This window comes from Citrobacter sp. MGH100 (assembly GCF_001034465.1).
Taxonomy (GTDB): domain Bacteria; phylum Pseudomonadota; class Gammaproteobacteria; order Enterobacterales; family Enterobacteriaceae; genus Citrobacter; species Citrobacter youngae.
Window position 1 is genome coordinate 230687 of record NZ_KQ089801.1, and the last position, 115343, is coordinate 346029.

109 protein-coding genes, 4 tRNA genes and 3 pseudogenes (2 of these 116 running past the window's edge) are annotated in these 115343 nt (G+C 52.1%); 62 read left to right on the top strand and 54 right to left on the bottom strand.

Annotation, left to right across the window (positions count from 1 at the left end):
• A protein-coding gene (gene sltY / locus SK32_RS12725) for a murein transglycosylase (protein ID WP_048213474.1) crosses the window boundary here: on the bottom strand, positions 1 to 984 show its 5' portion. 954 nt of this gene lie to the left of the window's left edge; 984 of the gene's 1938 nt are visible here — the first part of the coding sequence; it begins with the start codon at positions 982 to 984; the stop codon falls past the left edge of the window.
• Between the two features lie 331 nt (positions 985 to 1315).
• On the opposite strand from sltY, the gene ettA reads away from it, so the two are divergent.
• A complete protein-coding gene (gene ettA / locus SK32_RS12730; protein ID WP_048212765.1) occupies positions 1316 to 2983 on the top strand; it encodes an energy-dependent translational throttle protein EttA in 1668 nt (555 codons plus the stop codon).
• A gap of 99 nt (positions 2984 to 3082) precedes the next feature.
• On the opposite strand, the gene nadR is transcribed toward ettA, so the two are convergent.
• From nadR to serB, 3 genes are all read right to left on the bottom strand, one after another.
• Positions 3083 to 4312 (bottom strand): multifunctional transcriptional regulator/nicotinamide-nucleotide adenylyltransferase/ribosylnicotinamide kinase NadR, encoded by a 1230-nt coding sequence (nadR, locus tag SK32_RS12735; protein WP_048212766.1) that lies wholly within the window; start codon positions 4310 to 4312, stop codon positions 3083 to 3085.
• Positions 4313 to 4377: 65 nt separating this feature from the next.
• Complete coding sequence (gene radA / locus SK32_RS12740; RefSeq protein ID WP_001728171.1) at positions 4378 to 5760, bottom strand: DNA repair protein RadA; 1383 nt, start codon at positions 5758 to 5760, stop codon at positions 4378 to 4380.
• 11 nt (positions 5761 to 5771) lie between these two features.
• Entirely contained in the window at positions 5772 to 6740 is a 969-nt protein-coding gene (gene serB, locus SK32_RS12745; RefSeq protein ID WP_048212767.1) for a phosphoserine phosphatase, read from the bottom strand.
• Positions 6741 to 6855: 115 nt separating this feature from the next.
• Between serB and SK32_RS12750 the strand changes: the two genes are divergently transcribed.
• On the top strand, positions 6856 to 7497 hold the full coding sequence (locus tag SK32_RS12750) for a YtjB family periplasmic protein (protein ID WP_048212768.1): 642 nt from the start codon (positions 6856 to 6858) through the stop codon (positions 7495 to 7497).
• 21 nt (positions 7498 to 7518) lie between these two features.
• Positions 7519 to 8535, top strand: coding sequence for a lipoate--protein ligase (lplA, locus tag SK32_RS12755; protein WP_048212769.1), 1017 nt, complete (start codon positions 7519 to 7521; stop codon positions 8533 to 8535).
• 95 nt (positions 8536 to 8630) lie between these two features.
• Here lplA and deoD read toward each other — a convergent pair whose 3' ends face one another.
• From deoD to deoC, 4 genes are all read right to left on the bottom strand, one after another.
• On the bottom strand, positions 8631 to 9350 hold the full coding sequence (gene deoD / locus SK32_RS12760) for a purine-nucleoside phosphorylase (protein WP_000224864.1): 720 nt from the start codon (positions 9348 to 9350) through the stop codon (positions 8631 to 8633).
• A gap of 203 nt (positions 9351 to 9553) precedes the next feature.
• Positions 9554 to 10777, bottom strand: a complete 1224-nt coding sequence (deoB, locus tag SK32_RS12765) for a phosphopentomutase (RefSeq protein ID WP_003019037.1) — start codon at positions 10775 to 10777, stop codon at positions 9554 to 9556.
• 176 nt (positions 10778 to 10953) lie between these two features.
• On the bottom strand, positions 10954 to 12276 hold the full coding sequence (gene deoA, locus SK32_RS12770; RefSeq protein WP_048212770.1) for a thymidine phosphorylase: 1323 nt from the start codon (positions 12274 to 12276) through the stop codon (positions 10954 to 10956).
• A 111-nt stretch (positions 12277 to 12387) separates the two neighbouring features.
• Positions 12388 to 13167 carry a deoxyribose-phosphate aldolase gene (gene deoC, locus SK32_RS12775; RefSeq protein WP_003019042.1) on the bottom strand — a complete coding sequence of 260 codons (780 nt, stop codon included), beginning with the start codon at positions 13165 to 13167 and terminating at the stop codon, positions 12388 to 12390.
• A 261-nt stretch (positions 13168 to 13428) separates the two neighbouring features.
• Between deoC and SK32_RS12780 the strand changes: the two genes are divergently transcribed.
• Positions 13429 to 14979, top strand: coding sequence for a YjjI family glycine radical enzyme (locus tag SK32_RS12780; RefSeq protein ID WP_048212771.1), 1551 nt, complete (start codon positions 13429 to 13431; stop codon positions 14977 to 14979).
• Complete coding sequence (locus SK32_RS12785; protein ID WP_048212772.1) at positions 14951 to 15814, top strand: YjjW family glycine radical enzyme activase; 864 nt, start codon at positions 14951 to 14953, stop codon at positions 15812 to 15814. The genes SK32_RS12780 and SK32_RS12785 overlap by 29 nt, the downstream gene beginning before the upstream one ends.
• A 37-nt stretch (positions 15815 to 15851) precedes the next feature.
• Here SK32_RS12785 and SK32_RS12790 read toward each other — a convergent pair whose 3' ends face one another.
• From SK32_RS12790 to holD, 8 genes are all read right to left on the bottom strand, one after another.
• Positions 15852 to 16628 (bottom strand): metal-dependent hydrolase, encoded by a 777-nt coding sequence (locus tag SK32_RS12790; RefSeq protein ID WP_048212773.1) that lies wholly within the window; start codon positions 16626 to 16628, stop codon positions 15852 to 15854.
• Positions 16625 to 17698 (bottom strand): patatin-like phospholipase family protein, encoded by a 1074-nt coding sequence (locus SK32_RS12795; RefSeq protein WP_048212774.1) that lies wholly within the window; start codon positions 17696 to 17698, stop codon positions 16625 to 16627. The genes SK32_RS12790 and SK32_RS12795 overlap by 4 nt, the downstream gene beginning before the upstream one ends.
• A 121-nt stretch (positions 17699 to 17819) precedes the next feature.
• A complete protein-coding gene (locus SK32_RS24785; RefSeq protein ID WP_003019081.1) occupies positions 17820 to 17981 on the bottom strand; it encodes a DUF1328 domain-containing protein in 162 nt (53 codons plus the stop codon).
• 127 nt (positions 17982 to 18108) lie between these two features.
• Positions 18109 to 18726: a molecular chaperone OsmY gene (gene osmY / locus SK32_RS12800; RefSeq protein ID WP_048212775.1), complete on the bottom strand. Its 618-nt coding sequence runs from the start codon at positions 18724 to 18726 to the stop codon at positions 18109 to 18111.
• 299 nt (positions 18727 to 19025) lie between these two features.
• Positions 19026 to 20615, bottom strand: coding sequence for a peptide chain release factor 3 (gene prfC, locus SK32_RS12805; protein ID WP_048212776.1), 1590 nt, complete (start codon positions 20613 to 20615; stop codon positions 19026 to 19028).
• A gap of 92 nt (positions 20616 to 20707) precedes the next feature.
• Entirely contained in the window at positions 20708 to 21388 is a 681-nt protein-coding gene (yjjG, locus tag SK32_RS12810) for a pyrimidine 5'-nucleotidase (protein ID WP_048212777.1), read from the bottom strand.
• 14 nt (positions 21389 to 21402) lie between these two features.
• A complete protein-coding gene (rimI, locus tag SK32_RS12815) occupies positions 21403 to 21849 on the bottom strand; it encodes a ribosomal protein S18-alanine N-acetyltransferase (RefSeq protein ID WP_003829985.1) in 447 nt (148 codons plus the stop codon).
• The gene (gene holD, locus SK32_RS12820; protein ID WP_048212778.1) at positions 21818 to 22231 is read right to left on the bottom strand and encodes a DNA polymerase III subunit psi; all 414 of its coding nucleotides are present in this window, start codon (positions 22229 to 22231) and stop codon (positions 21818 to 21820) included. The genes rimI and holD overlap by 32 nt, the downstream gene beginning before the upstream one ends.
• A 102-nt stretch (positions 22232 to 22333) precedes the next feature.
• Here holD and rsmC point away from each other — a divergent pair, with 102 nt between their 5' ends.
• From rsmC to SK32_RS12840, 4 genes are all read left to right on the top strand, one after another.
• Positions 22334 to 23365: a 16S rRNA (guanine(1207)-N(2))-methyltransferase RsmC gene (gene rsmC / locus SK32_RS12825; RefSeq protein ID WP_048212779.1), complete on the top strand. Its 1032-nt coding sequence runs from the start codon at positions 22334 to 22336 to the stop codon at positions 23363 to 23365.
• 139 nt (positions 23366 to 23504) lie between these two features.
• A tRNA-Leu gene (locus tag SK32_RS12830) sits at positions 23505 to 23591 on the top strand.
• A gap of 28 nt (positions 23592 to 23619) precedes the next feature.
• Positions 23620 to 23705: transfer RNA gene (locus SK32_RS12835), tRNA-Leu, on the top strand.
• Between the two features lie 32 nt (positions 23706 to 23737).
• Positions 23738 to 23823, top strand: a tRNA-Leu gene (locus tag SK32_RS12840).
• Positions 23824 to 23862: 39 nt separating this feature from the next.
• Here the strand turns inward: SK32_RS12840 and SK32_RS12845 are convergent.
• Positions 23863 to 24099, bottom strand: a complete 237-nt coding sequence (locus tag SK32_RS12845; protein WP_086523828.1) for a DUF1435 domain-containing protein — start codon at positions 24097 to 24099, stop codon at positions 23863 to 23865.
• 253 nt (positions 24100 to 24352) lie between these two features.
• Between SK32_RS12845 and SK32_RS12850 the strand changes: the two genes are divergently transcribed.
• Together SK32_RS12850 and fhuF are read left to right on the top strand one after the other, a co-directional pair.
• On the top strand, positions 24353 to 25429 hold the full coding sequence (locus SK32_RS12850) for a GGDEF domain-containing protein (RefSeq protein ID WP_048212780.1): 1077 nt from the start codon (positions 24353 to 24355) through the stop codon (positions 25427 to 25429).
• Positions 25430 to 25537: 108 nt separating this feature from the next.
• Positions 25538 to 26326: a siderophore-iron reductase FhuF gene (fhuF, locus tag SK32_RS12855; RefSeq protein ID WP_048212781.1), complete on the top strand. Its 789-nt coding sequence runs from the start codon at positions 25538 to 25540 to the stop codon at positions 26324 to 26326.
• 29 nt (positions 26327 to 26355) lie between these two features.
• Here fhuF and SK32_RS12860 read toward each other — a convergent pair whose 3' ends face one another.
• Positions 26356 to 27699 (bottom strand): PTS sugar transporter subunit IIC, encoded by a 1344-nt coding sequence (locus SK32_RS12860; protein ID WP_048212782.1) that lies wholly within the window; start codon positions 27697 to 27699, stop codon positions 26356 to 26358.
• Between the two features lie 365 nt (positions 27700 to 28064).
• Here SK32_RS12860 and SK32_RS12865 point away from each other — a divergent pair, with 365 nt between their 5' ends.
• On the top strand, positions 28065 to 28523 hold the full coding sequence (locus SK32_RS12865; RefSeq protein WP_048212783.1) for a YbaK/EbsC family protein: 459 nt from the start codon (positions 28065 to 28067) through the stop codon (positions 28521 to 28523).
• A 45-nt stretch (positions 28524 to 28568) separates the two neighbouring features.
• On the opposite strand, the gene bglJ is transcribed toward SK32_RS12865, so the two are convergent.
• The gene (bglJ, locus tag SK32_RS12870) at positions 28569 to 29258 is read right to left on the bottom strand and encodes a DNA-binding transcriptional activator BglJ (RefSeq protein WP_048212784.1); all 690 of its coding nucleotides are present in this window, start codon (positions 29256 to 29258) and stop codon (positions 28569 to 28571) included.
• Entirely contained in the window at positions 29219 to 29944 is a 726-nt protein-coding gene (locus tag SK32_RS12875) for a response regulator transcription factor (protein WP_048212785.1), read from the bottom strand. Before SK32_RS12875 ends, bglJ begins: the two co-directional genes overlap by 40 nt.
• A gap of 443 nt (positions 29945 to 30387) precedes the next feature.
• On the opposite strand from SK32_RS12875, the gene SK32_RS12880 reads away from it, so the two are divergent.
• From SK32_RS12880 to opgB, 6 genes are all read left to right on the top strand, one after another.
• A complete protein-coding gene (locus SK32_RS12880) occupies positions 30388 to 31164 on the top strand; it encodes a threonine/serine exporter family protein (RefSeq protein WP_048212786.1) in 777 nt (258 codons plus the stop codon).
• On the top strand, positions 31155 to 31628 hold the full coding sequence (locus tag SK32_RS12885) for a threonine/serine exporter (protein WP_048212787.1): 474 nt from the start codon (positions 31155 to 31157) through the stop codon (positions 31626 to 31628). Before SK32_RS12880 ends, SK32_RS12885 begins: the two co-directional genes overlap by 10 nt.
• Positions 31629 to 31750: 122 nt before the next feature.
• Positions 31751 to 32290 (top strand): primosomal protein DnaT, encoded by a 540-nt coding sequence (gene dnaT, locus SK32_RS12890; protein WP_048212788.1) that lies wholly within the window; start codon positions 31751 to 31753, stop codon positions 32288 to 32290.
• Positions 32291 to 32292: 2 nt separating this feature from the next.
• Positions 32293 to 33030, top strand: coding sequence for a replicative helicase loader DnaC (dnaC, locus tag SK32_RS12895; protein WP_003019133.1), 738 nt, complete (start codon positions 32293 to 32295; stop codon positions 33028 to 33030).
• A gap of 69 nt (positions 33031 to 33099) precedes the next feature.
• Positions 33100 to 33591, top strand: a complete 492-nt coding sequence (locus tag SK32_RS12900; protein ID WP_048212789.1) for a YjjA family protein — start codon at positions 33100 to 33102, stop codon at positions 33589 to 33591.
• A 240-nt stretch (positions 33592 to 33831) separates the two neighbouring features.
• Positions 33832 to 36123 carry a phosphatidylglycerol--membrane-oligosaccharide glycerophosphotransferase gene (gene opgB / locus SK32_RS12905; RefSeq protein WP_048212790.1) on the top strand — a complete coding sequence of 764 codons (2292 nt, stop codon included), beginning with the start codon at positions 33832 to 33834 and terminating at the stop codon, positions 36121 to 36123.
• Between the two features lie 43 nt (positions 36124 to 36166).
• On the opposite strand, the gene SK32_RS12910 is transcribed toward opgB, so the two are convergent.
• Positions 36167 to 37612: a tagaturonate reductase gene (locus SK32_RS12910; RefSeq protein ID WP_048212791.1), complete on the bottom strand. Its 1446-nt coding sequence runs from the start codon at positions 37610 to 37612 to the stop codon at positions 36167 to 36169.
• Positions 37613 to 37625: 13 nt separating this feature from the next.
• Positions 37626 to 38648: a zinc-binding alcohol dehydrogenase family protein gene (locus SK32_RS12915; RefSeq protein ID WP_048212792.1), complete on the bottom strand. Its 1023-nt coding sequence runs from the start codon at positions 38646 to 38648 to the stop codon at positions 37626 to 37628.
• Between the two features lie 137 nt (positions 38649 to 38785).
• On the opposite strand from SK32_RS12915, the gene SK32_RS12920 reads away from it, so the two are divergent.
• From SK32_RS12920 to SK32_RS12930, 3 genes are all read left to right on the top strand, one after another.
• Complete coding sequence (locus SK32_RS12920; RefSeq protein WP_003019148.1) at positions 38786 to 39700, top strand: GntR family transcriptional regulator; 915 nt, start codon at positions 38786 to 38788, stop codon at positions 39698 to 39700.
• A gap of 213 nt (positions 39701 to 39913) precedes the next feature.
• Positions 39914 to 41275 carry an MFS transporter gene (locus tag SK32_RS12925; protein WP_003845612.1) on the top strand — a complete coding sequence of 454 codons (1362 nt, stop codon included), beginning with the start codon at positions 39914 to 39916 and terminating at the stop codon, positions 41273 to 41275.
• Between the two features lie 52 nt (positions 41276 to 41327).
• Positions 41328 to 41843: a GNAT family N-acetyltransferase gene (locus SK32_RS12930; protein WP_048212793.1), complete on the top strand. Its 516-nt coding sequence runs from the start codon at positions 41328 to 41330 to the stop codon at positions 41841 to 41843.
• 85 nt (positions 41844 to 41928) lie between these two features.
• Here SK32_RS12930 and tsr read toward each other — a convergent pair whose 3' ends face one another.
• Positions 41929 to 43590, bottom strand: coding sequence for a methyl-accepting chemotaxis protein (gene tsr / locus SK32_RS12935; protein WP_048212794.1), 1662 nt, complete (start codon positions 43588 to 43590; stop codon positions 41929 to 41931).
• 355 nt (positions 43591 to 43945) lie between these two features.
• Between tsr and btsT the strand changes: the two genes are divergently transcribed.
• From btsT to SK32_RS12955, 4 genes are all read left to right on the top strand, one after another.
• Positions 43946 to 46096, top strand: coding sequence for a pyruvate/proton symporter BtsT (gene btsT, locus SK32_RS12940; RefSeq protein ID WP_048212795.1), 2151 nt, complete (start codon positions 43946 to 43948; stop codon positions 46094 to 46096).
• A gap of 202 nt (positions 46097 to 46298) precedes the next feature.
• Complete coding sequence (locus tag SK32_RS12945; RefSeq protein ID WP_003830038.1) at positions 46299 to 46493, top strand: YbdD/YjiX family protein; 195 nt, start codon at positions 46299 to 46301, stop codon at positions 46491 to 46493.
• A 12-nt stretch (positions 46494 to 46505) separates the two neighbouring features.
• Positions 46506 to 47462 (top strand): GTPase, encoded by a 957-nt coding sequence (yjiA, locus tag SK32_RS12950; RefSeq protein ID WP_048212796.1) that lies wholly within the window; start codon positions 46506 to 46508, stop codon positions 47460 to 47462.
• A 186-nt stretch (positions 47463 to 47648) separates the two neighbouring features.
• Positions 47649 to 49496, top strand: a complete 1848-nt coding sequence (locus SK32_RS12955; protein WP_048212797.1) for a UvrD-helicase domain-containing protein — start codon at positions 47649 to 47651, stop codon at positions 49494 to 49496.
• 267 nt (positions 49497 to 49763) lie between these two features.
• Here the strand turns inward: SK32_RS12955 and SK32_RS12960 are convergent, their stop codons facing one another.
• The 6 genes from SK32_RS12960 to SK32_RS24790 form a co-directional block, all read right to left on the bottom strand.
• Entirely contained in the window at positions 49764 to 50066 is a 303-nt protein-coding gene (locus tag SK32_RS12960; RefSeq protein ID WP_048212798.1) for a BrnA antitoxin family protein, read from the bottom strand.
• Entirely contained in the window at positions 50053 to 50340 is a 288-nt protein-coding gene (locus SK32_RS12965; RefSeq protein ID WP_048213476.1) for a BrnT family toxin, read from the bottom strand. Before SK32_RS12965 ends, SK32_RS12960 begins: the two co-directional genes overlap by 14 nt.
• 151 nt (positions 50341 to 50491) lie before the next feature.
• Positions 50492 to 51556 (bottom strand): DUF2955 domain-containing protein, encoded by a 1065-nt coding sequence (locus tag SK32_RS12970; RefSeq protein ID WP_048212799.1) that lies wholly within the window; start codon positions 51554 to 51556, stop codon positions 50492 to 50494.
• Positions 51546 to 52613, bottom strand: a complete 1068-nt coding sequence (locus tag SK32_RS12975) for an HlyD family secretion protein (RefSeq protein WP_048212800.1) — start codon at positions 52611 to 52613, stop codon at positions 51546 to 51548. Before SK32_RS12975 ends, SK32_RS12970 begins: the two co-directional genes overlap by 11 nt.
• Before the next feature lie 6 nt (positions 52614 to 52619).
• A complete protein-coding gene (locus SK32_RS12980) occupies positions 52620 to 53084 on the bottom strand; it encodes a MarR family winged helix-turn-helix transcriptional regulator (protein WP_048212801.1) in 465 nt (154 codons plus the stop codon).
• A gap of 146 nt (positions 53085 to 53230) precedes the next feature.
• Complete coding sequence (locus SK32_RS24790) at positions 53231 to 53395, bottom strand: DUF1127 domain-containing protein (RefSeq protein WP_075551416.1); 165 nt, start codon at positions 53393 to 53395, stop codon at positions 53231 to 53233.
• A gap of 177 nt (positions 53396 to 53572) precedes the next feature.
• Here SK32_RS24790 and SK32_RS12985 point away from each other — a divergent pair, with 177 nt between their 5' ends.
• Positions 53573 to 54985: an aminotransferase-like domain-containing protein gene (locus SK32_RS12985; protein ID WP_048212802.1), complete on the top strand. Its 1413-nt coding sequence runs from the start codon at positions 53573 to 53575 to the stop codon at positions 54983 to 54985.
• Between the two features lie 51 nt (positions 54986 to 55036).
• On the opposite strand, the pseudogene SK32_RS26735 reads toward SK32_RS12985, so the two are convergent.
• Positions 55037 to 55426: pseudogene (locus SK32_RS26735) on the bottom strand (ISNCY family transposase); the annotation flags it as partial.
• Between the two features lie 185 nt (positions 55427 to 55611).
• On the opposite strand from SK32_RS26735, the gene SK32_RS12995 reads away from it, so the two are divergent.
• The 3 genes from SK32_RS12995 (at position 55612) to mdtM (ending at position 58691) form a co-directional block, all read left to right on the top strand.
• Positions 55612 to 56427: an AraC family transcriptional regulator gene (locus SK32_RS12995; RefSeq protein WP_048212803.1), complete on the top strand. Its 816-nt coding sequence runs from the start codon at positions 55612 to 55614 to the stop codon at positions 56425 to 56427.
• Between the two features lie 48 nt (positions 56428 to 56475).
• Positions 56476 to 57126, top strand: a complete 651-nt coding sequence (locus SK32_RS13000) for a LysE family translocator (RefSeq protein ID WP_048212804.1) — start codon at positions 56476 to 56478, stop codon at positions 57124 to 57126.
• Positions 57127 to 57449: 323 nt separating this feature from the next.
• Complete coding sequence (gene mdtM / locus SK32_RS13005; RefSeq protein WP_048212805.1) at positions 57450 to 58691, top strand: multidrug efflux MFS transporter MdtM; 1242 nt, start codon at positions 57450 to 57452, stop codon at positions 58689 to 58691.
• An 80-nt stretch (positions 58692 to 58771) separates the two neighbouring features.
• Here the strand turns inward: mdtM and metC are convergent, their stop codons facing one another.
• The gene (gene metC / locus SK32_RS13010) at positions 58772 to 59962 is read right to left on the bottom strand and encodes a cystathionine beta-lyase (RefSeq protein ID WP_048212806.1); all 1191 of its coding nucleotides are present in this window, start codon (positions 59960 to 59962) and stop codon (positions 58772 to 58774) included.
• Positions 59963 to 59993: 31 nt separating this feature from the next.
• Entirely contained in the window at positions 59994 to 61226 is a 1233-nt protein-coding gene (locus SK32_RS13015; RefSeq protein WP_048212807.1) for a dicarboxylate/amino acid:cation symporter, read from the bottom strand.
• Between the two features lie 219 nt (positions 61227 to 61445).
• On the opposite strand from SK32_RS13015, the gene SK32_RS13020 reads away from it, so the two are divergent.
• The 5 genes and pseudogenes from SK32_RS13020 to SK32_RS13040 all read left to right on the top strand — a co-directional run.
• Positions 61446 to 62372 carry a LysR family transcriptional regulator gene (locus SK32_RS13020; protein WP_032948460.1) on the top strand — a complete coding sequence of 309 codons (927 nt, stop codon included), beginning with the start codon at positions 61446 to 61448 and terminating at the stop codon, positions 62370 to 62372.
• Between the two features lie 75 nt (positions 62373 to 62447).
• On the top strand, positions 62448 to 63728 hold the full coding sequence (locus SK32_RS13025; RefSeq protein ID WP_048212808.1) for a DUF445 domain-containing protein: 1281 nt from the start codon (positions 62448 to 62450) through the stop codon (positions 63726 to 63728).
• A gap of 13 nt (positions 63729 to 63741) precedes the next feature.
• A complete protein-coding gene (locus SK32_RS13030; RefSeq protein ID WP_048212809.1) occupies positions 63742 to 64206 on the top strand; it encodes a GNAT family N-acetyltransferase in 465 nt (154 codons plus the stop codon).
• A gap of 95 nt (positions 64207 to 64301) precedes the next feature.
• A complete protein-coding gene (locus SK32_RS13035; RefSeq protein ID WP_048212810.1) occupies positions 64302 to 65453 on the top strand; it encodes a double-cubane-cluster-containing anaerobic reductase in 1152 nt (383 codons plus the stop codon).
• A gap of 9 nt (positions 65454 to 65462) precedes the next feature.
• A pseudogene (locus tag SK32_RS13040) lies at positions 65463 to 66143 on the top strand (acyl-CoA dehydratase activase); the annotation flags it as partial.
• Positions 66144 to 66287: 144 nt separating this feature from the next.
• Here the strand turns inward: SK32_RS13040 and SK32_RS13045 are convergent.
• The 3 genes from SK32_RS13045 to SK32_RS13055 all read right to left on the bottom strand — a co-directional run bounded on the left by SK32_RS13045 (position 66288) and on the right by SK32_RS13055 (position 69281).
• Entirely contained in the window at positions 66288 to 67268 is a 981-nt protein-coding gene (locus SK32_RS13045; protein WP_048212812.1) for an IS5-like element IS5 family transposase, read from the bottom strand.
• A 274-nt stretch (positions 67269 to 67542) separates the two neighbouring features.
• Positions 67543 to 68739: an SH3 domain-containing protein gene (locus tag SK32_RS24010; RefSeq protein ID WP_053065230.1), complete on the bottom strand. Its 1197-nt coding sequence runs from the start codon at positions 68737 to 68739 to the stop codon at positions 67543 to 67545.
• A 155-nt stretch (positions 68740 to 68894) separates the two neighbouring features.
• Entirely contained in the window at positions 68895 to 69281 is a 387-nt protein-coding gene (locus tag SK32_RS13055) for a toll/interleukin-1 receptor domain-containing protein (protein ID WP_231591580.1), read from the bottom strand.
• A 225-nt stretch (positions 69282 to 69506) separates the two neighbouring features.
• Between SK32_RS13055 and SK32_RS13060 the strand changes: the two genes are divergently transcribed.
• The 5 genes from SK32_RS13060 (at position 69507) to SK32_RS13080 (ending at position 78078) form a co-directional block, all read left to right on the top strand.
• The gene (locus SK32_RS13060) at positions 69507 to 72920 is read left to right on the top strand and encodes a DEAD/DEAH box helicase family protein (protein ID WP_048212813.1); all 3414 of its coding nucleotides are present in this window, start codon (positions 69507 to 69509) and stop codon (positions 72918 to 72920) included.
• Positions 72921 to 72983: 63 nt separating this feature from the next.
• The gene (locus SK32_RS13065) at positions 72984 to 74618 is read left to right on the top strand and encodes a type I restriction-modification system subunit M (protein WP_048212814.1); all 1635 of its coding nucleotides are present in this window, start codon (positions 72984 to 72986) and stop codon (positions 74616 to 74618) included.
• The gene (locus SK32_RS13070) at positions 74615 to 75808 is read left to right on the top strand and encodes a restriction endonuclease subunit S (protein WP_048212815.1); all 1194 of its coding nucleotides are present in this window, start codon (positions 74615 to 74617) and stop codon (positions 75806 to 75808) included. Before SK32_RS13065 ends, SK32_RS13070 begins: the two co-directional genes overlap by 4 nt.
• Positions 75809 to 76156: 348 nt before the next feature.
• Positions 76157 to 77137, top strand: coding sequence for a thymidylate synthase (locus tag SK32_RS13075; RefSeq protein ID WP_048212816.1), 981 nt, complete (start codon positions 76157 to 76159; stop codon positions 77135 to 77137).
• Positions 77134 to 78078, top strand: coding sequence for an alpha-glutamyl/putrescinyl thymine pyrophosphorylase clade 3 protein (locus tag SK32_RS13080; RefSeq protein ID WP_048212817.1), 945 nt, complete (start codon positions 77134 to 77136; stop codon positions 78076 to 78078). Before SK32_RS13075 ends, SK32_RS13080 begins: the two co-directional genes overlap by 4 nt.
• 2 nt (positions 78079 to 78080) lie before the next feature.
• Here the strand turns inward: SK32_RS13080 and SK32_RS13085 are convergent, their stop codons facing one another.
• Positions 78081 to 79163, bottom strand: coding sequence for an ImmA/IrrE family metallo-endopeptidase (locus tag SK32_RS13085; protein WP_048212818.1), 1083 nt, complete (start codon positions 79161 to 79163; stop codon positions 78081 to 78083).
• Between the two features lie 466 nt (positions 79164 to 79629).
• Between SK32_RS13085 and SK32_RS13095 the strand changes: the two genes are divergently transcribed.
• Positions 79630 to 79893 (top strand): MazG-like family protein, encoded by a 264-nt coding sequence (locus SK32_RS13095; RefSeq protein ID WP_048213480.1) that lies wholly within the window; start codon positions 79630 to 79632, stop codon positions 79891 to 79893.
• A 173-nt stretch (positions 79894 to 80066) separates the two neighbouring features.
• Here the strand turns inward: SK32_RS13095 and SK32_RS13100 are convergent, their stop codons facing one another.
• Positions 80067 to 81332: a tyrosine-type recombinase/integrase gene (locus tag SK32_RS13100; protein WP_048212819.1), complete on the bottom strand. Its 1266-nt coding sequence runs from the start codon at positions 81330 to 81332 to the stop codon at positions 80067 to 80069.
• Between the two features lie 186 nt (positions 81333 to 81518).
• Positions 81519 to 81603: transfer RNA gene (locus tag SK32_RS13105), tRNA-Leu, on the bottom strand.
• Positions 81604 to 81823: 220 nt separating this feature from the next.
• On the opposite strand from SK32_RS13105, the gene ahr reads away from it, so the two are divergent.
• Positions 81824 to 82843, top strand: a complete 1020-nt coding sequence (gene ahr / locus SK32_RS13110) for an NADPH-dependent aldehyde reductase Ahr (RefSeq protein WP_032937718.1) — start codon at positions 81824 to 81826, stop codon at positions 82841 to 82843.
• 30 nt (positions 82844 to 82873) lie between these two features.
• On the opposite strand, the gene idnK is transcribed toward ahr, so the two are convergent.
• Entirely contained in the window at positions 82874 to 83395 is a 522-nt protein-coding gene (gene idnK / locus SK32_RS13115) for a gluconokinase (RefSeq protein WP_048212820.1), read from the bottom strand.
• A 217-nt stretch (positions 83396 to 83612) separates the two neighbouring features.
• Here idnK and idnD point away from each other — a divergent pair, with 217 nt between their 5' ends.
• From idnD to SK32_RS13140, 5 genes are all read left to right on the top strand, one after another.
• Complete coding sequence (idnD, locus tag SK32_RS13120) at positions 83613 to 84656, top strand: L-idonate 5-dehydrogenase (RefSeq protein ID WP_048212821.1); 1044 nt, start codon at positions 83613 to 83615, stop codon at positions 84654 to 84656.
• A gap of 11 nt (positions 84657 to 84667) precedes the next feature.
• Entirely contained in the window at positions 84668 to 85432 is a 765-nt protein-coding gene (gene idnO / locus SK32_RS13125; RefSeq protein WP_048212822.1) for a gluconate 5-dehydrogenase, read from the top strand.
• A 123-nt stretch (positions 85433 to 85555) separates the two neighbouring features.
• Positions 85556 to 86875 carry a gnt-II system L-idonate transporter gene (gene idnT / locus SK32_RS13130; RefSeq protein WP_016155581.1) on the top strand — a complete coding sequence of 440 codons (1320 nt, stop codon included), beginning with the start codon at positions 85556 to 85558 and terminating at the stop codon, positions 86873 to 86875.
• A 52-nt stretch (positions 86876 to 86927) separates the two neighbouring features.
• Positions 86928 to 87926, top strand: a complete 999-nt coding sequence (gene idnR, locus SK32_RS13135) for a DNA-binding transcriptional regulator IdnR (RefSeq protein WP_048212823.1) — start codon at positions 86928 to 86930, stop codon at positions 87924 to 87926.
• A 79-nt stretch (positions 87927 to 88005) separates the two neighbouring features.
• Positions 88006 to 89508: a helicase HerA-like C-terminal domain-containing protein gene (locus SK32_RS13140; RefSeq protein WP_048213481.1), complete on the top strand. Its 1503-nt coding sequence runs from the start codon at positions 88006 to 88008 to the stop codon at positions 89506 to 89508.
• An 11-nt stretch (positions 89509 to 89519) separates the two neighbouring features.
• Here SK32_RS13140 and SK32_RS26740 read toward each other — a convergent pair.
• The 4 genes and pseudogenes from SK32_RS26740 to SK32_RS26450 all read right to left on the bottom strand — a co-directional run.
• Positions 89520 to 89598, bottom strand: a pseudogene (locus tag SK32_RS26740) (hypothetical protein); the annotation flags it as partial.
• 15 nt (positions 89599 to 89613) lie between these two features.
• Positions 89614 to 90696, bottom strand: a complete 1083-nt coding sequence (gene lptG / locus SK32_RS13145; protein WP_048212824.1) for an LPS export ABC transporter permease LptG — start codon at positions 90694 to 90696, stop codon at positions 89614 to 89616.
• Positions 90696 to 91796: an LPS export ABC transporter permease LptF gene (gene lptF, locus SK32_RS13150; protein WP_048212825.1), complete on the bottom strand. Its 1101-nt coding sequence runs from the start codon at positions 91794 to 91796 to the stop codon at positions 90696 to 90698. The genes lptG and lptF overlap by 1 nt, the downstream gene beginning before the upstream one ends.
• Positions 91797 to 91858: 62 nt before the next feature.
• Entirely contained in the window at positions 91859 to 91909 is a 51-nt protein-coding gene (locus SK32_RS26450; protein ID WP_212723231.1) for a hypothetical protein, read from the bottom strand.
• 153 nt (positions 91910 to 92062) lie between these two features.
• On the opposite strand from SK32_RS26450, the gene pepA reads away from it, so the two are divergent.
• The 5 genes from pepA to SK32_RS13175 all read left to right on the top strand — a co-directional run bounded on the left by pepA (position 92063) and on the right by SK32_RS13175 (position 99093).
• The gene (gene pepA / locus SK32_RS13155) at positions 92063 to 93574 is read left to right on the top strand and encodes a leucyl aminopeptidase (protein ID WP_003025870.1); all 1512 of its coding nucleotides are present in this window, start codon (positions 92063 to 92065) and stop codon (positions 93572 to 93574) included.
• 127 nt (positions 93575 to 93701) lie between these two features.
• The gene (holC, locus tag SK32_RS13160) at positions 93702 to 94145 is read left to right on the top strand and encodes a DNA polymerase III subunit chi (RefSeq protein ID WP_048212826.1); all 444 of its coding nucleotides are present in this window, start codon (positions 93702 to 93704) and stop codon (positions 94143 to 94145) included.
• Positions 94145 to 97000 (top strand): valine--tRNA ligase, encoded by a 2856-nt coding sequence (locus SK32_RS13165; protein ID WP_048212827.1) that lies wholly within the window; start codon positions 94145 to 94147, stop codon positions 96998 to 97000. Before holC ends, SK32_RS13165 begins: the two co-directional genes overlap by 1 nt.
• 220 nt (positions 97001 to 97220) lie before the next feature.
• Positions 97221 to 97724, top strand: coding sequence for a GNAT family N-acetyltransferase (locus SK32_RS13170; RefSeq protein ID WP_048212828.1), 504 nt, complete (start codon positions 97221 to 97223; stop codon positions 97722 to 97724).
• A gap of 187 nt (positions 97725 to 97911) precedes the next feature.
• The gene (locus tag SK32_RS13175; protein ID WP_048212829.1) at positions 97912 to 99093 is read left to right on the top strand and encodes a hypothetical protein; all 1182 of its coding nucleotides are present in this window, start codon (positions 97912 to 97914) and stop codon (positions 99091 to 99093) included.
• Positions 99094 to 99169: 76 nt separating this feature from the next.
• Here the strand turns inward: SK32_RS13175 and miaE are convergent, their stop codons facing one another.
• Both miaE and rraB read right to left on the bottom strand, forming a co-directional pair.
• Entirely contained in the window at positions 99170 to 99928 is a 759-nt protein-coding gene (gene miaE / locus SK32_RS13180; RefSeq protein WP_048212830.1) for a tRNA isopentenyl-2-thiomethyl-A-37 hydroxylase MiaE, read from the bottom strand.
• A 51-nt stretch (positions 99929 to 99979) separates the two neighbouring features.
• Positions 99980 to 100405: a ribonuclease E inhibitor RraB gene (gene rraB, locus SK32_RS13185; RefSeq protein WP_003025845.1), complete on the bottom strand. Its 426-nt coding sequence runs from the start codon at positions 100403 to 100405 to the stop codon at positions 99980 to 99982.
• A 98-nt stretch (positions 100406 to 100503) separates the two neighbouring features.
• On the opposite strand from rraB, the gene argL reads away from it, so the two are divergent.
• On the top strand, positions 100504 to 100599 hold the full coding sequence (gene argL, locus SK32_RS26745) for a putative translational regulatory protein ArgL (protein ID WP_371414776.1): 96 nt from the start codon (positions 100504 to 100506) through the stop codon (positions 100597 to 100599).
• The gene (gene argF / locus SK32_RS13190) at positions 100569 to 101573 is read left to right on the top strand and encodes an ornithine carbamoyltransferase (RefSeq protein WP_048212831.1); all 1005 of its coding nucleotides are present in this window, start codon (positions 100569 to 100571) and stop codon (positions 101571 to 101573) included. Before argL ends, argF (SK32_RS13190) begins: the two co-directional genes overlap by 31 nt.
• A 48-nt stretch (positions 101574 to 101621) precedes the next feature.
• Here argF (SK32_RS13190) and SK32_RS13195 read toward each other — a convergent pair whose 3' ends face one another.
• Entirely contained in the window at positions 101622 to 102074 is a 453-nt protein-coding gene (locus SK32_RS13195) for a YhcH/YjgK/YiaL family protein (RefSeq protein WP_008786059.1), read from the bottom strand.
• A gap of 673 nt (positions 102075 to 102747) precedes the next feature.
• On the opposite strand from SK32_RS13195, the gene arcA reads away from it, so the two are divergent.
• From arcA to SK32_RS13220, 5 genes are all read left to right on the top strand, one after another.
• Positions 102748 to 103968 (top strand): arginine deiminase, encoded by a 1221-nt coding sequence (arcA, locus tag SK32_RS13200; RefSeq protein ID WP_048212832.1) that lies wholly within the window; start codon positions 102748 to 102750, stop codon positions 103966 to 103968.
• A gap of 9 nt (positions 103969 to 103977) precedes the next feature.
• The gene (gene arcC / locus SK32_RS13205) at positions 103978 to 104910 is read left to right on the top strand and encodes a carbamate kinase (protein ID WP_048212833.1); all 933 of its coding nucleotides are present in this window, start codon (positions 103978 to 103980) and stop codon (positions 104908 to 104910) included.
• Between the two features lie 56 nt (positions 104911 to 104966).
• Positions 104967 to 105971, top strand: a complete 1005-nt coding sequence (gene argF, locus SK32_RS13210; RefSeq protein WP_048212834.1) for an ornithine carbamoyltransferase — start codon at positions 104967 to 104969, stop codon at positions 105969 to 105971.
• A gap of 55 nt (positions 105972 to 106026) precedes the next feature.
• Positions 106027 to 107430, top strand: a complete 1404-nt coding sequence (locus SK32_RS13215; protein WP_048212835.1) for a YfcC family protein — start codon at positions 106027 to 106029, stop codon at positions 107428 to 107430.
• Positions 107431 to 107574: 144 nt separating this feature from the next.
• Positions 107575 to 108054 carry an arginine repressor gene (locus SK32_RS13220; RefSeq protein WP_043018242.1) on the top strand — a complete coding sequence of 160 codons (480 nt, stop codon included), beginning with the start codon at positions 107575 to 107577 and terminating at the stop codon, positions 108052 to 108054.
• On the opposite strand, the gene SK32_RS26040 is transcribed toward SK32_RS13220, so the two are convergent.
• Complete coding sequence (locus tag SK32_RS26040) at positions 108051 to 108173, bottom strand: hypothetical protein (protein WP_086523826.1); 123 nt, start codon at positions 108171 to 108173, stop codon at positions 108051 to 108053. The genes SK32_RS13220 and SK32_RS26040 overlap by 4 nt on opposite strands.
• Here SK32_RS26040 and pyrL point away from each other — a divergent pair.
• The 4 genes from pyrL to ridA all read left to right on the top strand — a co-directional run bounded on the left by pyrL (position 108153) and on the right by ridA (position 110287).
• Complete coding sequence (gene pyrL, locus SK32_RS24810) at positions 108153 to 108254, top strand: pyr operon leader peptide (RefSeq protein WP_016155570.1); 102 nt, start codon at positions 108153 to 108155, stop codon at positions 108252 to 108254. The genes SK32_RS26040 and pyrL overlap by 21 nt on opposite strands.
• A gap of 36 nt (positions 108255 to 108290) precedes the next feature.
• Positions 108291 to 109226, top strand: a complete 936-nt coding sequence (pyrB, locus tag SK32_RS13225; RefSeq protein WP_048212836.1) for an aspartate carbamoyltransferase — start codon at positions 108291 to 108293, stop codon at positions 109224 to 109226.
• Between the two features lie 13 nt (positions 109227 to 109239).
• Positions 109240 to 109701 carry an aspartate carbamoyltransferase regulatory subunit gene (gene pyrI, locus SK32_RS13230; protein ID WP_003025816.1) on the top strand — a complete coding sequence of 154 codons (462 nt, stop codon included), beginning with the start codon at positions 109240 to 109242 and terminating at the stop codon, positions 109699 to 109701.
• A gap of 199 nt (positions 109702 to 109900) precedes the next feature.
• Complete coding sequence (ridA, locus tag SK32_RS13235) at positions 109901 to 110287, top strand: 2-iminobutanoate/2-iminopropanoate deaminase (RefSeq protein ID WP_000047544.1); 387 nt, start codon at positions 109901 to 109903, stop codon at positions 110285 to 110287.
• 34 nt (positions 110288 to 110321) lie between these two features.
• On the opposite strand, the gene SK32_RS13240 is transcribed toward ridA, so the two are convergent.
• The 7 genes from SK32_RS13240 to mgtA all read right to left on the bottom strand — a co-directional run.
• Positions 110322 to 110690, bottom strand: a complete 369-nt coding sequence (locus SK32_RS13240; RefSeq protein ID WP_048212837.1) for a hypothetical protein — start codon at positions 110688 to 110690, stop codon at positions 110322 to 110324.
• On the bottom strand, positions 110687 to 111106 hold the full coding sequence (locus SK32_RS24815) for a hypothetical protein (RefSeq protein ID WP_071887313.1): 420 nt from the start codon (positions 111104 to 111106) through the stop codon (positions 110687 to 110689). The genes SK32_RS13240 and SK32_RS24815 overlap by 4 nt, the downstream gene beginning before the upstream one ends.
• Positions 111099 to 111773 carry a hypothetical protein gene (locus tag SK32_RS13245; RefSeq protein WP_231591581.1) on the bottom strand — a complete coding sequence of 225 codons (675 nt, stop codon included), beginning with the start codon at positions 111771 to 111773 and terminating at the stop codon, positions 111099 to 111101. Before SK32_RS13245 ends, SK32_RS24815 begins: the two co-directional genes overlap by 8 nt.
• A gap of 193 nt (positions 111774 to 111966) precedes the next feature.
• Positions 111967 to 113253 carry a TRAP transporter large permease gene (locus SK32_RS13250; protein WP_003839607.1) on the bottom strand — a complete coding sequence of 429 codons (1287 nt, stop codon included), beginning with the start codon at positions 113251 to 113253 and terminating at the stop codon, positions 111967 to 111969.
• A gap of 30 nt (positions 113254 to 113283) precedes the next feature.
• On the bottom strand, positions 113284 to 113793 hold the full coding sequence (locus tag SK32_RS13255) for a TRAP transporter small permease (RefSeq protein ID WP_048212838.1): 510 nt from the start codon (positions 113791 to 113793) through the stop codon (positions 113284 to 113286).
• Positions 113794 to 113855: 62 nt separating this feature from the next.
• On the bottom strand, positions 113856 to 114833 hold the full coding sequence (locus SK32_RS13260; protein ID WP_048212839.1) for a TRAP transporter substrate-binding protein: 978 nt from the start codon (positions 114831 to 114833) through the stop codon (positions 113856 to 113858).
• A 377-nt stretch (positions 114834 to 115210) separates the two neighbouring features.
• Positions 115211 to 115343: the 3' portion of a magnesium-translocating P-type ATPase gene (mgtA, locus tag SK32_RS13265; protein WP_048212840.1), read on the bottom strand. Its footprint extends 2576 nt past the window's final position; 133 of the gene's 2709 nt are visible here — the last part of the coding sequence; the start codon falls outside the window, past its right edge; it ends in the stop codon at positions 115211 to 115213.

Below are 115343 nucleotides of genomic sequence, written 5' to 3' on the forward strand. Positions count from 1 at the left end.
GCGATCGCCGGTTCCCAGCGCCATGCGCACCCGGCGCTCCACAAGCGAGGTGGAGTTGGAGCGCATAATCGCATCATCACGCCATTTGGCCTGCTCGTCGGTAACGTCATTACCCATCAGGCGCCAGGCAACAATATCGCGCAGATCCTGGGTTTGCTCGTCATTCAGCTGCTGCGCTTGCACCAGCGAGGGGATCATCAGGCGGGCGTTTTCCACATCCTGGCGCGCCACGCTGGCAAAAGCCACCGCCGCCATCTGGCGCGTAAAATCTGTTGCTCCAGTTGTCCGCGCAAAGGTCATCACCGAATTAGGATCGTTGGCCAGCGCGATAATTGCCTGCGCAATTGTCTGATACTGTGCAGGCATCTGTCCGGCCAGCGCGGTCACCAGTCCGGTATTCCCGGCTTTCATCGCCAGACGGATACGTTCCAGATACGCCAGCGGATCCTGAGTACCGGAAGCGCGCCATACGCCGAATAATTTGTCACAAGCGTTCGGCTGGCTTTTGCCGGTTAACCACAGTTCTTTTGCGCCCTGCCAGGCTTCTTCGGTTTGTCCGGTGCTCCATTTCGCATAGTAGTAGTTACATTGCGCTTCGGTAGTGCCAGGCTTATCCGGGCTGAACGCCAGCAGTCCACGCCAGTCTTCGCGGCGCGCCAGTTCGTTCACGAAACGCGATTGCAGCGTACGCGCCGGGGGCAGCGTCGGGTTGGCGCGCACAAAATTGGTGACGGTAATGGTGGGCTGATTCACCAGATCGTCAGTGATCTGGCGATATTCCAGATAAGGATACAGAGGATAGTTCTTCAGCCCGGGCATCATCTGCTCTACGACGTCCATTTGTCGGTTATCCCAGGCTTGCTTAATTTGCGCATAGCGATTGCGCTGCTCATCCAGGGAATCGGCTCGCGCCACTTGACTGACCGTCAGCAGACATACGCTGGCCGCCAGCAGGCGCCAGGTAAATTGTTTGGCTTTGTCCACAAGCTCTTCCTCTTGTCGTTTACGTCTGTGCAGCATCATGCCGCTTAATTCATTCATGCTAACCAGACATTGCAGAATGTGCCACGTCACGGACACTTTTTTACTTTTGTTGCGAGTGAGATCTGCTGGCTGGGATTGGGCAATGAAAAAGGCTACACTTCGCCTTTGATAACTATTTACCAATAATTAGCCCTAAATAATTCAAGTTGCAGCAAGGCGGCGAGGGAGTGAATCCCCTGAGCGTACAAAAGTACGTGACTGGGGTGAACGACACAGCCAACGCATCTGCGGCTTGAAGTATGACGGGATAAACATTAGAGGCGAGTCCAACGTGGCCCAATTCGTTTATACCATGCATCGTGTCGGCAAAGTCGTTCCGCCGAAACGTCATATTCTTAAAAACATCTCACTGAGCTTCTTCCCTGGCGCCAAAATCGGTGTACTCGGTCTGAACGGCGCGGGTAAATCTACCCTGCTGCGCATCATGGCCGGCATTGATACCGATATCGAAGGCGAAGCTCGCCCACAGCCTGGCATTAAAATCGGTTACCTGCCGCAGGAACCGAAACTAAACCCGGAACATACCGTTCGCGAATCCGTTGAAGAAGCGGTTGCCGAAGTGGTTAACGCGCTGAAAGGTCTGGATGAAGTGTACGCCAAGTACGCAGAGCCAGACGCCGACTTCGATAAACTTGCTGCGCAACAGGGCAAGTTTGAAGAGATTATTCAGGCGCACGACGGTCATAATCTGAATGTACAGCTCGAACGTGCCGCCGATGCCCTGCGTCTGCCGGACTGGGATGCCAAAATTGAGAAGCTTTCCGGTGGTGAACGCCGCCGCGTCGCGCTGTGCCGCCTGCTGCTGGAAAAACCAGACATGCTGCTGCTCGACGAACCGACTAACCACCTGGACGCCGAATCCGTGGCGTGGCTGGAACGCTTCCTGCATGACTTCGAAGGCACCGTGGTGGCCATTACCCACGACCGTTACTTCCTCGACAACGTAGCGGGTTGGATTCTGGAGCTTGACCGCGGTGAAGGTATTCCGTGGGAAGGTAACTACTCTTCCTGGCTGGAGCAGAAAGATCAGCGTCTGGCCCAGGAGGCCTCTCAGGAAGCGGCTCGCCGTAAATCCATTGAGAAAGAGCTCGAGTGGGTACGCCAGGGCGCTAAAGGCCGTCAGTCTAAGGGCAAAGCCCGTCTGGCGCGCTTTGAAGAACTCAACAATACCGAATACCAGAAACGTAACGAAACCAACGAACTGTTTATTCCACCAGGACCTCGTCTGGGCGATAAAGTCGTTGAAGTCACCAATCTGCGTAAATCCTACGGCGATCGCGTACTGATTGACGATTTGAGCTTCTCAGTACCGAAAGGCGCTATCGTCGGCATCATCGGTCCGAACGGCGCGGGTAAATCGACCCTGTTCCGCATGATGTCCGGTCAGGAACAGCCTGATAGCGGCACCATTGAGCTGGGTGAAACCGTGAAGCTGGCGTCCGTTGACCAGTTCCGTGATGCCATGGACAACAGCAAAACCGTGTGGGAAGAAGTGTCCGGCGGGCTGGATATCATGAAGATCGGCAACACCGAGATGCCAAGCCGCGCCTACGTAGGCCGCTTTAACTTCAAAGGTGTGGATCAGGGTAAACGCGTCGGCGAGCTGTCCGGTGGTGAGCGTGGTCGTCTGCACCTGGCGAAGCTGCTGCAGGTTGGCGGTAATATGCTGCTGCTCGATGAACCAACCAACGACCTGGATATCGAAACCCTGCGCGCGCTGGAAAACGCCCTGCTGGAGTTCCCGGGCTGCGCGATGGTTATCTCGCACGACCGTTGGTTCCTTGACCGTATCGCCACCCATATTCTGGACTACCAGGATGAAGGTAAAGTGGAATTCTTCGAAGGTAACTTTACCGAATACGAAGAGTACAAGAAACGCACGCTGGGCGCGGATGCGCTGGAGCCGAAGCGTATTAAGTACAAGCGTATTTCTAAGTAATTAGCGTTAAGCGCCGGATGGCGGCGTGACGCCTTATCTGGCCTACGAGGTTAGTGCGACTTGTAGGCCGGATAAGCGCAGCGCCATCCGGCATGTAAACTATCTCTGTTCGCCCATCAACTCTTTTACCAGCTCCACGCAGCGCAGGAAGCGACCATCGTAGTCCGGCTCCTGAACGTGCACAAAATCGATGTTGTTTTCCTGTAACATCTCCACCAGCAGCGTCTGAAACGCTTTTCTGTCAACCGAGCTGCCAAGGCTGCGCAAACCATCTGCCACCCACGGGGTGTTGTTTTCCAGCAGGATAACCAGGTCAAAGCGATACTCGTCAATCAGCGCCTGCACAAACGGGTGTTCACGCCCTTCGTACTTTTTGCAGAAGGCCTGAGTGGTCACAAAGTCAGTGTCGATAAATGCCACTTTATTGGCATATTTCACCGCGAAATCAATGTACTGTGCCTGTCCCAGCGCGATCTTATCGTAGTCCGAGTACTGCAACGCCATCTCATCGCCGCCCAAATGGGAGAAAACGTAATCACGCCCATATTCCCACGCACTGGTGGTGTTAAAAATGTTGGCGAGCTTGTTCACCAGCGTCGATTTACCGCTCGACTCCCCGCCGAGGATCGCCACGGTGCGCACGAAAAACGGCTTCACTTCGGTGGGAATATACTCCCAGTAGCGAAACGGGTTCTCACGGATTTGCCCGCCGCTGATGCTCATAAACGTCCGCTTGGGATCCACCAGCACGGTTTCGATCCCCAAATGTTCGAGGTATTGCGGGGCATCTGACTCTTCAGAGGTGTAGATCCAGTTTGGCTGGATCCCTTTCTCCTGCATGAACGTTTTTATTCCGTTGCTCCACACGTCCCAACCATGTGGATACGGCTCCATGCCCTCTTCATTGAAGGCATGAATACGAATATTTTTCTGATACTTAAAGGTTTGCAGCAGCCAACGCAGACGATCGGGCACCGTGGGCTGTTGCGACATGGCGCTGTCTTCAAACAGACTACGATCGCGCGTGTCGTCATAGCCCATAATGATATGCAGTTCATCGACCTGACTACAGGCGCGCTGGATAAGATAGATATGGCCGGTATGCAGCGGATAAAACTTACCGAATACCACACCGATATTTTTCTGCTGACGCGGAAACTCCAGTCCGAGAAAACGGTGCAACGCCTCCAGCTTTTGCGCGCTGGGGCTTTTAATTTTGGCATTCAGAAGCTGGCTTAGATATCCCTTGGTCATGCCACTGGCATCCGCCACCTGTTGCAGGGTACAGCCCTTTTGCTTAATGGCGGTTTTCAGATAATCAAATGACACAAGAGCCTCCTGCTGTAAAAATAAACGTAATACCCAATGCCGTCGGAAAGACGGCGGGTATTTGATTATAGGTCGTCAAACACGCTTAACGCATCCGCAAGCTTCTTAACGCCAAAGACCTGCATCCCTTCCGGTACTTTTTTCGGTACGTTAGCGGCAGGAACAATCGCCCGGCGAAAACCGTGTTTCGCCGCTTCCGAAATACGCTCCTGCCCGCTGGGTACCGGACGGATTTCGCCTGCCAACCCCACTTCGCCAAAGACCACTAAATCCTGTGGCAGCGGTCTGTCGCGCAGGCTGGAGACCATTGCCAACAGCAGTGCCAGGTCGGCGCTGGTTTCGGTAACCTTTACGCCGCCGACCACGTTGACGAACACGTCCTGATCCGCCATCTGTAAGCCGCCATGACGATGTAACACCGCCAGCAGAATCGCCAAACGGTTTTGTTCCAGACCGACCGCCACGCGACGCGGGTTCGCCATCATTGAGTGATCGACCAGCGCCTGAATCTCTACCAACAGTGGGCGCGTGCCTTCCCAAACCACCATCACCGAACTACCGGAAGTGACTTCATCGCCACGGCTTAAGAAGATTGCAGACGGGTTGCTGACTTCGCGCAGCCCCTGCTCGGTCATGGCAAAGACGCCCAGCTCATTCACCGCGCCAAAGCGGTTTTTGTGGCTACGCAGAGTGCGGAAACGGGAATCAGCGTCACCGTCGAGCAACACCGAGCAGTCAATACAGTGCTCCAGCACCTTCGGCCCGGCCAACGAGCCATCTTTGGTGACGTGGCCAACCATCACAATCGCCACGCCGCGCGTTTTGGCAAAGCGCGTCAGGTAAGCCGCAGTTTCACGCACCTGCGCCACGCTGCCCGGCGAAGACTGAATGTCCGCCATATGCATCACCTGAATGGAGTCGATCACCATCAGTTTCGGCTGTTCTTCTTCGGCAATCAGGCAAATTTGTTCGATACTGGTTTCCGACAGCATGTTCAGGTTCGCCGTCGGCAGGCCAAGTCGATGCGCGCGCATCGCCACCTGTTGCAGCGACTCTTCGCCAGTGACGTACAGGGTTTTCATCTGCTCAGCGAGCCTACACAGCGTTTGTAGCAGCAGCGTTGATTTCCCCGCGCCGGGGTTACCGCCAATCAGAATAGCGCTGCCAGGCACCACACCGCCGCCGAGCACGCGGTCAAACTCTTTAAATCCGGTAGAAAAACGCGGCAGTTCCTCAAGGCTGATGTCAGAAAGCTTCTGCACTTTTGCGACGCCCGCATTTCCGGCGTAGCCGCTGAGTCGCTCGTTGCGCGCCACCGTTGGCGACGCGGCAAGGCGCACCTCGGTTATGGTGTTCCAGGCCTGACAGGCGCTGCATTGCCCCTGCCAGCGCGGGTAATCGGCCCCGCATTCATTACAAACAAAGGCGCGTTTAGGAGCTTTTGCCACGTTTTACCTCATTATTTCTGATTCATGCTGCCAGAGAGAATGCAGAACACGCCCATCAGGTCAGCGTGACGGATAGTAATCTCCGTCTTTTCATTCACTTTGGGTTTCGCATGATACGCAATGCCCAGCCCGGCTGTTTTGATCATCGGTAGATCGTTGGCGCCGTCGCCGATCGCCACCGTCTGCGCCATCGGGATCTCATATTCTTGCGCCAGGCGGCTCAGAGTACTGGCTTTGTACTGCGCATCGACGATATCGCCGATCACGTTGCCAGTGAATTTACCGTCCATGATCTCCAGCTCATTCGCTACAGCTGCCGTCAGGCGCAGCTTGTTACGCAAATAATCGGCAAAGAAAGTAAACCCGCCAGAAGCGATAGCCACTTTCCAGCCGAGCGTTTCCAGTTTTAACACCAGCTGAGTCAGGCCTGGCATCAGCGGCAATGTTTCGCGCACCTGGTGCAGAATGTTGGCATCAGCCCCCTTCAGCGTCGCTACGCGGCTGCGCAGGCTGGCGGTAAAATCCAGCTCGCCGCGCATCGCACGTTCGGTGACTTCGGCAACCATTTCACCGGTCCCGGCCAGTTTGGCAATTTCATCAATGCATTCGATCTGGATAGCCGTTGAATCCATGTCCATCACCAGCAAACCCGGCGTGCGCAAATGCGGAATTTTACCCAACGGGGCAACATCCAGTTTGGCATCATGCGCCAGTTTTGCCGCACGCGGCGTTAACGAGCCCGCCAGACGAATCACCTGATAATCCTCAACGCACCACGCCGCCACGATCACCATCGCCGCGCCCAGTTTGCTCTGGTATTGCGTTAAACGTTGTTTATCCAGCCCACGACCGTACAGCAGCCAGCCACTGCGGCCCGCGTGGTAATCCAGCGGCATGACTTCATCACCGCTTAAAGAGAGGGGCAGACCTGGCCACAGAGAGACATCTTCAGGTAGATCGCACCAGGTAATGTTAGGCATTAAAGCTCCTGTAAAATCGTTCGGGTCGGAATCATCAGGGGAAAATAACGCATGAGGCTACCCTGTAACCAGCGCTTCTGGCAACATTAAGCCTCAAATTTTCAGCAGGTGGAATATGGCTCGCGCAAAACTGAAATTCCGACTTCATCGTGCAGTGATTGTATTGTTCTGTCTCGCGTTGCTTGTCGCCCTGATGCAGGGTGCATCCTGGTTTAGTCAAAGTCACCAGCAGCAACGTAATCCGCAGTTGGAAGAACTGGCGCGTACACTGGCCCGCCAGGTCACCTTAAACATCGCGCCGCTGATGCGCACCGAAACACCGGATGAAAAGCGCATTAAAGCCGTACTCACGCAGTTAACGGAAAGTAGCCGTATTCTGGATGCGGGCGTGTACGATGAACAGGGCGATCTGATTACCCGCACTGGTGAGAGTGTCGATGTCCGTGACCGGCTGGCGCTCGATGGCAAAAAAGCCGGGGGCTATTTTAATCAGCAAATCGTTGAGCCCATTCAGGGGAGAAACGGCCCGCTGGGTTATCTGCGCCTGACACTCGACACCCACACGCTTGCCACCGAAGCGAAGCAGGTAGACAACACCACCAACATCTTACGCCTGATGCTGCTTCTGTCACTGGCTATTGGTGTAGTCCTCACACGTACATTATTGCAAGGCAAGCGTACCCGCTGGCAGCAATCCCCTTTCCTGCTGACCGCCAACAAACCGGTGCAGGAAGAAGACAACGAGAAAAAAGAGTAATTCAAAGAAAGGAAATCGACCATGACCACACTACGCCTGCTTATCTCAGACTCTTACGATCCGTGGTTTAACCTGGCGGTTGAAGAGTGCATTTTTCGCCAGATGCCCGCCACGCAGCGCGTCCTGTTCTTGTGGCGTAACGCCGATACGGTGGTGATTGGCCGGGCGCAAAACCCGTGGAAAGAGTGTAATACCCGCCGGATGGAGGAAGACAACGTGCGGCTCGCCCGTCGCAGCAGCGGCGGCGGCGCGGTGTTCCATGACTTAGGTAATACCTGCTTTACCTTTATGGCTGGTAAACCGGAATATGACAAAACCATCTCCACGGCAATAGTCCTCAATGCGCTGAATACGCTGGGCGTAGAAGCTGATGCCTCCGGGCGTAACGATCTGGTGGTGAAAACGCCGGATGGCGATCGTAAAGTATCTGGTTCTGCTTATCGTGAAACGAAAGACCGCGGATTCCACCACGGCACGCTATTGCTGAATGCCGATCTCAGCCGCCTGGCAAACTATCTCAATCCCGATAAAAAGAAACTTGCCGCTAAAGGCATCACTTCGGTTCGCTCGCGCGTGGCGAATTTGACCGAGCTGTTACCGGGCATCACCCATCAACAGGTCTGTCAGGCCATCACGGAAGCCTTTTTCGCCCACTACGGCGAACGCGTAGAAGCCGAGGTAATCTCCCCGGACAAAGCGCCGGATCTGCCGAACTTTGCCGAAACCTTTGCCCGCCAGAGCAGTTGGGAGTGGAACTTTGGTCAGGCGCCGGCCTTCTCGCACCTGTTGGATGAGCGTTTCACCTGGGGCGGCGTTGAGCTGCATTTCGACGTTGAAAAAGGCGTGATTACCCGCACCCAGGTCTACACCGATAGCCTCAATCCCGCGCCGCTGGAAGCGCTGGCGGGTCGTCTGCAAGGATGCTTGTATCGTGCGGATATGCTGCAACAAGAGTGCGAGGCGCTTCTGGTTGATTTCCCGGAGCAAGAAAAAGAGTTACGCGAGCTGTCGGCATGGATTGCCGGAGCGGTGCGTTAAGCACTGGCCTGAAATTGCCGGATGGCGGCTGCGCCTTATCCGGCCTACATACTGCTGTAGGCCCGGTAAGCATAGCGCCACCGGGCACAAACAACTTACTCTTTATCGCCCAGCAGAACGGATTCCAGTGCGATTTTGATCATGTCGTTGAAGGTCGTCTGACGTTCAGCGGCAGTGGTCTGCTCGTGAGTACGGATATGGTCGGATACAGTGCAGATGGTCAGCGCTTTCGCACCAAATTCAGCCGCAACGCCGTAGATGCCCGCCGCTTCCATTTCCACGCCCAGCACGCCGTATTTTTCCATCACGTCGAACATTTCGCCGTCCGGAGAGTAGAACAGATCAGCGGAGAACAGGTTACCCACGCGCGCGTCTACGCCCAGCGCTTTTGCTGCATCAACGGCGTTACGCACCATGTCGAAGTCAGCAATAGCTGCAAAGTCATGATCTTTAAAACGGATACGGTTAACTTTGGAGTCGGTGCAAGCACCCATACCGATAACCACGTCACGCAGTTTAACGTCCATACGCACAGCGCCGCAGGAGCCTACGCGAATGATTTTCTTCACGCCGAAATCGGTGATCAGCTCTTTGGTATAGATGGAGCAGGACGGGATACCCATACCGTGGCCCATTACGGAAATCTTACGGCCTTTGTAGGTACCGGTGAAGCCTAACATGCCGCGAACGTTGTTCACTTCACGAACATCTTCGAGGAAAGTTTCAGCAATATGCTTTGCACGCAGCGGGTCGCCCGGCATCAATACGACGTCAGCGAAATCACCCATTTCTGCATTAATATGTGGAGTTGCCATTTTTTATCCTTATTTCGTTGTTATTGCCTGATGGCGGCTACGCCTATCAGGCCTACAAAACGTATGCAAAACAGTGAAATACCCTAAGGATTTCGCGTTGTAGGAAGGCGACGAATTCGTGAATCCCCGGGAGCATAGATTAACTATGTGACCGGGGTGAGCGAATGAAGTCAACGCATCTACAGCGCGAAAGACAACGGGTATTACAGCATGTTTTTACCGTAGTCCATCGGCGACGTACCAAAGTAGCTCGCCAGCGTCTGGCCGATATCCGCGAAGGTTTCACGGTGACCTAAAGAACCTGGTTTCACTTTCGGGCCGTAAACCAGTACCGGAATGTGTTCACGGGTGTGGTCAGTCCCGGTCCAGCTCGGGTCGCAGCCGTGGTCAGCGGTCAGGATCAGAATGTCATCTTCCCCCACCAGCTCCATCAGCTCAGGCAGACGGCGGTCGAACAGTTCCAGACCTGCGGCATAACCGGCGATATCGCGACGGTGACCCCAGGAAGAGTCGAAATCAACGAAGTTGGTGAAGACGATGGTCTTATCACCGGCTTCTTTCATCTCTTTGATGGTGGCGTCAAACAGCGCGTCCAGACCGGTGGCTTTCACTTTTTTGGTGATGCCGCAGTTCGCATAGATATCCGCGATTTTACCCACGGAAACCACGTGGCCGTCTTTCTCGTCGACCAGTTTCTGCAGCACGGTCGGTGCTGGCGGCTCAACGGCCAGATCGTGACGGTTACCGGTACGCTGGAAGTTACCGGCTTTATCACCGATAAACGGACGCGCGATAACACGACCGATGTTGTAACCACCTTCGGTCAGTTCCTCACGAGCGATTTCGCACAGTTCGTAGAGTTTATCCAGGCCAAAAGTCTCTTCGTGACAGGCAATCTGGAACACGGAGTCAGCGGAGGTATAGAAAATCGGCTTGCCGGTTTTCATATGCTCTTCACCCAACTGATCCAGAATCACGGTACCGGAAGAGTGGCAGTTACCGAGGTAGCCCGGCAGGTTGGCACGTTTTACCAGTTTATCCAGCAGTTCCTGCGGGAAGCTGTTTTCATGATCGGAGAAGTAACCCCAGTCAAACAGAACCGGTACACCGGCGATTTCCCAGTGGCCAGACGGTGTGTCTTTCCCGGAAGAGAGTTCATGCGCCCAGGCGTAGGCACCAATCACTTCCGCATTACCGTCCATGCCGGCAGCAATTTTACCAGTAGAACCTTCGTGAGCTTTCACCAGGCCCAGACGGGTCAGGTTAGGCAGATTCAGTGGGCCTTTGCGACCATTGTCAGCTTCACCTTTCGCACAGGCTTCTGCAATGTGTCCCATAGTGTCTGAACCTACGTCGCCAAAGCGATCCGCATCTTCAGTCGCACCAATACCAAAGGAGTCCAGCACCATAATAAATGCACGTTTCATCTTGTTCTCCATTACCCGTCATACTTCAAGTTGTCGATGCGTTGACTTCACTCATTCACCCCAGTCACGTACTGATGTACGCTCCCGGGGATTCACTCGTTTGTCGCCTTTCTACAACTCGAATTATTTAGGGCATCTATCTTGCGCCGCAAAAAAGCGATCAGATCAGTATACAGTTATTCGGTTATACGACGATAGACTGTCGGTGTAATTTCTGGCGCTTTATCGTCAAGGCTAATTGCCGCTTTGACCGCTTTCGCCGCTTCCTGCCAGCTGGCTTCGTCTTTGGCGTGGATCACCGCCAGCGGACGCTGTCCGTCTACGCTGTCGCTCAGACGCGCCATGTCGCTAAAGCCAACGCTGTAATCAATGGTGTCCGAGGCCTGACGACGACCGCCGCCCATGGAAACGACCGCCATCCCCAGCGCACGGGTATCCATCGCGCTGACAAAACCTTCGGTATCAGCATATACCGCTTTGCTGAGCATTGCCGTCGGCAGGTACTTCGCATAATTTTCGACGAAATCGGTCGGGCCTTTCTGCGCCGCAACCATGCGACCAAAAATCTCTGCCGCTTTACCGTTATCCAGCACCGCCTGCAATTTCGCACGGGCTTCGGCGTCATCTTTCGCCAGCTTGCCGGAGATCAGCATTTCCACGCACAGCGCCATAGTGACGTCTAACAGACGTGGATTGCGGTATTCACCGGTCAGGAACTGCACAGCCTCGCGAACTTCTACCGCGTTACCTGCGCTGGAGGCCAACACCTGGTTCATATCGGTTAACAGCGCGGTGGTACGTACACCCGCACCGTTTGCCACGCCGACAATCGCTTCAGCAAGGGCTTCAGAGAGCTCGTAGGTCGGCATAAAGGCACCGCTGCCCACTTTCACATCCATCACCAACGCATCCAGCCCTTCCGCCAGTTTTTTCGCCAGAATGGAACCGGTAATCAGCGGGATGGAATCCACCGTCGCGGTAATATCGCGGGTGGCATAAAAACGTTTATCCGCCGGTGCGAGCGAGCTGGTTTGCCCAATAATCGCCACACCCACGTCTTTAATAATTTCACGGAAACGGGCGTCGTCCGGGAAGATGTCAAATCCTGGAATCGCTTCAAGTTTATCGAGCGTACCGCCGGTATGCCCCAGGCCACGCCCGGAGATCATCGGAATATAGCCGCCGCACGCAGCAACCATCGGGCCTAACATCAGTGACGTTACGTCACCTACGCCGCCGGTAGAGTGTTTATCCACAATCGGGCCGTTCAACTGCAGGCTTTTCCAGTCCAGCACGGTTCCTGAATCACGCATTGCCATGGTCAGCGAAACACGCTCAGGCATTGTCATATCGTGGAAAAAAATGGTCATCGCCAGGGCGGCGATTTGCCCTTCAGAAATGGTATTGTCGCGAATGCCATTGATAAAGAAACGAATTTCTTCATCGCTCAGCGTATGACCATCACGTTTTTTACGAATAATTTCTTGTGCGAGAAACACGGTAACCCCCGGGGGAAAAGAGTAGAAGGCCGTTGTAAGCCGGGTAAGCAACGCGCCACCCGGCAGTCGTATGATGCCGGATGGCGGCTACGCCTTATCCGGCCTACGGGCTTAGTAGCTGCTTGCGCTCTTGCCGTCGCCGTGACCCAGCGCTTTCAGCAAGCTAGCCAGCAGGCTGGATGCGCCAAAACGGTAGTGACGAGAATCAGCCCAGTCAGCGCCAAACAGTTCATCGGCAATCGCCAGGAACTGCTGTGCATCTTCTGCAGTACGCACGCCGCCAGCCGGTTTGAAACCTACAGTTTTAGAAACACCCATGTCGCGGATCACTTCCATCATGATGCGTGCGCTTTCCGGCGTCGCATTGACCGGCACTTTACCGGTAGAAGTTTTGATGAAATCAGCACCGGCTTTGATGGAGATTTCAGACGCTTTGCGAATCAGTGCTTCTTCTTTCAGCTCACCGGTTTCGATGATCACTTTCAGCAGCACGTTTGCCGCCGCACACGCGTCTTTGCAAGCTTTAACCAGATCAAAACCAATCTGCTCGTTACCGGCGATCAGCGCACGGTACGGGAACACCACGTCAACTTCATCGGCACCGTAGGCGATCGCCGCGCGAGTTTCCGCCAACGCAATCTCGATGTCGTCGTTGCCGTGCGGGAAGTTGGTAACGGTTGCAATGCGGATGTCCGGCGTACCCTGCTCTTTCAGAGTCTTACGCGCAATAGGGATGAAACGCGGATAGATACAGATTGCGGCAGTGTTGCCAACCGGGGTCTTCGCCTGATGACACAACGCGATCACTTTTTCATTGGTGTCGTCGTCATTCAGAGTGGTCAGGTCCATCAGTTTCAGTGCACGCAGGCTGCTTGCTGTTAAATCGGTCATAACATTCTCCAACGGCATCGCCGTATAAAATTTCACCTTGCGAGTTTGTTAGTATTCTAACATCCGCTCGCTATTACACTTCGATATACATCACAGTTAATGAAAACCACATACAGATTTGCATTACTCTAATGAGATCTACTTCAAATAAATTACCTTTTCTAAAGGGATGCGGTGGCATCAGGCGCATCCGGATCAAAGGTTGTGGCGGCGTTGCTTTCTACAATGGCGTTACACCTTCGGGATAAAAAGGAATCAACGATGCCCACGTCAAGCGAACTCGCGCTGCAACAGCGTTGCCAACAAATCGTGACCAGTCCGGTGCTCAGCCCTGAGCAGAAACGCCACTTTCTGGCGCTGGAGGCTGAAAACGCGCTGCCCTACCCGCAACTGCCTGCTGAGGCACGCCAGGCACTGGATGACGGGGTGATCTGCGACATGTACGAAGGCCATGCTCCGTTCAAACCGCGTTATGTTTTACCCGACTACGCGCGTTTTCTGGCCAACGGCTCATCATGGCTGGAGCTGGAGGGGGCAAAGGATCTCGATGACGCATTATCCTTACTCACTATTCTTTACCATCACGTTCCGTCCGTGACGTCGATGCCGGTCTATCTCGGTCAACTCGACGCCCTGTTGCAACCGTATGTTAGAATTCTAACACAAGATGAGATCGATATTCGAATAAAACGTTTCTGGCGCTATCTCGACCGTACCCTGCCAGATGCCTTTATGCATGCCAACATTGGCCCCGCCGACACGCCGATTACACGCGCAATTTTACGCGCAGATGCAGAGTTAAAGCAGGTTTCACCTAACCTTACCTTTATTTATGATCCGCAAATTACCCCTGACGATCTGCTGCTCAACGTGGCGCAAAATATTTGCGAATGCAGTAAACCGCACATTTCTAACGGCCCTGAAAATGATAAAATTTTCACAAAAGGCCACTACGGCGTCGTCAGTTGTTACAACTCACTGCCAATGGCTGGCGGCGGAAGTACGCTGGTCAGGCTCAATCTGAAAGCCATCGCAGAGCGCAGCACCTCTGTCGATGACTTCTTTACGCGCACCCTACCGCACTACTGCCAGCAGCAAATCGCCATCATTGATGCACGATGTGAATTCCTCTATGAAAAATCACATTTCTTTGAGAATAGCTTCCTGGTGCAGGAAGGGTTGATTGATCCCAAACGTTTTGTGCCTATGTTCGGGATGTATGGTCTGGCGGAGGCGGTAAATCTGCTGTGTGAAAAAGCAGGGCAATGCGCGCGTTACGGGAAAGATGCGTTTGCCAATCAGCTCGGCTATCGCATTAGCGCCCAACTGGCGGAATTTGTAGAAAGTACACCGGTGAAATATGGCTGGAATCAACGCGCGATGCTGCATGCGCAGTCGGGGATCAGTTCTGACATCGGCACCACGCCGGGCGCTCGCCTGCCCTACGGTGATGAACCGGACCCGATCACCCATCTGCAAACCGTTGCGCCGCATCACGCGTATTATCACGCCGGTATCAGCGACATTCTCACGCTGGATGAAACCATCAAGCGTAATCCTCAGGCGCTGGTGCAATTGTGCCTCGGCGCATTTAAAGCCGGGATGCGTGAATTTACCGCTAACGTTAGCGGTAACGATCTGGTCCGCGTCACCGGTTATATGGTGCGCCTGTCGGATCTGGAAAAATATCGTGCCGCAGGTTCTCGCACCAACACCACCTGGCTTGGCGAAGAAGCCGCGCGTAATACGCGCATTCTGGAACGACAACCTCGCGTGATTAGCCATGAACAGCAGATGCGCTTCGGTAAGTAAGCTGATTCCCTTCTCCTGCGTCGACGGGCCGGGGAGTCGCCTGGCCCTGTTCCTGCAGGGATGCAATTTGCGCTGTAAGAATTGCCACAACCCGTGGACGATGGGACGCTGCAATGACTGCGGGGAGTGTGTACTGCATTGCCCACATGAAGCGTTAAGTCTGAGCGCGGGAAAAGTATGGTGGCAATCTGATATTTGCCAGCAATGCGACACCTGCCTGCACATGTGCCCCCAGCAGGCTACGCCGATGGCGCAGACCATGAGCATTGATGAGGTACTGCAGCATGTTCGCAAAGCCTCGCCGTTTATTGAAGGAATGACGGTCAGCGGCGGCGAAGCAACGACCCAGCTACCGTTTATTGTGGCGCTGTTTAGCGCGATCAAAACCGATCCGCAGTTGCAACACCTGACCTGCATGGTAGACAGCAACGGCATGCTGAGCGAAACCGGCTGGCAAAAGCTGTTGCCGGTGTGCGACGGCGTAATGCTGGATTTAAAAGCCTGGGATAGCGCATGTCATCGTCAGTTGACAGGGCGCGATAACACGCTGATTAAACAAAGTATTACCTTTCTGTCCGGGCAAGGGAAACTTGCGGAACTGCGCCTGCTGATTATCCCTGGTCAGGTGGATTATCTCCAGCATATCGATGCACTGGCGGCGTTTATCAAGCGTTCAGGTGATGTACCGGTGCGGCTGAATGCCTTTCATGCGCACGGGGTATACGGCGAAGCAAAAGACTGGCCGAGCGCCACGCCGGAGGATGTGGAGCACCTGGCGCAAAGATTGCGCGAGCGCGGGGTGGATAATTTGATCTTCCCGGCTTTGTATCTGTGAAATGCCGGATGAGATGCGAAAGCGCCGCATCCGGAAATCAAAAATCAAACAACGCCGTCGTATTCCGATACAGCGCGTCAGCAATCACGTCCGCAGGTTCCGGGCGCAGCTCGCATAAGACGTCAAACACTCTGACTACCTGCTCCGGGCGGTTGGGCTGGCCCTGAAAGCCGTTGAGCGGCATATCCGGCGCGTCGGTTTCCAGCAACAGCGACTCCAGCGGCAGCTGCGCCATTACCTCGCGGGTTTTGCTGGCGCGCGGATAAGTAATGGTGCCGCCCACGCCAATTTTGTAGCCCAGTTGCACAAAGCGTTCAGCCTGCTGAAAACTCCCGGAAAATCCATGCACCACGCCGGTTCGCGGCAAAGCATGGCGTTTCAGGTGCATAGCCAGCTTGTCATGGGTACGTCGTGAATGCAGGATCACTGGCAGTTCGTAACGCTTCGCCAGCTTCAGCTGCGCCTCCAGAATCCACTCTTGCTGGTCAAATTGCGGATCGTCCCGGTACAGATCCAATCCAATCTCACCTACTGCCACCAGCTTTTGTGGACGCTTATCCAGCGCCTGCTGCAGTTGGTCCAGGCAGTCGTCGCTGTGGTGTTCAATCACAATGGGATGCAGGCCCAGCGCGGCAAACAGCGGGGGATAATTATCCGCTAACGCCAGCACGCGGGAAAAGTTCGCCGCCTCGGTAGCCGGGACGATAATACTGCCCACACCGGCTTCACAGGCGCGCTGCAGGCTGGCGGATTCGTCGCCAGTAAACGGAGGGAAATCAAAGTGACAATGCGTATCGATAAAGCGGAAACTCACGCCAAATCCTCATTATCAAACGTGGTGTCGTTAGCCTGGGGCGCGCTGCTTGCAACGGACGCATGGGCATCGTTGGCAACGGGTGCAGGTGGAACCACCACCGGTCCCGGCACCACAATCTTCGGCGTCTGACGAGGCAGCGGCGCGTTTTTCGCCAGCAGTTTACCAATCGTTGCCAAAAAATAGCGCCCGCACAGGCGTCCGGTTTTGTAGTCTTCACGCAATGCCGGAATACGGCTCCCCAGTGCCATACTATGGAGTGGCTTTGGTGGGTAGATCTCAAAGATACGCAGCTTGCCCGGCGGTTTTTCGATAAAGCGCTGAATAGCGCGGTAGCTGGCTTCATGATGTTGAACCAGATTCACCAGCGGCTGCAGACTGCTCTCCCCCAGCCAGCGTTCCATACGCTTGAACCACTGCGGGGTGTAGTACATTTGCGAAGGCACCGTGCGGATAACCACCAGCGTTTTTGCACCCTGCTTCGCCGCTTCCTGCACGGGAATGGCGTCACTGACGCCACCATCCAGATAGTTCACGCCATCCAGCGCAACCCCTGTGCGGTAGAATCCGGGAATCGCGCTGGATGCACGAATGAGATCCAGCCAATTGTGCCGGTTCGGCGAAAAATAGCCCGGTGTGTAGTCATCTCCCCGGCAGGCGCACATATAAAACGCTTTACCTGCCTCAAACAGGCGCTCGGCGTTATCCATTGCCAGCGGCATTTGGGACGAGGTCGAATCCACCAGCCAGTCGAGGTCGATTAAGTTTCCCCCGCGCACAAAGCGCACCGGGTCAAAAAACTCACGTCGGGTAGTGTAACGCATGATGACTTTACGACCGTAACCGGGCTGGTTACAGAGATAAGCTGAAAGGTTTTGCGCGCCAGCGGACGTCCCGTAGAAGAGATCAAAGGGATTGAACTGTGCGCGCATGAATTCATCCAGTACGCCTGCAGTGAAGATGCCTCTTTGTCCCCCGCCCTCGCACACCAGCGCCATACTGCCTGGTTGAAACGGACGTAACGATAACGGCGCGATATTACCGAGCGTGACGGGTATTCTCTGCCCCACCTCTGCCTTCCTGTTGTTTTTGTAATAGGACAACAAAGTAACGCAAATTGCCTGCTGCTAAAACCGTAAAAGCCAGTCCGCTGGACTGGCTCAGTAGCAAGTTATCTTTACGGTTTACGTACTAGGGTCGTTTACGCCCGGTAAACAGGCTGACCAGGAACAGAATGATACCCACCACAAAAACAATTTTTGCAGCACCTGCAGCGGTACCCGCCAGTCCACCAAAACCCAGTGCAGCGGCAATTAACGCGATAACCAGAAATATGATGCCCCATCGAAACATATGCTTCTCCTTTACCATAGTTAATTTCACCGCTTGATATGAGCGCTCAGGCTACCCATCTGCGATATTTTCAGTGTGGTGCACAATACGCCTCCCGACAAACGTCAGGAGGGCGAATTAAGTCTAATTACTGAGTTTTGAGATCGTTTTTGACGCTTTTCACGCCATCAATCGCTTTGGCGATGCTCTCAGCGCGATCGCTTTGAGCCTGTGAATCGACAGTGCCTGAAAGTTGCACAACGCCATCGGTGGTCTCAACTTTCACCTTGCGGGAAGGGACAATGTCATCGGCCAGCAGCTTAGCTTTCACTTCGCTGGTGATGGCCGTATCACCGGCATAGCCTTTTACGGAGGTATTTTTGCTGTCACGCACGTGCAGTTTGTCGCTAACGGAGGTCACGCCCTCAACGCCTTTCGCGACTTTAACGGCCTCTTCGGCCTGCGCCTGGCTTTCAACAAACCCGCTTAACGTCACTACTTTCTGGTCCGTTTTGACGGAGATATCGGTGCTCTTAATGCTTTCGTGGTCCACCAGCGCGGCTTTTACTTTGGCGGTGAGGGTGCTGTCATCCATGAAATTACCGACTTTGTTCATAGAGCTATCGACTTTCTGCCCCGCACTTTCGAGTCCGGATTGCGCTTTATCCATTGTGGCGTTTTCTGCATAAGCAGAACCCGTTGCAACAGCGGAAGTCAGCATCACGGCCAGTAGCGTTTTAGAAATCTTAAGTCCTGTCATTGTCATCGATGTATTCCTGTTTGTTGTACTTATAGCGATGTTCTGCCGCTTAGCGGTCAGAACCAGCAACTAATCTCGTGACTGAAATAAATATCAGCTAAAGGGGCTGCGAAATGCTTAATGAAGAGCATTAAAAGCCGATATTTATGTCATCACATTGTTAAATATAGTTCACGATTTCGCGGTTGTTGCCTGTATTGATTAAAAAACAAACAAAAGTCAGGGGATTTAAGAACATTCCGCAAGGGATTTAAAAGACAGGAAAAGTTGCAGGGCGCGGTGAGTACCGCGCCCTGGGGGACAGATTAGTGTTCGCGTGTTTTACGGAACTGAACGTCAGGGTAACGTTCCTGGGTGAGATTCAGGTTAACCATGGTCGGCGCGATATAGGTGAGATTATCACCGCCATCCAGCGCCAGCTGAATTTCGTTTTTACGCTTAAATTCTTCGAATTTTTTCACGTCAGAACACTCTACCCAGCGCGCAGTCGCCACGTTGACCGACTCATAAATGGCTTCAACGTTGTATTCGCTCTTCAGACGAGAAACCACCACGTCGAACTGCAGCACACCGACGGCGCCTACGATCAGATCGTTGTTGGCGATCGGACGGAATACCTGCACGGCGCCCTCTTCTGACAGCTGAACCAGCCCTTTCAGTAGCTGCTTCTGCTTCAATGGATCCTTCAGGCGAATACGACGGAACAGCTCCGGCGCGAAGTTCGGAATACCAGTGAACTTCATCATTTCGCCCTGGGTAAAGGTATCGCCGATCTGGATAGTGCCGTGGTTATGCAGACCAAGAATATCGCCCGGATACGCTTCTTCCACATGAGAACGGTCACCGGCCATAAAGGTCAGCGCATCGGAGATCACCACGTCTTTACCAATGCGCACCTGGCGCATTTTCATGCCTTTCTCATACTTGCCGGATACCACACGCATGAACGCCACACGGTCACGGTGTTTCGGGTCCATGTTGGCCTGAATTTTAAACACGAAACCGGTGAACTTCTCTTCTGAGGCTTCGACAATGCGAGTGTCGGTTTTACGCGGCATCGGCGCAGGCGCCCACTCCACTAAGCCGTCCAGCATATGGTCAACGCCGAAGTTACCCAACGCGGTACCGAAGAAGACCGGGGTGATTTCGCCCGCAAGGAACAACTCATGGTCGAACTCGTTGGACGCGCCCTGCACCAGCTCCAGCTCGTCGCGCAGCTGCTGCGCCAGGTCTTCACCCACGGCAGCATCAAGTTCCAGGTTGTTGAGACCTTTAACAACACGCACTTCCTGAATCGTATGGCCTTTACCGGTCTGGTACAGATACGTTTCATCTTTGTACAAGTGATAGACGCCCTTGAACAACTTCCCGCAGCCAATCGGCCAGGTGATCGGCGCACAGCCGATTTTCAGTTCGTTCTCAACTTCATCCAGCAGCTCCATCGGGTCGCGGATGTCACGGTCAAGTTTGTTCATAAAAGTCAGGATCGGCGTATCACGCAGACGGGTAACTTCCATCAGCTTGCGGGTCCTGTCTTCAACACCTTTCGCGGCATCAATGACCATCAGACAGCAGTCCACCGCCGTCAGGGTACGGTAGGTATCTTCGGAGAAGTCTTCGTGCCCCGGGGTGTCCAGCAGGTTGACCAGGCAGTCATGATACGGGAACTGCATCACGGAGGTGGTAATGGAGATACCACGCTGCTTTTCCATTTCCATCCAGTCAGATTTTGCATGCTGGCTGGAGCCACGGCCTTTTACCGTACCGGCGGTCTGAATCGCCTGTCCGAATAACAGCACCTTTTCAGTAATTGTCGTTTTACCGGCATCCGGGTGAGAAATAATGGCAAAAGTGCGGCGTTTGGCCACCTCTTGCAAATAAGGAGACAACGTCATAGTCAAATCTTCTTAGGTAAGCACGGCAACGGGCCGGGCAAGTTGAATACGAAAAATTGCGGCTATTTTACCCATCAACGGGGGGGAGGCAATCAGTGTTTACACAGGAGCTGCTCCAGTTCGCTTAATGACGTGACCGTCCAGGTCGGCTGAATGCCCGCTGGCTGCTCGCGATGATGCGTATTGAGCCAGCAGGTGGATAGCCCGGCGTTAATGCCGCCAAGAATATCGGACTCTGCGGTGTCACCCACCATTAGCACGCGAGAACGGTCAGGATTGCCCGCCTGCGCCAGCGCATGGTCAAAAATACGGGGATCGGGTTTTGCCACCCCAACCTGTTCAGAAATCACCAACAGGTCGAAATAGTCGCGCAGCCCCGTCCGCTCAAGGCGGATTTGCTGCAACGCGGTAAAGCCGTTAGTAATGATGCCGATTTTTGTTTTATCACGAATCGCATTGAGCAGAGAAACCGCCCCCGGCAACGGCGAGCAGATCTCCGCCATCGCATTGATGAATGCATCATTAAGCTGGCCCGGTTCAACCTTCAGGCGTTCGGCCCAGCTCTGAAAACGGGCATGCTGCAGCTGTAATGAGGTAATCGCACCGTTTTGATAATCCACCCACAGCGGTTTATTCACGGCCTGGTAGTCCTGAAAATCTTCAGCGGTAAAGGTAATGCTATAGTCGAGAAACATCCGCTGTAAGCCGGTAAACGAGTCAAATGTAAACAGCGTTTCGTCGGCATCAAAGAAAATCCAGTCCCACTTCTTCATCATTACACCTTGTCTTACATGCTGATTGGCAACGCCATGATGATGGCGTCTTCGTGACCATCGGCCGTTGGATAGTAATTGCGACGGATCGTCGCCTCGTTAAAGCCTAAGCTTTCGTACAGCGCGATAGCGGCGGCGTTTGAGGCGCGCACTTCAAGCCACAGCGTCAAAATGCCACGCTTTTCCAGCTCATCGATCAGATGCTCCAGCAGCTCACGCCCCAGCCCACGGCGCTGAAAGTCAGGGTCGACGGCAATATTGAACAGCGTAGCTTCATCCAGCACGACCTGCGTAATCGCAAAGGCCGCCATCACGTCATCAACCCTCAACTGAAAATTGAGGTAACGATCGCCCTGGTTGCTGGCAAATGTTTTTTCACTCCAGGGAAAAGCGTGGGCGCGTTTTTCAATCTGAAATGCTGCGGGTAAATCAGTCGGTTCGAGGGAAGAAATCGTGTTCATATGCGCAGATTTGTTGCCATAACGCGGCGCGGGCCGCGGGGTTTTCCCGTAATTCATTAAACGCAGGACTCGCGACCTGAGCGCCCTCCAGCAGCAGCGGCTCTTCGGTTCCCAGCCGCCAGCTATTACAGCGACTACCTTGCGGCAGCATGGCGACACGGTCAGGCGTCAGTTGTAAAACCTGATCCGGGCTGACGGTTAATGCGCGTAAAATATCGCTCATCAATGGTTCGGTTAGCGCGGGTAACTGTTCCGCAACCATCACCAAACGGACATGCGCAGGAATGGAAATCGCGATTTCGCCCTGCAGTGCGCCAGGACGACGCAACGACCACTGCGTAATGCCCAGTTGCTGTAACTGCCAGTCTCGTCGGGATGTCATAGCGAAACGCTCCTGTAATCAGGGGCGCAAATATAGCAAATTTGTCGAATCCGTGCCATCAAACAACTATAATCCCCCGCTGTACAATTTAAGGAGCACTCCATGTCTGCTTTTACCCCGGCAAGTGAAGTCTTGCTGCGCCACAGTGATGATTTCGAACAAAGCCGTATTATGTTTGCCGGTGATTTGCAGGATGACCTGCCTGCCCATTTTGAAAGCGCCGCCAGCCGTGCGCATACTCAGCAGCTTCACCACTGGCAGGTGCTTAACCGCCAGATGGGCGACAACGTCCGCTTCAGCCTCATCGCTCAAGCCGATGACGTCGGCGATAGCGATACGCTGATCTACTACTGGCCGAAGAATAAACCTGAAGCCCAGTTCCAGTTGATGAACCTTCTTTCGCTGTTGCCGGTGGGTACCAATATTTTTGTTGTTGGCGAAAACCGCAGCGGCGTACGTAGCGCCGAGCAGATGCTGGCCGAATACGCGCCGTTGAACAAAGTCGACAGCGCACGTCGCTGTGGCCTGTACCACGGTCGTCTGGAAAAGCAGCCGGTCTTTGATGCTGAAAAATACTGGGACGAATACCAGACAGACAATCTGACCATCAAAACGCTGCCGGGCGTATTCAGCCGTGACGGCCTGGATGTTGGCAGCCAACTGCTGCTCTCCACGCTGACGCCGCACACCAAAGGCAAAGTTCTGGATGTCGGCTGTGGCGCGGGTATCCTCTCCGTCGCGCTTGCCAGCCACTCGCCAAAAGTGCGCTTAACCCTGTGCGATGTTAGCGCAGCCGCTGTTGAAGCCAGCCGCGCAACGCTTGCCGCCAACGGTATTGAAGGTGACGTCATCGCCAGTAACGTCTTTTCTGACGTGACGGGTCGCTTTGATATGATCATCTCCAACCCGCCGTTCCATGACGGCATGCAGACCAGTCTGGATGCCGCGCAAACGCTGATTCGCGGCGCGGTGCGTCACCTGAACAGCGGCGGTGAACTGCGCATTGTTGCCAACGCCTTCCTGCCTTATCCGAAAGTACTGGATGAAGTGTTTGGCTTCCACGAAGTTATCGCGCAGACCGGGCGCTTCAAGGTCTATCGCACCATCATGACGCGCCAGGCGAAAAAAGCGTAATTGTCTCGCAGCGAACGGCCATTCACGTGGCCGTTTTTGCATCAATCGGCCCAGCCTGGACAATTAACTATTGACGAAAAGTTGAAAACAACTAGAATGCGCCTCCGTGGTAACGATACTTTTTGAGTGTCGATGGTATGCGAAGGTGGCGGAATTGGTAGACGCGCTAGCTTCAGGTGTTAGTGTCCTTTCGGACGTGGGGGTTCAAGTCCCCCCCCTCGCACCATAATCCACGTTGATATTGCTCGCACTGGGCGAAGGTGGCGGAATTGGTAGACGCGCTAGCTTCAGGTGTTAGTGTCCTTAGGATGTGGGGGTTCGAGTCCCCCCCCTCGCACCAACGAGGCGATATCAAAAAAATAAGATGACTGTGCGAAGGTGGCGGAATTGGTAGACGCGCTAGCTTCAGGTGTTAGTGTCCTTAGGATGTGGGGGTTCGAGTCCCCCCCCTCGCACCAATTATCTTATCTTTCCTTCGATTTTCTTTCCTGTTTTGCTCATCCCTGATTCCAGTTCATCATTACCAAAACAATGCCGCCGATCAGCGCCGCGCATGAAGGTAATAAGACAAAGTGCCGTAAACGCTTGTGGTATAACATGAGTGAAGTCAGTAGTAATCCTAATACAATCATCGCCTTCCATGCGTCGAGTGACAGATCAGTAAATGCCAGCCCGGCAATCACTATCCCCGGCAGCAAAACCCCCCATCCACTGCCCAGCGCACGTTGCAACATGGTTTCACCTATGACATTGATAATGATAACCAATATCATATGATAAATTTTCTCATTTGTCAGCCAGGAAAGGCTATCAATTCTATGAGTTTTACTTAACGATTGATGACATAAATAGTTTAAGGTGATAAATTGCTCGCCGGTTAGCTTTTCATCAAAAAACAATAACGACCTGAACGAATGATTTTTCGCTCATCATTTTTTCCTTACAAACACACCTTCGTATATTGCAGATAAATAACAATATTTACCTATGACAGTACAATCCTGGCGAACTCTGCGCACTAAGAAGTATCAACTTTCTTTACGTCTGTTTCTGCTTCTCAATGCAGTCTCCGCGCTGTTTACGCTTGTTTTCCCACTTTTTGCCGTCAAAGCCGTATCTGTCCCGGCGTTGCTCATCCTGGCCGCCAGTACATTGCTGTTGGCATGGCATGGCAAATATGCGAATAAAAAAATTAATCTTCCTTTTATTTCAATCGTTTTTGGCTTGCTATGGGCATTACATATTTTTCTGAAATATAACGCGCTAGGTCATAATGATTATTATTTTCTGTTAATCGCACTTCTCAGCGTGCTGTTTATTGGTTCTATCGCTTTTGCCAACAATATCATCGCCTTTACGCTGCATTCGTTACCCTCAGTCGTCGTCTGTTTATGGCTTAACGGCAGCGAGCATGGTCTGCGAATTTTCTATTTTATGGCGCTACCCATGGCCGGGATCGCCATCCAGCATGTGATACAAAAGCGCTACGACGGCTTCGCCCAGCAGTTGATGTACAAACTACTGGAAGAACGGGAAACCCTGAACGGACTCAGCATGCTCGACCCGCTAACCGGTTTGTACAATCGCCGGGGGCTGCAACACAGACTCGATACGCTGTTGGCCCTGAGCAACTCGAAGCACTACGTCCTGCTGATGGATATCGACCATTTCAAGGCCTATAACGATCATTACGGACACATGATGGGCGATCAGGCGCTGATTCGCGTTTCTGCCGCGATTCGTGATTCCGTACGCTCCCGGGACGTGGTGGCACGTTTTGGTGGCGAAGAGTTTATGGTTTTGCTGACCGCGGTCGACCCCCAACAGGCCCAGGCTGCCGCCGAGCGTATTCGCCAGAAAGTGTACGATCTTAAAATTCCACATATGTTTAATGAGAGCGTAGCAACCAATGTGACGGTCAGCATCGGTATTGCGCCTTTGGTGGAACAGGATATTGACTCCGCGATTACCAGAGCAGACAAAGCGCTTTATGAGGCCAAGAATATGGGTCGAAACAACACTCTGGTCAGCGATGAGCTGCGGATAAACTGCACCTCTTCCTGAGTTTTCCGTGCGGAACTGCCCGATCTTGCGACAAAGATCTTGCCATCGTTTACCCCCATCTATAGGATTAGAAATCATTATCATTTAGATTAACATCCTTATATCGCCATGGCTTACCGTTCCGCACCCATCGTTGAAGATGTCATCTGGCACAGCCATCTCCCTTCAGAGATGCCCTCGCTGGCGGCTTCCGTGCGTGCGACCATAGCCCAAACCCGCGAACACTTGCTGGATTTCATTCGCCTTGACGAGACCCCGCCGCAAGGTGCAATGACATTACATGAATGGACGCAACCGACAACGTTAAGTTCGCTTCTGGCCGTTTATTCAGACCACATCTACCGCAACCAGCCCACGTTAGTACGCGAAAATAAACCGCTGATCTCCCTTTGGGCGCAATGGTATATCGGCCTGATGATGCCCCCGCTTATGGTGGCTCTGCTGACGCAAAAAGAGGCTATCGACGTCTCTCCTGAACATATGCACGTGGAGTTTCACGAAACCGGGCGTGCCGCATGTTTCTGGATAGATGTACATCAGGATCACCAGACCACGGCACTCTCACCGCAACAACGTATGGAAACGCTGATTTTGTCAGCCCTGACACCGGTCGTTCAGGCACTGGAATCAACGGGTGAGATCAACGCGAAACTTGTCTGGAGCAATACGGGATACTTAATTCACTGGTACTTAACGGAAATGAAGCCGTTGTTAGGTGAAGAACTGTTGAACACGCTGCGCCAGACCTGCTTCTTTGAGAAACAACTATCCTGTGGCCAGGATAATCCGTTGTGGCGCACCGTCGTTCCACGCGAGGGACTGTTAGTACGCAGAACCTGCTGCCAGCGCTATCGCCTGCCCGATGTTCAGCAATGCGGCGACTGCACGCTAAAATAAGCGAGGAGCCATAGCCCCCCGCCAACACTTTATGCAACCTGCTGATTTTCCTCTTCTATCCGCTGTGCTTCTTCTTTTTCCTGCGCCAACAGTTGCCTCTCATAAACCTTAAAGAATGGGAAGTAGATGATGGCAGAAACCAGCGCCAACACGACCACCAGGATCGCCGCACGATAATCCCAGCCTAATGCCCATGCCGCGCCAACGGGCGCCGGTGCGGTCCAGGGAACCACTGAAATCACCCGCCCAATTAGATCCAGTTTCATCGCCGCCCAGGCCAGCACCGCGTTCACCATTGGGGCCAGCAGGAAGGGAATAAAGAACACTGGATTCATGACAATCGGCGTACCGAAAATCACCGGCTCGTTAATGTTGAAAATACTGGGGACCACGCTCAAACGCCCAATCGATCGTAGATGGGCCGAGCGGCTGCGCAGATAGCAAATCACCAGCCCCATCGTCGCCCCCGATCCCCCCACGACGATAAAGAACGTCCAGAACGCTTCCATAAAGATATGCGGTAAAGGCGCGCCCTGCGCCAGCGCCGACTGGTTCATGCCGAGGTTGGTCAACCAGAACATTTGCAGCATACCCGACACAATCGCCGCACCGTGAATACCGGCAAACCACAGCAGATGGCCGATCAGTACTGCCAGCAGTATCGCCGGCAGAGAATCCGCTGCGGACACCAGTGGTTTAAAGATGGCCATAATGGCCTGCGGGATCAGCATATCAAACTGCGACTGTATCACCAGGCTCAGCGGGTACAGCGTCAGCACCACCACCAGTACCGGGATCAGGAGATCAAATGAGTTTTTGATCATCGGCGGCACTTGATCGGGTAAGCGGATCCCGATGTTGTGCGCCTTCAGGAAGCGCATCATTTCAACGCAATAAATTGCCACCAGGATGGCAGTGAAAATTCCCGTACCGCCGAGGCTATCAACCGGCATCGTACCTTTGGTTTTCGGTGCGGCAATCAACAAAAACGCCATGATCGACAGCATCGCGCACATAAACGGATCTAACTGATGCGACTTCACATAGTGCTTGCCCAGGTTATAGGCAATAGCCGCACATATGTAGACCGACATGATCCCCATCGTCATATCAAACGGCGTGAGTATCTGGCCTTCAAATTGTTTTGCCAGATCCAGCCATGCGCGGGCAAACCCCCAGGTGGTATCCGGCGAAAAAGGCGGATAGGCAAAAACCAGCAGAAAAGACCCTACAATCATAAACGGCATCGCCGAAATGAAACCATCACGTATTGCCATCACATGGCGTTGTGAAGAAATGCGCCCGGCGACAGGGCTAACGTAGCTTTCAACAAAGCGGAAAATCACATTAAATACAGCATGGTTAGTAGACATAGCCGTTCTCCCGTTGTGCTAAACCCTGCAACCGTGCTGGTATCAACACCACCACGTAAAACCCATTCCTACTATTCGCAACCGTGCCGGGAGAAAAACCAGCCTTACCGCTTTTTGAGTTAAGTTTCATAGATGGCTCTTATTATGTGATACAGAGGGAGTGACAGCTTCAGTATTAATCGCCATTTCAGTATTCCGCAACCGGTTACTGTAACCGGTTTCTTTGATTGTGAAGGTGATCGAGAAACTGCCAATGTTGCTGTGTTGTTACAATAAAATATTTACAGTAACGCTGCCCCTATGACAAATTACGCCAGGCGGTTTTCTGCTATGCAGGACTGCGGATATGCGAGAGGGAGAGAAGAATGAGTTTACAATCAGTACGGCAGTTTTTAGCGCAACATGCGCCAGATATTGAAATCATCGAATTAGATCAAAGCACCGCCACCGTCGATCTGGCAGCCAAGGCCCATAACGTCGAACCAGGGCAGATAGCAAAAACGCTGTCACTAAAGGTGAAAAACGACATTATCCTGGTCGTCGCCAGAGGAGATGCTCGCCTCGATAATAAAAAACTGAAAAATACGTTTGGCGCCAAAGCGCGCATGCTGAGTAGCGATGAAGTAGTCAACGCAACAGGTCATCCCGTAGGAGGCGTATGTCCTTTCGGGTTGGAGACACCCATATCGGTGTACTGTGATGTCTCGTTGAAACACTATACAGAAGTGCTCCCTGCAGCAGGAGCCACTCACAGCGCGGTTCGCATTGCGCCAGAAAGAATAGCAGAACTGACTGCGGCAACCTGGGTTGATGTGTGCCAGTGATCGATTTACCTTTCCATGCCAATGACTACGCCGGTACGCATCTTCTCAAGCACGCCATAACGGGGCAGTACGACGAAAAGATGACGGTTCTGCAGAGCGCACATGCAGCAGGATATCGGCAGCATTCAGTAATCCGGCATCCGAACTAACGCCCAGTTTGGACATCACATTAAATTTATGCGCACGAATCGTTTTAATGTTTCGCTCAAGCTCAATCGCGATCTGCAGCATCGAATAACCATTCGACATATAGCGCAGAATTTCGCGCTCGGTTGGGCTAAGCATACGGCATTGATTGATATACCAGAGCTTCTTCGTGTCTTCTGTTTCCCCTCTGGCGCAATCCAGCGCTGCAAATAATTCTTCCTGCAACATACTCAGCGTGGATGCTTTGCTAATCACGGCATCCAGTGGTAGCGGTGACAGCGAGCCAATTAGCCGCGCCTCGTCATCATCATCGGCAATGACCACTCGCTTGATGCGAGGGTGTTTCACCGCCAGCTCTGTCAGATAAGCCAGTCCGGTGCGGCGATCGGTTCTTTTCGCGGAAAGTGAAAAAATAACCGCGGAAAATGACGTCTGTGACATCGCCTGGCTTAAGGCTGGCTGTCCTGAAAAGGGATGAAGTTGGTATTGATTGTTCGGTCTGGCATTAAATAAATTATAAATACCCACGCTGCTCATTACACACTTTTCTACCAGTGCGACATTTCTTTTGATACTTCTGTCTTCCATTCCGTGGTCTCTCCATAAACTGAAGGTAGATTCAACTCTCGTGCTCCTTGAGAACTATTTATCCAGGCATACATCTCCGCATTGCTGTGTATTGACAGACGACGCATCGCACTATTTTTCTGGGCGCTGATTGTCTTATTACTTTTTTTAAGTAATGTGGCAATCTGATTAATCCCCCAGCCCTTTCCCAGAAGCCGTAACACTTTCCGTTCAGATAGCGTCAGAATAATTGAGTGTACGCTATGATCCTGTTTTTCTGGTGCTATTACCGGAGAGAGCAATACCGGGCTAATTCTGTCGGCATAAACATTCCCTGCATCAATAGCATTTACTAAACTATCAATCGGTTCAGCATCAGATAACAGCGTACTGATTGGACACATCAGCATCTCAACGGCCACAGGATAATAATTTCGAGAAACGAGAAAGACCCAGTGAATATCACGATATTGAGGTAACAAAGAATAATATTGTTCGCAGACCGCACGCGAATGACTGCAGTCTCCGGTTAAATCAGCGATAACCAGATCTGAACGTCGCAGTTGCATCAATGTCAGTTCTTCTACGGCGCGGCAGTAGGTCAGTTTGTAATCAGAGAAATGCGCTTGCATTACCCCTTTAAGCCCAATTTGTATGATAGGTAATTTACTAATAATAATTGCGTTCTTGCAGCGTCCTGGCAACATAACTCCTCCATATTCACATGTCTTCAATCTTGCGCGCGCAAGTATCACCTACAATCAAATAAAATAATTAATAAATAGACATGCGTTAAACAATAGACAGGATGAATTATTTATCCTTATTCTAAATAGAAAATGGCAATGCTACGTTCCCAATAGCATCACACTATAAATTTATCATGCCATAATCACGCACATGTACATTCATTGTACAATTAAAATAACTACATTAAATTATTAGCATTCCTTACGTAATTACTGTTCATCTCGAAAAATTTAGCCCTGGTTCAGGAGTGTGTCCCACGATACGATTTCCTACAACCACCAAGTGACCTGTTTCTTTTTTCAACACAAAAATTGATCTTATCCAGAGCCAACCGACTCACGCTTCATGATAAAAAGAAGATATTCTTCATTAAGAGAGCATCTTTTAGTCAGAGCGAGCTATGCAAACAGAGCAGTCGTCACAAAGAACGGTTACACGGTTATGTATACAATGCGGGCTTTTTTTACTGCAACATGGCGCAGAAAGCGCGTTGGTCGATGAACTCTCCACCCGCCTGGGTCTGGCGCTTGGGATGGACAGTGTAGAAAGTGCCATATCATCGAATGCCATCGTCCTGACGACGATCAAAGACGGACAATGCCTGACATCGACCCGAAAAAATCAGGATCGTGGCATCAACATGCACGTCGTGACGGAAGTGCAACACATCGTTATTTTGGCAGAGCATAATCTGTTGGATGAAAAAGGGGTAGAGAAACGGTTTAACCAAATCAAACCGCTACGCTATCCCAGATGGCTGGTTGCTTTCATGGTAGGATTGTCCTGCGCCTGCTTTTGTAAACTCAATAACGGCGGCTGGGATGGCGCGATGATCACCTTTTTCGCCAGCATGATCGCCATGTACATTCGCCAGATCCTGGCTTCCCGGCATTTGCATCCACAAATCAACTTTTGTATTACCGCTTTTGTCGCGACCACCATATCCGGCCTGCTGCTTACGCTACCGACGTTTAATCACACGCCTACCGTAGCCATGGCCGCCAGCGTACTGTTATTGGTCCCCGGTTTTCCGTTAATCAATTCGGTTGCGGATATGTTTAAAGGGCACATTAATACCGGGCTCGCTCGCTGGGCGATTGCCAGTCTGCTTACGCTGGCGACCTGTATTGGCGTGATCGTGTCGATGACCTTATGGGGGCTGCGCGGATGGGCGTGATCGATTTCATTTTGGCGCTGATGCAGGACATGATCCTGTCGGCGATCCCGGCGCTTGGCTTTGCTATGGTATTTAACGTACCGCATCGGGCACTCCCCTGGTGTGCGTTACTCGGCGCGCTTGGGCACGGTTCACGGATGGTCATGATGACTGCAGGGTTTAATATCGAATGGTCCACCTTTATGGCCTCGCTGCTGGTCGGCTGCATTGGGATCCAGTGGTCGCGCTGGTATCTGGCGCATCCGAAAGTCTTCACCGTTGCGGCAGTGATCCCTATGTTTCCGGGGATCTCCGCCTACACCGCCATGATATCCGCCGTAAAGATCGGTCATTTCGGTTATAGCGAAGCGCTGATGATCACCCTGCTGACCAATTTTCTTAAAGCCTCATCGATTGTGGGCGCACTCTCAATTGGACTTTCCGTGCCAGGATTATGGCTGTATCGCAAACGTCCGCGCGTATAACGAATGAACCTGTTTACCCCTTTGCAGATGGGGGAACCTTCCCTCATCTGCTGCTCTCCTCTCTCTCTGTGTTACTATAAAAGCAGTTCCTTCTCGGTTGTTGTTCAGTATTGAGAAACATTATGCCCTGCAAAATTTTGACGCCGGACGTCACGAGCATTGACGCCTTACTACACGATCACCAAACTGTGCTGGCCAGGTCTGCGGGCGGTGCCGTAGCCGTATTCGCCAACAACGCGCCAGCGTTTTACGCGGTGACGCCTGCACGGCTGGCAGAGTTGCTGGCACTTGAGGAGAAGCTGTCACGCCCGGGAAGCGATGTAACATTAGATGCCCAATTTTATGAAGAGCCGCAAGCGGTACCGGTTGCCGTGCCAATGGGTAAATTTGCTATGTACGCTGACTGGCAGCCAGATGCTGACTTCCAGCGTCAGGCCGCCTTGTGGGGCGTGGCGTTAAGAGAGCCCGTCACCGCCGAGGAACTGGCTTCATTTGTTGCCTACTGGCAAGCCGAAGGCAAAGTCTTTCACCATATTCAGTGGCAGCAAAAACTGGCGCGCAGCATTCAGATTGGACGGGCCAGCAATGGCGGAATGCCAAAGCGCGATGTGAACAGCGTCAGTGAACCTGACAGCCACATTCCACCGGGTTTTAGAGGATAACGATGAAAAACGTTGGCGACCTGATGAAACGTTTGCAAAAAATGATGCCACCCAATGTTGAGCCAGCCTTCAAAACAGGTGAAGAACTGCTGGCATGGCAAAAAGAGCAAGGTGAAATTCGCGCCGCCGCGCTGGCCCGCGAAAACCGGGCCATGAAAATGCAGCGTACATTCAACCGTTCCGGTATCCGTCCGCTGCATCAGAACTGTTCGTTCGAAAACTATCGGGTTGAGTGCGAAGGTCAGATGAATGCCCTGAGCAAAGCTCGCCAGTACGTTGAAGAGTTTGACGGCAACATCGCCAGTTTTATCTTCTCTGGCAAACCCGGCACGGGTAAAAACCATCTGGCCGCCGCCATCTGCAACGAACTGCTGCTGCGCGGCAAGTCGGTACTGATTATTACCGTCGCCGATATCATGTCGGCGATGAAAGAAACGTTCAGCAATCGTGAAACCAGCGAAGAACAGTTGCTCAACGATCTGAGTAATGTGGATCTGCTGGTGATCGACGAGATCGGCATGCAGACAGAATCCCGCTACGAGAAAGTGATCATCAACCAGATCGTCGATCGCCGTTCGTCGTCTAAACGTCCAACCGGCATGTTAACTAACAGCAATATGGATGAAATGAACAAACTGCTGGGTGAGCGCGTAATGGACCGTATGCGCCTTGGCAATAGCCTGTGGGTTATCTTTAACTGGGAAAGCTACCGTAGTCGGGTAACCGGTAAAGAGTATTAACGTATTAGGACCACTCCTAAGACTGCCAGCGCTATACTGCGCTGAAAGGCATAACACGAGTTGCATATAATGATGAAAACTACCAAACGTCTGCTGTGCTGTGCGCTTGCCGCCGGCACGCTCATCTCCACCAGCGTTTTCGCCGCCTCCTGGCAGGATTCGCTCTCCAGCGCGGCCAGTGAGCTGAGCAAACAAAGCTCCGGCTCACAAAGCAGCTCATCGCTCTCTTCCCTGACCAGCCTGCTGAATGGCAGCAATCAGTCGTTGACCTCCAGCAGCATGAATAACGCCGCCGGGATCCTGGAATATTGCGCGAAACAGAAGCTGGCCTCGGTCACCGACACGCAAAACGTCAAAAACCAGGTGCTGGATAAACTGGGCCTCAGCGCGCCTGAACAGAAACAAGATACCAACTATATGGACGGTATTCAGGGTCTGCTCAACGCCAAAGATGGTCAACAGTTGGACCTGAACACCATCGGTAACAGCTCCCTGGCGCAGAAAGTTAAAACCAAGGCCTGCGATCTGGTGTTAAAACAGGGGATGAACTTCATTTCCTGATGCCACAAATGCCGCGCCCGGCCATTTCACCACCGGCGCGGCAGCAATCAATCCCACGAAGATATTTACCTACCAAATGCGGAGTGATTGCCCGCAAAAACCCGCATATCTAAACCAATTCTGAATAACAACGTAATTAAATGTCACTACAATTGCAGCAATATAACAACGCTATTACATTGTACTGTCCAGAAATGATTAGCCTGCCAGGCGTGTGCCGGGTTTACTGAGGATCGACCGTTGTCAGAATTCATCTCCATCACTTTGTTTCTCGCTTCAGTGCTGATTTACGCCTGGAAAGCGGGTCGCAACACCTGGTGGTTTGCCGCCACGTTAACGGTGCTGGGGATCTTTATTGTCTTAAACATCACGCTGTATGCCAGTGACTATTTCACGGGTGACGGCATCAACGATGCGGTCCTGTACACCCTGACCAACAGCCTGACCGGCGCGGGGATTGGAAAATATATCCTGCCGGGCGTTGGGATAGCCCTGGCGCTGACCACCGTTTTTGTCACGCTGGGTTGGATACTGCGTCGCCGTCGCCATCATCCGCATCATGTGGGTTACAGTCTACTGGCCCTGCTGCTGGCGCTGGCTTCTGTTGATGCCAGCCCGGCGTTCCACCAGATAACTGAACTGGTTAAATCCCAGTCACGCGATGGCGATCCCGATTTTGCGGCCTATTACAAAGAGCCATCAAAAACGATCCCCAATCCGAAGCTGAACCTGGTTTATATCTACGGCGAAAGTCTGGAGCGCACCTATTTTAATAACGACGCATTCCCGGATCTGACCCCGGAACTCGGCGCGTTAAAAAATGAAGGTCTGGATTTCAGCAATACCATGCAGCTTCCGGGTACCGATTACACCATCGCCGGGATGGTCGCCTCCCAGTGCGGTATTCCGCTGTTTGCACCATTTGAAGGCAACGCCTCGGCGTCGGTCTCAAGTTTCTTCCCTAACAATATCTGTCTGGGCGATATCCTGAAAAACTCCGGCTATCAGAACTACTTTGTGCAGGGTGCCAACCTGCGCTTTGCCGGCAAAGACGTGTTCCTGAAATCTCACGGCTTTGACCATCTGTACGGTGCACAAGAGTTAAAAAGCGTGGTGTCGGACCCGGCCTATCGTAACGACTGGGGCTTCTACGACGATACCGTGCTGGACGAAGCGTGGAAAAAATTCGAAGAACTATCGCGCTCGGGCCAGCGTTTTTCACTGTTTACCCTGACCGTGGATACCCATCATCCGGATGGATTTATCTCACGTAGCTGCAACCGTAAACGTTATGACATCGACGGGAAGGCCAACCAGTCGTTCAGCGCGGTCAGCTGCAGCCAGGAAAATATCGCCGAATTTATCAATAAAATCAAAGCATCACCGTGGTTCAAAGACACCGTGATCGTGGTGTCTTCCGATCATCTGGCGATGAACAACACCGCATGGAAGTACCTGAACAAGCAGGATCGCAACAACCTGTTCTTCGTGCTGCGCGGCGACCAGCCACAGCAGGATACGCTGGCGGTGAAGCGTAACACCATGGATAACGGTGCTACCGTACTGGATATTCTCGGCGGCGATAACTTTATCGGCCTTGGACGCAGCAGCCTGTCTAGCGAATCCGTATCGGAAGTGTTCCTGAACATCAAAGAGAAAATGCTGGCGTGGAAGCCCAATATCATCCGTTTGTGGAATTTCCCGAAAGAGATGAAAGCATTCACCATCGATCGGGACAAAGAGATGATCTCTTTCTCAGGGAGCCATTTCCGTCTGCCGCTGCTGCTCCGGGTCTCGGATCAACGCGTCGAACCGCTGCCGGAAAGTGAGTACTCAGCCCCGCTGCGCTTCCAACTGGCGGATTTCGCCCCACGCGATAACTTCGTCTGGATAGACCGCTGTTACAAAATGGCGCAACTGTGGGCGCCAGAACTGGCACTCTCTACCGACTGGTGCGTATCACAGGGGCAACTGGGCGGGCAGCAGATCGTGCAGCATGTCGATAAAGCCAACTGGAAAGGGAAGACGACATTTAAAGACACGGTGATCGACATCGAACGCTATAAAGGTAACGTCGATACGCTAAAAATTGTCGATAACGATATTCGCTACAAAGCTGACAGCTTCATTTTCAACGTAGCGGGCGCGCCGGAAGAGGTGAAACAGTTTAGCGGCATATCACGCCCTGAGTCCTGGGGACGCTGGTCTAACGCCCAGTTGAGTGAAGAAGTCAAAATCGAATACAAAACTCCGCTACCGAAGAAATTCGATCTGGTTATCACCGCGAAAGCTTTTGGTGACAACGCGAATCGCCCTATTCCCGTACGCGTCGGTGGCCAGGAACAAACGCTGGTATTAAGCCAGGAGGTCAGCACGACCACCTTGCATTTTGATAATCCAACGGACGCCAATACGCTGGTGATTGTCCCGCCCGATCCGGTCGCCACTAACGAGGGCAACATTCTCGGCCACTCGCCGCGTAAGCTGGGGATCGGGATGGTTGAAATCAAAGTAGTGGCTGCTCAGGGATAAAAAAAACAGCGCCCAACACCACACCGGGCGCTGCATGGCAACCTTATTCCAGACCGTTCACCGCCTGGCGCATACCCTGCACCAGAATCATCTCCAGGTTAGCCGTCACCTGTCCGGCAAGCCCTGGCTGCAACGTTAAATCTTCACCCCAGTGCGCCGTATCGCCGAGTACGGTATCCACCAGTTCACGCAGCGTTAAATCATTACCTACTCGCGGCCACAGGCTGGCATACAGGCTTACCCACTGTTCATCATCCTGGATCGGATAGCGTTCCCCGTCGCGCTCTGCACGATAAAATGCCAGCAGCGCAGCGAGGGCAAACGTTAACCGCACGGGCCAGCGCCCATTTTGCTCACCCACCAGCAGTTGCGGCAAAATTCGGGTACGAAATTTAGTCATCCCGTTAAGCGCAATGGAAAGCAACTGGTGACGGATGTAAGGGTTCTGAAAACGCCCGCTTACCGCGTCGGCAAATTCATGCAGTTCATCCGCCGGGAGATCCAATGCCGGTATGATTTCCTCGCTAATCGCCTGTTCGACAAAGCGGCGGACATCGGCATCCTGCATCGCCTCACCGACGGTCTCCAGTCCGCACAGCCACGCCACCGGCACCAGCGCCGTATGCGCCCCATTGAGAATAGCGACCTTACGCTCTTTGTACGGTTTGATATCGCTCACCACACGGATATTCAGCGGACACTGCGCCAGCTTCAGCTCCTCTGCCAGCCACTGCGGCCCCTGAATAACAAACAGATAAAAATGCTCCGCGGTATCGAGAAACGCATCGTGATAACCAAGCGTAGCTTCCAGCGCGGCAGCTTCTTCACGCGGGTAGCCGGTGACAATACGGTCGACCAGCGTGGAACAGAACGTGTTTGCCGTCTCCACCCAGTCGGCAAACGCCGGGGGAAGCCGCCACTCCTGCGCATACCGCAGCACCAGCGTTTTGAGCGCCTCACCGTTATAGTCGATAAGCTCGCACGGGATAATCACCCAGCCCTTATCCACCGCGCCCTCAAAGTGGTTAAAGCGCTCCAGCAGCAGGCGCGTCAGTTTGGCTGGGAAGCTCACCGGCGGCGCATCATCCACACTGTCTGCCGCGTGATAGCTAATTCCAGCTTCGGTAGTATTTGAAAACACAAAGCGGATATCCGCATTGTGCGCCAGCGCCAGATACGCCGCGAAGTCCTGATAGGGATTGATTTCGTTATTTACCGAGCGGATCAGCCGCGCCTCGCTTACCGCCTCACCCTGCTCGTTTAGCCCGCGAATAAGCGTGGTATACAGCCCGTCCTGGGTATTCAGCGACGGCGGGAAATCGGTATTAATTGGCCGAACGATGGTCACGCCCGCGTTCAGACTGGTATGCTCGTTGAGGATATCCAGTTGCCAGTCGACAAACGCCCGCAGAAAGTTACCTTCTCCAAACTGGATCACGCGCGTTGGGTAGCTGGCTCCCGGAAAATCACGTCGATTTAATGTCTTCATCCTGTTTTCCCTCTCAGAACGTGATCACGCCTTTAATCAGTTCACGGTTGTTGATCACATCCCGCTCGTAAATTTCTGCCAGTGTGGCAAATGCGTAACGGTGCGTAAGCATCATGTCGGCGGTCAATTTGCCTTCCGACATCAGGCGGCCCACTTTGGCGAAATCTTCCGGTGTGGCGTTGCGACTGCCCATCATGGTGGTCTCTTTCTTGTGGAACTCAGGGTCTGAGAACTGCAAATCGCCTTTAAACAACCCAACAAAAACGATGCTGCCGCCATGGCGAATCAAATTCACCGTGTTATTCATCGCATGCTGATTCCCCGTGGCATCAATCACCTTTTGCGCCAGCGAACCGCCAAACTGGTTTCGCAGCTGCGTATCAAAATCGTCAGCGGATGGGTCGATAACCGGAAGTCCCAACCGAGAAACCACATGCTCCCGGCGCGCGGGACTGGTATCGGCAACCACCACCTGTGCGCCATCGGCTTTGGCAATCGCTGCAGCCCCCAGGCCAATCGGACCGGCGCCAACCACAAGCACCTGCTCACCTGGTGCCACCGCCGCCCGGCGTACCGCATGCGCGCTGATGGCATAAGGCTCAATCAGCGCCGCCGCCTGTGGGTCAATCCCCTGCGCATCCAGCAGATTGGTAACCGGAACAGAAAGATATTCACTGAAACCGCCATCCTGATGGACGCCAATCACCGAAATCTTCTCGCAGCAGTTGGTACGCCCGCTCAGGCATGCCGGACACTGCTGGCAGGCCACGTAAGGAATAACCGCCACCTGCTGTCCATTTTTCATATTCTGGATATTTTTTCCCAGCCCGACAATTTCCCCACATATTTCATGACCTAACACTCGTGGGTAACTGAAAAAAGGTTGATTGCCGCCCCAGGCATGAATATCGGTACCACAAATTCCTACCGACTTAATTTTAATGAGTGCTTCACCCTCACCCGGAATAGGTATTTCGCGCTCTTTCCAGACTAATTTTTTAGGTTCCTGGCAAATCAACGTATTCATCGTAGACATGATTCTGCTCTCCTTTTTTTCTGTTGCCTCAGATATCAACGAAAATAAAAAAGCCGGAGAAAGCAGAAACACAATCTGTGAATTCCAGCGCATAAAAATGTTTTAAATCGGGTTTTAATAGCCAAAAAGGAGAAGCCATGAGCCGTTCACAAAACTTACGCCACAACGTGATTAACCAGATAATCGATGATATGGCGCGGGGTCATATCCCTTCCCCACTTCCTTCGCAAAGCGCGCTGGCGGAGATGTACAACATCAGCCGCACCACCGTGCGCCATATGCTGAGCCACTTAGGCGAATGCGGGGTGCTGACCCAGGTCGGTAGCCACTATGTCATCGTGCGTAAACCTGACCATGACGACGGTTTTGCCTGCACCACCGCCTCCATGACCGAGCAAAACCGGATTTTTGAGCAGGCGTTTTTCACCATGATCAACCAGCGCCAGCTGCGCGCGGGCGAGAGTTTCTCCGAACTGCAGCTTGCCAGAGCCGCGGGGGTAAGCCCGGTAGTGGTACGGGAATATCTTTTAAAATTCGAACGTTACAACCTGATAAAAAACGAAAAACGCGGTCAGTGGAGCATGAAGCAGTTCGATCAGGCCTACGCCGAGCAGCTGTTTGAACTGCGAGAAATGCTGGAAACCCATTCCCTGCAGCATTTTCTCAATCTGCCCGACGATGACCCACGCTGGCTGCAGGCAAAAACGCTACTCGAGCGCCACCGGATCCTGCGCGACAGCATCGGCAGCAGCTTTCGTATGTTCTCGCAGTTAGACCGCGAGTTTCATGCTTTACTGCTCTCTGCTGCCGATAATATATTTTTCAATCAATCACTTGAAATCATCTCCGTGATTTTCCACTTCCACTATCAATGGGACGAAAGCGACCTTAAGCAGCGCAATATCATTGCCATCGATGAGCATATGACCATCCTCAGCGCACTGATTTGCCGCAGCGACCTGGATGCCACCCTGGCGCTGTGTAACCATTTGAATTCAGCCAAACAATCGATGATTCGCTCCATCAACCAAAGTCATAGCGCAGCACATTAAGTACCGATAAAAAACAGCAAATCATTACCGGGAGCACGATTTTATAAAAATAAAAACGCCTGAAAAATACCTCTTGCCTATGCTCACGCTAAGTCGACTGCATTAAAAACTTTTGTGAGCGGTGATGAGCAAATTGATTCATCACCGGTATTTTTTCAATACTGCACAGTCCTGCTGTGTGAAAAATAAATTATTGAGGTTCAGGAGTCCGGCGTGGAAAAAAATAATATTACCCTCGACCCGAGTTCTTCGTTTGGCACGTCATCATCTGCGGATATTAATGTTCCGCCTGAGGGCATGGTGCAACGCAGTAGCCGAATAAAACGTATTCAGACCACGGCAATGATTTTATTATTTTTTGCTGCGGTTATTAATTACCTCGACCGCAGTTCTCTGTCGGTCGCCAACTTAACGATTCGTGAAGAACTGGGGCTGAGCGCCACGCAAATCGGCGTGTTGCTATCGGTATTCTCTCTCGCTTACGGTATTGCGCAACTGCCCTGCGGCCCGCTGCTGGATCGCAAAGGTCCGCGCATTATGCTGGGACTGGGGATGTTCTTCTGGTCGCTGTTTCAGGCGATGTCCGGCATGGTACACAGCTTCACCCAGTTTGTGTTGGTGCGTATCGGGATGGGGATCGGCGAAGCGCCAATGAACCCGTGCGGCGTAAAGGTCATCAACGACTGGTTTAACATCAAAGAGCGCGGCCGCCCGATGGGATTATTCAACGCCGCCTCCACCATCGGGGTTGCCATTAGCCCGCCGATTCTGGCTGCCATGATGCTGGTAATGGGCTGGCGCTGGATGTTCATCACCATTGGCGTGCTGGGTATTTTCCTCGCCATCGGCTGGTACATGCTGTATCGCAACCGCGAGCAAATTGAGCTGAGCGCCACGGAACAAGCGTACCTGAACGCTGGTAGCGTCAATGCCCGCCGCGATCCGCTGAGCTTTGCCGAATGGCGCAGCCTGTTTCGCAACCGTACCATGTGGGGCATGATGCTGGGCTTTAGCGGCATCAACTATACCGCATGGTTATACCTGGCCTGGCTGCCGGGCTACCTGCAAACCTCCTACAACCTGGATTTAAAAAGCACCGGATTAATGGCGGCGATCCCGTTCCTGTTTGGCGCAGCTGGCATGTTGATTAACGGTTTTGTCACCGACTGGCTGGTGAAGGGCGGTATGGCGCCGATTAAGAGCCGTAAGATTTGTATAATCGCCGGGATGTTCTGCTCTGCAGCCTTCACCTTCGTTGTGCCGCAGGCCACAACGTCGATGGCCGCCGTGTTACTGATCGGTATGGCGCTGTTCTGTATCCACTTCGCCGGTACCTCATGCTGGGGCCTGATCCATGTTGCGGTGGCTTCACGCATGACCGCTTCCGTGGGCAGTATCCAGAACTTTGCCAGCTTTATCTGCGCGTCGTTTGCGCCGATCGTCACCGGATTTATTGTTGATACCACCAACTCTTTCCGCCTGGCGCTGATCATCTGCGGCTGCGTCACCATGGTGGGGGCCCTTGCCTACATCTTCCTGGTTCGCCAGCCCATTAGCGATCCACGTAAAGATTAATCCTCCAGATGCCCGATAACACCGCGCTTATCGGGCATGTTATGCTCCTCGTATGAACATCACCTTGCGCGCGACTACTCTGGCAGACACTGCCGCGCTTCCCGCCATCGAACGATCGGCGAGCCAACGTTTTTTACAGATCCCGGAACTGGCGTGGATTGCTGACGACCAGATTATATCAGTTGCTCAGCATCAGGCATTTGCCGCCACTGGCTTGAGCTGGCTGGCGCAGGCCGATGAGCATCCGGTCGGCTTTTTAGTCGCCGAAACGCTGGATTCATCGCTGTTTATTGCGGAACTGTCGCTGCATCAGGCGTGGCAGGGAAAAGGCATTGGCCGCAGATTGCTTAACTATGTTGCCGAACAGGCGCGTGCAAAAGGTTATACGTCGCTTACGCTGACCACCTTCCGCGATGTGCCGTGGAATGCGCCATTGTACGCGCGACTGGGTTTTGAACTGCTGGCTGACGAGACACTTCCTGCAAAGTTGCGCCAGAAAAGAGAAGAGGAAGCAGCGCATGGGCTGGCGTATGAATCACGCTGCGCCATGCGCCTGATGTTGCGCTAATTGCCCGATGGCGGCTACGCCTTATCGGGTCGACATAACTTTCCCGTAGGCCGGATAAGCGATAGCGCCATCCGGCATCACAGTCTTAGAACGTTTCCCAGTTATCCCCGGCATCCGCTACCGCAGCTTTACGCGGCTGGACCGTTGAAACCGGTTTAGCGGCCGCAACGTCACGCGCGCGCTGTTGGTCATGCTGAATACGGAACACCGCAACGGCCTGAGTCAAACGGCTGGCCTGTTCTTCCAGCGCGGCAGCGGCAGCGGCGGATTCTTCCACCAGCGAGGCGTTCTGCTGCGTCACACGATCCATCTCGGCAACGGCCAGACCAACCTGATCAATACCGCGGCTCTGTTCGTCAGAAGCGGAGGCGATTTCACCCATGATATCGGTCACGCGGGTTACCGCATTGACGATCTCATCCATGGTTTCACCGGCGCTTTCAACCAGCGTTGAACCGACATCCACGCGGCTGACCGAGTCTTCAATCAGGCTCTTGATCTCGCGCGCGGCCTGCGCACTACGCTGGGCCAGGTTACGTACTTCACCCGCAACCACCGCAAATCCACGGCCCTGCTCACCCGCACGTGCGGCTTCTACCGCGGCGTTGAGTGCCAAAATGTTGGTCTGGAAGGCAATGCCGTCGATGACGCTAATAATGTCGGCGATCTTCTGCGAACTGGAAGCGATATCACGCATAGTTTGCACTACGTTATCCACCACTTTGCCGCCTTTCTGCGCCGTTTCTGAGGCACTCAGCGCCAGATGGCTGGCCTGACGGGCGTTTTCGGCGTTCTGCTTCACGGTCGCCGTCAGCTGTTCCATGCTGGCCGCAGTTTCTTCCAGAGAAGCCGCCTGTTGCTCAGTGCGTGAAGAGAGATCGTTGTTACCCATGGCAATCTCGCTGGCACCGCTATAGATAGCGTTAGCACCATTACGCACATCACCCACGGTGTTCATCAGTTCACCCTGCATGTGACGCAGGCTTTCTGCCAGTTGCCCAATCTCGTTGGAGCCTTCTACATCAATGCGCTTTACCAGATCGCCGCTGGCGATATGGCGAATGCTGTCAATCAGACGGTTCATCGGAGAGATAAGAGAAAGTTTGATACCGAACCAGACCGCAACAATCGCCGCCAGCACGGTAATCAGCACGCACGCCAGTACCCACATCGCCTGGCTGTAAGAGCTGTTGTTATCTTCAACCGCAATGTCATACAGGCGGTCATTCTGCTGCATGTAATTGACATACTGCTTCTCAAAACCATCCTGATAGCTTTGCGTCGGTTGATCAAAGAATGCGTTGATCTTCCCTTCACCCAACAGTTGGATCAGCTCCGCCAGCGCACCATGATAGATGTCATAGGTGCGGTTGATCTCCTGGAAAGCGGCTTCACTTTGACGCGGGTCACGCGGGAGAGATTCATAGACCGCCCAGTTTTTTTCCGTCAGTTTCAGCGCCGTGCTCGCTACCTGCATCAGTTCAGCAACGGTCGCACCGCTGCCGATATTGTTCTGATCCATCATGTAGCGAATACCCGCCCGGTTAAGGGTGTTTCGCGTTTGCAGCAGTTCAACCCAGGTGGCATTCAGCGCAGACTGCTGCTGGCGAATGGTTTGCAGAACGGTAAAGTTCTCTTTGTCATTCTTCAGTGAGTTAAAGAACAACCCGCCCGAGGCCAGTTGTAAAACGCCAAATAGCGCCAATACCAGCAGTAAGCTGGTAACAATCTTCATTCGTTTTAACATGTTTTCTCTTTCCGCTAGACAGATGTCAGAATTTTCGGCCTGGAAAGGGAAAACTTTATGGAATTCGTGCTAACTGAATCGATCTCAGCATCGACGATTCGTCGATCCCCGCAGTCAGCCCAGGATCTAAAGGCGTTTATCAGTGATCTCAATCACATAATTATCCCCACTCACCGGCACCAGGAACCGCTCACTGACACTTGGGACCGCTTAAGCTGACATACAACCACTCACTTATTTACCTTACTTTACGCGCGTAACTCTCTGGCAAGATCCTCCCAACATAGCAGTCAACTTATCTCCTCAAACACACAATCAACCCCCCAGCGGCCTCGGCCAATTATTAGGTTTTACTATGGATACGAAAAAGATATTCAAGCACATACCCTGGGTCATTCTCGGAATCATCGGTGCATTCTGCCTCTCGGTAGTGGCATTACGTCGGGGTGAACACATCAGCGCCCTGTGGATCGTGGTCGCCTCTGTCTCCGTTTATCTGGTGGCCTATCGTTACTACAGTCTCTACATCGCCCAAAAGGTGATGAAACTTGACCCGACGCGCGCCACGCCGGCGGTCATCAACAATGATGGTCTGAACTACGTTCCAACCAACCGTAACGTATTGTTTGGTCACCACTTTGCCGCTATCGCCGGTGCGGGTCCGCTGGTTGGGCCGGTACTGGCCGCGCAGATGGGCTACCTGCCCGGTACGCTGTGGCTGCTGGCTGGCGTAGTGTTGGCCGGTGCGGTGCAGGACTTCATGGTGCTGTTTATCTCTTCTCGCCGTAACGGCGCCTCTCTGGGTGAGATGATCAAAGAAGAGATGGGCCCGGTGCCGGGAACCATTGCGCTGTTTGGCTGCTTCTTAATCATGATCATCATCCTCGCAGTACTGGCACTGATCGTGGTGAAAGCACTGGCTGAAAGCCCGTGGGGTGTGTTCACCGTCTGCTCAACCGTACCTATCGCGCTGTTCATGGGGATCTACATGCGATTCCTGCGCCCAGGACGCGTGGGCGAAGTGTCGGTGATTGGTATTGTGTTGCTGGTTGCCTCCATCTACTTCGGCGGCGTGATTGCGCACGACCCGTACTGGGGCCCGGCGCTGACCTTTAAAGACACCACCATTACCTTTACCCTGATCGGTTACGCGTTTATCTCTGCGCTGCTGCCGGTATGGCTGATCCTCGCCCCGCGCGACTATCTGGCGACCTTCCTGAAAATCGGCGTTATCGTCGGTCTGGCGGTGGGGATTGTTATTCTCAACCCGGAACTGAAAATGCCAGCAATGACTCAGTACGTTGATGGTACTGGCCCGCTGTGGAAAGGCGCACTGTTCCCGTTCCTGTTCATCACCATCGCGTGTGGTGCGGTATCTGGCTTCCACGCGCTGATCGCTTCAGGTACTACACCGAAGCTGCTTGCCTGTGAAACCGACGCGCGTTTCATTGGTTACGGCGCGATGCTGATGGAATCCTTCGTGGCGATTATGGCGCTGGTTGCTGCGTCCATCATCGAACCGGGTCTGTACTTCGCAATGAACACCCCGCCTGCGGGCCTTGGCATCACCATGCCGAACCTGCATGAAATGGGTGGCGAGAACGCGCCGCTGATTATGGCGCAGTTGAAAGACGTCACCGCACACGCGGCGGCAACCGTCAGTTCCTGGGGTTTTGTGATTTCGCCTGAGCAGATCCTGCAAACTGCGAAAGACATCGGCGAGCCGTCCGTTCTGAACCGCGCAGGTGGCGCACCGACGCTGGCCGTTGGTATCGCCCACGTGTTCCACAAAGTGCTGCCGATGGCTGACATGGGCTTCTGGTACCACTTCGGTATCCTGTTCGAAGCGCTGTTCATCCTGACCGCACTGGACGCCGGTACCCGTTCTGGCCGCTTTATGCTGCAGGATTTACTGGGTAACTTCGTCCCATTCCTGAAGAAAACCGACTCCCTGGTTGCTGGCGTCGTGGGTACTGCGGGCTGCGTAGGTCTGTGGGGTTACCTGCTGTATCAAGGCGTGGTTGACCCGCTGGGCGGCGTTAAGAGCCTGTGGCCGCTGTTCGGTATCTCTAACCAGATGCTGGCTGCCGTGGCGCTGGTTCTGGGCACCGTGGTACTGGTTAAAATGCAGCGCACCAAATACATCTGGGTTACCGTTGTTCCGGCAGTATGGCTGCTTATCTGCACCACCTGGGCGCTGGGTCTGAAACTGTTCAGCACCAACCCGCAGATGGAAGGCTTCTTCTTCATGGCGAATCAGTACAAAGAGAAGATTGCTAACGGCGGCGAACTGACCGCTCAGCAGATTGCCAACATGAACCACATCGTCGTCAACAACTACACCAACGCAGGCTTGAGTATTCTGTTCCTGGTGGTGGTGTACAGCATCATTTTCTACGGGTTCCGTACCTGGCAGAAAGCCCGCGCCATCGACGGTCGCTCTGATAAAGAGACGCCGTATGTACCGGTACCGGAAGGCGGCGTGAAGACCTCTTCACACCACTAACCTGAAGCCGGGTGGCGCGCTGCGCTCCCGGCCTGGATCACTTAGTGCCGCAGGCGTAATTGGCGCAGTCAGTTTGGCCGCGGACAGCGCGCAGCAACCGGAGCGTACACGCTGTACGTGAGGATTGCGAGCACTGCCCGCGGTCAAAATGGCAAGTGAAATAGCCTGCATCTACGAGCTCAACATATATCCGGGGCGTTTTATGTTTGGTACTTTAGGTCAGGCAAAGAAATATCTCGGTCAGGCGGCAAAGATGCTGATTGGCATTCCGGACTACGACAACTACGTCGAGCACATGAAGACCAACCATCCCGATAAGCCGTACATGACCTACGAAGAATTCTTCCGCGAGCGCCAGGAAGCCCGCTACGGTAGCGGCGGAAGCAGTTGCTGTTAGAAGGAGAAATGAATGACCCCGATTGCAGTTACCCTACTCACCGGCTTTCTTGGCGCGGGTAAAACCACCCTGCTGCGCCATATTCTCAACGAGCAGCACGGTTACAAAATTGCCGTTATCGAAAACGAATTTGGCGAAGTCTCAGTGGACGATCAGCTGATTGGCGACCGTGCCACGCAGATCAAAACCCTGACCAACGGCTGTATTTGCTGTACCCGCTCCAGTGAGCTGGAAGACGCACTGTTAGATCTGCTCGACAACCTCGACAAAGGCGCGATCAATTTCGACCGTCTGGTGATTGAGTGCACTGGCATGGCCGATCCTGGCCCGATTATTCAGACCTTTTTCTCCCACGAAGTCATTTGCGAACGCTACCTGCTGGACGGCGTAATTGCGCTGGTTGACGCAGTGCATGCCGACGAACAGATGAACCAGTTCACCATCGCCCAGTCGCAGGTGGGCTATGCCGACCGAATTCTGCTGACCAAAACCGACGTGGCAGGCGAAAGCGAAAAACTGCGAGAGCGCCTGGCGCGCATCAACGCCCGCGCCCCGGTGTATACCGTCACGCATGGCGATATCGATCTCTCGCTGCTGTTCGACACCAACGGTTTCATGCTGGAAGAGAACGTGGTCAGCGCCAAACCGCGTTTCCACTTTATCGCCGACAAGCAGAACGATATCTCCTCGATCGTCGTCGAACTGGATTACCCGGTGAACATCAGCGACGTGTCCCGGGTGATGGAAAACCTGCTGCTGGAATCTGCCGAGAAACTGCTGCGCTACAAAGGTATGCTGTGGATTGAAGGCGAACCAAACCGCCTGCTGTTCCAGGGCGTCCAGCGCCTGTACAGCGCCGACTGGGACCGCCCGTGGGGCGACGAACAGCCGCACAGCCAGCTGGTGTTTATCGGTATTAATTTGCCGGAAGATGAGATCCGAGCCGCGTTTGCGGGATTGAAGAAGTAAACAGCCGCTCCCTTTTATTTGTGAAAGGGAGCAAGTATCTCGGAAGCAAATATCTCATATCTCGCTTTCTGTTTGTAATATTGTCTGTTAATGTCATTAACCATGATGAATTCATGTTTTTATTAATATCCATCAGAATATTAATTTATAATATTTATATAATCTTCATGAATTGGTAGGCGTAACATGGCAATCATTATTCCCACAATAAGCAGTTGTAGCGAGAAAATTACTGCCGGCGAGAAAAGACTGGCAAGACTTCTGGAAGGGGGACTCAGCGAACAGTGTACCTGCTGGTATGACACCCGAATGGGGGACAAACAAGAGTATCCGGATTTTGTAATCCTAACCCCCGAAAAAGGTTTGTTATTTATAGAAGTGAAAGACTGGTTTATTACAAAAATCAAATCCGCCAACAAATCACATATTCATTATGAAACTAAAGACGGCATTCAACCGTTCAAAAACCCACTCGAACAGGTTCGTCAATATACTTTTCACACTATCGATAGCCTAAAAAAAGATCCGCTGCTTCGCCAGCAACAAGGAGATTATGAAGGCCACTTTATTATGCCGTATGGATTCGGTGTTTATTTGAGCAACATCACCCGAACACAGCTAGAAAAGAGTTTTACTCCCGAAGCACTAAATGAACTATTCCCAGTCAGTCAGGTTATTTGCAAAGACGAGCTCAGCGAGTTTATGACCAGGGAACAAATCTCTGCCCGGCTCGAATCCCTTCTCAGACATAACTTCGCTCATCACACAACACCACAGCAACTCGACCGTATCCGATGGCATCTATATCCCGATGTACGCATTAACGCATCCGTTACGCAGGTTGATCTGGACAATTTTACGTTCCACACCCCCGATGTGGTTTGCATGATGGACAGGAACCAGGAACAACTCGCCAGAAGCATGGGGGCAGGACACCGCGTTATTCATGGCGTGGCAGGATCCGGTAAAACGCTCATTTTGCACCATCGCTGTATTGAGCTTGCCAACAATATTGAAAACACCAAGCCGATCCTGGTAATTTGCTACAACATCACGCTGGCCAAAAAACTCAAATCACAGCTTGAGCAGCACACTTTAAGACTTCCCGTCGAAGTCATCCATTTTCATGCCTGGTGTTATCAACAGTTAAATGCACATCACTGTCTTCCGCCGAAAAACAAAAACTTTATTGAGCTGATGGAAAATGCGCTGACGGTGGCATTTGAAGAGGGGATTATCAAACCGGAGCAATACAGCGCAGTCCTGATAGACGAGGGACACGATTTCAAACCGGAGTGGCTGAGAATACTCGCACGTATGCCGGACAACAAAGATAACTCACTTCTTTTCCTCTACGATGATGCCCAGTCTATCTACCAGAAAAAGAAAGCCCTCGACTTCACACTCTCTAGTGTCAATATTAAGGCCCTCGGCCGTACTACTATCCTGAATACCAACTATCGTAATACCCGGCAAATACTCCATTTTGCCAGCAGCATGGCGTTTAACTACCTCAATAATCACATTGAAGCCGCGCTCAAATACCAACAGCCCGATGCGGGTGGATTGTCCGGAAATTACCCAGCACTGGCCAGCTTTGATAATCAGGACGAGGAGATTACCCACGTGCTCGACTGGGTTACAGAGCAGCGACAACAAGGGGTTGCATGGTCAGAGATCGCCATACTTTGCCCTTCAACCTACAGCATTTCGGGGATGCTGGGGCCACGTCTCGCGGCGCGTAGCATCCCTTACCAAATGATTGTGACCAGCGATGACAAAAAGCACTGGTCGCCGCAAAATGATTTCCTTTGTGTAATGCCTTTACCAAGCAGTAAGGGGCTTGAATTTCACTCAGTGGCTATTATGGATGCCGCAAAGGAAAGGGATGAGGAAGATCTGAGTGACGACATCAAGCGTCTGTATGTCGGATTTACCCGCGCGCGCCAGAATCTTTTGGTGACAATGCACGGGACAGGGAGCTTGCGCGACCATCTAATCAACACCTACGAAAATAGCGCAAAGGCGATCTAACGCAGCCACGCCAGAAATCCGGAAACATGTCCCTCTCCCTACAGAGGAGAGGGATGAATCCTGTTTTTACCCTACCTGCTGCGTTACAACCCACTGTTCACGGTCTGACTCTGGCTGCTTCAGGGCCTTCATGCTGGTGATGGTGGTAACCGGTTTGTCATCCTGGCATGATGCCCGGTGGCGTTACGCTTCCCGGGCCTGGAAATCCCGCTTTCCGTAGGCCGGATAAGGTGCAGCCTATACCGGCACTCACAGCCCCGGTATAGGCTATTTCTTGTTTTGCTCTCTCAGCATAGCCTCGCGCAAAATAGCATTCAGTCGCGTCTGGTAACCCTTTCCGGGGCGCTTTAGCCACTCCATCACATCGGCATCAATGCGCACCGATGTCTGCGTTTTCAACGGACGGAAAAACTTACCGCGATGAGCCTCTGACCACTGCTCATCTTCGGTCACGGGAATATCGCTGTAATCAATATTATCGTCCGGTTTGTTCGCCAGCGCCTTCAGTTCATCCTCATGCTGAGCACTCAGCGCGGATACGCAGCCGCGTTTATGTTTAACCATGCTCATAACGATTCCTCTCTTTACTGTCTGCCTTTCTGGCACTGATGATACGAATGACTTCAACGCCACTTTCAAATCTAACGCTATGGGCAACCAGAATGGCCACCACACCATGCATCATCCCTATGGTCTGCCACCGATACTCACCGTTTTCATACCGATCCTGTCTGGACAAATGCCGGGGATCGTCGAAAACCAATACCGCATCCTCAAAGCGAACACCATGTTTACGGTGGTTACTTTGTGCCTTGTTTGCATTCCATTCAAACTCCATTGGCATGTATTTCATCCCTAATTGTATATACAAAAACGTATATACAATCATCTTACGATTATACCTGGATTGTTGGAAATAGCTTCACAATTTGACGATCAGGAATTGAATTTTGTAGGCCGGATAAGGCGCAGCCGCCATCCGGCATTCCAGCCACTCACTCGGTGATCACAAATCGTGTCGCCGCAAAGCAGTTCAATATCCGGTGCACCAGAAATACCATCGTTAACGTGGCCACCAGCGCGACGGTAACGGAGGTGATGCGGTAGAGATCGCTGAACACCAGATCGCTGTCCGGATGCAGGTTCTGGCCGAACATAATGCCGATGGTGGTGATACTGGCAAAACCCACGCCCGCACCGACTTTTTCCATTACATGCAGGCGGGCGCTGAACGCCAGCCCAAGGCCAATCAGCGGCATCATCAGCAGCATATGGTTGCTGAAATCATACACCAGCAGTTGCACCAGCAGAATGTACAGACAAGCCAGCACCACGCCGACCACACGCCAGAGAGAGCTCAACACCGCGCCGCGATAATGCATTGGAAAGAGGATCAAAATGCCCGCCATCAGCGCCGACAGCGAATCGCTCAGGTCACAAACCTGAAAGACCACAAAAATCATTGTCGCCACCGAACCGGAAAGCAGCGATTCGTGGCGAACCCGGGCGTCATCTTTCTCAATGCGCGGCGGCGGCTGGCGGGGCTCCACGTCCGGGATCAGATAATGCAGCAACGCGCTCAGCGCCACCGCCATGACGCAGGCTTCCATATTGGAGAACATCAGCGTATGCCAGTTGGTGGTGGGATAGCTCATAAAGTTGAGCATCGTGCTCTGGCACACCACGCCCATTGAGCCGAACAGAAACAGCGGTCCTTTGCTCATCAAACGAAAACGCACCACGTACAGGCCAAATACCACCAGCGTCATAATCAGCGGCCATTGTGAGAGATAGCCGACAATCAGCACCATTTCGACGCAGTTCACCGCCGCACTGAACACAAACTGTTTGGCCACATGGCGGTTGAACACCGGCACCAGCGACAGCAGCATCAGCGGATAAACCACAAAGAACACGCCGTACTGCACGTTATAAAAGGTCGAGATACTCAGCGCGATTGTCCCGGCAACCGAGATACGCAGGGTCTGGCGAAAATCATTGGCGGTGTAGACAATATTCCCGTGCGGCGTAAAGACGTGAGCCAGGGTGTTAATAGACATAATGCAGCCAGCTAACGAGATGGATCTGCGCTCCGGCAAAGGTGCGGGCGAACATCCCCTCGCTGTTATACAACTGCACCGTGGCGCGTGCCCCGGTCGGCAACGGCGTGTTGAGCGGTTCGTTCAGCGCGACGTGAATACGCATACGCTGGGCATCGCGCACCCAGCGGGTAGATTGTTCCGGTTGCGACAGCTGGCCGTTAACCTGCTCCTGGCCCGCCAGAATACCGGCATCGCTGCTGGTGACGCGGGCAGAGAAAACTTTGCCCGGCATGGCGTCGAACACCACGGCGGCATCGGTATCCACTTTAGTGTGGCGCAGGCTTTTCTCGCGAAAGTCGGCCACAATATCAGTCTGGTGGCTGACCAGCGCCAGCAATGGCGTGGCGGCAGTGGCGTAAAGTCCGGGGCTAAGCTGGAGGTTGCTCACCGTGCCGTCGGTCTGTGCATACACTTTGCTCCAGCCGAGGTTCAGTTGTGCCTCTTCCAGCGCGTTACGGTATTTTTGCAGCGTCACGTTGCGGTTTTCATCGCGCTCGCCGCGTTGGATCAGCAGGTTCTGAATACTGGCATTGAGCGCCGACACCGACTGCTCGCTGGTTTGCCAGGCGGTGCGCACCTTGTCGAGATCGGCTTGCGACACGTTCTGCATGGCACTCAGGCGCTGATAGCGGTCAAGGGTGGTCTTATCGTTCCGGGCGTTGAATTGCGCGGTGCGCAGGTTGGCACGCGCAGAGGCGATCTGCGCATCCAGCTGTTGGTTGCTCAACTTTGCCTGCTCAAGAGCAATTTGCGCGGCCTCAACCATATTGATAAACGGCGTCGGATCCAGTTCGTACAGCAAGTCGCCCTTTTTCACCTGGCTATTATTGTGTACATGCACCTGCGAGACGTAGCCGGAAACGCGTGAGGAAACAGGCGTTACCACGCGCATCACCGTGGAGTCCGGCGTCAGCGGGATCCAGATATCGGCAACGATAAACCAGGCGAATATTACCAGGAAAGCGGCAATACTCACCCTTACCCAACGGGCAAATTTTTGTTCTGGGGTCATCATAGTTTTTTAGTGTTGATTGTCTTCTTCGCGGATTGTCCGCAGATTGCAGGCGATTTGATTGAGCGTGGCGCTGAAGGAAGCGAGTTCCGCCTCAGGGATGGTGCAGGTGACGCGATGTTGGTATGTCTCTATCACCCGGTTGAGTTCGTCCAGCCTTGCGCGGCCTTGCTCGGTCAGCCTGAGCAGGCGAATGCGTTTGTCATAAGGCGATGTGGAACGCAGCAGATAGCCGTGCTTTTCCAGCTGTGAGAGGGTGCGCATCAGCGGCGGCAGTTCAATACCCTGCACCTGTGCCAGTTCACTGACCGAGACGTTGTCTCCCAGTTGATACAGTTGCATCAGTACCGTCCAGCTTGACTGCGTCAGGCCTGTGTCGGTAATGGCTGCATCAATAATGGCCCGCCACTGCCGCACCACCATTGCCATGCGCATCCCCATCGGGCGGCGGGCAAACCGTTCATCTTCAGTCATGTTTTCTTCCCCTCATCGCTGAGAAGAAAATAATACTTATCAGGGTAAGTATCAAGAAACAGACTAATCAGAAGCATGAATTGATAAATACCATGAATGAAAAAGAGGCCGGGTGGTAGCCCCCGGCCTTTGTTGGTGAAGAAAAATCACTCCACCTGATCGCGTCGCAGCCCGACGTCCCGCAGCCGCTCATCGCTCATCTGTTGCAACAGGCGCCGCGTTTGCGCTCGCAGCCGCCACGTCTTGTATGCCCGCCAGATCAGTACAAACCCAATAAACGGCTGCTTTGCTTTATTTTCGTGAAATTCCATACCTTGCCTCCCCGCCTTGCCAGAGGCTTTATCTTCACGGATTTGGCCCAAAACAATACAGACTCACAAAGTACTTTTATTTAACATACAGATTGGTTAAAAAGAGTTCTGCATCGCTTTTTTCACGCCAATCTGTACTGGTTTGTTAATCTGTATGGTACCCATGAGGGATACAGCATGACGCGTTACCAACATCTGGCCAATCTACTGGCCGAACGCATTGAGCAGGGGCTGTATCGCCATGGCGAAAAATTGCCTTCGGTGCGCAGCCTGAGTCAGGAGCACGGGGTCAGCATCAGCACCGTCCAGCAGGCGTATCAGACGCTGGAACAACTACGCCTGATCACGCCGCAGCCGCGTTCCGGTTATTTTGTCGCGCCACAAAAAGCACAGCCGCCGGTGCCGCTGATGTCGCGCCCGGTCCAGCGTCCGGTCGAGATAACCCAGTGGGATCAGGTGCTGGACATGCTGGCAGGTCATGCGGACAAATCGATAGTCCCTTTTAGCAGTGGCGTGCCCGATATCAATCAACCCAGCCTGAAGCCACTGTGGCGCGAGCTAAGCCGCGTGGCGCAGCATAATCTCAAGGCGGTTCTGGGCTACGATGAATTACCTGGCTGTCGGGAATTGCGTCAACAGATTGCCCGGCTCATGCTGGACAGCGGTTCGGTCGTCAATGCGGATGATATTGTGATCACTAATGGCAGCCAGAGCGGAATGTCGCTGGCGCTGCTAACGGTTTGCCAGCCTGGCGATATTGTCGCCGTTGAATCTCCCGCCTATTACGGCACCATGCAGCTACTGCGCGGATTAGGGATCAAAGTTATTGAGATCCCGACCGATCCAGATACCGGGATCAGCATTGAAGCGCTGGAACTGGCGCTGGATCAGTGGCCGATTAAAGGGGTGATCCTGGTTCCTAACTGCAACAACCCGCTCGGCTTTATTATGCCGGATGCGCGTAAACGCGCTGTGCTCGCCCTCGCCCAGCAGCATGATATTGTTATTTTTGAAGATGATGTGTACGGAGAGCTTGCCACAGAATATCCACGTCCACGCACAATCCATTCCTGGGACAGCGACGGTCGGGTGCTACTGTGCAGCTCATTCACCAAATCCGTGGCGCCGGGATTGCGCGTCGGTTGGGTTATTCCCGGTCGTTATCACGATAAATTTCTGCATATGAAATATGCCGTCATCGGCACTAACGTTCCTGCTACGCAGCTGGCGGCCGCCACCTTCGTGCGCGAGGGGCATTATCATCGTCATGTTCGCCGTATGCGTCAGATTTATCAGCGAAATATGGAGATCTATACCTGCTGGGTACGGGAATACTTCCCCTGCGGGATCTGCGTCACCCGACCAAAAGGTGGCTTTATGCTGTGGGTAGAATTGCCGCAGCAGGTCGATATGGTCTGCGTTGCTAAACAGCTCTGTCGGTTGAAAATACAGGTCGCCCCGGGATCGCTGTTCTCCGCATCCGGAAAGTATCGTAACTGTGTGCGCATCAACTGCGCGTTGCCTCCCAACGAGAAGCATCAGGAAGTGATGCAAAAGCTCGGGGAAGCAGTAAAGGCGGCAATGGAGTAAATCAGACCGCCCGGTGCTACCGGGCTGGCGATTGCGCGGTTCAAGTCATATTTAATGGCTTAAGCCGTGAATATCGTCGGCGGAAAGCCGGGTAATTTGTTGTACCGTGTTGATATCGATACCGTCGGTCAGCATAGTGCGGGCAATACGGAGCGCTTCATCACGTCGCCCCTGAATTAGACCTTCCTGCTTACCTTTTTGCTGGCCTTCCTGCTGACCTTCGAGCCACCCTTTTTGAAATCCAGCCTCATGCAATCTGTCCGCGATCGTCATCAAATGCTCCTTATGCTGCGGTGAACGTTCGGCAACCCCACGAATAAACTCATTGAATCGAGGTGCATCGCCGGTTCGCAAAATATAATTAAACAGCGTCTTTATCTGGCTGTCATTAGTGGACCCAGTAACTAACAGAGAAACAATTTGCTCAACAAGCCCCATAAGGAAGCTACACCCTCGCCTGCAACTTTCTCTGTTTGCGAGACGATTTCCGGGATAATAACGTCCCTATGTAACGTCTGCATTTGTCTGGAACCCGTCACGCAGAATCGCTATCTCAATATGCATTCCCGCTTTTTGACCGCGCAGCCTGTGCTATAACAAATCATCACTTTCAGGGAGGACGCGATGTGACACACACCCGGGATATTCCACAATCGTTCTGGCGTGATGAACAGCTCCCGTGGCTGGAGCTGCGCAGCACCTGGCAAAGCCAGCAGGACTATAAACGACATCACCACTCTCAGCTCTCAATCGGGGCAATTCTTGAGGGGGAAACATGCTGCCAGTGCAATGGCAAGGAATACCGTCTGAAAGTGGGCGATCTGATTGTGATCCCGCCACTGGCACCCCACAGCTGCAACCCCGTTAACGGGCAGTTTCGCAGCTATCACATGCTTTATCTTGATACCCAGTGGTGTCTTGCTAGTCTGCCTGCGCAGAACAACAACCAACTGCTTTGTTCGCGCGATCCCGTTATCCGCGATCCGCAATTATTCCAGCGCTATTTGGATCTTGTGGCACTTATGCAGCAACGGCAAACGACGCGGGTAACGGATGCCGCACAAGCATTGCTGCGCTCGCTGCCATTGCAGTCGGTAGCACCGGAAAACCTAAGCGCCGCCAGCCAGTATCTGCGCGAGCGGTTGCAGACCAACCTGCAGGCTCCGCCCTCGCTGGGCGATTTGGCGCAAGAGTGCAGCATGCGTAAAGAAACGCTGATCCGTACCTTTAAGCAGGACACCGGACTCACACCGGCAAGTTATCTGAACATCTTGCGGGTTGACTATGCCCGCCAGCGGCTTCGTGCCGGGGATGAGATTGCCGATGTCGGCTATCAGAGCGGGTTTGCCGACCAGAGCCATTTCCATCGCACCTTTGTCCGCTACACCGCAGCCACGCCGCGCCAGTACGCGTTGGGACGATCAATATCAGACAATAATTAGCGCTGCGTCAGGCGTACAGTTCTCTCAGATTCATTGTCTGAGGTCACTATGTCACTGCTTTCTGTACTTTTTCCGTCTGCTTTTCCCGCGCTGGCGCTGGCGCATTTTGTTGCTCTGCTAAGCCCCGGACCGGACTTCTTTTTACTGGTCGGTTACGCCGCCCGTTACCGGATGCGCGGCAGCGCCGGGCTGTGTGTGGGTATCGCCGTCGGCAATGGGCTATATATCCTGCTGGCAATTATCGGTTGGGGGATCCTGCGCCAGCTTCCCCTGCTGTTTACGGTTATTGAGCTGCTGGGCGCGCTCTATTTATTGTGGATAGGCAGCCTGCTGATACGCAGCCGCCCGCAAGCTCTGACCGGAGCAGACGCCCTGTCTGCCTGCCCGGGATTTGGTAAACAGCTGCTGCTGGGGCTAGGTTCGTCACTGCTTAACCCAAAAAATGCGCTGTTTTATCTGGCGCTGATGACCGCCCTGCTCGGCCCATCGGTAACGCTGCTGCAACAAGCCGTGAGCGGGATCTGGATGACCAGCGTGGTGCTGTTATGGGATCTGCTGATTGTGATGTTCATCGGCTTGCCGCAGATCCAGCGGCGGTTAACCTTGGGGATCGTGTGGATCGAACGCATCGCCGGGGGCGTACTGATCGTCTTCGGCGGTGCGATCGCGCTGCGTTTTCTGCAGAGCGTCACTTTCTGATAAGCGTGACGAATTTCTGCAAATAAAGCGGATAAACCCGTTTAATTAATATCCAGTTCGCATTACACTTTGGGTGGCTATTATCCATTCAACCAATTCTTCCCGAGGTGCGATGTGCTGATTGTTACCTGTAATCGTTACGTTTTCTGACCCGGGTCTGAAAACGTTTCTCCTGTTTGCGCCTCGCGCGGGCAGCGTTTTTGATTACATGAAATTCAGTACATTTGCAGTCTGCTTTTTTCTGTCATCGGCCTGACGTCTCAAAGACGGTATTGAATTTCGCTATTCCCGTTGAGGGTTTTCTCCCGACAAGGAGCTGTTTTATGCAACGGATTCTCGCGTTTTTCTCCCAACGCGCCACGACGCTATTTTTCCCCATCGCGTTGATTTTATATGACTTCTCCGCCTATCTGTCGACAGACCTGATCCAGCCCGGCATCATTAATGTCGTGCGCGATTTCAACGCCGATGTCAGCCTGGCACCGGCTGCGGTGAGCCTTTATCTGGCAGGCGGCATGGCGCTGCAATGGTTGTTAGGCCCGCTTTCCGACCGGGTTGGCCGCCGACCGGTGCTGATCGCGGGGGCGTTCATCTTTACCCTCGCCTGCGCGGCTACGCTGTTTACTACTTCAATGACGCAATTTCTGGTTGCCCGATTTGTGCAGGGCACCAGCATCTGCTTTATCGCAACCGTAGGCTACGTCACGGTGCAGGAGGCGTTTGGGCAAACGAAGGCCATCAAACTGATGGCGGTAATCACCTCTATTGTACTGGTTGCGCCGGTTATTGGCCCGCTCTCCGGAGCAGCGCTGATGCACGTTGTCCACTGGAAGTTTCTGTTTGCCATTATTGCCGTCATGGGGTTTATCGCCCTGATTGGGTTAGCGTTAGCCATGCCAGAAACCGTCCAGCGCGGCACGGTGCCGTTCAGTGCACGCGGCGTACTGCGCGATTTCCGCGACGTTTTCCGCAACCGGGTATTCCTGTTTGGCGCAGCCACGCTATCGCTAAGCTATATCCCGATGATGAGCTGGGTGGCAGTCTCACCAGTGATCCTGATTGATGCGGGCGGCATGACTACATCGCAGTTTGCCTGGGCGCAGGCGCCGGTGTTTGGCGCGGTGATCGTCGCCAATATGGTGGTGGTTCGTTTTGTGAAGGATCCAACCCAACCCAGTTTTATCTGGCGCGCCGTGCCTGTTCAACTGAGCGGGTTAGCGGTGCTGATCGCGGGTAATTTGCTGTGGCCGCACGTCTGGCTGTGGTCAGTGCTGGGAACGAGCCTGTATGCGTTTGGCATTGGAATGATCTTCCCGACGCTGTTCCGCTTTACGCTGTTTTCCAACAACTTACCGAAGGGCACGGTTTCCGCGTCGCTGAATATGGTGATCCTGACGGTGATGGCGGTTTCTGTCGAAATTGGACGCTGGCTATGGTTTAACGGCGGCAGGATTTCGTTTCATCTGCTGGCGGTTGCGGCGGGGATCGCTGTCGTGTTCACGCTGGCAGCCTTGCTCAAACGGGTGCGCCAGCATGAGGCAACGACGTTAGCCACTGAAAACTAACCTGCCCGCTTATCCGGCCTACGACAACTATGTAGGCCGGATAAGGCGCTTGCGCCGCATCCGGCTACGCTCACATCACCTTACGCAATGCGTGCAAATCCCGCTTCGAGATCGGCAATCAGGTCGCCAATATCCTCAAGGCCAATATGCACCCTGACCAGCGTGCCGCTGAAATCCACCTCTCCAGCCGGTCGGATGCTGTTCAGCTCTTCCGGCTGGTTCGCCAGAATGAGCGACTCAAATCCACCCCACGAATAGGCCATATGGAACAGCGAGAAATTATCGAGGAAATTCGCCATCTGTTCGTCGGTGAGTCTCTTTTTCAGCACAAATGAGAACAGGCCTGAGCTTCCGGTAAAATCACGCTGAAAATACTCATGGCCCGGACATTCCGGTAACGCCGGATGGTTCACCCGCGCCACTTCCGGTCTTGCCGACAACCAGCGAGCAATATGGATACTGCTCTCCTGATGCTGCTTAAGGCGTACCGCCAGGGTGCGCAATCCGCGGCTGCCGTTGTAGGCGGTATCGGCATCCAGCGTTTGCCCCATCAGATAAGAGTTCTCGCGCAGACGATCCCAACAACGGGCGTTAGACACCGCCGTGCCCAGCATACCGTCCGAATGACCGATGGTGTACTTCGTTCCCGCCTGAATGGAAATATCCACGCCATAATCCAGCGCTTTGAACAGCACGCCCGCCGCCCAGGTGTTGTCGATCATAATGACAATCTCCGGATTGACCGCGCGGATAGCCTTCACCATCCCCGGCACATCCTGGACTTCCATGGTGATAGAACTTGGTGACTCAAGGAATACAACCTTCGTTTCCGGACGCAGAAGATCGACGATACCTGCACCAATCAGCGGATCGTAATACGTTGTTTCCACGTTGAATTTACTCAGGATCTTATTGCAAAAATCCTGGGTTGGCTCGTAGGCCGCGCCGGTCATCAGGATATGATCGCCACCCTGAACAAACGCCAGAATCGCATTAGTCACCGCCGCCGCGCCGCACGGGTACAGCGCACAGCCAACGCCGCCTTCCAGTTCGCTCATGGCCTTCTGGAAAGCAAAGTGGGTGTAAGTCCCGCGACGACCGTAAAACAGCTCGCCGTTCGCACGATTGGCGGTGGCAAATTTCTTGTCCTTCACGGTATCAAACACCAGTGAAGAGGCGCGTTGGATAACCGGATTCACCGCTCCCTGGGTATAACGTTTGTCGCGACCCGCAACAACCAGGTGCGTCTCAAGCTTCATTGCGTCTTTCATAACATCTCCTGTTCTTAATCCGTGTGAATACCTATACCACCGCAGCAGTAGAGTTTATTTCAGTGTTGGTCTGCTTTTTTCCTGCGAACCGTTCAACAATCTGCGCCGCATTCAAATCATGGATAACGTTAATCAGTGTGGCCGGCGCATCGGTAATGGTGCCCAGCACCACCAGCATCGGAATCGCTTCCATTGGCAGGCCCAGCGTGGTGACGATAAAGATTTCACCGAGGAACGCCCCGCCCGGCACGCCGCCAACGATAATGGCGGAGAGCACCGCAATCAGCATCGTCAGGAAGAAGGTTTCGGTCGTGAACTCCATGCCCAGCACGGAATAGATAAAGACGATTTTCAGCGCGGCAATCATCGCCACACCGCCCTTGTTCAGGTTAACCAGCAGCGGAATGGAAACATCAACGATTTCCGGGTTAATCCCCATCGCCTTACCGGCGCGCAGGGTTACAGGTAGCGTTCCCAGTGAAGAGCAGGTCCCCAGCGCGGTGGCTGAAGGTTCAATCGCGTTTCGCCAGAAGGCTTTGACCGCCGGAATACCGCCGCCAATATACGAATAGAGAATCGAGCCAAAAACGAAGTAGACCAGCGTAGCAACCATAAACAGGCCGATAGCGCGGGCAAAGGTTAACAGTAGTGCAGAGTCCTGACTGGCCATGGTGGCCGCGAAATAGCAGCCCAGACCAACCGGTGCCACCTTCATAATGATCGAGACGATCTTCATGATCACGGTATTGGCATCTTCCAGCAGCGACGCAATGCGTTTACCCGCCTGATCCGATTGCCCAATCGCCACACCGGCGATGATCGCCATTACGATCAGCGCCAGAATATTGGACTTAGAAAACAGTCCGATAAAGTCGCTGGTGGTGATCATGCTGACAAAATCCATCTTGCCGCTGCCCGCCTGCACCGACTGCGAGAGATCGATAGTGACGCCCTGTGCCGGGTTATACCATAGCGCCAGCGCGACGATCCCCGCCGCAGGAATAAAGGCCATTGCGATCGAAACAATGAAGATAATCGCCATTATACGTCCCAACCTTTTCAGGTCGGTCATACTGGCGATAGAAGACATGACGCTGATCCCCACCAGCGGCACAATAATCATAAATAACAGGTTCAGGAATATCTGACCTATCGGCTGGAGTTTACCTGCAAACGATGGGGCATAAATACCTAATAAGCCGCCAATCACCAGAGCAACTAATAAAATAATCGACGATCTGTAGGGTTCGAGTCGTGACCACATAATCGGTACCTTTAGAATAATAATTAATGAGATTAAATTCACAATGTGATGAGTTTCCGTTTCGCCTCCTTTTATTTTGTGACGTAACTCACCTAAGTTGTTATTTTTTCATTTTGCCAGCAAGTTGTTTCCTGTGATTCAATAGTTGCATGTTTAAAAGGCGAATGTAACGGCCTATTCGTACCGTTTTTGCAAATCACTTGTGAATTTAAGGAAATTATGAGTACGCCGATTTCACTCAAGCATCTGGAGTTTTTTACTAAAATCGTCGACTGCGGAGGATTGTCAGAAGCCGCGGCGCAGCTCAACGTCTCGCCGTCTGCGGTCAGCAAAAGCCTGGCAGCGATGGAAGATACGTTAGGCACGACATTAATTAAACGCACCACCCGCAGTATTACCCTGACCGATGCCGGGCAATATCTCTTCAACCGCGCTAATAAGCTGTTGAAAGAATTCGATGAAACGCTGAATACCACCTCCGGTTATTACCACAGCCCGCAGGGTGAATTACGCATAACCTGCTCAATTGCGTTTGGTTATTCCCGGCTGGTAAACCTGGTGGATAAATATCGCTCCCAGTTCCCGGATGTGAATCTGTATATCGATCTCAACGATAACTTCGTCAATCTGAACGAAACGGATTTCGACATTGCCCTGCGAATTTCCACCGCGCCGCCGCAAAACTATGCGATGCGCAAGCTGGTGCCTGTTCGCTGGGCGTACTGTGCCTCACCCGGCTACCTCGCCAAAAAAGGTATGCCCCAGCGTCGCAGCGATCTGGTAGATCATGATTGCCTGGTTTACCCGGGCCTCACGCCGGTACTGAAGGTGGCAGATGAACAGGATCGACTGCATCAGTTAAAACTGCATATGCCGATCCAGGCCAACAGCAGTCTGGTGCTGTTGAAGTCGGTGCTAGAAGATCAGGGGGTGGCGTATTTGCCCACTTATCTGATTGGCGATCATATTCAAAAAGAAGAGATAACACCGCTGATGCTCGACGGCACCATCACCTGTGAAACTCATGCCCTGTATGCGCTGTACTTTCCCAGCAAGTACAGCAATCCGAAGGTGCGTTCGTTTATCGATTTTCTGGTCGCAGAACTTGGTCCCTTACCGGCGTGGGATAACTGGATCCCAGGATAAACGTCTCCCACCAGAAAATGGGAGACGCGCCACAATTTTTGCGCGATCCCCCCGTCTGGCTCTATCCTTAAGCCTATGAATAAAATTGCTGAACTCAAACGTGCCAAGCGCCTGGCGCTCTCATTGCTGCTGATCGCTGCCGCGACGTTCGTCATCACGCTGTTTTTGCCGCCCAACTTCTGGGTACTCGGGATCAAAGCGATTGCTGAAGCGGCGATGGTCGGCGCGCTGGCGGACTGGTTCGCCGTGGTAGCGCTTTTTCGTCGGGTGCCGATCCCGTTTATCTCGCGCCATACGGCGATTATCCCGCGTAATAAAGACCGAATCGGCGAAAATCTTGGTCAGTTTGTACAAGAGAAATTCCTCGACACCCAGTCGCTGATAGCCCTGATCCGCCGCCATGAACCGGCGCTGTTGATCGGCAACTGGTTCAGCCAGCCGGAAAACGCCCAGCGCATCGGCCAGCATCTGCTGCAGATCATGAGCGGTTTTCTCGAACTGACCGACGACGCCCGCATTCAGCGGCTGATCAAGCGGGCGGTGCACAAGGCCATCGACAAGGTCGATCTCTCCGGAACCAGCGCGCTGATGCTGGAGAGCATGACCAAAAACAATCGCCATCAGGTGCTGCTCGACACGCTGATCGCCCAACTGATCGCCCTGCTACAGCGCGACAGTTCACGGGCGTTTATCGCCAGACAGGTAGTGCACTGGCTGGAGACCGAACATCCGCTGAAAGCGAAGATCCTGCCGACCGAATGGCTGGGCGAGCACAGCGCCGAGCTGGTATCGGATGCCGTTAACTCCTTGCTGGATGACATCAGCCACGATCGGGCGCATCAGATCCGCCACGCATTCGATCGCGCCACGTTTAAGCTCATCGACAAGCTCAAACACGATCCTGAGATGGCCGCGCGGGCCGAAAGCATGAAAAGCTATCTGAAGGAAGACGAAGCCTTCAACCATTATCTTGGCGAACTGTGGGCAGACCTGCGCCAGTGGGTGAAAACCGACATTAACGCAGATGATTCCCGCGTGAAGCAGCGCATCGCCAGCGCCGGGCAGTGGTTCGGCGAAACGCTGGTAGCCGACAGCGCCCTGCGTGCCTCACTGAATGGGCATCTGGAGCAGGCCGCGCACAAAGTTGCCCCGGAGTTCGCCAGCTTCCTGACGCGCCATATCAGCGACACGGTGAAAAGTTGGGATGCACGCGATATGTCGCAGCAAATTGAGTTAAACATTGGCAAAGATTTGCAGTTTATTCGCGTCAACGGCACGTTGGTTGGCGGTTCAATCGGGCTGGTGTTATATCTGTTGTCGCAAATTCCGTCCCTGTTGACGCTGGCGAATTTTTAAGGAGGAAGATTCAATGACGATGAGCATCCGCATTTTTTCCCTGCGCGAGACGCCAGAAAAGCTGCACGAGATCACCGCTTACTTTCAGCAGCAATGGGCCTCAGAAGACTCCATGGCGGTATACGAGGATGCATTGCGCCGTTGTATTGGCGCAAAGAACCCGCTACCGCAGTGGTACTGGCTACAGGATGGTGGCAGCATTGTTGGCTGCGCTGGATTGATCACCAATGATTTTATTAGTCGCGGCGAACTGTGGCCGTGGCTATGCGCGCTCTATATCGATCCTCGCTATCGTGGTCACGGTCTGGCGTTTCGCCTGATCGAACATATTGCACAGCAGGCCAGACAGCTGGGTTTTACGCAGCTCCATCTGTGTACTGACCTGGAAGGTTTATACGAGAAAGCGGGATTTTACTTTGACGGGCCAGGCTATCATCCGTGGGGGGAAGTCTCGCGGGTCTACAGCCGTAATCTGTAAACGCGCAATTGTTGCACATCAATAAAACCTGACATATTACAGGGTTATAATGCGGCGTCTTTTTACTGTCTCCCGTGTTACGGGGAAGGAAAATCATGTCGCTAATCACCGATTTACCCGCTATTTTCAATCAATTCTCCGACGCCCGTCAGAAAGGTTTTCTCACCGTAATGGATCTTAAAGAGCAAGGTATTCCGCTCGTTGGGACCTATTGCACCTTTATGCCGCAGGAGATTGCGATGGCGGCGGGCGCGGTCGTCGTTTCCCTGTGCTCGACCTCTGATGAAACCATTGAAGAGGCCGAAAAAGATCTGCCGCGGAACCTGTGTCCGCTAATCAAAAGCAGCTACGGGTTTGGCAAAACCGACAAATGCCCCTACTTCTATTTCTCTGACCTGGTGGTGGGCGAAACCACCTGCGATGGTAAAAAGAAAATGTACGAGTACATGGCCGAATTTAAAGCGGTACATGTAATGCAACTGCCCAACAGCGCCAGCGATGCAGCTTCCCGTGCGCTATGGAAAGCCGAGATCCGGCGTCTGCAGCAGGTCGTCGAAGCCCGTTTTGGCACAGCCATTACCGAAGCTGCGCTGCGTGAAGCCGTTATTCTCAAAAACCAGGAACGCCGGGCGCTGGCGAATTTCTACCGCGTTGGCCAACTTAACCCACCCGCGCTTAGCGGCAGTGACATTCTGAAAGTCGTCTACGGCGCCACCTTCCGTTTTGATAAAGAAGCGTTGATCGACGAGCTTAATAGCATGGCCGAGCGCGTACATCTGGAATGGCAGGCAGGGAAACGTCTGGCGTCACGTCCGCGCATCCTGATAACCGGCTGCCCCATTGGCGGCGCGGCAGAGAAAGTCGTTCGTGCCATTGAAGAAAACGGTGGTTGGGTCGTGGGTTATGAAAACTGCACCGGCGCAAAGGCCACCGAACAATGCGTGGCGGAAACCGGCGATGTCTACGACGCGCTGACTGATAAATACCTCGCCATCGGCTGCTCCTGTATTTCTCCTAACGATCAACGCCTGAAAATGCTCAGTCAAATGGTTGAAGAGTACCAGGCTGACGGCGTCGTCGATGTCATTTTGCAGGCTTGCCACACCTACGCCGTTGAATCACTCGCTATTAAGCGTCACGTACGCCAACAGCACAACATTCCTTATATCGCGATTGAAACCGACTATTCCAGCGCAGATATCGGCCAGCTCAGTACCCGCGTCGCCGCATTCATTGAGATGTTGTGAGAAACGCAGATGACATACTCAATTGGGATTGATTCTGGATCCACGGCGACGAAAGGCGTTTTGCTGGAAGGTAACGTCATCAGACGCCGCTTCCTTTGCCCAACGCCTTTTCGCCCCGCGGACGCGATCGCGCAGGCATGGGAAACGTTGCAGGCTGGGCTGGAGAACCGACCATTTTTAACCCTCACCGGGTACGGACGGCAGCTCGTCGATTATGCCGACAAACAGGTCACTGAAATTTCCTGCCACGGGCTTGGTGCGCGATTGCTGGCTCCCGGCACCCGCACAGTGATTGATATTGGTGGTCAGGACAGTAAAGTCATCCAGTTGGATGACGATGGCAATCTCAGCGATTTCTTAATGAATGACAAGTGCGCTGCCGGAACCGGGCGGTTTCTGGATGTTATCTCACGCACCCTCGGAGCCAGCGTAGAGCAGTTGGATACGATCACTGCTGGCGTCGAACCGCATGCTATCACCAGCATGTGTACAGTATTTGCCGAGTCAGAAGTCATTAGCCTGCGCTCTGCGGGCATCGCGCCAGAGGCGATTCTGGCTGGCGTGATCAACGCAATGGCCAGACGCAGCGCTAACTTCATCGGGCGGCTTTCAGCACAAGCACCGCTGTTATTTACCGGCGGAGTCAGCCACTGTCACGCCTTTGCCCGTATGCTCGAAGGTCATGTAGGGAAGGTGCGAATAAGCGGGGAAATTCTTCTCGGCTGACTCAGTCATTTCATTTCTTCATGTTTGAGCCGATTTTTTCTCCCGTAAATGCCTTGAATCAGCCTATTTAGACCGTTTCTTCGCCATTTAAGGCGTTATCCCCAGTTTTTAGTGAGATCTCTCCCACTGACGTATCATTTGGTCCGCCCGAAACAGGTTGGCCAGCGTGAATAACATCGCCAGTTGGTTATCGTTTTTCAGCAACCCCTTGTATCTGGCTTTCACGAAGCCGAACTGTCGCTTGATGATGCGAAATGGGTGCTCCACCTTGGCCCGGATGCTGGCTTTCATGTATTCGATGTTGATGGCCGTTTTGTTCTTGCGTGGATGCTGTTTCAAGGTTCTTACCTTGCCGGGGCGCTCGGCGATCAGCCAGTCCACATCCACCTCGGCCAGCTCCTCGCGCTGTGGCGCCCCTTGGTAGCCGGCATCGGCTGAGACAAATTGCTCCTCTCCATGCAGCAGATTACCCAGCTGATTGAGGTCATGCTCGTTGGCCGCGGTGGTGACTAGGCTGTGGGTCAGGCCACTCTTGGCATCGACACCAATGTGGGCCTTCATGCCAAAGTGCCACTGATTGCCTTTCTTGGTCTGATGCATCTCCGGATCGCGTTGCTGCTCTTTGTTCTTGGTCGAGCTGGGTGCCTCAATGATGGTGGCATCGACCAAGGTGCCTTGAGTCATCATGACGCCTGCTTCGGCCAGCCAGCGATTGATGGTCTTGAACAATTGGCGGGCCAGTTGATGCTGCTCCAGCAGGTGGCGGAAATTCATGATGATGGTGCGGTCCGGCAAGGCGCTATCCAGGGATAACCGGGCAAACAGACGCATGGAGGCGATTTCGTACAGAGCATCTTCCATCGCGCCATCGCTCAGGTTGTACCAATGCTGCATGCAGTGAATGCGTAGCATGGTTTCCAGCGGATAAGGTCGCCGGCCATTACCAGCCTTGGGGTAAAACGGCTCGATGACTTCCACCATGTTTTGCCATGGCAGAATCTGCTCCATGCGGGACAAGAAAATCTCTTTTCTGGTCTGACGGCGCTTACTGCTGAATTCACTGTCGGCGAAGGTAAGTTGATGACTCATGATGAACCCTGTTCCATGGCTCCAGATGACAAACATGATCTCATATCAGGGACTTGTTCGCACCTTCCTTAGCTTTGGCAGGCCCTGAGCCTTGTAAAATAGCAATACATAATCATTCAGTATATCAGTTTCAGTACCCATTATCTGCAAGCGCAGGTGTTATGTATAATGGATAATGACTACAACCAAGCATTTTATCCCACCAGCTAAGGTAGCAAGTGCTGAATATCGATTATCGTCTTATTCCTGTCCGAGAAGTGGGTGTTTTTTCTATTCAGTTCCTGAGTCTGCTGGTGTAAGAGCGGTTTATCCAGCCGTAGATTTTTTCTCCATCAACATCGACCTGAACGTAAAGCCATTGTCTGCCCTGCGTATCCATGATCGCAACCACCGTGCCTTTATTAAGCATTTCAACAGTTTCGCTGTTCATTGTCGGCGAGAGTCTGAGCCTGACATTCGTACCGGTGATAAGGCGGAAGTGATTCAGCTGCTCCCAGTTAAAGTCCGGATGAGAGGCAACAATAGTACTTTTGCGTAATGTCTTTGGCTTCGCAGGGGATGTGAATTCAGTTTTCACTTCATTAATTCCATCAAGCACAGCTGCTTTTATACTGTCCTCAACTATGCTGACAATTACCTGATAAAAGAACCAGCAAATGAATGCCTGGAGGGGGACAGGTAATTTTTTAAATCCGTCGACCAGTGCCTGGGTGCTGAGAAGACTCAAAAAACCGGCTGTCGGGGATTGTTCCTGAGAAGAACCTCTGTTGTCATATGAGGATAGGATTTCAGTCCGATGCAAAGGCGCGTTATCTTCAGCTTGCTGAGCGAGCCGTGAAAATGCCTCTTCCCAGTACTGGAACGCCAGTTCGTACTGGGATGGTTCCAGTTTCCCTTGCTGGATAACATCCCTGAAAATGTTATCCAGCGGTAGAGCTCGCTGGTTTATTTTTTGCAATTGTTCTGCGAACTGTCTAGCGCGTTGACCTGAGGGAGAGGCAGGCCAGGAGTTAAAAAGATAGTTGATTCGGGATTCAATCCGGTAATTTCGCGCTATCCGGTTTAGTGCATCCATGGCAGGAATTGCCTGCCTCGCAAGTGATTTGAAGGTGCGGTCGTAATAGTGGGTGAAAGTGTTAATTCTATCGATGATCCTGGATGCTTGTGAATTGGCTACCACATTCATTACCTCGGGTAACTTAATCGCATCCAGCATTGTTTGCTGTTTGTTTATTGCCTGAAAGACAGGAGATTTGTTCAGTTCTGCCAGTGACGTAAATATTGGGGAACGGGCAGATGATAATTTTTCCAGTTGATTTAGAGCCCTGAATAGTGGCGTGTCAATGGTTGCCGCAGGATTGAAAGTGTGGGTTTGATGCCCTGGCTGGGGAATATTCTCTGAATAAGTATTACCTTCATTCTCTTCTGACGGCAAAACTGGGTTTACAGGAACGTTGTCGTTATTGTTCATTTCATCTTTCCCGGTGTTCGTACAGACGTAGATATGTATAAGATATTTTGACTAGGAATCAACTGTCTATGATTTGGTAGCCTGGGTGATAATAAGTACACCCTGACTTTTGTAATTTTCTCGTATTTTTGTATGTAAAACACACCATTCAAAATTCACATAAAAGCAGAGTGATGCGAAGCCGCGCTACCGTCGATTGTCGCTGCCATGATGCTGCCGAATGGCAACTGATGCCAGGCACACTCTCTTAAAATCACCGGAATGACCACCGCCTCACCTTTTTTATGCCGCTCCAGTGCGTTGGTCATCTCTACCTGATAACAATAGTCAGAAGCGATGAAATCACTGCTAATTAGTAATAGGATAATATCTGCCTGCGAAAAATAGTGGTCGATCTGATGTTCAAACTCTTGCCCAGGAACGATTCGGCGATCGTGCCATGTGGTGATTTTCCCCATTCGCTTTAGTGGGGACAGATGCTTCTCTAGCTCATTGCGTTGTGCTTCATCCGCATGAGAATAGGAAAAAACGAGAGTAGTCATAAGGGTGAAATGCTCCTGAACCGTTACTGTATTTAGGGCTATTCTGTGCCCACGGTATAAAAAAATCACGCTATTGACTGCAATAAATAGATGCTTGATCTCTTTAACGTTGTTACCTCAGCTTATTCATAGCCACCGTATGCCATCCGGCTCACTTCGTCAGCCAAAATAGTGTGATATTCTTTCCAGAAATCCTGTTGTATCCACGACATAAGGCGATGATTGATGGAGCAGTCTCTCAATTTTGAAATGTTGCGCAGCCAGTGGCCGGAACTGGCGGAACTCGCGTGTATGGCGGAACGTTACGTTCACACCGACCCGGAAAGCAGTCTGGTTAAGCTGCGCAACTACACCGAATTGATGGTGCGTTGGTTATATCGTCAGGAACGGCTGCCTGAAGGCATCAAAGCAAATCTGTATGATTTAATGAATGCCGATGTCTTCACCAGCATGATGCCGGAAGCCATCATCATGAAAATGGATGCGCTACGTATACACGGCAACCGCGCCGCGCACGGCGGACGTATCAAAGCCAAAGATACGTACTGGCTGCTTAAGGAAGCGTATTTATTAGGGGTCTGGCTGTATGTTCGTTATGCCCACGGTAATGTTGATGACTGCCCCAAATTCTCTCTCCCTCCGTTAATACAATCTTCAGGTCGTGCAGATGAAAAACGTCTGGAAGATGCAATCAGGGCTCAAGATGAAAGCCGTGAGCGCGAACTGGCGCTACAACGCGCACTACAGCAAGAGCAGGAAAAGGCCGAACACCTTACTCAACGCCTGAACGAAGCCAGAGCTCGCAACCAGCATGTTGCAGATATCCTCTCTATTGATGAAGCGGAAACCCGTCGCCGCCTGATTGATTCTCGCCTGCTTGCCGCAGACTGGAATGTAGGGGAAGAGCTTAATAATACCGATCAGGTTACGCAGGAACACCCCGTTAAAGAACAACCTACTGCAACCGGTGACGGTTATGCGGATTATGTCTTGTGGGATGAGGCGCATAAACCGCTGGCGGTGGTGGAAGCAAAAAAAACCAGCGTCAATGCCGAGCAAGGACGAATTCAGGCCCGACTGTATGCCGACTGGCTGGAAAAAGAATATGGTCAGCGCCCGGTCATCTTCTACACCAACGGCTACGATATCTGGCTGTGGGACGACCATAAAACTCATGGTTATCCTCCGCGTCGGGTATTTGGCTTCTACAGCAGGGAAAGCCTGCAATATCTTATTCAGCAGCGTGAAACCCGTCTGCCACTGAACAGTGTGTCTCACGTAAAAGACAACGAAGGAAAAGCTGTTGCCGGACGTTTGTATCAGCTTGAAACCATTGCCCGCGTCAGCGAACGGTTTACTAACAAGTACCGACAATCGTTAATTGTTCAGGCTACAGGTACAGGCAAAACCCGTGTAGCGATTGCGCTAAGCAAACTGATGATTGATGCTCGCTGGGTAAAACGCGTCCTGTTTCTTTGTGACCGCAAAGAGTTACGTAAACAGGCGGCGAATGCGTTTAATCAGTTCACCAATGAGCCGTTGTATGTAGTCGGTAAATCCAAAAAAGCAGACAGGCAGAATGCTAGAATTTATATCGCCACCTATCCCGGCATGATGAAAATCATGGATCATTTTGATGTCGGTTATTTCGATCTGATCATTGCCGACGAATCCCATCGTTCTATCTACAACGTCTACGGCGATCTGTTTAAGTATTTTGATGCTCTCCAGATTGGCTTGACGGCCACGCCGATCGACATGGTGAGCAAAACCACTTTCGGCCTGTTTGGTTGTGAAGGGCGTATCCCTACCGCCAACTACAGCCTGGAAGATGCCATCGCCGATAACAATCTAGTTCCCTATGAGGTTGTCACGCATACTACTGAATTCCTGCGCGAAGGCATCAAACGGGAGAAATTAAGCGACGCACAAATCCGTGAGCTGGAAGAACAGGGGATCGATCCCAATACGCTGGAATTTGATGGCAAGGCGCTGGATGAGGCGATCTATAACAAAGACACCAACCGCTATATACTACGTAACCTGATGGAAAATGGCCTGAAAGATCGGGACGGCCAACTGCCAGGTAAAACCATCATTTTCGCCCGTAACCACAAACACGCGCTGCTGTTGAATGAATTGTTCGACGACATGTATCCGCAGTTTGCCGGACGCTTCTGTCAGGTCATCGACAACTACGATCCCCGCGCCGAGCAACTGATTGATGATTTTAAAGGGCTGGACGAAAGCACCAACAAAGAGCTGACCATCGCTATCTCCGTTGACATGCTTGATACCGGCATTGATGTCCCGGAAATTGTGAATCTGGTCTTTGCCAAACCAGTCAAATCGAAAGTAAAGTTCTGGCAGATGATTGGCCGTGGTACGCGTCTTTGTTCAGGGTTGTACGGCTACGATGACAACGGCAAACAGCTGGATAAACAGAAATTCCGCATCTTCGATCACTGGGGCAATTTTGAGTATCACGAGCTGCATACCGAAGAGGCCGAAGTCACGGCGACAAAATCACTGGCGCAAAGACGCTTCGAGGCATGGATCACGCTTGGCACCGCTGCTCAGCGTAAGTTCGACAAACAGGCGGTGGATTTAGTCGCTCACCAGCTCCGTGAGCAGATCAACGCGTTGGATGAAAAGTCGATTGCCGTGCAGGAGAAGTGGCAGCAAAAAGCGCAGTACAGCGATGAAAAAGTGCTGCGCCAGCTTTCCCCGAAAACACAGCAGGATCTGCTATCTGTCCTAGCCCCTCTGATGCAGTGGCTGGACGTGCGCGGTCAGAGCGATGCTATGCGCTTTGATATGGATATTCTGGCGGCGCAAACTGCCCGTTATACCAACCCGGAAGAGTTGGACGTGCTCTGGCCAGTCATCGTCGAGAAAGTGGAACGTCTGCCGCCGCATCTGGCGCAGGTGCAACAGCAGGGGCAGCGAATTAATCAGCTTCGTGATTTAGGCTGGTGGAAGCAAGCCAGTCTAGAAGAACTGGAAGATATCCGCATTCACCTGCGCGGCATCATGCACCTGATGGAGAAAGATGCGACACCGAAATTTGGTTCGATACAGGTGGATATTACCGAAGATGCGAACCTGATCCAGACGGAAACCCGCAAAACCAACATCCGCTCGATTGATTTCAAACTCTATCGCCAGCAGGTTCAGGGAGCACTGGAGCCGCTATTCCAGCAAAATCCGGTTCTGAAGAAAATCCGCAACGGCGAGCCGGTGACGCAAAGCGAGCTGGATGAGCTGGCGAAGCTAGTGCTGATCCAGAATCCCAACGTTGATATTCGGGCGCTGAAAGAGTTCTATCCGCAGGCAACAGCCAGCCTGGATAAACTTTTGCGTACAATCATCGGGATGGACAGCGACGCGGTAGAAGTACGTTTTGCACAGTTCGCAGCTGACAACAGCCTGACCAGCCAGCAACTGCGTTTCCTGTCACTGCTGAAAAACCACATCCGCGATTACGGCACCATTGAAATGCGACAGCTCTTTGAACAGCCGTTTACGCACATCCACAACGAAGGTGTTACCGGCGTGTTCCCGGATATAGAGCAGATCGTCCGGTTGCAAAAGATAGTCGAAGAGCTGGGTGTTGTGACCGACGCAGCGACGGTATAATACGCACATGACAAGCCCCGGCAGCGGGGCTTTTATATTTATAACAGGATATAGACGTTAACAATGATCACCGGTGACTTAAAAAGTAAAATCGACGGGCTGTGGGAAGATTTCTGGGTGGGTGGTATCACAAACCCGCTGACCGTTATCGAACAGATCACCTACCTGATGTACTCCAGGATGCTGGATACCCAGGAACAACGGGACGAGAAGCGTAAGCAAATCACAGGCGTTGATTTTAAACCGCGCTTTGCGCCTGAGCAGCAGGAGTTCCGCTTCAGCCATTACAGCAACCTTGGCTCGGATGAAATGATGGACGTGGTGCGTGATGGCGTCTTCCAGCATTTCCGACAGCTCGGCCAGGCTGATGCATCAAAGGTGACACTGCTGGGCAACTTTATGAAAGATGCCCGTCTGGAGATCGTCAAACCGTCGCTGTTAACCAAAGCCGTGGAGGTGATCAAAAACCTGCCGCTGGATCGTGGCGACACCAAAGGCGATCTCTACGAATACCTGTTAAGCAAGCTGACCACCGCCGGAATCAACGGTCAGTTCCGTACGCCGCGCCACATTATCCGCACGATGATTGAAATGATGGAGCCGAATCCAGCGCGTGGTGAGACGATTTGTGATCCGGCCTGTGGCACTGGTGGTTTTCTGGCGACCAGCTATGAGTACCTGCTGGAAAAATACAGCTCGCTGGAGTCCATCCATACCGAGATTGGCAGCAACGAACGCGGTGAGCTGGAAGAGCAAAAAATCTTTACTGGTGATCTGCTGACGCCGTGGCGTGACCATGTGGATAACAACATGTTCCACGGCTACGACTTTGACACTACTATGCTGCGTATCGCCGCTATGAACCTGATTATGCACGGCGTGGAAGAGCCGGATATCCACTATCAGGACACCATGAGCCAGAGTTTCAGTACCAACTTCCCGCAGGCCAGCAAAAATGCTTTCAACCTGATATTGGCGAACCCACCGTTTACCGGTTCACTGGATGAGGAAGATATCGACGCCACGCTGTCGGCGATGGTGAAAACCAAGAAAACTGAGCTGCTGTTCCTGGCGCGCATTCTGCAAATGCTGAAAGTAGGCGGACGCAGTGCCACTATCGTGCCGCAGGGCGTGTTGTTTGGCTCCAGTAAGGCGCACCAATCACTGCGTAAAACGCTGATAGAAGATAACCAGCTGGAAGCGGTGATCAACCTGCCTTCCGGCGTATTTAAACCTTACGCTGGTGTGGCGACGGCGATTCTGATCTTTACCAAAGGTGGTCAGACGGACGAGGTCTGGTTCTACGATCTGCAAAATGATGGCTACAGCCTGGATGACAAGCGTAACCCGATAAAAGACAACGACCTGCCGCATCTGCTGGCAAGCTGGAAGCATTACCGTACTTTACGCGGGCTACCGGTTGATAACTTTATGGGTGAGAAATTAGCCTCATTGTTGAAACAACAGTCCCCGGAAGGGATTGATGCTGGCGTTGATTTTAAAGATCGCACGCAGGCGGTGTTTGTGGTGCCGAAGGAGGAGCTTGCGGCGCAGAAATACGATCTCTCCATCAACCGTTATAAAGAAGTCGTGTATCAGACGGAGGAGTATGAAGATCCGAAGGTGATACTGAAGCAGTTGAAGGATCTGGAAAAAGAGATTCTGGCAGATTTGGATGAGCTGGAGGGGATGCTGTGAGCTGGCCAATGGTGAAGTTAGGGGATGTTTTATCGATCATTCGAGGAGTAACGTTTAAGCCAAATGATCAGGTTGAGCCATTGAGTGAAGGTTCAACAATTGTCATGAGAACAAAAAATGTTCAAAGGAGTGGGTTAGATATTTCGGATTTAATTGCCATTCCCGATAGTTTTATCAAGCGGGATGAGCAATATTTACGTTCTGAAGATATGCTTATTTCCAGTGCAAATAGTTGGGAGCTTGTTGGGAAAATTAGTTTTATTGATAAATTACCGGCAAAATCTACTGCTGGTGGTTTTATATCAATCATTAGAGCAAAAAAAGAAAAAGTCATTCCAAAATATTTATACTATTGGCTGACACTTGAACACACTCAAGTAATAATAAGAAATTGTGGACAAAAAACGACTAACATATCAAACTTAAATCTTGAAAGATTTAAAGAATTGTTTATACCTCTACCATCCTTAAATGATCAGAGACGTATAGTTGCTATTCTTGATAAAGCAGCGAACATACGCCAAAAACGCGAACAAACCATCAAACTGGCTGATGATTTTTTGCGTGTTACGTTTTTAGCGATGTTTGGTGATCCTGTTGAAAACCCGAAGAGATGGGATGTGGGTTCTTTGTTAGAATATGGTTCATTTAAAAATGGAATGAATTTTACGAAAGGTGAGTCAGGCTCTGTACTGAAGTGCCTGGGAGTTGGCAATTTCAAATCACTAGCAACGATTACCTGTATGGACAATATCGGTGAAATTGAATTAAATACTCTCCCTTCAGATGATTATCTTTTGAAAGATGGTGATATCGTCTTTGTCCGTTCTAATGGTAATAAAGCCTTGGTCGGAAGATGTCTTACTATTTACCCAAATAAAGAGAAAGTCACATTTAGTGGATTTTGCATTCGATACAGAATAGAAAAGTCTGCAATCACGGCAGAATATCTTAACTTTCTCTTCCGTACACCTTCAATGAAATGGCAAATGTTAAGCGGGGGCCAAGGGGCGAATATTCAGAATATTAGCCAGGGTACCTTATCTGCACTCAGGATACCTGTACCTCCTTTAGAAAAACAACAGACTTTCTCTAAAGTCGTTAGTTTTCACTCTGAACTAATGAAAAAACTTAATATAGTTGAAACAAATGATATGTTTGGCTCAATTAGCCAAAAATACTTCAATTAATCAGAGCAATTATTAATAAAGATGAAAAAATGACCCGCGAATACTGGTCTTGGCTATATTGGCAGTGATGCCTTTATAGCCTCATCTTTATATTTTCATGAGGGCTTTTCCCGGTCAGTGTCGTATCTACTAAAACAACCTCAGCAAGCCTAGAAACCAGCGTAAAAATAATTCCATAACCATCATCAGATTAGCCCAATGCTTTCCCGCCATAGTTGAATGTCACATTGTCATGTAAAAACACCAAGTCTGACTTACCCTGTTAACCATGTTGATATTGATACTATATTGACTATATGCCGTACAGGTGGTAATGATTTGTTACAACCATACAGGAAAAGGCAGAAAATGACCCTTTTGGTAACGGCTGAGTGTGTCGACGATCTGATAAACGATGTTCATCAAGCTATCCTAGCAGATGGACTCAGTAACGATCCTACAAAAGGATCAACTCTAGAGATTCTTGGTGCCTATCTTGTCCTTACCGACCCTCGCCGAAGAATAAGCAGAACAGAATCCCGAGGAAAACTAATTAGTTGCTTAGGTGAATTACTGTGGTACCTCTCAGCTCAGAACGATCTCGAGTTTATCAAACACTTCATACCACGTTACGCTGAATCCGCTGAGTCAGACGGAAAAATACATGGTGGTTATGGCCCGCGATTATTTAATATGCGCGGTTTATATAATCAGCTGAAAAATGTCATCAACCTTTTGCAGGAGAAAAAGACTACCAGACGTGCAGTAATACAGCTTTTCGATGCTTCAGACTTAGTGCCCTCAAAAACTGAACAGCAAGAATACGCAGATATTCCTTGTACAATATCTATGCAGTTTATTGTCAGACGTGAGGAGCTGCATCTATTTGTTTGTATGCGTTCTAACGATGCCTTTATGGGGTTGCCCCATGATGTATTTGCTTTCACGATGCTACAGGAATTAGTCGCCCGCTTGATAGGATGCGAATTGGGCCACTATCATCACTTCGTATCCAGTCTACATCTCTATAAAAATGATTTAGAAAAAGTGGAGGCACTTCAGAAAGAGGGGTTCATGAGCACTCTACCAATCATGGGATCGATGCCTGAAATGCATTCCTTAGATGATATCTTACCCCTGCTTGAGGCAGAAAAAGCTCTTCGAGAGAATAAGGAGTTTGATATTGACACTACTTCTTTGAATGACTACTGGAAGGATTTACTGCGTATTTTAAAAATCCACTTTTTGTTACGCTCACGTACATCTAACCACAAAGAACTAGCCTTCCAAGAGTTGGCTGCAATGAAAAATCAGGAATATCGATTTATTTTTGATGGAAAATTACAATGAAAAGACACAATCAAATTAGTCAGTTGGTTGTTAGTTTGCAAAATTTTAGTCGCAATGAACACAACCTAAATGGCCTAAGCTCTCCCGCCTGCTTTGATGTTTTAGCCTGTCAGATTATCGACAGTATACGTCGTATACGCTATGTGGAAACTCTTGCATTACGGACTGATTATATGACTCCATTACGAAAAGAGCCGAATTCTGATATTTTTGATCCTCTCCGTGCTGCCTGCCTTCATTTTCGTGACAACAATTACGACGAAGCCTGCTGGCTGGTTTTCCTTGCCACACATTTCGGCAAGAGTAACAAAACCGGCTGGATTTTGTGTCGAGATATATACAGTGGACTCGGTACACAAACGTGGACATGGGATACGATAACTGATGACTTTACTGCTTTTGAACAATGGTTCGCCAGCGTCTCTGATGAGCTGACAGCAAACAGCAGCCTAAGACAGTATGGCAACCACCGGAAATATGAAACGAAGAAATATCACTCTCGTCGTTCAATACCTGCGGTTTTTCGCTCTTATATAGGATTTATTGGCGCCACACATAGTCATGAGGCTAGGTTTGCAGAGGCCAAGAGCTTTTCATCTTCACCCGAATCTTTATTCGAACTATTGTATTCAGGGCTAAATGCTGTGATCTCATTTGGACGAACCGCAAAATTTGATTACCTAACTATGCTTAAGAAAACTGGACTTCTGGATGCAGAGCCGGGTCATGCCTTTCTGAATGGAGCAACAGGTCCCCTTCAAGGAAGCCGGCTACTTTTCAGCAATAGCCGGACTGCTGGTGATACAATAGACGTATTGAATGAAAAACTGGCTGACCTTGCGGCAATTATACCTGCACCCTACTTGAGAATGCAGGTCATTGAAGATGCGTTGTGCAACTGGCAGAAATCACCTGACCGTTATGTCTATTTCGGCGGCTGATATCAGACGATATCTTCTTTACGGAATCTCACTTTAAACCGATTAAGGTGAGAAAAGGGTATATTACCTTCGTGCTGCAAATATCCCAGCACGATCCCTTTGGATACCCCCATTTTCCTAGCTAACCGGATGATCTCTTTCCAGTGCCGGACACCATAGCGACCAAGCTGCTGCCGGTATTCTTCTGGGATAAGAACATCAACGGCAAATTTATCAGCTTCCTTTTCCTCTTCCGACGAAAGACCATCTTTACCTTCTACGCGAACTCGGACAGCCTCATGCAAAATAAGATGCCCAATCTCGTGAAACAGCGTAAACCAAAAATGGTCATCGGTCAGATAGCGGAAACTCATGACTAGGGTAGCGCGATCTGGTGTAAAAAAGCAGGTAGCACCACTTGCCCGACACCCCCTTGGTGTTGGCAACACAACGAGAGAAACTCCAGCAGTGGCGAGAAGGTCGCGAATGTAAGGGATAAAAATCCCCATGTCGGGTTCATTTGTAGCTTTGCGCAGCTCTGGCAACAATGCTAGCAGCACCTCTTTATCCCATACTGCACAGTTTTGATTTGAGGTAAGTTGTGCAGCCCTAGTCAGCCACACCAAATCGGCCACAGGCTCAGTTGCCAGATTAAGAGATTTACGAAAAGCGACCAAAGGAGCATCTGACTGAATTTTATAGAAAAAATCATTCACGGAATTTATTCCGAAAAACGACAGGCAGTGACTGAATTTACTTTCCCGAGTTGTAGTTTTGGGGATCCAACCAAACTCCATCATATCACGTACAGGCAATGATTCGAGCCAATCACTATTCACTTTCTCGAGGTATTCAATTTGCTGGCGATAAGCGTCTTCGCGCTTGATCCAGAAATCTGTCGATACGCTGAATAACTCCTCAAGCTTACAAGCCAGAGACTCATTGAGTCGGATTTTTCCTTCAAGAAGTTGCTGACCCCGGATAAGAGACAATCCAATCCTCTTACTCAGTTCTTCACCAGAGAGCCCATGTTCATCCATTAGATCTATAATCGTATCACCGGGTGGAGATACCCAGTCAGGCTGGAAGTCCTGCGTAACCATCATTTCACGTCACCTATGAACACTAACCGTATCCGGCTGACTCGGGACCAGTTAATTGTATTGTCTTGATTTTTGGGCTTAATTGTATTCCCACAGACAAACCCCATTTTTACATCACCGAAAAGAGTAATTGTAATACACTCTTCCCCATCCTCAAAGCGTACCTCCGGCGAACCTACTGGCAACAGTAATATATTGTCGGTCACGGAAAGATCGGAAAGTCGCGAGCGTAGTCTTGATGCCAGTTTGTCACCAAAGATCTCATTTGCCTCGTGCATACTCTCGCAAATAGCCCTTAACTTCTTGCTTTGAAAGGTAATGAACAAAATTATCCACTTTTATTTTTCTTGGTTGCTACGTTTATAGCAAACTCAACGCTCATTCACAAAATGAGATGTATCGAATTAATGGACTCTGCACATATTTAATGTTAATGATGGACTTAAAATGGCAGATTCGTAAGGGAAACATGAAAGGTAAACATCAAGACACTAAAGCCCTGTCTGACGTGCTAGCAGAAATGCAACGGCAGGATGCCAAATGGGGGGCAGACCGTAATCAAGATCCTTTTATCTGGGGAGCGATTCTCGGGGAAGAGGTGGGAGAGTTTCATCAAGCTGTCCTCCATGATCGTTTTGGTGGTAAAGCAGCCGGTACCAGCAGGGAGGAAGCGGTGCAAATTGCTGCCGTTGCACTGCAAATCATCGAGTATTATGATCGCGTAAAAGATTGATAAATTAGAATTAATCAACAAATCCTTTCACACGCGAAGATGAGCTCTGGCAGCGCATCTACCTTCTTGAGCATGTAGAATACCTCTAATTGCAATACTCCCAGTAAATCATCAACCAGCCTCTCCAGTAAGGCTGGCCGATTAGGGTTAATTAAACAGATACAACAAGCAATTCACTTGGTATTACCCCGATTGGTCTTCGCGTAGTCAAACGGCGTAATCCCCTTCTCCCGGTTTGCATCCAAAAAATCCGCCCACCACTGCAACATCAACTTGCGTTCATCCAGATGTTCCGCTTTATGGATATACGCCGCCCTCACCGAATTGCGTTCCATATGGCTCATCTGACGTTCGACCGCATCCTTCGACCATAGTCCTGACTCAATTAACGAACTACAGGCCATTGTGCGGAAGCCGTGGCCGCAAACCTCAACCTTAGTATCATATCCCATCACCCGTAGCGCACTGTTTACAGTGTTTTCACTCATTGGCTTACGCGGATCATGATCGCCAATAAAAATCAGCTCATGTTCACCACAGAACTGTTTTATCTGCTTCAGGATCGCCAGCGCCTGCTTTGAAAGAGGTACCAGATGCGGTGTACGCATCTTTGAACCTCGCTGAGAATGTTTCACATCAGGAATAGGCTCTCGCTCAGGCGGGATGGTCCACATTGAAGTTTCAAAATCGATTTCTGACCAGCGAGCAAAACGCAGCTCACTGGAGCGAATAAAGATAAGCAGAGTAAGTTCCGTTGCCCAGCGGGTTAGCGGCCTGCCGGTATAGCCGTCTATTTTCTGAAGTAATTCAGGGATGCGTTTTAACTCCAGCGCCGGACGATGTTGTCGATTACTGGAAGCAACCGCCCCAGCCATCTCTTGTGCCGGGTTATAATCAATTAACCCACTTTGGACCGCATACCGCATGATGGCCGTAGTGCGCTGTTGAAGACGAGCTGCAACCTCAAGACGTCCAGACAGCTCTACGGCTTTAATGGGCACTAATAAATCGCGAGTTTTTAACTCAGCGATATTACGCTCACCAAGCGCTGCGAAGAGATTATCTTCCAGGCTTTTTAGCACACGATGGGCGTGATCTTCAGACCACTTTTTATTGGTGCCATGCCACTCGATCGCCACCTCTTTGAAGGTTCGTGCTTTACTCTGTTCAACCTTATCATTTTTCTTTTTGTCTCCCGGATCGACGCCATTCGCTAGCAGCTTACGCGCTTCGTCTCGACGTGCTCTGGCATCCGCCAGTGTGATTTCAGGATAAACCCCAAGTGCCAACATCTTTTGCTTGCCGTCATAACGGTACTGCAAACGCCAGTACTTAGAACCATTAGGATGGACAAGTAGGTGCATACCGCCGCCATCGGTCAGTTTGTATTGCTTATCCGTTGGCTTGGCTGTTCTGACCTTGATATCTGTTAACGCCATGCTGATCCCCTCCCTGTTGGTACAAGCATTATCGAACCGTAAATACCATCATCTGTACCAACATCTGTTGGTAGATGTACGTTGATGTCGGTTGACCTTGAGAGAGCTAATATAGCGGGAAAGGTAGATAAATACTGGATTTTAGACATAAAAAAAGACCTCAGTTGAGGTCCATTTACATACTTTTGGTGCCGAAGGCCGGACTCGAACCGGCACGTATTTCTACGGTTGATTTTGAATCAACTGCGTCTACCGATTTCGCCACTCCGGCACGGAAGGGATGCGGAAAACGTTGTGGATTATACCTGTCGTGCGCCGCCATGCAAGCGCCAGCGTGTGTCTGGCCTGCTAAGTGTTGAAAATTTCAGCATTACCTTTCTTAGCTGTAACCCTCATCACAGTTTGCCCGCTTCTTAATCCCCCCTTCTGCGAAGCGTCCCGTTTCCCCATGCTCTACACTTCCAGTTCAACACCACACTGAGGGAAACACGATGTCGATGATAAAAAGCTACGCCGCCAAAGAAGCAGGCAGCGAACTCGAACTCTATGAATATGATGCGGGCGAGCTCAAGCCGGAAGATGTCGAAGTCCAGGTCGATTACTGCGGTATCTGCCATTCCGATTTGTCGATGATCGACAACGAATGGGGGTTCTCTCAGTATCCGCTGGTTGCCGGGCATGAAGTGATTGGTCGCGTGGCAGCGCTCGGCAGCGCGGCGCAGGATAAGGGTCTGAAGGTTGGTCAGCGCGTCGGTATTGGCTGGACGGCGCGCAGCTGCGGACATTGTGACGCCTGTATCAGCGGTAATCAGATTAACTGCCTGGAAGGGTCCGTTCCTACTATTCTCAATCGCGGCGGCTTTGCCGAGAAGCTGCGAGCCGACTGGCAGTGGGTGATCCCGCTACCGGAGAGCATTGATCTGGCGGCGGCTGGCCCCTTGCTGTGCGGCGGTATCACCGTGTTCAAACCGCTGCTGATGCACCATATCACCGCCACCAGCCGCGTCGGGGTGATCGGTATCGGCGGCCTGGGGCATATCGCCATTAAGCTGTTACACGCGATGGGCTGCGAAGTGACCGCATTCAGCTCCAATCCGGCGAAAGAGCAGGAAGTGCTGGCGATGGGGGCGGATAAGGTGGTCAACAGCCGCGATCCGGATGCGCTAAAAGCGCTGGCGGGCCAGTTCGATCTCATTATTAACACGGTTAACGTCGATCTCGACTGGCAGCCCTATTTTGAAGCGCTGGCCTACGGCGGAAACTTCCATACCGTCGGCGCGGTGCTGAAGCCGCTGCCGGTGCCGGCATTTACCTTAATTGCTGGGGATCGCAGCATCTCCGGTTCGGCGACCGGGACGCCATTCGAGCTGCGCAAGCTGATGAAGTTTGCCGGGCGCAGCAAGGTGTCGCCTACCACCGAGCTGTACCCGATGTCGCAAATTAACGAAGCAATCCAGCATGTGCGTGACGGCAAGGCCCGCTACCGCGTGGTGCTGAAAGCCGACTTCTGATGCCGGGCTCAGTCCCGCAAGGGGCTGGGCTTATTGCCCGTTACGAAACGCGAGCACCGCCTGGCGGCACTGTTCCGTCACATGTTCAATGTCATGGTTCACGTCGATGCGGGCAATATCTTTCTCATCGTCCTGCGGGCACTCCAGCGCGTCGAACTGGCTTTTGAGTAATCCCACTGGCATAAAATGCCCTGCCCGACGCTGCATGCGCGCCAGAATAGTCTCGTAGTCGCCGTCCAGCCACAGAAAATGCACATTCGGGCTGCCCTGACGCAATATATCGCGGTACTGTTTTTTTAATGACGAGCAGACAATAAACCCGGTCTCGTTCTTTTTATATAAACTGTATGAGGCGTCATTTAATCGCGCTAGCCACGGCAGTCGGTCTTCATCGGTTAATGGAATACCGTCAGACATTTTATCAATATTTTTAGCGGGATGGAGATCGTCGCCATCAATGAATTTAGCCGATAACATTGCGGCAATTTTGCTGCCAATTAAAGATTTACCGCTTCCCGAAACGCCCATCAAAATATAACTTTCCCCGGCCATTGAAAAAACTCCAGATTCATATTCCATGGCGCGATACTACGCCTTCCACATTACAGAATTCACCTTTTTTCGCCGCGACTGAGCAGATTTACAGGGCGCATCACGTTATGCGTAACATTGTAGTGTAACAATTTCTCAGCGTGATCTGCGTCACAAATAATAACAATTAAAACCGTTTAAATGCTGCCGAGGTTACTACCTGACCAGTGAGGCATTTATGCAAGTCAAAACCCAATCCTGCGTTGTCGCGGGTAAGAAAACTGTTGCCATTACCGACCAAAATATAGAATGGAATAATAAAGGAACGCTGGTACAAATTACCCGCGGGGGAATTTGTGGTTCCGATTTACATTATTATCAGGAAGGCAAAGTCGGTAATTTTACCGTTAAAGCGCCGATGATTTTAGGCCATGAAGTTATTGGTATAGTAGTGCACAGCGATTCAACAGAATTACATGAAGGTCAGTCGGTGGCGATTAATCCGTCGAAGCCCTGCGGTCACTGCAAATACTGTCTGCAGCATGAAGAAAACCAGTGTACGGAAATGCGCTTTTTTGGCAGCGCCATGTATTTTCCCCACGTCGACGGCGGCTTTACTCAGTTTAAAACCGTCGATACTGCGCAGTGCATCCCCTACCCTCAGGAGGCCGATGAAAAAGTCATGGCCTTTGCCGAACCGTTGGCGGTCGCAATCCACGCCGCGCATGAAGCGGGCGACCTGCAGGGCAAGCGCGTGTTTATCTCCGGCGTTGGGCCTATCGGCTGCCTCATCGTCAGCGCAGTAAAAACGCTCGGCGCGGCAGAAATCGTCTGTGCGGATATCAGTTCACGTTCGCTCTCGCTGGCGCAACAAATGGGAGCCGACACGCTGATTAACCCGCAGCAGGACTCGCTCGACGCGTGGAAAAAAGAGAAAGGCTACTTCGACGTCAGCTTTGAAGTCTCTGGTCACCCGTCCTCAATCACCACCTGTCTGGAAGTGACCCGCGCGAAAGGCGTGATGGTGCAGGTCGGCATGGGCGGCGCGGTGCCGGACTTCCCGATGATGATGCTGATCGGCAAAGAGATCGCGCTCAAAGGCTCATTCCGCTTTACCACCGAGTTCAACACCGCGGTGTCGTGGCTGGCGAATAACGTTATCGATCCGCTGCCGTTACTCAGCGCCGAATATCCGTTTACCGACCTCGAACAGGCGCTGATCTTCGCCGGGGATAAAACCCAGGCGGCGAAGGTCCAGCTCGTTTTCGAAGACATAAAATAAGGAATAGCATGATGAACGATCTTTTTTCACTGGACGGCAAAAATATTCTGATCACCGGTTCGGCCCAGGGTATTGGTTATTTACTGGCGACCGGGCTGGGTAAATATGGCGCGCAGATTATCGTCAATGACATTACGCCGGAGCGCGCGGAGGCCGCCGTCGCCAAACTGCAGCAGGAAGGGATCCGCGCCGTGGCCGCGCCGTTCAATGTTACGCATAAACAGGACATTGACGCCGCCATCGACCATATCGAAAAAGACATTGGCCAAATTGATGTGCTGGTGAATAACGCCGGTATCCAGCGTCGCCATCCGTTTACCGAGTTCCCGGAGCAGGACTGGAACGATGTGATTGCCGTTAACCAGACGGCGGTATTCCTGGTCTCCCAGGCGGTAACGCGTCGCATGGTGGAACGTCAGGCCGGAAAGGTCATCAACATCTGCTCCATGCAGAGCGAACTGGGCCGCGACACCATCACGCCGTACGCCGCCTCCAAAGGCGCGGTAAAAATGCTTACCCGCGGGATGTGTGTTGAGCTGGCACGCCACAATATCCAGGTCAACGGGATCGCGCCGGGCTACTTCAAAACCGAAATGACCAAAGCGCTGGTAGAGGATGAAGCCTTCACCTCCTGGCTGTGCAAACGTACGCCAGCCGCGCGCTGGGGCGATCCGCAGGAGCTGATCGGCGCGGCGGTATTCCTCTCTTCTAAAGCATCCGATTTTGTTAACGGGCACCTGTTGTTTGTCGATGGCGGCATGCTGGTCGCCGTCTGATACCACACAACGCAACATCACGCAGCGCCCAGGCGCTGCATTTTTGGCTCCCCCCTGAATAATTCGAGTTGCAGCCAACACACCTGCAGCTTGAAGGATGACGGGGATATAAGAGAAACGATTATGCCATTAATAATAATTGCGGCAGGCGTCGCGCTGCTCCTGGTCCTGATGATTGGCTTTAAAGTTAACGGCTTTATTGCTCTGGTCCTGGTGGCGGCGGTCGTTGGTTTTGCCGAAGGGATGGATGCACAGGCCGTTCTGCACTCAATACAAAACGGGATCGGTGGCACGCTCGGCGGATTGGCGATGATCCTCGGCTTCGGCGCAATGCTCGGCAAACTGATTTCCGATACCGGTGCGGCCCAGCGCATCGCCACCACGCTGATTGGCACATTCGGTAAAAAGCGCGTGCAGTGGGCGTTGGTGATCACCGGTCTGGTTGTCGGTCTGGCGATGTTCTTCGAAGTCGGCTTTGTTCTGCTGCTACCGCTGGTGTTTACGGTGGTGGCCTCGTCCGGCCTGCCGCTGCTGTATGTTGGCGTACCGATGGTCGCCGCGCTGTCCGTGACCCACTGTTTTCTGCCGCCTCACCCGGGGCCGACCGCGATTGCCACCATTTTTGAGGCCAATCTCGGCACCACCCTGCTGTACGGCTTTATTATTACTATCCCGACGGTGATTGTCGCCGGGCCGCTGTTTTCTAAGCTGCTGACCCGCTTTGAGAAAGCGCCGCCGGAAGGGTTATTCAACCCGCATCTGTTCACCGAAGAAGAGATGCCGTCGTTCTGGAACAGTATCTTTGCGGCGGTTATCCCGGTCATACTGATGGCGGTCGCCGCCGTGTGCGAAATTACGCTGCCAAAGACCAACAGCGTGCGGGTGTTCTTTGAGTTTATCGGTAACCCTGCGGTCGCGTTGTTTATCGCTATCGTGCTCGCCATTTTTACCCTTGGTCGACGTAACGGGCGTACGATCGAGCAAATTATGGATATCATTGGCGACTCTATCGGCGCAATCGCGATGATTGTGTTTATCATCGCCGGGGGCGGCGCGTTTAAGCAGGTTCTGGTCGACAGCGGCGTGGGGCAATATATCTCGCACCTGATGACCGGCACGTCGCTTTCTCCGTTGCTGATGTGCTGGACGGTTGCCGCCTTGCTGCGCATCGCGCTCGGTTCAGCCACCGTGGCGGCGATCACCACCGCAGGCGTGGTGCTGCCGATTATCAACGTCACGCATGCCGACCCGGCGCTGATGGTGCTGGCTACCGGCGCGGGCAGCGTGATTGCCTCCCACGTTAACGATCCGGGATTCTGGCTGTTTAAAGGCTATTTTAATCTCAGCGTGGGGGAAACGTTGCGCACATGGACGGTCATGGAGACACTGATTTCCATTATGGGGCTGCTGGGGGTTCTGGCGCTGAACGCCATCCTGCATTAAGACGGTCATCACCGGGGAGCACAGGTCTGCGCTCCCCGGCACTGGAGAGAAAATGAGGAACCACAGAATTTCTTTGCAAGACATCGCCACGCTGGCGGGCGTGACCAAAATGACGGTGAGCCGCTACATTCGCTCGCCGAAAAAGGTCGCAAAGGAAACCGGTGAACGCATCGCGCAGATTATGGAGGAGATTAATTACATCCCCAACCGCGCGCCCGCGATGCTGCTGAACGCGCAAAGCTACACGCTCGGCGTGCTGATCCCCTCGTTTCAAAACCAGTTGTTCGCAGATATTCTGGCCGGTATTGAGTCAGTCACCTCGGACCATAACTATCAGACGCTGATCGCCAACTACAATTACGACCGGGAATCAGAGGAAGAGTCGGTGATTAACCTGCTGTCGTACAATATCGACGGCATTATTTTGTCCGAGAAATATCACACTCTGCGCACAGTTAAATTTCTGCGTTCAGCCAACATTCCGGTAGTCGAGCTGATGGATATTCAGGGCGATCGTCTGGACATGGAAGTAGGTTTCGATAACCGTCAGGCGGCGTTTGATATGGTCAGCACCATGCTGGATAAACGCCAGCGGCGCAAAATCCTCTACCTAGGTTCGAAAGACGACGTCCGCGATGAACAACGCTATCGCGGCTACTGCGATGCCATGACGCGTCGGGGTCTGGTGCCGCTGCGCGTCAATCCGCGCGCTATTTCGTCCATTCATCTTGGCACCCAGATGATGCGGGACGCGCTGGCTGCGCATCCGGATGTAGACGGCGTGTTTTGCACCAACGACGATATTGCGATGGGCGCGCTGTTGCTGTGCCGCGAGCGCGAGCTGGCCGTTCCGGAGCAGATCTCAATTGCCGGTTTTCACGGGCTGGAAATGGGCAGGCAGATGATCCCAAGCCTCGCCAGCGTGATCACCCCGCGTTTTGACATTGGCCGCATGGCGGCGCAGATGTTGCTGAGCAAAATCAAGAACAACGACCATAACCACAACACCGTGGATCTTGGGTATCAGATTTATCACGGCAATACGCTTTAAGTCATTTTCTCTCGCCATCGCATACTCTCTTTGATGGACATTGCCTATACTCCAGGCAGGATAAATGGAGGAAATCTCAATGAGCGCACCCCTGCTAATTGCCCGCACGCCGGACACTGAACTGTTTTTACTGCCAGGCATGGCCAACCGTCACGGGCTGATTACCGGCGCGACCGGGACCGGCAAAACCGTCACGTTACAAAAGCTTGCCGAATCGCTGTCCGGGATTGGCGTACCGGTATTTATGGCCGATGTGAAAGGTGACTTAACCGGCGTAGCCGAGGAAGGCCAATCCTCTGAAAAGCTGCTCGCCCGCCTGAAAAACATCGGCATTACCGACTGGCAACCGCATGCCAATCCGGTCACCGTGTGGGATATCTTTGGCGAAAAGGGTCACCCGGTGCGGGCCACGGTATCTGATCTCGGGCCGCTGCTGCTGGCTCGTCTGCTGAATCTCAACGACGTGCAGTCCGGCGTGCTGGATATTATCTTCCGTATTGCCGATGACCAGGGTCTGTTGCTGCTGGATTTCAAAGATCTGCGGGCCATTACGCAGTACATCGGCGATAACGCTAAATCGTTCCAGAACCAGTACGGCAACATCAGTAGCGCCTCGGTGGGCGCTATCCAGCGCGGACTGTTGTCACTGGAACAACAGGGCGCGGCGCACTTCTTTGGCGAACCGATGCTGGATATCAAAGACTGGATGCGAACCGACGCCAGCGGCAAAGGGATGATCAACATCCTCAGCGCCGAGAAGCTCTACCAGATGCCCAAACTGTACGCCGCCAGCCTGCTGTGGATGCTCTCCGAACTGTACGAACAGCTGCCGGAAGCAGGCGATCTGGAAAAACCAAAACTGGTGTTCTTCTTTGATGAAGCGCATCTGCTGTTCAACGATGCCCCGCAGGTGCTGCTGGATAAAATCGAACAGGTGATCCGCCTGATCCGCTCGAAAGGGGTCGGCGTGTGGTTCGTCTCGCAAAACCCGTCGGATATTCCGGACAACGTGCTTGGTCAGTTGGGTAACCGCGTGCAGCACGCCCTGCGCGCGTTCACGCCGAAAGATCAGAAAGCGGTGAAAAGCGCGGCGCAAACCATGCGCGCCAACCCGGCGTTTGATACCGAGAAAGCTATTCAGGAGCTGGGCACCGGCGAGGCGCTGGTGTCCTTCCTGGACGCCAAAGGCAGCCCGTCGGTGGTGGAGCGGGCAATGGTGATTGCGCCCTGCTCCCGCATGGGGCCGGTGACGGACGATGAGCGCAACGGGCTGATTAATCACTCTTCGCTGTACGGAAAATATGAGGAAGAGGTCGACCGCGAATCCGCCTATGAGCGTTTACAGCAAGGCGTGCAAGCCAGCACCGGGCAGCAAAATACGCCTCCCGCCAACGGTAAAGCGGTCGAGGTTGACGACGGTATTCTCGGTGGGTTGAAGGATATTTTGTTTGGCAGCACAGGACCGCGCGGCGGCAAGCGCGATGGCGTGGTACAGAGCGTGGCGAAAAGCGCGGCGCGACAGGTCACTAATCAGATAATCCGCGGCATGTTGGGGAGTTTGATGGGCGGGAGAAAACGCTAGTGTCCGTGTTACTGTGCCGGATGGCGGCGTAAACGCCTTATCCGGCCTACAGGCCCTGGTAGGCCTGATAAGCGCAGCGCCATCAGGCACTGCGCTTTACTGTGATTACGACCTACGCAGCATCAGCCACAGACTAATCAGCAGGAAGCTGGCACTTGGCAGCAGCGCGCCGATAATCGGCGGAATGCCGTACACCAGCGTCAGCGGGCCAAAGATTTGGTCCAGCACATAGAACACAAAACCGAAGCTAATCCCCGTCACCACACGCACACCCATCGGCACGCTACGCAGCGGGCCGAAGATAAATGACAGCGCCATCAGCATCATGACCGCCACTGACAGCGGCTGGAACACTTTGCTCCACATATTGAGCTGGTAGCGTCCGGCGTCCTGGCCGCTCGACTTCAGGTACTTCACGTAATTATGCAGACCACTAATCGACAGCGCGTCAGGATCCAACGCCACGACGCCGAGCTTGTCGGGCGTAAGGTTGGTTTTCCAGGTGCCGCTCACCGTCTGCGAACCGGTAATTTGTTTCGGGTCGGTCAGGTTGGACTCATCCACCTGCGACAAACGCCAGACCTTCTGCTCCGGGTCAAACGTCGCGCTGGCGGCATAGCGAACGGACTGCAAACGACGCTTGTCGTTAAAGGCGTAAATGCTGATTCCGCCTAATTCGGCGTCCCCTTTCACTCGCTCGATGTAAACAAAGCTGTCGCCATCTTTCGCCCACAGTCCTTGCTGGGTAGAGAGCAGCGAGCCGCCGTACATCTGCTGCGCACGGTAGTTACGCGCCATCTGTTCACCCTGCGGTGCCACCCATTCCCCGATGGCCATCGTCAGCAGCACCAGCGGAATCGCGGTTTTCATCACCGACAACGCTACCTGCATACGGGTAAAGCCGGAAGCCTGCATCACCACCAGTTCACTGCGCTGGGCCAACATGCCCAGCCCCAACAACGCACCCAGCAGCGCCGCCATCGGGAAGAAGATCTGGATATCTTTCGGTGCGCTGAGCAGGGTATACAGCCCGGCGCCCATCGCATCGTAGCTCCCCTGCCCGGCTTTTTTCAGCTGGTCGACAAACTTGATGATCCCGGAGAGCGACACCAGCATGAACAACGTCATCATGATAGTGGTAAAAATGGTTTTACCGATATAGCGGTCAAGTACACCAAAGGGCTGCATTATACCGCTCCTTTACGCATAAAACGGGCACGCAAGCGGCGCATCGGCACCGTATCCCAGAGGTTAAGCACAATCGCCAGCGCCAGATAGGCCAGGTTTACCACCCACATCCAGAACACCGGATCCAGTTTACCTTTGCCACCGTTCGACTTCAGCGACGTCTGCACCAGGAAGAACAGCAAATAGAGCAGCATGGCTGGCAGCATGGACAGCACGCGACCCTGCCGCGGGTTAACCACGCTCAGCGGGACAACCATCAGCGCCATCATAAATACGGTGAATACCAATGTGATACGCCAGTGCAGCTCCGCACGGGCCCGAGCGTTGTCGGTATTCCACAGTGTGCGCATATCCATCTGGTCGGTATCGTTGGGATCCAGCGCCACGGCCTGATGGCCGATAATCGCCTGGTAGTCCTGGAAATCGGTAATGCGGAAATCGCGCAGCAGCGCGGTCCCTTCAAAACGCGTACCTTTGTTCAGCACCACGACCTGAGAGCCGTCACGCAACTGAGTCAGATGTCCGGAATCAGCCACAACCACCGAAGGACGGGCGTTACCTTTCGGGCGGATTTGCGCGAGGAACACATCTTTGAAGCTGCTACCATCAACACTTTCGATAAACAACACCGAACTACCGTTCGTTGCCTGCTGGAATTGCCCTTGAGCAAGCGCCGCCATGCCGGGGTTCGCTTTTGCTTCCGCCAGCACTTCATCCTGATGCCGGGAGGACCACGGTCCGGCCCACATTACGTTGACTGCCGCAACGATACTGGTAAACAACGCCAGCACCATCGCCGCTTTTACCAGCACAGCCTTGCTCAGCCCGCAGGCGTGCATGACCGTAATTTCACTTTCGGTATACAGTTTGCCCAGCGTCATTAGCAGCCCAAGGAAGAGGCTTAAGGGCAAGATAAGTTGCGCCATTTCTGGCACGCCCAGCCCCAGCAGCGAGAGCACCAGATTCGCCGGGATATCACCGTCAACAGCCGCACCCAGGATCCTGACTAACTTTTGACAAAAGAAGATCAAAAGCAGGATGAATAGGATCGCAAGTTGGCTTTTGAGCGTTTCCCGAACCAGATATCTTATGATTATCACTTTAAATACGCCCGTAAAAACCCGTCTTTTGCCGGAATTTAGCTTGTTTCATGGCTTAAACGTCATTTATTCTCTTGAGTCGTCGAAATCGTCGCTAAGATCATTATACTCAACGGATCCACCTCTCAGAAATTGTTCTGACGTGCCAATGCCGTAATAACGTTAAGATTAACACGAAGTCACCGCAACAGCGGGTATGAGTTACGAAAGCTTGCAATTCTATCCGTAGCCACCGCTGTTGTCTTTAAGATTCAGGAGCGTAGTGCATGGAGTTCAGTGTAAAAAGCGGTAGCCCGGAGAAACAGCGGAGTGCGTGCATCGTCGTGGGTGTCTTTGAACCACGCCGCCTCTCTCCGATTGCAGAGCAGCTCGACAAGATCAGCGACGGGTACATCAGCGCACTGCTGCGTCGTGGCGAACTGGAAGGCAAACCGGGTCAAACCCTGTTGCTGCACCATGTTCCTAACGTTCTGTCTGAGCGAATTCTCCTCATTGGTTGTGGCAAAGAGCGTGAACTTGATGAGCGCCAGTACAAGCAGGTCATTCAGAAAACCATCAATACGCTGAATGATACTGGCTCAATGGAAGCCGTCTGCTTCCTGACTGAGCTGCACGTCAAAGGACGCAATAACTACTGGAAAGTGCGCCAGGCCGTTGAGACGGCCCAGGAAACGCTGTACAGCTTTGACCAGTTGAAGACCAACAAAAGCGAGCCGCGCCGCCCGCTGCGTAAAATGGTCTTCAACGTACCGACCCGCCGTGAGCTGACCAGCGGCGAGCGTGCTATCCAGCACGGCCTGGCCATTGCTGCCGGTATTAAAGCGGCGAAAGATCTCGGCAATATGCCGCCAAATATTTGTAACGCCGCCTATCTGGCTTCTCAGGCGCGTCAGCTGGCAGACAGCTACAGCAAAAATGTTGTGACCCGCGTGATCGGCGAGCAGCAGATGAAAGAGCTGGGTATGCACTCTTATCTCGCCGTCGGCCACGGCTCGCAGAACGAGTCACTGATGTCGGTCATCGAGTACAAAGGCAATCCGTCCGAAGACGCGCGTCCGATTGTGCTGGTCGGTAAAGGGTTAACCTTCGACTCCGGCGGTATCTCCATCAAACCAGCCGAAGGCATGGATGAGATGAAGTACGACATGTGCGGCGCGGCGGCAGTGTACGGCGTAATGCGCATGGTGGCCGAGCTTCAACTACCCATCAACGTCGTCGGCGTACTGGCGGGCTGCGAAAACATGCCGGGTGGCCGCGCGTATCGCCCGGGCGATGTGCTGACCACTATGTCCGGGCAGACCGTTGAAGTGCTCAATACCGATGCCGAAGGCCGTCTGGTGTTGTGCGACGTGTTAACCTACGTCGAACGCTTTGAGCCGGAGGCGGTGATTGACGTTGCGACCCTGACCGGCGCGTGCGTGATTGCGTTGGGCCATCACATCACCGGCCTGATGTCGAACCACAACCCGCTGGCGCATGAGCTGATCGGTGCGTCCGAGCAGGCTGGCGACCGCGCGTGGCGTTTGCCGCTGGGTGATGAATACCAGGAGCAGTTAGAGTCTAACTTTGCGGATATGGCGAACATCGGCGGACGCCCTGGCGGCGCCATTACCGCGGGCTGCTTCCTGTCACGCTTTACCCGTAAGTACAACTGGGCGCACCTGGATATCGCCGGTACCGCATGGCGTTCAGGGAAAGCCAAAGGAGCAACCGGTCGTCCGGTCGCGTTGCTGTCGCAGTTCCTGCTCAATCGTGCCGGTTTTAACGGCGAAGAGTAGTTTGCATGATTGCCGGATGGCGCCGCATACGCGTCTTATCCGGCCTACATTGGGTATTTAACCGTAGGCCGGATAAGCGTAGCGCCATCCGGCTTCGCATTTAAATCCACCAAAAGAAGCCCCATATATGAGAAATGCAACGTTCTATATTCTGGACAATGACAACACCATCGACGGCCTCAGCGCCGTTGAACAACTGGTGTGTGAAATTGCCGCAGAACGTTGGCGGGCTGGCAAGCGTGTGCTGATCGCCTGTGAAAACGAAAAGCAGGCTCTGCGACTGGATGAAGCCCTGTGGGCAAGACCGGCAGAAAGCTTTGTTCCACATAATCTGGCGGGTGAAGGCCCCAGAGGCGGCGCCCCGGTAGAGATTGCCTGGCCGGAAAAACGCAACAGCAGCCCGCGCGACCTGCTCATCAGTTTACGCGTTGGCTTTGCAGATTTTGCCACCGCTTTCACAGAAGTGATAGACTTCGTTCCTTACGAAGATTCTTTGAAACAATCGGCACGCGATCGCTACAAAGCTTACCGCGTGGCTGGTTTTAACCTGAATACGGCAACCTGGAAATAATGGAAAAGACATACAACCCACAAGATATCGAACAGCCGCTTTACGAGCACTGGGAAAAGCAGGGCTATTTCAAACCTAACGGCGATGAAAGCAAAGAGTCCTTCTGCATCATGATCCCGCCGCCGAACGTCACCGGCAGTTTGCATATGGGTCATGCTTTCCAGCAAACCATCATGGATACCATGATTCGCTACCAGCGCATGCAGGGCAAAAACACCCTGTGGCAGGCCGGTACCGACCACGCGGGTATCGCAACCCAGATGGTGGTTGAACGTAAGATTGCCGCTGAAGAAGGTAAAACCCGTCACGACTACGGTCGCGAAGCGTTTATCGACAAAATTTGGCAGTGGAAAGCGGAATCCGGCGGCACCATTACCCGTCAGATGCGCCGTCTCGGCAACTCCGTTGACTGGGAGCGCGAGCGCTTCACCATGGACGAAGGCCTTTCCAATGCCGTGAAAGAAGTCTTCGTTCGCCTGTACAAAGAAGACCTGATTTACCGTGGCAAGCGTCTGGTCAACTGGGACCCGAAACTGCGCACCGCTATTTCTGACCTGGAAGTGGAAAACCGCGAGTCTAAAGGCTCCATGTGGCACATCCGCTATCCGCTGGCCGACGGCGCGAAAACCGCAGACGGTAAAGATTACCTGGTCGTGGCGACCACCCGTCCGGAAACCATTCTGGGCGACACCGGCGTGGCCGTGAACCCGGAAGACCCGCGTTATAAAGACCTGATCGGCAAATTCCTGATCCTGCCGCTGGTTAACCGCCGCATTCCGATTGTCGGTGATGAACACGCCGATATGGAAAAAGGTACCGGCTGCGTGAAGATCACCCCGGCACACGACTTTAACGACTACGAAGTCGGGAAACGTCACGGCCTGCCGATGATCAACATTCTGACCTTTGACGGTGACATCCGTGAAACCGCGGAAGTGTACGACACCAAAGGTGAAGAGTCCGACGTTTACTCCAACGCAATCCCGGCTGAGTTCCAGAAGCTGGAACGCTTTGCCGCGCGTAAAGCGATCGTCGCTGCCATTGATGCGCTGGGCCTGCTGGAAGAGATCAAACCTCACGACCTGACCGTGCCTTACGGCGACCGTGGTGGCGTGGTTATCGAACCGATGCTGACCGACCAGTGGTACGTGCGTGCCGACGTGCTGGCGAAACCAGCGGTTGAAGCGGTTGAGAATGGTGACATCCAGTTTGTACCGAAGCAGTACGAAAACATGTACTTCTCCTGGATGCGTGATATCCAGGACTGGTGTATTTCCCGTCAGCTGTGGTGGGGTCACCGTATCCCGGCATGGTATGACAACGACGGCAACGTCTACGTTGGCCGTACCGAAGATGAAGTGCGTCAGGAAAATAACCTCGGCGCCGACGTTGCGCTGCGTCAGGACGAAGACGTTCTCGACACCTGGTTCTCCTCCGCGCTGTGGACCTTCTCTACCCTCGGCTGGCCGGAAAACACCGATGCGCTGCGTCAGTTCCACCCAACCAGCGTGATGGTTTCCGGCTTCGACATCATCTTCTTCTGGATTGCCCGCATGATCATGATGACCATGCACTTCATCAAAGATGAAAACGGCAAGCCGCAGGTTCCGTTCCATACCGTCTACATGACCGGTCTGATCCGTGACGACGAAGGCCAGAAGATGTCCAAATCCAAGGGCAACGTGATTGACCCGCTGGATATGGTCGACGGTATCTCGCTGCCGGAGCTGCTGGAAAAACGTACCGGCAACATGATGCAGCCGCAGCTGGCTGAGAAGATCGCCAAGCGTACCGAGAAGCAGTTCCCGAACGGCATCGAACCGCACGGTACCGACGCCCTGCGTTTCACCCTGGCGGCGCTGGCCTCTACCGGCCGCGACATCAACTGGGATATGAAGCGTCTGGAAGGTTACCGTAACTTCTGCAACAAGCTGTGGAACGCCAGCCGCTTTGTGCTGATGAACACCGAAGGAAATGATTGCGGCTTCAACGGCGGCGAAATGACCCTGTCTCTGGCGGATCGCTGGATCCTCGCTGAATTCAACCAGACCGTTAAAGCGTACCGCGAAGCGCTGGATAACTTCCGCTTCGACATCGCTGCGGGCATTCTGTACGAATTCACCTGGAACCAGTTCTGTGACTGGTATCTGGAACTGACCAAGCCGGTGATGACCGGAGGAACGGATGCTGAACTGCGCGGCACCCGCAATACGCTGGTCACCGTGCTGGAAGGTCTGCTGCGCCTGGCGCATCCGATCATCCCGTTCATCACCGAAACCATCTGGCAGCGCGTGAAAGTGATTTGTGGCAACACCGCAGATACCATCATGCTGCAGCCATTCCCGGAATATAACGCGGCTCAGGTAGACGAAGCGGCGCTGGCCGATACCGAATGGCTGAAGCAGGCGATCGTGGCCGTACGTAACATCCGCGCGGAAATGAACATCGCCCCAGGCAAACCGCTGGAGCTGTTGCTGCGTGGTTGCAGCGCGGATGCGATGCGTCGCGTGAACGACAACCGTAGCTTCCTGCTGAACCTGGCGCGTCTGGAAAGCATCACCGTGCTGCCAGCCGATGACAAAGGGCCGGTCTCCGTGACCAAAATCATCGACGGCGCCGAGCTGCTGATCCCGATGGCTGGCCTCATCAACAAAGACGATGAGCTGGCGCGTCTGGCGAAAGAAGTGGCGAAAATCGAAGGTGAGATTGCCCGTATCGAAGGCAAGCTCTCCAACGAAGGCTTTGTGGCTCGCGCCCCGGAAGCGGTGATCGCCAAAGAGCGTGAAAAGCTGGACGGTTACGCGGAAGCAAAAGCGAAGCTGATTGAGCAGCAGGCGGTTATCGCCGCGCTGTAAAAATCGTGCCCATACGTTTGCCGGATGGCGCTTGCGCTTATCCGGCCTACGGGCACCGTCAACGTAGGTCGGATAAGCGTAGCGCATCCGACGCCGCAGACAATAAAAAGCCTCTGACGCATATGCTCAGAGGCTTTTTATTGAATTATCCTCGCTTGCGCTTCCCCTCACCGCAGTGGTATTAACTGCATATGTCTCACTTTTATGTCATGAGTTCGCTATGAGTGCCATTACCTCCGTCGCGGCAACGCTGCGCCGAATTTCTGCCGATGATAACGCCGCAATTGCCCGCGTTATCCGCAAAGTTTCCGCTGAATACGGCCTGACCGCCGATAAAGGCTACACCGTTGCCGACCCTAATCTGGACGAATTGTTCCAGGTTTACAGCCAGCCGGGCGCGGCCTACTGGGTGGTTGAGCAAAACGGTGAAGTCGTGGGCGGCGGCGGTGTTGCACCGTTAGGATGTAGTGAACCAGACATTTGTGAGCTGCAAAAGATGTACTTCCTGTCGAGCGCGCGCGGTCAGGGGCTGGCGAAAAAACTGGCGCTGATGGCGCTTGAACATGCCCGCGAGCAGGGTTTTAAACGCTGCTATCTGGAAACTACCGCCTTCCTGACCGAAGCCATTGCGCTGTATGAACATCTTGGGTTTGAACACATTGACGGGCCGCTGGGTTGTACAGGGCATGTCGATTGTGAAGTGCGGATGTTGAAGGCGCTGTAGCGATCTTCAGACCCCGCATACCTCTACGGTCAATTCACGTTCGCACACCGAAGGCCGTAGACGTTTTTATGACAATAAAAGTATTTTTCAGATTTCATCAATTCCCATCATCAGCGCCCCTAATTATACTTTAACACTGGAGGATACACCTAAAATAAAGGCAACAATTTTTGCCAAGGAAAATACAATGAAATATAGAAATATTTTTGTTCTAATTACCACCATAGCATTAACATCCTGCTCACTGTCCACGCGTGGAAAAGTTAATAAATTAATTTCTGAAGCATCTGACCGCTATATGCCCGAACAGCAGTATTGTTACAGTCTTTATCTACTGCAAGAGGCGCGGAAAGAAGCCCTGAATGGCTTCGGCAGTGGATCCACTACAATAGTGCTACAAAACTACGTTAATAATTACAACAGAATGATGGATTCGCTTAAAAACGTCAATTCGCAATCACGGCATAGCGATATCGAAACAAAAGCTCAGAGCTATATTTGCTGGCTACCTGAGATGAGGCACATCATGGAATTAATGCCGCCAGAAATGCAAACCCAAATCAAACCGGAATATAATCCATTCTCGGTTTCCATATACTATGCCGCAAGTGATGCCAGTGATGCCTGGTACCGGTCGGCGCAAAAAGAGTCTAATAAAACGAAAAAGCTTTATAAGCTGCTGTCCTGTTATTATTATACTCCAGACAATCAAAATATAATCAGTGCGTTGCAAAACACTTATACCAATGCGATTTATCATTTAATTATAAAAAACACAAGCAATAAGGAAATTAATGGCATCAATGTAATAACTGACAAAGTTATCCCAATGATCGAAAGGCCTTATCAAAAACCCTCGCTGAATAAAATGATGGATAGTGCCGGGCCATACATAGAGCATCCGCTGTCGATTCAAGATTATCGCATCGATATTCAACAGGAACCTCAAAAAACCGGAAATAATATCGTTATTACACTACACCTCAATAAAGCAGAACGATTCTCTGAGAACTACTCTCAAACAGTACCAGAAGAAAGACAAGGCGCTGCACAAAGTTGCTATGACCGCCCTGTCTTAGAACGCGATCGGGACAATGTAATAAGAAAAACCGGTCTGAATGAAACCCACTGTATAAACACGACTTATACGTATGCCGTCGATACCACACAAAGCGGAGTAAACTATACCACCGTACTGGATGGCGTGATGACACTCACACTTAACGGCCGGGTCGTTATAAAAAATCAGAAGATAGGCGCTTCCTATTCCAGCGCAGACTCCACTAACGATATTACGCAGTCCTGGAGAGATATTGTCGATCAAATCGAAGATGCGATAAGAGATGTGATTTTATCCGACAATCAGTGAATCGCGGGTAATGATGGCCTGCCGCAATCAGGCAAGCCATATAAACGCATGAAAAGACTCGTCGATATTTACCCTGTTATACCGGCGCCCCACTGTGAAAACGGAACTCTTCATCCGGTGTTGAAATCAATTCGGCTTCCACTTCACCAAACAGCTTGATTCGCGGCGTAATGTCTTCGTCAGACACTTGCTGCGCCAGCGCCAGGTAATCCTGATAGTGCCGCGCCTCGGATCGCAGCAGCGACAGATAAAACGCCTGCAAATCGTCATCCAGATACGGTGCGAGCGCGGCGAACCGTTCACAGGAACGCGCCTCAATGTAAGCCCCGCAAATCAGTTTATCGATTAACGTCAGCGGCTCGTGGGTGCGCACCTCTTTGAGCATGCCTTTGGCGTAATGGCTGGCGGTAATCTTAATATAGGGAATGTTGCGACTCATCATCGCCTCACGCACCTGCCAGAAATGATGCAGTTCTTCCTTGATCAGCAAAACCATGCTGTCGATAAGCTTGCGTCCCCACGGGTCGTCGGTTTGCGGCATCACGCTTTTGCTTATCTGTTTATTCAGCGCGATAAAATCCGGCTCATCCCCTTCTCTGAAAGCAAACGCTTCATAGGGTTTCAGCCAGTCCAGCAGCGCCTGAGATCCCTGTTTATCTGCGACATACTTACGCACCAGCAGCATCGCCGTTTGCGCTGCTTTCAGCTCACAGACGAGGTGGTCGGTCAATAACAGAGGCAGATTAGCCGGGTCTCGCGCTTTATCAAGCCAGGCCTGGGGCGTTTTACAGTGCAGGAAATTGTGGATCGGGGAGAGTATTTGCAGGTAATCCATACATTGTCCTTGGCCTGCGGCAGCCTGGGCTACCGCAGGTCAGTAGATGACTTAGTGACGCACGCCGTCATCATCTTCGTCGACGAGATCTTCATCGTCGCCGTCTTCACCTTCTTCGCCGTTCGGGTCTTCAAAATAGGTGCCCCAACCGTCGTATTCCACATCATATTTTTCAGCCAGGTTCATCAGTTGCTCAACCTGAGCATCGATCAACTCCGCATTCAGTGCACATTCGCTCAGGATGTCACAGCAAATAACCGTGTCGCCTTCTTCCACTTCCAGCTCTTCCGGCTCGGTCACTTCATAACCCAGCTTGAAGGCTTCTACTGCCGCTTTTTCCAGGGTTTCGAAGTCATCCGCGGAAAGGTGATGCTCAATGGTGTACAGCGCGTCTGGATCGCTGCCATCTTCGAGTAACTCTTCAATAATCAAGCGCGTTTCTTCACGCTGTTCTTCCAGTAGTTCCGGGTTTGCCATGGCTCGTTCCTCATAATGTCCTGCCGATACTCTTATTGTCACATACCGCTGTCATTGCCTCCACCTTTCCAGGAAAGATTTGTTAAACAAGGTTGCAAATGAATAAACATCCATATAAATTGAATTTTAATTCAATAAATGGCCTAAGCCATGTGAGGGAACCATGTCTGCGTTTTATCAGAAGCACTTTTTGAAACTGCTTGATTTCACCTCTGCTGAACTCACGTCACTGCTCCAGCTCGCCGCGCAGCTTAAGGCGGATAAGAACAACGGTACTGAGGTCGCTAAACTCACCGGTAAAAACATCGCGCTCATCTTCGAAAAAGACTCAACCCGCACCCGTTGCTCTTTCGAAGTTGCCGCATACGATCAGGGCGCGCGCGTGACGTATCTCGGGCCAAGCGGCAGCCAGATTGGCCATAAAGAGTCGATCAAAGACACCGCCCGCGTGCTCGGCCGCATGTACGACGGTATTCAGTATCGGGGCCACGGCCAGGAGATTGTCGAGACGCTGGCGGAATATGCCGGAGTTCCAGTGTGGAACGGATTAACCAACGAGTTTCATCCCACCCAGCTGCTGGCGGATCTGTTAACTATGCAGGAACACCTGCCGGGTAAAGCGTTTAATGAGATGACGCTGGTCTACACCGGTGATGCCCGCAACAATATGGGCAATTCCATGCTGGAAGCCGCTGCGTTAACCGGGCTGGATCTGCGCCTGGTTGCGCCGCAGGCATGCTGGCCTGAAGAGAGCCTGGTGGCGGAGTGCAAAGCGCTGGCGCTGAAAAACGGCGGCAATATTACGCTGACCGAAGATGTCGCCGCGGGCGTGAAAGGTGCGGACTTTATCTATACCGACGTCTGGGTATCAATGGGCGAAGCAAAAGAGAAGTGGGCCGAACGTATTGCGCTGCTGCGTAAGTACCAGGTTAATAGCACGATGATGGCGTTGACCGGCAATCCACAGGTGAAATTCCTGCACTGTCTGCCCGCGTTTCATGACGATCAAACCACGCTTGGCAAACAAATGGCACAGGAATATGGTCTGCACGGCGGTATGGAAGTGACTGATGAGGTCTTTGAATCACCCGCCAGTATCGTATTTGATCAGGCGGAAAACCGGATGCACACCATCAAAGCGGTGATGGTCGCAACGCTTGCCAAATAATGATGTTTCGTAGGCCGGGTAAGGCGCAGCCGCACCCGGCAATCACGCTTATGCTACCCGCATTTTCACCACAGCTTTGCGTACCAGCGCTGGTGCACCGACCGCGCACAGCGGTTTATGCACTTCACCCGGATAGAACACCACGAAATCACCTTCGTTCAGCACCACCGTTTTCTCCTGTACCCCTTCCGGCAGGAAGGCGATATCTTTATCCGCCAGCCAGTCAGTTTCCGGCGCGCCCGCAGGCTGCGTGCTGAAGGTCATTCCTTCCTGGCCTTTGAGCAGGATCTGAATATCCAGATAGCGGGCGTGATACTCGGCGCGGCGCTGTGCAAACGGCTCCGTCATATCTTCGGCAATCAGATAAAACAGGCGATCGCCGTCAATGTCGTGCTTACCTTTTTCCGTCGCATCCGTCACATGCGCTTTAATGTGTTCAATTGCCTGACGCAGCTCTTCCGGCAGCCAGGCATCCAGGTTGTGAATATTGCCGACAATCATCTCAAACCCCTCAATTAAAACAACGTTTCATTTTTGTTGTTATACGAAAAAACCGCCTGCCATACCACTGCTATTTGCTGATATTTTGCGTCAACGCATGTTTATCGCTGATTATGTTAAATAATTGCTAACTCTCAGCAACAGGTTATGCATAAACTCTGCATAAATTTCGGCCACCCTTTTTCAATCCAATCAGTAACCCACTGTTCTTAAAAACTTTGTTAGAAAAACCAGCCATCGATCACAGTTCACATCTCCTTCACTATCCTTCTTCATCATCATATTTATTTTGAAATAAGCATTACAGTGCAAATAATAAAATCATAAATTCGCATAATAATTCATTACACATAAAAAAGCACAAACAAATCAATACATTACTTATATTGCAGCACTTTTAAACATGTACATAAAATTAACACCGATAAATAACAAGACATATTCCCGCGTAGTAATTCAATTATTCGCATTTTTATTTTGTTAATTCTCAGAGCCATCTCATAAATTAAACAACAAAAGCCAACCATCGACCTGACTGTGAAATAAATCACATTTCCTCATCAAATAAGATCTAAATATAGATTCTGAAATCAGCTGAAAAATCATGGCTGCAATAAATATTATTTGCAGGCACCTCCTCTTTATTTTTTAAAATCGTATTAAAGGAATAATGATGGAAAAGCATTATGTCGGGTCTGAAATCGGTCAATTACGTAGCGTAATGCTACATCGCCCTAACCTCAGCTTAAAAAGGCTGACGCCATCAAATTGTCAGGAACTGCTTTTTGATGATGTTCTTTCGGTAGAACGTGCAGGAGAAGAACATGACATTTTCGCCAACACGTTACGTCAGCAAGGGATTGAGGTTCTGTTACTCACTGATTTATTGACACAAACCTTAGATGTCCCGGATGCCAAAGGCTGGCTGCTGGAGACACAAATCTCTGATTATCGCCTTGGCCCCGCTTTCGCTACCGATATTCGCGCATGGCTTGCAGATATGCAGCACCGGGAACTCGCCCGGCATTTAAGCGGCGGGCTAACCTACGGGGAAATTCCTGCCTCCATCAAAAATATGGTGGTCGATACTCACGATATTAATGACTTTATTATGAAGCCATTACCCAACCACCTATTTACTCGCGATACCTCCTGTTGGATATATAACGGTGTATCCATTAACCCGATGGCAAAAACCGCACGCCAGCGGGAAACCAATAACCTGCGAGCAATTTACCGTTGGCATCCACAATTTGCCGATGGTGAATTTATTAAATATTTCGGCGATGAAAATATTAATTACGACCACGCCACATTAGAAGGTGGCGATGTGCTGGTGATTGGTCGCGGCGCGGTACTCATCGGTATGTCGGAACGCACCACGCCGCAGGGCATTGAATTCCTTGCCCAGTCGCTGTTTAAGCATCGCCAGGCTGAACGCGTCATCGCGGTTGAACTGCCGAAACATCGCTCCTGTATGCACCTCGATACCGTTATGACCCACATCGATATCGATACCTTCTCCGTCTACCCGGAAGTGGTACGCCCGGATGTCCAGTGCTGGACCCTGACGCCAGACGGGCGCGGCGGCCTGAAACGCACCCAGGAAAGCACGCTGGTACACGCCCTCGAAAAAGCGCTGGGCCTCGACCAAATCACGCTGATCACCACCGGAGGCGACGCCTTCGAAGCTGAACGCGAACAGTGGAACGACGCCAACAACGTCCTGACGCTGCGCCCCGGCGTGGTGGTGGGTTACGAGCGCAACATCTGGACCAACGAAAAATACGACAAAGCCGGTATCACCGTTTTACCCATTCCTGGCGACGAACTGGGACGCGGACGCGGCGGCGCGCGCTGCATGAGCTGCCCACTGGAACGCGACGGTATTTAAGGAGACGTTATGGAAAACAAACCTACTCTGGTTGTGGCGTTGGGCGGCAATGCGCTGCTCAAACGCGGTGAACCGCTGGAAGCTGACATCCAGCGCAAGAATATTGAGCTGGCGGCAAAAACTATCGCTCAGCTTACGCAGCAATGGCGCGTGATTCTGGTGCACGGCAATGGCCCACAGGTTGGACTTTTGGCGTTACAGAACAGCGCTTATGACCGCGTTACCCCTTATCCGCTCGACATTCTCGGTGCGGAAAGTCAGGGAATGATTGGCTATATGCTGCAACAAGCGCTGAAAAACCAGCTGCCGCAACGTGAAATTAGCGTCCTGCTGACTCAGGTTGAAGTCGATGCCCACGATCCAGCCTTCAGTAATCCGACCAAATATATCGGACCGATTTACGACAACGATCAGGCTAAAACGCTACACGCGGAAAAGGGCTGGATTTTCAAAGCCGATGGTAAAGCGTTCCGTCGCGTTGTGCCCTCTCCACAACCCAAACGTATCGTTGAAAGTGATGCTATTCGCACATTGATCGCCCGCGATCATCTGGTGATTTGCAACGGCGGTGGCGGCGTACCGGTGGTGGAAAAAGCCGATGGCTTCCACGGCATTGAAGCAGTGATCGACAAGGATCTCTCCGCCGCCCTGCTCGCCCGCCAACTCCATGCCGATGCGTTGTTGATCCTCACCGATGCTGACGCCGTGTACCTCGACTGGGGCAAACCTACCCAGCGCCCGCTGGCCCAGGTCACCCCGGAACTGCTCGGTGAAATGCAATTCGACGCCGGTTCAATGGGCCCCAAAGTCACCGCCTGCGCGGAATTCGTCTCTCACTGTCGGGGGATTGCTGGCATCGGTTCACTGGCCGACGGTCCGGCCATTCTCGCCGGCGACAAAGGCACGCTCATTCGTCTCGAAACCACCGACGCTCACGCTTAGGGCTTTTTTTGCCGGATGGCGGCTGCGCCTTATCCGGCCTACATAAGGACATTTTCATGACTGTTAACCTGAAAAATCGCAATTTTCTCAAACTGCTGGACTACACCCCTGCAGAAATCCAGTACCTGATCGATCTGGCTATCGAATTAAAAACGGCAAAAAAAGCCGGGCGCGAAAGGCAAACGCTGGTCGGTAAAAATATCGCGCTGATCTTCGAAAAAACCTCCACTCGCACCCGCTGCGCCTTTGAAGTCGGCGCTTTCGATCAGGGCGCACAGGTCACCTACCTCGGCCCAAGCGGCTCGCAGATCGGCCATAAAGAGTCGATGAAAGATACCGCCCGCGTGCTAGGCCGCATGTATGACGGCATCGAATACCGCGGCTACGGCCAGGAGATCGTGGAAGAACTGGGACAATTCGCCGGTGTGCCGGTCTGGAACGGGCTAACAAATGAATTTCACCCCACCCAGATCCTCGCGGATCTGATGACCATGCTGGAACACGCGCCGGGTAAAACCTTGCCGGAGCTGAGCTTCGCTTACCTCGGTGACGCCCGCAACAACATGGGTAATTCGCTGATGGTCGGCGCGGCGAAAATGGGGATGGATATTCGTCTGGTCGCGCCAAAGTCCTTCTGGCCGGACGAGGCGCTGGTTGCCGAATGCCGCGAAATCGCCAGCGTAACGGGCGCACGCATTACGCTCACGGACGATGTTGCGGAAGGGGTATACGACGTAGATTTCCTCTATACCGATGTCTGGGTTTCGATGGGCGAACCTAAAGAAGCGTGGGCAGAACGCGTCAGCCTGATGACGCCCTACCAGATTAATCAGCAGGTCATCAATGCGACCGGCAATCCCAATGTGAAATTCATGCACTGCCTGCCCGCCTTTCATAATGAGCACACCAAAGTGGGCCGTGAAATCGAAGCGGCTTACGGTCTGAAAGGACTTGAAGTCACGGAAGAGGTATTCGAGTCAGCGCATTCCATCGTCTTCGACGAAGCGGAAAACCGGATGCATACCATTAAAGCGGTCATGGTAGCGACACTCGGCGACTAACCCCTGCGGGCATGTGTCGCCTGGCGGCATATGCCCAAGCTATCCGGAGAACATCATGGGCAAATTCAAATTTCCCAGCGCGTATACCATCCTGTTTATTCTCATTGCACTCGTCGCCGTTATGACCTGGATTGTCCCGGCAGGGAAATACCAGATGGCGATGAATGCTACCCTCGGCAAAGAAGTGCCGGTTGCCGGTACTTATGCCCCGACCGAGGCGCATCCACAAGGCATAACCGCTGTCCTGCTGGCACCGATTGACGGGCTTTATAACCACGAAACCTACACCGCAGGCGCAATTGATGTCGCGCTGTTTGTCCTGATCATCGGTGGGTTTCTCGGCGTGGTAAACAAAACGGGCGCCATCGACGCAGGCATCGAACGCGTGACGGTCAGGCTGAACGGCAAAGAAGAGTGGATGATCCCCATTCTGATGGGGCTTTTCGCCGCCGGAGGCACGATTTACGGCATGGCGGAAGAATCACTCCCTTTCTACACCTTATTAGTTCCGGTCATGATGGCCGCGCGCTTTGATCCACTGGTTGCGGCGGCGACCGTGCTACTCGGCGCAGGCATCGGCACGCTCGGTTCGACAATCAACCCTTTCGCGACGGTTATCGCGGCTAACGCCGCCGGGATCCCCTTCACCCAGGGAATGCTGATGCGCATTCTGCTGCTGGTCGTCGGCTATGTTATCTGCGTAGTGTGGGTCATGCGTTATGCGCGCAAAGTCCGCAATCACCCGGAGTTGTCGATTGTGGCGGATAAAATGGAGGAAAACCGCGCGCATTTCCTCGGCAATCGCGGCAACGCTAACCTTGAATTCACAGCTACGCGTAAGTGGATCCTGCTGATATTCGCCGCCGCCTTTGCGGTAATGATTTATGGCGTCGCGGTACTCGGATGGTGGATGGCAGAAATATCCGCAGTCTTTCTGGCTTCTGCGATTATCGTCGGCGTGATTGCCCGCATGAGCGAAGAAGCCTTCACCAGTACCTTCATTGACGGTGCGCGGGATCTGCTCGGCGTGGCGCTGATTATCGGCATTGCGCGCGGTATCGTCGTGGTGATGGATAACGGTATGATTACCCACACCATTCTGCACAGCGCCGAAAATTTAGTCTCCGGTCTTTCCACCACCATTTTCATCAATGTGACCTACTGGCTGGAAGTATTGCTCTCCTTCCTGGTCCCTTCCTCGTCTGGTCTGGCGGTGCTCACGATGCCCATTATGGCCCCGCTGGCCGACTTCGCCCATGTGCAAAGGGATCTGGTCGTTACTGCGTACCAATCCGCTTCTGGCATTGTGAATCTGATCACCCCCACTTCAGCCGTCGTGATGGGCGGGTTGGCTATCGCTCGCGTTCCTTATGTGCGCTACCTGAAATGGGTCGCCCCGCTGCTGCTGATTCTGACGGTGCTGAACATGGTCGTCCTGAGTATCGGCGCAATGCTGTAGCCGTTTTGGCCGTCGGCTCCCGACGGCTTTTTTGAGCGTGCTCTCGTTTTTCTGCACAACCGCCCGTTTGAGCCGTTATTGATATAGCAAATGTGGTGAATTTCGCCATCGCATTGATACAAATAATAAATTTAGGGTGTTTTTATGAAGGAATTCGATGATTACTCGACCAAAGAACAGAAACAGCTGGCGATTTGTCAGCGCCTGATTACTGAAAAAAGCTACCTGTCCCAGGAAGCGCTGCGTCGGGATCTACAGCAGCATGGCTTTACCGGGATTAGCCAGTCAACGGTATCTCGTCTGTTGAAACTGCTCGGTGCTATAAAGATAAGAAATACAAAAGGGCAAAAAATTTATTCTGTAAATCCGCAATCTCGACCCGCTCCTGATGCTGCCCGATCGATTGCTGAAATGGTGGTCAGCGTGGAACACAATAGCGAGTTTATCCTCATTCACACTGCAGCAGGTTATGGCCGTGCCGTTGCCAGAATCCTCGATTACCACGCGTTACCAGAGATTCTGGGTGTCATCGCTGGCAGCAGTATTGTCTGGGTTGCGCCGCGAGTCGTGCAGCGAACGGGGCTGGTGCACAAGCAGATTAACTATCTATTTAAAATGAATTAAAATTCATAAGAACCGTTTGCGATGAATAAATCGTGCATTTTTCGCTTGATCCCATAACGGAGCTGAGTATAATCGCGGACAATTTGCCGGGAGGATGTATGGTTCAGTGTGTACGACATTTTGTCTTACCGCGTCTGAAAAAGGACGCTGGCCTGCCGTTTTTCTTTCCGTTGATCATCCATTCCGAGCCCCTCAATTGAGGGGCTTTTTTTTTGCCCAGGCGTCAGGAGATAAACATGGCTAACCCGCTCTATCAAAAACACATCATTTCCATAAACGACCTCAGCCGCGACGACCTCAATCTGGTCCTCGCGACGGCGGCGAAATTAAAAGCCAACCCGCAGCCGGAGCTGTTAAAGCATAAGGTCATCGCCAGCTGCTTCTTTGAGGCGTCAACCCGCACCCGTTTATCCTTTGAAACCTCGATGCACCGCCTGGGCGCCAGCGTGGTAGGTTTCTCTGACAGCAGCAACACGTCGCTTGGCAAAAAAGGCGAAACGCTGGCCGACACCATTTCCGTCATCAGCACTTATGTCGACGCCATCGTGATGCGTCACCCGCAGGAAGGTGCTGCGCGTCTGGCAACGGAGTTCTCCGATAACGTTCCGGTACTGAACGCCGGCGACGGCTCCAACCAACACCCGACCCAAACGCTGCTGGATCTGTTTACCATTCAGGAAACGCAGGGTCGGCTGGACAATCTGCACATCGCCATGGTGGGCGACCTGAAATATGGCCGCACCGTCCACTCCCTGACCCAGGCGCTGGCGAAGTTTGAAGGTAACCGCTTCTACTTTATCGCCCCGGACGCGCTGGCGATGCCGCAATACATTCTGGATATGCTGAATGAAAAAGGTATTGCCTGGAGCCTGCACGGCACCATCGAAGAAGTGATGGCGGAGGTCGATATCCTCTACATGACCCGCGTGCAGAAAGAGCGTCTGGACCCGTCCGAATACGCCAATGTGAAAGCGCAGTTTGTTCTGCGCGCCAGCGATCTGGCGGGAGCCAAAGAGAACATGAAGGTGCTGCATCCGCTGCCGCGCATCGATGAGATCACCACCGATGTCGATAAGACGCCGCATGCCTGGTATTTCCAGCAGGCTGGCAACGGCATCTTCGCCCGCCAGGCGTTACTGGCACTGGTACTGAATAGCGAACTGGCACTGTAAGGGAGAAAAAGAGATGACACACGATAACAAACTGCAGGTTGAAGCCATCAAACGTGGCACCGTGATTGACCATATCCCCGCACAGGTTGGTTTTAAGCTGCTGACGCTGTTCAAACTGACCGAAACCGACCAGCGCATCACTATCGGACTGAACCTGCCGTCTGGCGAGATGGGCCGTAAAGACCTGATTAAAATCGAAAATACCTTCCTGACCGACGAGCAGGTCAACCAGCTCTCCCTGTACGCTCCGCAGGCAACGGTAAACCGCATTGACGATTATGATGTGGTGGGTAAATCACGCCCCAGCCTGCCGGAGCGCATCGACAACGTGCTGGTGTGCCCGAACAGCAACTGTATCAGCCATGCTGAGCCGGTTTCCTCCAGTTTTGCAGTGAAAAAGCGCGCCGATGACATCGCACTCAAATGCAAATACTGTGAAAAAGAGTTTTCGCATTATGTGGTGCTGGCCAACTAATTGGGGTTGGTTATGAGATCCCGGCTCCCGTTACACATAAGCATTCGCAATGCATCGAGGCGGCAAGTCCGATTATCACTGGGAGCATAGTAAACTATGTGACCAGGGTAAGAGGACGTAGCCAACGAAGAGGCAGTGTGAAGGATGACGTGTATAATGAGCGGGAACATTCTATTACCGCTGTAATTCAGGAGAAATCATGAGCAAGACTATCGCGACGGAAAATGCACCAGCAGCAATCGGCCCATACGTTCAGGGTGTTGACCTGGGTAGCATGGTAATCACTTCCGGTCAGATCCCGGTCGATCCGAAAACCGGTGCCGTAGCGGAAGACGTGTCCGCTCAGGCGCGTCAGTCGCTGGAAAACGTAAAAGCTATCGTAGAAGCTGCAGGCCTGAAAGTGGGCGATATCGTAAAAACGACCGTTTTCGTTAAAGACCTGAACGATTTTGCCACCGTCAACGCGACCTACGAAGCGTTCTTCACCGAGCACAACGCGACCTTCCCGGCACGCTCTTGCGTGGAAGTGGCCCGTCTGCCGAAAGACGTGAAAATCGAGATTGAAGCGATCGCCGTTCGTCGCTAAGTCTTATTAGAGAGCCCTGCTCTGGCAGGGTTCCTTAAGTATTGCAGCCTATAACTGAAAAAATCAATTCTCTTCCATTATTCTTTAAGGTGATGGTTTCATTTTCGATTATCCCCACACCCCAATTATATAATTCCATTTCCCCTTTTTGCTGTGATTCTATATTCTCTGAGAAACAGGTTTGTCCTAAAACCCAGTTCAACCTTGAACTATAAATATTAATTTTAAGATCATCATCACTATCATTCTTCATCTTTTCCAATGTATAAACTACCTTATTGTGAATTTTAAAACCAACAATGTTGTTATATCTTTCAACTGAATTAATAGAAAAAATACAGATAAACATTATAATTAGTAAAAAAAATATTTTTATAGTAGCTCGTCTTATAAAAGTCTTCATTGGCCATGTCTCCATAAAAAAGAATAACCAGATGAACCAATGAGCGCTTTATTTTTTCCCTGACACTTAATTACCCCCCATTTCTCTGCGACCAAGGATATATCATTTTCATGTGCAATTTTACGGTAAACGTACCGATAAGGCTGAAATGGATCGTGTAGAGGAGTGTTCATTTCCCTTACAATAATATTCCCAGACGATTTCTCCAAATAAACATATAAACCATGCCAGGATAAATTCTTTGCATAGTGGGTATTTGAATCATCGTTACGGCACCATTGTACAACCAGAAGATAGTGACTTTCACGTACTGGTAACCAGCAAACCGAAATAATATACAGCATATAACAAAAAGCACAAACTAAAGCGAAAGTAAGTATTTTTTCTATGTAAAATAAAGTGCCATGCTCAGTCATGCCATTTTACCTCTGACTCAATGGCACCAAAAATATTGTACTCTCTGGCCAGACACTCCTGATGAAACCTCCCCATAAAAGTATCATTCACAGGAACGATACTACCTAAACGAACTCCAGAATTTACGACACTAACATTCCAGTTATACCTGTCAAAAAACTTAAACTGAAATGTCAAATTATAACTACATAGTCTACTACCATTGCTCATTGTATTTTTATACTTATCTTCGGTAATTTGCACTCGACCTTTGCCCCAGTATTGATAACCTCCTATAGCATAAAACAAGTCTGGATCGCTAGAAATAAAATCATCAGTATTAACATGCGCAGAAGTAAACTCATGCTGACCTGGCGGTAATGTTTTACAAAAACTCTTTGCTGCATCCAATAATTGCACATAATTATCCCTTAACTGGGCTGATTTTCCCATCATATCAGTTAAGTTAATATGTATGTCTTCACCCGTATTTTGCAAATAATGCAGTAAATTTTCTCGTGCAAAAGGATAGCGATACTTTAAATATAAGCTCCCATCAATCAATTGCTCCAGGTAATATTTATAATAATAAAATTGATCTGAAAAATGCCCCGCACTGCACCATTCACCACTTCCAACATCAATACTATATTCAGGTTCCTCTCTCCCCAATATATAAGCGTTCATAATGCCTCCTGAGAATAATTAACATGACAAGATGTTAACATTTATAATCTAGCGTATTCTGTTGGAAGACACTGGCAATGCCATAATTCAGAAAATATTTAGCTGCATTGTGTGAAACACAAAAAAAAAGGGGCATGGAAGCCCGGAATGAATTTAGGTAGGCCCGGTAAGCGCGAGCGCCACCGGGCATTTATCACATCACGCCAAACAGTTTCGGCAAGAACAGCGAAATCGCCGGAATGTACGTCACCAGCATCAGCACCAGGAACAGCACGAGGTAGAACGGCAGCATCGCCTTCACCACCTGCTCTATTTTCTGCTTACTCACCGCACTGGCCACAAACAGCACTGACCCTACCGGCGGCGTAATCAGGCCGATCCCTAAGTTCACCAGCATGATCATGCCAAAATGGACCGGATCAATGCCGAGCGCGTTGGTCACCGGCAGCAGAACCGGCGTCAAAATCAGGATCAGCGGCGCCATATCCATCAGCGTACCGATCAGCAACAGCATGATGTTAATGCACATCAGAATGACGTATTTGTTGTCCGAAATACTGGTGAAGGCTTCGGTGATACGCATCGGCAACTGCATATAGGTCATGACGGCACCGAATGCGGCGGCAAAGCCTATCAGGATCATGACGATCGTGACCGTTTTCACCGTGCGGAACATCAGCTTTGGCAGCTCAGACCATTTATAGTCACGATAGATAAACATGGTGACAAAGAAGGCCCACAGACAGGCAATTGCCGCTGATTCCGTCGCGGTAAAGATACCTGACAAGATACCGCCCATGATGATCACAACCGTCATCAGGCCCCACAGCGTATCGACGAAAATCTTCAGCGCCTGGCGAAACGGCACGCGTTCCCCTTTTGGGTAACCGCGTTTGTGCGCAAACGCCACACACATTACCATCAGACTGAAACTTAACAGCAGGCCCGGCAGGATCCCGGCGATGAATAGCGCGGCAATCGACACCGTGCCGCCGGTTGCCAGCGAGTAAATAACCGAGTTATGGCTGGGCGGTGTGAGGATCGCCTGTACCGAGCCGCTGGCAGTAACCGCTGCGGCAAAATCGCGCGGGTAGCCTTTTTTATCCATCTCCGGGATCATCACCGAACCAATGGATGCGGTATCAGCTACAGACGATCCAGAAATTGCGCCAAAAAAGGTCGATGCCACAATGTTTACCAGCGACAGTCCGCCGCGAATAAAGCCAACAAAAATATAGGCAAAGTTCACCAGCCGCCGCGCAATTCCCCCTTCGGCCATAATAGCCCCGGCCAGAATAAAGAACGGGATCGCCAGCAGCGAAAACTTATTCACCCCACTGGTCAGTTGGATCATCACCGCTTCCAGTGGGATATCAATGTACCAGGCCCCAATGATGGCGCTAATACCAACCGCGTACGCTACCGGTACCCCAATCGCCAGCATAATGCCGAGCGTAAAGACGAGAATAAATGCATCCATCTGCTTTCCTTTCTGAAATGGGGGCGGTAACTAGCTGGTCGAACCCAGCATGACAACGGGACGTTGGTACTGCGGACCACGGAAAATCTTTTCCGCGATAAATAGCAGCGTTATGGCAGAGCCAATCGGCAATGGGAGGTAGTTTTGCCCGGCGCTTAAAAGCGGGAATTCCGCCACGGGCTGGTCCCACAGTTCAAGACAGAGATTGGTTCCGTACCAGAGGATAAACAGGCTTATCGCCACCAGCATAACGTCTGCGATTATCGAGCAATAACGGCGGGAAGCATCACCCAGACGATCAGTCACCATGCTCACTGCGATATGCGAACCTGCGCGATAACTCACCGCCGCACCAATAAAGGTGAATGTCACCATACAGAGAATGGCGACGGGCTCAGGCCATGACAGAGCGTTATTCAGAACATAACGCGCGAATATGCCAATAGGGATAATGGCAACCATGACTAATAATGCGATACCGGCAATCCACATTGATACCCGATAAAGAAAATCCATTACCGATGAATAGCATTCACCCATAATCATCACCTCGAATTAATCAAAAGATTCAGGCGGAGGGTTGATATCCTCCACCTGATGAATTACTTCACATCCTGAATCCGTTTGATCAAATCCTGGTGGTCTTTACCGTAATTATCCCGCACTGACTGCGTGGCTTTATAGAAATAGTCCGTATCAATATCGTGGAACTGAACGCCATTGGCTTTCATGGTCTCCAGCGATTTCGCATTATAATCCTGCCAAAGTTTGCGTTGCTCTACCTGGGCTTCTTTAGCGAGCTTAATAATGAGATCCTGGTCTTCTTTTTTCAACTTATCCCATTTAGCTTTCGAGAACAGAAAAAGCTCAGGAATAATAAAATGTTTGCTCCAGGTATAGTTTTTCACGACCGGCAAATAGTTATGCGCAACAAACGTTGGCGGATTATTCTCCGTACCATCAATAACGCCGGTCTGCATGCCGCTAAAGACTTCACTGACGCCCATCACAACGGAGTTAGCGCCCATCGCTTTCAGGGTATCCAGCGCTATCGGACTCCCTTGAACACGGATTTTCATGCCGTGTAAATCTTCCGGTTTCACCACCGGATTTTTGGTGATCAGGTTGCGCGTTCCGGCATCCATCCAGCCGAGGAACACCAGCCGCGATTTGGTGTTTGCCGTCAGGCGGTCGCCAATCTCCTGACCAATCATGCCGTCGAGAACCTTATGCAGATGGTCTTCATCACGAAAGATATACGGCAGGGTAAAGACGTTAATTTCAGGGAGAATGGCGGCAACCGGCGTCATTGAAACGCGAATAATATCGATAGCGCCTAATTGCGCCTGTTCAATCATCTGTTTTTCGTCACCTAACACGCCACCGGGAAAGGTTTTAATCTCCAGACGACCGTCGGTGGCGGCACTCAGTTTTTCCCCCATATGTTTCACGGCAACAACGTTCGGGTAATCAGCCGGATGCACATCTGCGGCGCGAAAGGTTTGTGCCAGCGTTGCATGACTCGCCAGTAATACCGACGCGCCAATACACAGACTTAACAGGTTTTTTGTCAGTTTCATTTGTCCTTCTCCAGAAGTTCATAATATCCATTAACAGGAATAGCTTGCAGAGCAAATGACTGCCGGAATTAAAAATGGGCAGCGTGAAACTTTCTTAACGATGTTACCTGTGCAGACTAACTGGTGTAACAATTTATTTCGATGACTACGTTCACAAAAAATCGCAGATGCTTATAATTTTTAGCACGCTGTTTCATTTTTGCAACGGAGATCGTTTTATTGATAAAAAAGCAACGCAAAGAAGGCAATTTGATACTAATTACCGCGTGAGCATTTCAATAAAAATAAAACACCAATATTTCGAGGGAATATCTTTCGAATGAAAAAGTGAAATGCAGGATGGTATTAACACCATCCTGCAGAAGAGAAGTTGAGGATTACTGCCAGCCGTAGCGGCGGCTATAAAAACCTTTCACAAGCTGAGTTAATGTCATGTAACCCGCCAGAATCGCAACCAGCCACGGGAAGTAGCTCAGCGGCAGCGCCTGCAATTGCAGATAGCTGGCCAGC

Coding starts and splice junctions, on each gene's coding strand:
- serB (WP_048212767.1), bottom strand. CDS start 6,740: ATGCCTAACATTACCTGGTGCGATCTACCTGAAGATGTCTCTCTGTGG.
- SK32_RS12750 (WP_048212768.1), top strand. CDS start 6,856: ATGGCTCGCGCAAAACTGAAATTCCGACTTCATCGTGCAGTGATTGTA.
- lplA (WP_048212769.1), top strand. CDS start 7,519: ATGACCACACTACGCCTGCTTATCTCAGACTCTTACGATCCGTGGTTT.
- deoD (WP_000224864.1), bottom strand. CDS start 9,350: ATGGCAACTCCACATATTAATGCAGAAATGGGTGATTTCGCTGACGTC.
- deoB (WP_003019037.1), bottom strand. CDS start 10,777: ATGAAACGTGCATTTATTATGGTGCTGGACTCCTTTGGTATTGGTGCG.
- deoC (WP_003019042.1), bottom strand. CDS start 13,167: ATGACCGATTTAACAGCAAGCAGCCTGCGTGCACTGAAACTGATGGAC.
- SK32_RS12780 (WP_048212771.1), top strand. CDS start 13,429: ATGCCCACGTCAAGCGAACTCGCGCTGCAACAGCGTTGCCAACAAATC.
- SK32_RS12785 (WP_048212772.1), top strand. CDS start 14,951: ATGAACAGCAGATGCGCTTCGGTAAGTAAGCTGATTCCCTTCTCCTGC.
- SK32_RS24785 (WP_003019081.1), bottom strand. CDS start 17,981: ATGTTTCGATGGGGCATCATATTTCTGGTTATCGCGTTAATTGCCGCT.
- osmY (WP_048212775.1), bottom strand. CDS start 18,726: ATGACAATGACAGGACTTAAGATTTCTAAAACGCTACTGGCCGTGATG.
- prfC (WP_048212776.1), bottom strand. CDS start 20,615: ATGACGTTGTCTCCTTATTTGCAAGAGGTGGCCAAACGCCGCACTTTT.
- yjjG (WP_048212777.1), bottom strand. CDS start 21,388: ATGAAGAAGTGGGACTGGATTTTCTTTGATGCCGACGAAACGCTGTTT.
- rimI (WP_003829985.1), bottom strand. CDS start 21,849: ATGAACACGATTTCTTCCCTCGAACCGACTGATTTACCCGCAGCATTT.
- holD (WP_048212778.1), bottom strand. CDS start 22,231: ATGACATCCCGACGAGACTGGCAGTTACAGCAACTGGGCATTACGCAG.
- rsmC (WP_048212779.1), top strand. CDS start 22,334: ATGTCTGCTTTTACCCCGGCAAGTGAAGTCTTGCTGCGCCACAGTGAT.
- SK32_RS12845 (WP_086523828.1), bottom strand. CDS start 24,099: ATGTTGCAACGTGCGCTGGGCAGTGGATGGGGGGTTTTGCTGCCGGGG.
- SK32_RS12850 (WP_048212780.1), top strand. CDS start 24,353: ATGACAGTACAATCCTGGCGAACTCTGCGCACTAAGAAGTATCAACTT.
- fhuF (WP_048212781.1), top strand. CDS start 25,538: ATGGCTTACCGTTCCGCACCCATCGTTGAAGATGTCATCTGGCACAGC.
- SK32_RS12860 (WP_048212782.1), bottom strand. CDS start 27,699: ATGTCTACTAACCATGCTGTATTTAATGTGATTTTCCGCTTTGTTGAA.
- SK32_RS12865 (WP_048212783.1), top strand. CDS start 28,065: ATGAGTTTACAATCAGTACGGCAGTTTTTAGCGCAACATGCGCCAGAT.
- bglJ (WP_048212784.1), bottom strand. CDS start 29,258: ATGGAAGACAGAAGTATCAAAAGAAATGTCGCACTGGTAGAAAAGTGT.
- SK32_RS12875 (WP_048212785.1), bottom strand. CDS start 29,944: ATGTTGCCAGGACGCTGCAAGAACGCAATTATTATTAGTAAATTACCT.
- SK32_RS12880 (WP_048212786.1), top strand. CDS start 30,388: ATGCAAACAGAGCAGTCGTCACAAAGAACGGTTACACGGTTATGTATA.
- SK32_RS12885 (WP_048212787.1), top strand. CDS start 31,155: ATGGGCGTGATCGATTTCATTTTGGCGCTGATGCAGGACATGATCCTG.
- dnaT (WP_048212788.1), top strand. CDS start 31,751: ATGCCCTGCAAAATTTTGACGCCGGACGTCACGAGCATTGACGCCTTA.
- dnaC (WP_003019133.1), top strand. CDS start 32,293: ATGAAAAACGTTGGCGACCTGATGAAACGTTTGCAAAAAATGATGCCA.
- SK32_RS12900 (WP_048212789.1), top strand. CDS start 33,100: ATGATGAAAACTACCAAACGTCTGCTGTGCTGTGCGCTTGCCGCCGGC.
- SK32_RS12910 (WP_048212791.1), bottom strand. CDS start 37,612: ATGAAGACATTAAATCGACGTGATTTTCCGGGAGCCAGCTACCCAACG.
- SK32_RS12915 (WP_048212792.1), bottom strand. CDS start 38,648: ATGTCTACGATGAATACGTTGATTTGCCAGGAACCTAAAAAATTAGTC.
- SK32_RS12920 (WP_003019148.1), top strand. CDS start 38,786: ATGAGCCGTTCACAAAACTTACGCCACAACGTGATTAACCAGATAATC.
- SK32_RS12930 (WP_048212793.1), top strand. CDS start 41,328: ATGAACATCACCTTGCGCGCGACTACTCTGGCAGACACTGCCGCGCTT.
- tsr (WP_048212794.1), bottom strand. CDS start 43,590: ATGTTAAAACGAATGAAGATTGTTACCAGCTTACTGCTGGTATTGGCG.
- btsT (WP_048212795.1), top strand. CDS start 43,946: ATGGATACGAAAAAGATATTCAAGCACATACCCTGGGTCATTCTCGGA.
- SK32_RS12945 (WP_003830038.1), top strand. CDS start 46,299: ATGTTTGGTACTTTAGGTCAGGCAAAGAAATATCTCGGTCAGGCGGCA.
- yjiA (WP_048212796.1), top strand. CDS start 46,506: ATGACCCCGATTGCAGTTACCCTACTCACCGGCTTTCTTGGCGCGGGT.
- SK32_RS12955 (WP_048212797.1), top strand. CDS start 47,649: ATGGCAATCATTATTCCCACAATAAGCAGTTGTAGCGAGAAAATTACT.
- SK32_RS12960 (WP_048212798.1), bottom strand. CDS start 50,066: ATGAGCATGGTTAAACATAAACGCGGCTGCGTATCCGCGCTGAGTGCT.
- SK32_RS12965 (WP_048213476.1), bottom strand. CDS start 50,340: ATGCCAATGGAGTTTGAATGGAATGCAAACAAGGCACAAAGTAACCAC.
- SK32_RS12970 (WP_048212799.1), bottom strand. CDS start 51,556: ATGTCTATTAACACCCTGGCTCACGTCTTTACGCCGCACGGGAATATT.
- SK32_RS12975 (WP_048212800.1), bottom strand. CDS start 52,613: ATGATGACCCCAGAACAAAAATTTGCCCGTTGGGTAAGGGTGAGTATT.
- SK32_RS12980 (WP_048212801.1), bottom strand. CDS start 53,084: ATGACTGAAGATGAACGGTTTGCCCGCCGCCCGATGGGGATGCGCATG.
- SK32_RS24790 (WP_075551416.1), bottom strand. CDS start 53,395: ATGGAATTTCACGAAAATAAAGCAAAGCAGCCGTTTATTGGGTTTGTA.
- SK32_RS12985 (WP_048212802.1), top strand. CDS start 53,573: ATGACGCGTTACCAACATCTGGCCAATCTACTGGCCGAACGCATTGAG.
- SK32_RS13000 (WP_048212804.1), top strand. CDS start 56,476: ATGTCACTGCTTTCTGTACTTTTTCCGTCTGCTTTTCCCGCGCTGGCG.
- mdtM (WP_048212805.1), top strand. CDS start 57,450: ATGCAACGGATTCTCGCGTTTTTCTCCCAACGCGCCACGACGCTATTT.
- metC (WP_048212806.1), bottom strand. CDS start 59,962: ATGAAAGACGCAATGAAGCTTGAGACGCACCTGGTTGTTGCGGGTCGC.
- SK32_RS13015 (WP_048212807.1), bottom strand. CDS start 61,226: ATGTGGTCACGACTCGAACCCTACAGATCGTCGATTATTTTATTAGTT.
- SK32_RS13020 (WP_032948460.1), top strand. CDS start 61,446: ATGAGTACGCCGATTTCACTCAAGCATCTGGAGTTTTTTACTAAAATC.
- SK32_RS13025 (WP_048212808.1), top strand. CDS start 62,448: ATGAATAAAATTGCTGAACTCAAACGTGCCAAGCGCCTGGCGCTCTCA.
- SK32_RS13030 (WP_048212809.1), top strand. CDS start 63,742: ATGACGATGAGCATCCGCATTTTTTCCCTGCGCGAGACGCCAGAAAAG.
- SK32_RS13035 (WP_048212810.1), top strand. CDS start 64,302: ATGTCGCTAATCACCGATTTACCCGCTATTTTCAATCAATTCTCCGAC.
- SK32_RS13045 (WP_048212812.1), bottom strand. CDS start 67,268: ATGAGTCATCAACTTACCTTCGCCGACAGTGAATTCAGCAGTAAGCGC.
- SK32_RS24010 (WP_053065230.1), bottom strand. CDS start 68,739: ATGAACAATAACGACAACGTTCCTGTAAACCCAGTTTTGCCGTCAGAA.
- SK32_RS13055 (WP_231591580.1), bottom strand. CDS start 69,281: ATGACTACTCTCGTTTTTTCCTATTCTCATGCGGATGAAGCACAACGC.
- SK32_RS13060 (WP_048212813.1), top strand. CDS start 69,507: ATGGAGCAGTCTCTCAATTTTGAAATGTTGCGCAGCCAGTGGCCGGAA.
- SK32_RS13065 (WP_048212814.1), top strand. CDS start 72,984: ATGATCACCGGTGACTTAAAAAGTAAAATCGACGGGCTGTGGGAAGAT.
- SK32_RS13075 (WP_048212816.1), top strand. CDS start 76,157: ATGACCCTTTTGGTAACGGCTGAGTGTGTCGACGATCTGATAAACGAT.
- SK32_RS13080 (WP_048212817.1), top strand. CDS start 77,134: ATGAAAAGACACAATCAAATTAGTCAGTTGGTTGTTAGTTTGCAAAAT.
- SK32_RS13085 (WP_048212818.1), bottom strand. CDS start 79,163: ATGATGGTTACGCAGGACTTCCAGCCTGACTGGGTATCTCCACCCGGT.
- SK32_RS13095 (WP_048213480.1), top strand. CDS start 79,630: ATGAAAGGTAAACATCAAGACACTAAAGCCCTGTCTGACGTGCTAGCA.
- SK32_RS13100 (WP_048212819.1), bottom strand. CDS start 81,332: ATGGCGTTAACAGATATCAAGGTCAGAACAGCCAAGCCAACGGATAAG.
- ahr (WP_032937718.1), top strand. CDS start 81,824: ATGTCGATGATAAAAAGCTACGCCGCCAAAGAAGCAGGCAGCGAACTC.
- idnK (WP_048212820.1), bottom strand. CDS start 83,395: ATGGCCGGGGAAAGTTATATTTTGATGGGCGTTTCGGGAAGCGGTAAA.
- idnD (WP_048212821.1), top strand. CDS start 83,613: ATGCAAGTCAAAACCCAATCCTGCGTTGTCGCGGGTAAGAAAACTGTT.
- idnO (WP_048212822.1), top strand. CDS start 84,668: ATGAACGATCTTTTTTCACTGGACGGCAAAAATATTCTGATCACCGGT.
- idnT (WP_016155581.1), top strand. CDS start 85,556: ATGCCATTAATAATAATTGCGGCAGGCGTCGCGCTGCTCCTGGTCCTG.
- idnR (WP_048212823.1), top strand. CDS start 86,928: ATGAGGAACCACAGAATTTCTTTGCAAGACATCGCCACGCTGGCGGGC.
- SK32_RS13140 (WP_048213481.1), top strand. CDS start 88,006: ATGAGCGCACCCCTGCTAATTGCCCGCACGCCGGACACTGAACTGTTT.
- lptG (WP_048212824.1), bottom strand. CDS start 90,696: ATGCAGCCCTTTGGTGTACTTGACCGCTATATCGGTAAAACCATTTTT.
- pepA (WP_003025870.1), top strand. CDS start 92,063: ATGGAGTTCAGTGTAAAAAGCGGTAGCCCGGAGAAACAGCGGAGTGCG.
- holC (WP_048212826.1), top strand. CDS start 93,702: ATGAGAAATGCAACGTTCTATATTCTGGACAATGACAACACCATCGAC.
- SK32_RS13165 (WP_048212827.1), top strand. CDS start 94,145: ATGGAAAAGACATACAACCCACAAGATATCGAACAGCCGCTTTACGAG.
- SK32_RS13170 (WP_048212828.1), top strand. CDS start 97,221: ATGAGTGCCATTACCTCCGTCGCGGCAACGCTGCGCCGAATTTCTGCC.
- SK32_RS13175 (WP_048212829.1), top strand. CDS start 97,912: ATGAAATATAGAAATATTTTTGTTCTAATTACCACCATAGCATTAACA.
- miaE (WP_048212830.1), bottom strand. CDS start 99,928: ATGGATTACCTGCAAATACTCTCCCCGATCCACAATTTCCTGCACTGT.
- rraB (WP_003025845.1), bottom strand. CDS start 100,405: ATGGCAAACCCGGAACTACTGGAAGAACAGCGTGAAGAAACGCGCTTG.
- argL (WP_371414776.1), top strand. CDS start 100,504: ATGAATAAACATCCATATAAATTGAATTTTAATTCAATAAATGGCCTA.
- argF (WP_048212831.1), top strand. CDS start 100,569: ATGTCTGCGTTTTATCAGAAGCACTTTTTGAAACTGCTTGATTTCACC.
- SK32_RS13195 (WP_008786059.1), bottom strand. CDS start 102,074: ATGATTGTCGGCAATATTCACAACCTGGATGCCTGGCTGCCGGAAGAG.
- arcA (WP_048212832.1), top strand. CDS start 102,748: ATGGAAAAGCATTATGTCGGGTCTGAAATCGGTCAATTACGTAGCGTA.
- arcC (WP_048212833.1), top strand. CDS start 103,978: ATGGAAAACAAACCTACTCTGGTTGTGGCGTTGGGCGGCAATGCGCTG.
- argF (WP_048212834.1), top strand. CDS start 104,967: ATGACTGTTAACCTGAAAAATCGCAATTTTCTCAAACTGCTGGACTAC.
- SK32_RS13215 (WP_048212835.1), top strand. CDS start 106,027: ATGGGCAAATTCAAATTTCCCAGCGCGTATACCATCCTGTTTATTCTC.
- SK32_RS13220 (WP_043018242.1), top strand. CDS start 107,575: ATGAAGGAATTCGATGATTACTCGACCAAAGAACAGAAACAGCTGGCG.
- pyrL (WP_016155570.1), top strand. CDS start 108,153: ATGGTTCAGTGTGTACGACATTTTGTCTTACCGCGTCTGAAAAAGGAC.
- SK32_RS26040 (WP_086523826.1), bottom strand. CDS start 108,173: ATGTCGTACACACTGAACCATACATCCTCCCGGCAAATTGTCCGCGAT.
- pyrB (WP_048212836.1), top strand. CDS start 108,291: ATGGCTAACCCGCTCTATCAAAAACACATCATTTCCATAAACGACCTC.
- pyrI (WP_003025816.1), top strand. CDS start 109,240: ATGACACACGATAACAAACTGCAGGTTGAAGCCATCAAACGTGGCACC.
- ridA (WP_000047544.1), top strand. CDS start 109,901: ATGAGCAAGACTATCGCGACGGAAAATGCACCAGCAGCAATCGGCCCA.
- SK32_RS13240 (WP_048212837.1), bottom strand. CDS start 110,690: ATGAAGACTTTTATAAGACGAGCTACTATAAAAATATTTTTTTTACTA.
- SK32_RS24815 (WP_071887313.1), bottom strand. CDS start 111,106: ATGACTGAGCATGGCACTTTATTTTACATAGAAAAAATACTTACTTTC.
- SK32_RS13245 (WP_231591581.1), bottom strand. CDS start 111,773: ATGAACGCTTATATATTGGGGAGAGAGGAACCTGAATATAGTATTGAT.
- SK32_RS13250 (WP_003839607.1), bottom strand. CDS start 113,253: ATGGATGCATTTATTCTCGTCTTTACGCTCGGCATTATGCTGGCGATT.
- SK32_RS13255 (WP_048212838.1), bottom strand. CDS start 113,793: ATGGGTGAATGCTATTCATCGGTAATGGATTTTCTTTATCGGGTATCA.
- SK32_RS13260 (WP_048212839.1), bottom strand. CDS start 114,833: ATGAAACTGACAAAAAACCTGTTAAGTCTGTGTATTGGCGCGTCGGTA.